This window comes from Bacillus nitratireducens (assembly GCF_001884135.1).
GTDB classification, from domain to species: Bacteria; Bacillota; Bacilli; order Bacillales; family Bacillaceae_G; genus Bacillus_A; species Bacillus_A nitratireducens.
The window spans coordinates 1-115,343 of the sequence record NZ_MAOC01000093.1 but is presented as its reverse complement, the minus strand read 5'-3'; the positions used below and the strand labels follow the sequence as shown (position 1 = coordinate 115,343).

The following is a 115,343-nucleotide window of genomic DNA, read 5'->3' as shown; positions in this document are numbered from 1 at the left end:
CCATCGATGTATCGAATATGTCTGAGGAAGAAGTACCATTAGTAAATCATAAAAGAGATTGTTGAAAAAACAGAAAAATATACTAAACAATAGTAAAAATAATAAGTTCTCATATAAAACTTCCATATTTATTACACTGGAAAACCACACCATACATTTGCTAGAAAACCATTCTGCTAACACAAGGCTAAGAGCATGCTGTGTACTATTAAAAAGCATCCTTTCCATTGGAGAACGCCGAAGCAAATGAATAATTAAAGTAACAAATACAAGAGCGAGCGCGGTTATATGTGTCCCAAACAACAAAAGCATAGAATAAATAATCGGAAAGCTAAGTGAACTTACTCCCCTCCAAAATCGTACAGGAAAATACTCTGTGATCCCCATAAACAGTACTAACAATACTAGTATTGTTAGATGAGAAGGGATTTTAATTTCAAGTAAAGAGATAGTTATAGTAATTAAACCCAAAAAAGAAATGAAATAAAGATAAAAGCTAGCAACTTTTTCTCTCATAGAAATAGAATCTACATCTTTCAAAACGATCCCTTCCTTCTTATATATTTTCTCTATTATCCAACAAAAAACCGGCACTGGCAAAATGGAAAAACCTCCACTAGCCAATCACCGGCTGTGTACTACACCTAAAAAGGCAAGACACAATACTAGTATAAATCGATTCTCATAAATTTCCTATTCATCAAACGATGTAATTATGCATACTGCTAGGCTTATCCTCTATAGTACAAAAGATATATATTAATATCGCTAATCTAATATACGCTTTCTTTCCATCCCCTATATCCTATTTTCTTCAGTATAAAAGATGACGTAACGTAACTTTCAAGCTAATTTTTTCAAATAATCCAAGCATAAATTTCTCACAAACAACAAAAATTAACAGAAGGAATTTTATTCTAAAAGAGGTGGACATGATGACAGAGCAAAGTAATAACCAACAAAAAAATAAAACGAAGCATATGTTTCCATCACTTCCGGAAAATATTAATTACATTGAAAATAAGCTCTGTCATTCAGATGATATAAAAAAATTAGATGTCCCTTTTCAAAATGGAAAAGGAATCATTATATATATCGAATCTTTAGCAGACCCAAATTTAATTCATCAATTAGCTCTTGAGCCTTTATTAACTCGATCAGAATTGTCTTTAGATAAAGCCTTTTCTACTTTGAATATGAAAAAAGAAACGAATTTAAATTATGGAATTCAACTTTTATTACAGGGTAAATCGTTATATTTTCATGAACATGTTGAAAGTTTTTGTATTTTCGAAACAGCTTTATCTTTAAAAAGGGATATAAAAGAGCCTGACAATGAAGGTGTTGTACGCGGACCACATTCTGGTTTTGTAGAAGATTTAGCAACCAATTTAGCTTCTATTCGTAAACTCATAAAAAGTCCAAATGTCGTCGTTAAATATTTCACACTTGGTGAAGAAATGCACACAAAAGTGGCAATTGCTTATATGCAAAATATAGCGAATGATGATCTCGTCACAGAAGTAAAAAGAAGATTAGAAACGATTAAGACCGATGCACTAATGCCACCAGGTTACATACAAGAATTCATAGAAGATACGTCTTTCTCACCATTCCCACAACAATTAAATACAGAGCGCCCAGATAGAACTGCTGCTAATTTAATGGAGGGGCGAGTTGCTATTTTATCAGATGGAGATCCAACAGCACTTATCGTTCCCGTTACATTATTTGCTTTTTATCAATCACCAGATGATTATAATAACCGCTGGATTGTCGGTTCCTTCGTACGAATGATCCGCTTAGTAAGTTTCTTAATCGCTTTTCTCTTACCAGCTATATATATCGCGACCGTGGCCTTTCATCCTGATGTATTGCCACTCGAACTCGTTTATACAATTAAAGCTTCATTAGAAAAGGTACCACTCCCTCCGATTTTTGAGGCACTCTTAATGGAATTGATTTTCGAATTGTTACGAGAAGCTGGAATTCGTCTACCGAGCCGCGTTGGACAAACAATCGGTATTGTAGGTGGTTTAGTAATTGGTGATGCAATTGTAAAAGCCGGACTCGTTTCTTACACAATGATTATCGTTGTAGCTTTAACTGCAATCTCATCTTTTCTCGTTCCATCAAACGATATGAGTTCAGCAGTTCGGATTCTTCGTTTTCCGTTAATGATCCTTGCTGCCATATTTGGATATGTAGGAATTTCATTTGGTTTAATTATAACTTTCGTTCACTTATGTCAGCTTCATTCTTTTCATACACCATATCTTTCTCCTATTGCTCCAATGCGGATAAAAGATATGAAAGATTCTTTTGTCAGATTTCCAATGTGGTCATTTTGGGAACGACCACATGATCCAAAGCCGAAAAAAATGCAACGACAACATGTAACGAGAGAGGATGAGGACGGTGACAAACACGCAAAGTAAAATTTCGCTTGTTCAATTTACCTTTTTCGTTATTCAATGCCAAATCGGAGTTGGTATCCTTTCTCTACCAAACCGTCTTCACCCCATTGCGAAAGGTGGTGGGTGGATTTCTGCTCTCATCGCTGGGCTTGCGATTCAACTTATTATTTTACTTATGTGGCTTTTCTTAAAACGATTTCCTGATGCTGATATGTATGAAAGTGTTTGTATGCTATTTGGTAATAAGTTTGGAAAACTGTTAGGTTTTGCTTATGTTTTTTATTTTACCCTTATCGGTATGACGGTTATGTTAAATGCTTGTAATGTCATTAAAGTATGGGTCTTACAAGCCACCCCCTGGTCTGCAATTCTCATACTATTTACAATAGCTTGTTGCTACGTAGCCTATAATACATTTAAGGTGATTGTACGATTTTATGTCATGGCCTCTATTCTCATTATTCCAATGGCCCTTTTAATTGCCCTGGGGCTTTCCCGAGCTGATTTCTCTTATATTTTTCCTATTACAGAAGCCGGATGGTGGAATATAATTCAAGCATCAAGGGAAACAATTACAGCCATGTATGGTTTTGAAATTATTCTTATCGCTTTTCCAAAAGTAAATGGCAGTTCTGTGGCAAAACTGAAGGCCATTTCTATCGCTAATGGATTTGTAACGCTTTTTTATACTTTTACTGTTTGGATTTGCTTTATCGTATTTAGTCCAAAACAAGTTGAACTTATTCCAGAGCCAGTTGCTTACTTATTACGCTCCTTGCATATTGGGATTATAGATCGAACTGATTTACTATTCATACCAATATGGATGATAACAGTTGTGGCTTCTATTGCTAGTTATTACTGTGCTGCCTCAATAGGAATTGGACATATATTCAATCTTGCTAATCATAAAAAGGCCGTTCCAATCGTTGGTATTATTGCTTTTAGTGTAGCCTTATTTATAGATACACCTGAAGAATTAAAAGTAATTGCAACTTTCACTGATAAGTTCACCTATATTTTCATCGTTGTCCTCCCTCTTTTATTTCTACTTTATTCAGTAATAAGAAAGAAGAAAGGAGAACAGTATGTTCAAAAAAAGAGTTAAATTCCTTTTTATATTATGTACTAGTTCCCTCTTTTCTGGCTGTTGGGATCAAGAACCATTAAGGGAAGCAAGGCTAGCTTATAGTATTGGATCTGATATTACGGAAGAGAATCAACTCCAGCAAACAGTTGAGCTTGTAAAAAGTTCAAGCGGAGAGCAATCTTCATTCGAGAATGAAATACATTCAGCAACCGGGCATAACATAAGGGATACAAGCGATGCCCTAAAAAAAAATGTGACTGGAAATATTCGCTATTTCAAATATGGTGTTCAATTACTAGGAACCAAAATTCTAAAAAAAGGTATACTACCCTATTTAGATGTTAGCTTTCGGGATCCATCAAACCCAACTGCTTTAGTAAAACTTATTGCAGTAGATGGTGAAACATCCGAGATACTCGAAAAAAAGAAAGTAGGAAATTTACTAATTGGAGATTTTCTAAAGAAAAAAGTGAAAAGCTTAGAAGATATGAGTGTATTTCCAAAAGAAACTTTAGAAACAGCTGCTACAAAAATGTTAGATCCCGGTAAAGACTTTACCCTCCCTTCTATAAAAATAAAAGGAAAAGAAGTAATTACAAACGGGTTAGCTTTATTTAACAACGATAAATTAACTGGGCATTTACCTTTGAAACAATCTGTTTTATTCGTGTTATTAACCGGAAAAATGGGAACAAGTGCCCGTATAACCCAAAAACTTACTAGCGATGAATCAGAGAAGACATCTGATTATTTAACAATGGAAGTGAGCAATCGGAAACTAAAAAGAGAATTAAACATAACAACTGACAAAAAAGGAAATGTTTACGCCCATCTAAAACTGAAACTGCAAGTAATCGCCCTTGAAGCTCCAAGAGATAATCTTTACAAGATGGATGAAAGAAAAAAACTAAATAAAGAACTGTCTAAACAGCTTACAAAAGAAGCTCAAAAGATAACGAAAAAGTTACAAAAAGCAAATTGTGATGCTTTCGGTATCGGGAGACACCTTATCGCTTATCATCCTGATTTATGGAAGAAAAAAAATTGGAATGAAGATTATGCAAAAGTGAAGTTCAAACCAGAAGTAGAAGTAAATATTTTATATAGCGGTGTCCTAAAGTAAAAAGGTTGTATGCCGGGCGGCATACAACCTTTTATTTCGTATATCGATATACAATTGATTCATATGGTCTTAAATTAAGCTTCTTAATATCCGTACTTGAATCTTTATAATTTGATACTACTACTTCTTGTTTCATACCATCCAATTGAACATGAACTGGTACAGAATACGTTATTTCTTCTCCATAGAAGTTATTTATAACAAGTAATACTTCATCATTTACAGTGCGTGTATATGCCCAAATCTTAGGATGATTTGCATCTAAAATAGCATATTCCCCTTCTGTAATAACATCATATGTTTTTCTTAGTTCAATTAGTTTTTTATAATGATAAAATACAGATTCTTTCTCTTCTAACGCTTTTTCTACATTAATCTCTGTATAACTATCAGCCACGGAAATCCAAGGTGTACTCGTTGTAAAACCGCTGTTCACCTCTTCATTCCACTGCATCGGAGTACGGGAATTATCACGAGATTTTTGTTTTAAAATCCCTATAATCTCTTCTTTTGATAATCCTTCTTCTAGCTTTATATCATATATATTTAACGATTCCACATCACGATATTGCTCGATGGACTCGAATTTAGGATTCATCATACCGATTTCTTCCCCTTGATAAATGTAAGGTGTGCCCTGCAACATATGCATAGCTGTCGCTAACATTTTAGCAGATTCATTTCGGTATTTCCCATCATCTCCAAAGCGTGACACAATGCGAGGCTGGTCATGATTACACCAGAATAATGCATTCCATCCTCCGCCCTTTTGCATTTCAATTTGCCAATTAGACATAATCTCTTTTAATTTAATAAAATCAAAAGTCGCTTTCGTCCACTTATCACCATTTGGATAGTCTACTTTTAAATGATGGAAACTAAACGTCATACTTAGTTCATTACGCTCAGGGTTTGAGTATTTAATACAATTATCAATTGTCGTAGATGACATTTCTCCAACTGTAATTACATCTTTCCCTTCAAAAACATTTCGGTTCATCTCTTGTAAATATTCATGGACGCGTGGACCATCCGTATAATATTTACGCCCATCACTTGTCGCAGTACTACCGTCATCATTCAAGAAACTTTGGTCTTTTGAAATTAAGTTAATTACATCTAATCGGAATCCTGTTACCCCTTTATCAAGCCAAAAGCGCATCATATCATATACTTCTTCACGAAGTTTTTCATTTTCCCAATTTAAATCAGCTTGCGTCTCATCAAATAGATGTAAAAAATATTGCTCTGTTTTCTCATCATATTTCCAAGCAGATCCACCAAATTTAGACTGCCAATTATTCTTTTCATCACGCCAAATATAATAATTACGATACGGACTATTTTTATCTTCTTTTGCTTCTTTAAACCACTTATGCTCCGTCGAACTATGGTTTACGACAATATCGAGCATAATCTCAATATCACGTGCTTTCGCTTCTTCTAAAAGCTCTTCAAACTCTTCCATCGTTCCGTAAGATGGATCAATGCTGTAATAATCACTTACATCGTATCCATTATCGTTTTGTGGTGATTCATATATCGGTGTTAACCAAATATAATCTACTCCAAGTTCTTTTAAATAATCTAGTTTCTCTGTAACCCCTTTTATATCACCGGTTTCTTTATTGTAATAACTATTAAAGCTCTTCGGATAAATTTGATAGACTACACTTTTATGCCAATCCTTCATGCTTAACTTCCTCCTACTTCTGTTTAACTCTTTTTGCAAATAACCACGTTAACGTAAATGGGATTACAATTGCGATAATCATTCCTACGATAAACATTGGAATCGATTTCGGAATGATAGAAATAAATGCTGGCAATCCGCCAATTCCGATAGCAGGTGCTAATACACCATTTAATGTAATGAATATCGCTGCTACAGCAGATCCTATAATCGCTGCATAGAACGGAAATTTATTTCGTAAATTCACACCGAACATCGCTGGCTCTGTAATACCAAAGTACGCTGAAATTGCTGATGTCGATGCCATACTTTTATCATTTTGATTTTTAGAAATCCAGAACATTGCTAGTGCCGCACTACCTTGTGCAATGTTAGAAAGAGCAATCATCGGCCAAATGAATGTACCGCCGTGTTGTGCAATTAATTGTAAATCGATAGCAATAAACATATGATGCATACCTGTAATTACGAGCGGTGCATATAATGCTCCAAATAGTACTGCTCCAACTACTGGTACTGTTTCATATACACCTACTAATCCAGCTGTTAATAAATCTCCAATATGACGTGTAACTGGACCGATAATTCCCAATGCTAACACACCTGTTACAACGATTGTTGTAATTGGTACAACTAATAATTGAATCGCATTTGGTACATGTTTCTTTAAGAAGATTTCCACTTTACTTAAGACAAATGCCGCTACTAAAACCGGTAGGATTTGACCTTGATACCCTACCTTTTCAATTTGAAACAGTCCTAAAATATCGAAGTACTCAATCTTTTGTCCCTCTAAACCAGTCGCTGCTTTTCCATAATCCCACGCGTTTAATAAGGCCGGATGCACAAGCATTAATCCCATAACAATACCTAGTATTGGACTACCGCCAAAACGCTTCGTCGCTGACCAACCAACAAGTGCCGGTAAGAATACGAATGCTGTATTGGCCATCATATTAATTAAATCCCAAAGCCCTCCTAAGTTCGGATAAACATCTAATAAATTTTTACCATCAAAAAATAAGTCCTTTGCCCCTAATAAATTGTTAATCCCCATCAGTAAACCAGCTGTTACAATCGCTGGTAATATCGGCATAAATACATCTGAAAATACTTTTACAAATTTTTGAGCTGGATTTAACTTTTGGTTTCCAGAATCTTTTACGTCAGCTACTGTCGATTCCTCCATACCTGCAAGCGTTATCAATTCAGCGTAAACACGATCTACGTCCCCTGGACCGATTACAATTTGAAATACCCCAGCGTTATGAAACGCTCCCTTCACTAATGAAATAGACTGCAATTTATCATTATCTATTTTACTTTCATCTTTTAAAGCGATACGGAGCCTCGTTACACAGTGCGCAGCTTGTTCAATATTGTCTTTCCCACCAATATACTGCAACACTTCTTCCGCTGTTTTACGATAGTCTTTCCCCATATTCCCGTCCCTCTTTTCTTTTTTTGATACCGTTTACACTTACATATTAACTCGTATATATAAGTTAGTCAACACTCGTATATACGAGTTGGTGATTTTTTTATAAAAAAAGAGATGAAACAATATTTTGTTCCATCTCTTTACTTCCTCCGCGCCACATCTGAAAAATGAAAAATATCTAAGCGGTGGCGTGATTCTGTATATTCGAACTGACTTCCATCATAAAAATGTGTAAAGTTTTTCACAACGACAACATAGTCTGTTCCATTTAAATCTAAATACTTTCTATCGTCCTCTGTACATGGTTGCACTTCAATTACCCTCTGTGAGTAACTAATATGAAGACCTAGTTCTTTCTCAATGTATTTATAAATGGACTCCGCCGCAATTTCACTCGTTAATCCAGGAATATATTCCGATACAAAATGATTGATATCCAAAATTACTTTTTCTCCATCAATATTTCGTACACGCTTAATGTGATCTATTTCCGTTTTTTCTTTCACGTTTAATAACTTTGCTACCTCTTTTGTCGCTTTTACTTTCTCTATTTCCACGACTTCTGTAATACAATGACGTCCTAAACGCTCATTTTCTTCTTGAAAACTTACTATACCGCCAAAATTAAACTCAATATTTTTTCGCTTTAAAACAAAAACACCTTTTCCATGTATTTTCTGAACATATCCACGCTCTTGCAATAAATCTACCGCTTTTCTTACAGTGCCTCGGCTTGCTTCATACTGCCTCATCAATTCAGTTTCTGATGGGATTTTGCATCCCTCTTTTAATTGTTTATTATCAATAGACTTACTGATTTCTGTATAAATTTGTTCATACTTACTCATCATCTACAATAGCCCCTTGTCACCTTCTAATTCTATATGTATTATACCACGCTACACTCTTCTGCCAATCTCTCACTTATTTTCCAGTACAAGAAAAATATAGGTAAATATTTAACCAATGATACGTATTTTTATAAAAAAATTTATATTTTTCTTTTCATTCAAAAAAACATGTAGTATACTAACTTCAAAATCAGAGGAGAAAGGGAGCAAAGAACTATGCTTACTTATACAACAATTGTAGTTACATTTGCACAAAAACATCATCATCATACTTAACCCTTGAAACCTAGCGGAAAAATTACGCGTAGGTACAAGGGTTATTCCCGTTGTACCTACGTTAGGCGAAGAGCCATGTAGGTATTTTTTATCTACATGGCTCTTTTTTTATTGCCAAAAAGCTAGTAAAAAATGATGTTTAAGCAAAACTTACTACAAAGGAGTTAACAAAAATGGAAACGAAAAAATGGGGATTATGGGTTTTAACAGCTTTTGTTATCGGGAATATGGTTGGCGGTGGCGTATTTATGCTCCCAGCAAATTTAGCACACGTATCAGGTCCAATGGGTTCTACACTTGCATGGAGTATTACAGGTCTTGGTGTATTTATGATTGCACTCGTATTTGGAAATTTAGCAATTCGAAAACCAGAATTAAAAGCCGGACCACAAAGTTATGCCCAAGCAATGTTTACATCCCAAAAGGCAGGTAAAGTTGCAGGATATAGTATGGCATGGGGATATTGGGCTGCTAACTGGGCTGCTACAGCATCTGTTATTATTTCCTTTGCTGGATATTTATCAACATTCTTTCCAGTTTTACAAAGTAAGCAAATTCTCTTTTCAACAAACGGATTTTCACTAGAACTTGGAAAAGGGTTAACTTTCCTCGTATGTAGCCTTATGTTATGGGGAATTCAATATATTCTTTCTCAAAATATTGATAGAGCAGGAAATATGAACCTTCTTGCTACTATTGCAAAAATCATCGGATTTACAATGTTTATTGTAATCACATTATTCATTTTCAATGCCTCTAATTTCGGGGATGGTCAAACATTTATGAATGAATCTGGACAAGCCATTTCATTAGGCGGACAAATAAATTCAGCGGCTATTGCAACACTTTGGGCGTTCATCGGTATTGAGTCAGCAGTTATGCTTTCTAATCGTGCAAAATCTCAGCGTGATGTTAAAAAAGCAACGATTTTCGGATTAATTATTGCTCTTCTTATTTACATGGCAATTACTCTACTAACAATGGGCGCTCTTCCGCAAGATGTTTTAAAAGAATCTCAAAAGCCATTAGTAGATGCATTAAATTTAGCAATTGGTAGTAAAGGCGCTTATATAATGGCCTTACTTGCACTCGTATCTTTATTCGGCTCTACTGTAGGATGGATCGTTGTTAGCTCAGAAGTACCTTACCAAGCAGCAAAAAATGGGCTTTTCCCTAAGTTTTTCGGAAAAACAAATAAAAAAGGAAGCCCTTCAAAATCATTACTTATTACAAATGTAATGACACAAATTTTCTTATTTTCAACGATTTCTGGTACTGTTTCCGAAGCATACAATTTCGCTATTGTTGTAGCGACATTAGCATATTTAATCCCATATCTTGTTTCTACCTTGTATCAATTAAAATTAGTTATTACGGGGGAAACGTATGATATAATGCCTGGATCTCGAATAAAAGATGGTATCATTACTGCACTAGCATTTTTATATTCCATTTGGGTTATTAAAACAGGAACTGCTGATTTAAAAACGTTCTTCTTAGGAATTGGGTTGTTTGTATTAGGCCTTATTCTTTATCCAATTTTAATGAAAGATTCACAAAAAAAATAATAAAAAAAGAGAAGCTTTCCGCTTCTCTTTTTTTATTAAAAATCAGTTAATAACTTTCCTTTTAGCTCACCTACATCTAACGGTTTCGCATAATAAAAACCTTGTACAAAGTCACAACCCATTAATTGTAATAAACTTTCTTGTTCTACCGTTTCTACCCCTTCAGCAACCACTAATAAATTTAAACTATGGGCAATCTCAATAACCGATTTTACAATCGTTCGCTCAGGTTGTGCATGATCATAATGAAACTCACGAATAAAATTACGATCAATTTTTACAATATCAAGTGGGAGTTTTTTTAAATAATATAATGAGGAATATCCCGTTCCGAAATCGTCTAAAGCGATTAAAATCCCCATACTTCTTAATTCTTGTAATGTAGCAATAATATAATCAAAATGACGTACAGCTATACTTTCTGTTATTTCTAATATTAAACGACTTGGTGGAAATCCTGTTCGCTTCAATATACTACGAACGGATAAAATAAATTGCTTTTGCATCAATTGTTGTATTGATAAATTAACAGATAACTTCAGTCCCTCTTGACACTCTGGTAAAGTTTTAAACAGTCGGCATGATTTTTCTAGTACCCAGTCTCCTAGTTTTATAATAAGTCCACACTCTTCAGCTACAGGTATAAATTCACTTGGTGAAATAGGACCTTCTTCTGTGTTACAACGTACTAAAGCCTCAATACCAGTACATTTCATTGTTTTCAAATCAATAATGGGCTGTAATGCCACTTTCAATTCTTCGTCACGAATTGCTTTTTGCAAAGCAAATTCTATTTTCATTCTACGGTTTATTTTCGCACGTAATTCATCTGTAAAGAAGCACGCCGCATTTCTTCCTTGCTCTTTCGCACTATACATGGCTAAATCCGAATTTTTCAATAATGTTTCAACGTCTTTTCCATCTTGCGGATAGGAACAAAGTCCTAGACTAGCTGAAATATATACTTCATGACCTTCAAGCATAAATGGTGCCTGAAAACATGACAATACCGATGTCGCTAACTGCCGCATCTCATCTTGTGTATGAGTTTTTGTTAACAACACAAATTCGTCGCCACCCAGCCTAGCTAGAACATCTTTCTCTCCTAGCACATAATGCAAGCGTGAGGCGACTTCACTTAAAAGTAAATCTCCTAGCATATGGCCTAACGTATCATTCACTAATTTAAAACGATCTAAATCAAAGTAAATCATGCCAAACTCTATTTTCTCTGCAATCATCTTATTTACAGTCGTAATTAACTGTAAACGATTTGGTAAACTTGTTAACGCATCGTGATAAGCAAGTTCCCTATAACGACTTTCGCTTAATCGTAATCTTTGTTCTGCTTCTTTCCTACTACTTATATCATTTCGAATTGCAATAAATTGATAGGGTTCTCCCTTTTCATTTAAAAATGGAACAATTGTTGTTTTAACCCAATAATACGTACCATCTTTTGCTTGATTTCGAATTTCTCCCGTCCAAACTTTCCCACTCAAAATACGCTTCCATAAAATTTGAAAAAATGCTTTCGGATGATATCCAGAATTTAAAATACGGTGATCTTTTCCTATTAACTCTTCTCTTTTATATTTTGAGATTTCACAAAATTTATCATTCACATATGTAATACGACCATTTCGGTCTGTAATAGCAACAATTGAAGACTCATCTAATGCTAATTTTAAATCTTGCAATGAAGAGTCATATAATGCATGACCTCTTTGTTCTAGCATGCGCATCTCTCCTTGCTTCCTATCTGACTAAAACACAACTCGTTTCTCTTCATAGAAATAGAGACATTTCATTTTCTAACAATATGCCTTTACATAAACCATAAATTTTTTCTAAATAGGCCGATTAAAATAACATAATATTATTTATAAAAAAAAGCAATATGGTGCTATTTTAATGATAGTAGAAGCTTCTTATCTCCCTGTTTATCTAAACGTATTATACCGTATTCTCTTACATTTTTTTAATTTTTAAAGTGACAATTCCACCAATATTAGCCTCTACTCCCTATTAATGTGGCCTCACACCTAATCTCTTTTATTTTATGAAATGTTAAGATGTAAATCCAACTGCCGATACATAATGAAATAGAGATTAAAATATAAAATGCAACTATTCACAAATAATAATATAAAGTGAAACTTTAATCAGTGATTTTTTTGTTCATCATCCACTGATTATTAGCCTTCACCAATCGGGCGTTTACGGGAAGCAGGGCTTCCACCTAACTTCTTTGCTCCAGCTGAATTTTGAGGTGGGAGTTTTACTGCCCACAAATAGCGGGATAAAATCAAAATTTGCATTTAATATACTGAATTACAATAACAAAATATTAACATATTTTCACCTTAATTTTGGAAGTATTTTATAAAATAAATATAGTATTAGACTAAAAAAGAGGATATCCTCTTTTTTAGTCTAATACTGATATGGTATTTGCTGATAACCCGGGTATGGCACTGGATATGGTGCTGGATATGTTACTGGGTACGGTGCTGGATAGTAACCTCCACCTGCTGCACCCGTTAATGCGCCAGCTGTAAGCCCACCTAACACGCCTCCAGCAAAACTTCCTGGGAAAAATCCACCACCCCACGAGCCGCCACCCCAGCCCCATCCACCACCGTGATGATGATGATGATCATAATGATTGTGTCCACCATGGTGATTATGTCCGCCATTATGATGGTGCCCTCCATGATTATGACGATAATACAATCCGTTATTTTCTATATAATTCATTATTCCCCTCTCCTTTCCATTTTCTCACCTTAATAAGAAGAATCCGCATAATATAGATAACCATATCCTGGGCTTCATAATACACCTGCTACAAATCCAGGAAAGAAACCTCATTCCCTTTCCTATATAAGAGGCAAGATTTTTGTCCCTCCTACACTGATCATTAACCAGCAAATAGTGGGATAAAAACGTAACAATATACTGTATGTAGGACAAATGCGGAAAGCATGGGGAAAATGTCTATATTTTGTAAAAAAAACAAAACGCTTTATAATAGGAATGTCGGATTACACCTTTTATATAAGAAGTCTATATTTAAGAAAGATTAGAGGAATTTTATAGAAATGAAGAAGCCTATCGTTCAATTATTATTAGTATTTACAATTGTATCTATCGTTCTTTTCCTTTTAAATACATCGGTTATTTCGCTATATACATTTGTGGGTGTCCTATGGTCTATTACAATCGTAGGAATTTCATTCGTTATTTTTATCGAAAATAGATCCCCGCAAAGCACCTTAGCATGGTTTTTAGTATTAGCACTTCTTCCTGTTGTCGGTGTGCTTTTATACTCTATTTTTGGGCGTAGCCGTTGGAGAAGAAAAAAACATCTCCACCGCTCAGAAGAACAAAGAAAATTATTCCGTGAAATTTTAGAAGGAAGACGACTAGAATTGTCACTCACAGTTCCTTTACATGAACGTTCCGTACATTTAACAGAAGTCGTACAAAAATTTGGAGGCGGTCCTGCCGCAGATAGAACGACCACAAAACTTTTAACAAACGGAGATCAAACATTTTCAGAAATTCTGCAAGCTATTGAGCATGCAAAACACCATATACATATTCAATACTATATTTATAAATCTGATGAGATTGGTACAAAAGTTCGGGATGCTTTAATAAAGAAGGCAAAAGACGGTGTTATTGTACGCTTCCTTTATGATGGACTCGGAAGTAACACGTTAAGAAGACGCTTTTTACAGCCTATGAAAGAAGCTGGAATTGAAATTGTAGAATTTGACCCTATTTTTTCAGCTTGGTTACTTGAAACGGTCAATTATCGTAACCATCGAAAAATCGTTATTGTAGATGGAGAAATTGGTTTTACCGGGGGACTCAACGTCGGTGATGAGTATCTTGGCCGTTCAAAAAAATTCCCCGTTTGGCGAGACAGCCATTTAAAAATAGAAGGAAAAGCATTATATAAATTACAAGCAATCTTTCTAGAAGATTGGCTCTATGCCTCTAGTGGATTAAATAACTATTCTTGGGACCAATTTATGAATAAACAATACTTCCCAGGTAAAGAAATTTCGGATGCAGAAGGTGCTGTTCAAATTGTAGCAAGTGGACCAAGCTCAGATGATAAAAGTATTCGTAATACATTACTAGCTATTATGGGATCTGCTAAAAAATCTATTTGGATCGCTACACCATACTTTATTCCAGATCAAGAAACTTTAACATTATTACGCTTAAGTGCAATTTCCGGCATAGATGTACGCATTTTATATCCAGGTAAAAGTGATAGTATTATTAGTGATCAAGCATCTCAATCCTATTTCACTCCACTTTTAAAAGCTGGTGCTTCCATTTACAGTTATAAAGATGGTTTTATGCATGCGAAAGTTGTACTCGTTGATGATAAAATAGCGACAATTGGAACAGCAAATATGGATGTACGTAGCTTTGAATTAAATTATGAAATTATTAGTGTACTTTATGAATCAGAAACCGTTCATGATATTAAACATGATTTTGAAGAAGACTTTAAGCATTCCACTGAAATTAAGTGGAATTCGTTCCAAAAAAGAAGTATCAAAAAACGAATATTAGAGTCTCTCATGCGACTCATTTCTCCTTTACTATAAGCAATCAATATACTATTGATTGCTTTTTCTTTTGCATTTCCCCCCTCTCCTTTTCTTTGCATACCATATTAAAACAAGTTATCATAAGATGTATTACTTTATGAAAATAATGTTAGGTGGGAAATACATGTTAGAACAATTTCATATACACGCTGATTTAAAACAGCAGCTTTCTACAATTCACGAAAAGAATAAACAAGAAGCTGGTGAAAATGCACATTTAATTGGAAAGAAAATATATAAAGCATCTGATAACAGCATTATCGAAGATGCCATTACAGCACTTTTGCTTGGTAAAAACATTCTATTAAAAGGACCAACTGGTAGTGGTAAAACGGTACTAGCGGAAACTCTTTCTTCTTTATTCCAAAAACCAATGCATAGCATTAACTGTTCTGTCGATTTAGATGTGGAAGGTATTTTAGGATACAACACATTACAAACGAAAGACGGAGCATCTGAAGTTACGTTCGTTAACGGTCCTCTTATGAAAGCAATGAAGAACGGTCATTTCCTATATATTGATGAAATCAATATGGCAAAACCTGAAACGTTACCACTTCTTCACGGCGCATTAGATTACCGTAAAATGATTACAAACCCATTTACACAAGAAGTTGTATACGGTGATGACGAATATCGCGTAATTGCTGCGATTAACGAAGGTTACGTTGGTACAAGTGAACTAAACGAAGCATTAAAAAACCGTTTCGTTATTATTGAAGTTCCTTACATTCAAGGTGATACATTAAAAGAGCTATTACTATCTGAATCAAAATTAAATGATGTTGCAACAATTGAAAAGTTCGTTGCATTCGCAAGCGATCTTATGCCTTTAGCTCGTGATGGGCGCGTAAGTGAAGAAGCGGCTAGTATTCGTGGCATTATCGATGCATGTGATTTAGGGGTATATATTCCTGTTATGCGTGCAATTGAACGTAGTATTATCGCAAAATTAAACGATGAAACAGAACAAATGACTGTCCGTGAATTAGCAGAAAGTTATTTCTTTGAGGGATAATTCATGAGACAAATTTTTAGTGACAAAAAAATTGATGCGTCGCTGTTTCTACAAATGGAAAACTTAATGTATGCTCTTCTAAAAGAAGACGATGCCTATCTTGAGTATGGCTATAAAGCATACTACGACGAAATTGAAAAAAAGGTTGTCATTAGTCACTTTTGGGATGATCGAAAAGAAGAGGATACAGTAATCGGATTAAAAAGCGAAGTGTTTTTGAAAGCACTTGGTAATAAACATTACTCGGACATGACTTTAATTCGTTCTTATGCGATTGAATTACAAGAATCGCCTCTAAAAAAGTTTTTAACACAATTATTTGTTCTATTAGAAGATTTACGTGTTGAGGAAATCGTCAAAAATTTACGACCTGGCACAAAGCATATTTTTAAACGCCGAAAAGAAATGTACCGCAATTACTTTGGCTCACAAAATGAAATAAACCGTGTTCGTAACTATCACGGTGATCGTCTATTTTGTCTATGCTATCTTTCATTAACGAGCGATAAATATGAAATGTTTAATAATGAATACTTCGAGCAAATTGAAGCAATTTTGCATGAAACATTCCAAGCTCGTAATACAGAAGACATTATGTATATCGTTGAGAAAATTCGCTATCGTTTAGAAGGACTTCTTGAAAGTGATATGCTTAACAATTATTTCGGACATGCTCCGCTTTATTTATCTGTCATTGCAGATGAAAAGAACTGCCGCGTCGAAGATTTAGCAAATGATGATACGCAACTCATAGATGACGATGACAATAAAAACAAAATGGATGAAAGCTTCTCCACATGGCATCGTGAAAATAAAAATAACGAAAACGAGAACTTTTTACGCTTTGAATTAGAAAGCGGAACAAAAACAAATATGATGGGTGATACCGCTCGTGAATCCGAAGATGGCGACCAAGCACTTGGTTCTGTACAAGGTACTTCTCAAAAGAGTACACAATCCAACTTTGATGGCGCTGATACAGAAGAAGCAAGAGCTTCACACGCTTCTAGCCAAAATGAGGGTGCATACGGTAAGTATAATGTAGGTGCTTCTCATACATTTAAAGAAGCTCGCAAAGCAAATACCGATGAGAAAAAAGATTACCAAGCTATCAAATCAGTCGTTAATAAAGATGTAAAAGAATTAAAGAAAATTATCGAAAAAACGATTGAAAATAAAACGAATGCAAATAGTGATAAATATTATGGAAGACTTCGTAAGAAATTCCTTCGTATTTATACTGAAAAGCAGCCGCGCATGTTTTATAAAAAAGGACAAGAATCACAAGAACTTGACGTAGCATTCCAGCTACTAGTGGACTGCTCTGGTTCTATGTATAACAAAATGGAAGAAACGAAAAAGAGTGTGGTCCTATTCCATGAAGCTTTGAAATCTTTAAAAATCCCGCACGCTATTAGCGGATTTTGGGAAGATGCTTCTAGTGCTAAGCCTGAAGATAAGCCAAACGTTATCCATGAAGTTGTAACGTATAAAAACTCAACGTTACCAAACGTTGGTCCAGAAATTATGCAGCTTCGCGAAGAAGAAGATAACCGCGACGGATATATTATTCGTATCGTTTCTGAAAAGCTTGCAAAAAGACCAGAAAAACATAAATTCTTACTTGTCTTTACAGACGGTGAACCTTCTGCGCTAGACTATCAACAAGACGGTATTTTAGATACGCATGAAGCTGTCAAACTTGCTCGTAAAAGTGGTATGGAAGTAATCGGAATCTTCATCGAAGAAGGCGAAGCGAAAGAAGCAACTTATCAATTAATGAAGAACATTTATAACCATCATTTCTTAGTTGCAAATCACGCCGAAGATTTACGCCTGAAGATTAAACCATTATTGAAGAAACTATTACTGAAGACGATTGAATAGGAAACAGGAGCCTTGTGGCTCCTGTTTTTTCGTTCACTCACTTTGTTTCTGGTTGAAATTTATATGGAATGGCTACTTCTAACAATGCTTCAAATCCCCCATCGTAGAATGGGAATCGTTCATTTGCGATTGTCCGATCCACCCACTCGATTGCGGAAATTTCTTCTTCATCTTCTGCACCAAGTTCACCTGTTACAACATTTGCTCGGAATGTAAACAATAATGCATGATGTCCCTTCTCTTCAAAAAATTTCTCATTTATTGCAACAAACCCACCTGCTATAGCAGTTAAACCTGTCTCTTCTTTCACTTCTCTTACTAGTGCTTGCTCTAATGTTTCTCCTTTTTCAACAGCCCCACCCGGCAGTGACCAAACGTTTTGTTCTATATTATGTACCATTAATATTTTATCTGTTTCGCTATCGTGTATTAGTGCATATACGACGTCAACTCTTTGCATGTTGCTTTTCTCCCCTCTCAAAAAGAATGAAGAGCCAATTCCTAAGAATCGGCTCTTCCTATTAATTCATTACTAACTCAGCTGCAAGCTTTTTTTTTAACTTAGCCAACATATCAGTTGTCATTTTGTCTAAATCGTATTCTGCTTTAAAGCCCCACTCTTTCATTGCTGCTGTCGCATCAATAGAGTTTGGCCAGCTATCAGCGATTGTTTGACGAGCAGGGTCTACTGCGTAATCCATTGTAAACGTCGGAATGTGTTTACGAATTGATGCCGCGATTTGCTCTGGCTCGAAGCTCATTGCTGTAATGTTGAACGCATTTCTATGCACAAGTTTACTTGGATCAGCTTCCATTAATGAAATGATCGCTTGTAAAGCATCTGGCATATACATCATATCCATGTATGTTCCTTCTGCAATGTATGAGGTGTATGTGCCTTTTTTAATCGCCTCATAATAAATTTCAACTGCATAGTCAGTTGTTCCGCCTCCTGGAGGAGCTACGTAAGAAATTAAACCAGGGAAACGTACACCGCGCGTATCAACGCCAAACTTTTGATGATAATAATCACATAGTAATTCTCCTGCTACTTTGTTTACCCCATACATCGTAGTAGGACGCTGAATTGTATCTTGTGGCGTATTATCTTTCGGCGTTGATGGACCGAATGCACCGATAGAACTTGGCGTGAAGAACTTACAGTTTAATTCACGAGCTGCTTCTAATGCATTTACAAGTCCACCCATATTTAAATTCCAAGCAAATAACGGATTTTTTTCTGCTGTTGCTGAAAGTAAAGCTGCTAAATGAATAATTGTATCTACTTCATTACGCTTTGCGATATCATGTAGTTTTTGTCCATCTGTTACATCTAACGTTTCAAACGGACCAGACGTTACTACTTCACTATCTGTTTCACGAATATCTGTTGCAATAACATTTGATGCACCGTATACATCACGAAGTTTCATTACTAGTTCAGAACCAATTTGCCCTAAAGAACCGGTTACTAGAATTTTTTTCATTTTCCCCACTCCTCATTTGCAAGCTATTCAAAAGATGTCGTTAATTAAATGATACCCATTTCTTTCCCTACTTTTTCATACTTACGAATTGCTTCATCTAACATTTCTTTCGTATGAGCTGCTGTAGGCATATTACGAACGCGCCCCATTCCTTTTGCTACAGTTGGGAATACGATAGATTTTGCGTATACGCCTTCTTCATTTAGACGTTTACTAAATTCTTGTGTTAATACTTCATCACCAATAATACAAGGTGTAATTGGCGTTTCACTTTCTCCAATGTTAAAACCAAGTTCTTTTAACCCTTGTTTTAAATAGCGACCATTTTCCCATAGACGATCGTGTAACTCTGTGCTTTCCATTAAGATTTCAATTGATCTCATGCAAGCTGCCGCATCAGCTGGTGTTAATGCTGTAGAGAATAAGAATGGACGTGAACGAACTTTTAACCAGTCAATTAAGTTTTGTTTCCCTGCTACATATCCACCAATTACCCCAATTGCTTTTGATAATGTACCAATTTGGAAATCAACTTTATCAGACAGACCAAAGTGTTTTACAGTACCTGCACCTTTGCCCAGTACACCTGAACCGTGTGCATCATCTACGTATGTCATTAAATCCAGCTCTTCTGCAATTTCAACAATTTCTGGTAATTTTGCAATATCCCCATCCATTGAGAAAACACCGTCTGTAATAACCATTAATTTATTGTAAAGACCTGATTCTTTTGCCTCGATTGCTTTTTTACGTAAATCTTCCATATCAGAATGTTTATAAACGATGATTTTCGCTCTTGATAGACGACTACCATCAATAATAGATGCATGGTTTAATTCATCTGAAAGAATCGCATCATTTTTATCCATAACAGCTGAAATCGCTGCCATATTACAATTAAATCCTGATTGGTAAGCAATTGCTGCTTCTGTATGTTTAAACTTTGCAATTGTTTCTTCTAATTTAATATGCAAATCTAAAGTACCGTTAATTGTACGAACAGCTCCTGCTCCAACACCGTACTTATGAATCGCACCAATTGCTGCTTCTTGTAAACGATTATCAGTCGCTAATCCAAGATAGTTGTTTGAAGATAAGTTAATATATTCTTTGCCGCCAATTGTAATAATCGGTCCATTTGGACTTTCAAGCGGATCAATTACGTTATAAAGCCCCTTTGATTTTAAATCCTCTAAATTTTCTTCTAAAAATTTTGCAAGTGTTTTACTAGACATCGTGAAGCCTCCCATCGTTCATGTAAGCGAATTATTGTCTTAATAGTTCTAATAATCCCTCTACTAGCTTAACACGTTTTCAGAATTTATTATAGAAAAATAGTTTAAAGAAACCGCTTACAATTTTAGATTATATATGATTCATTACAAGAAATCTATTATTTACTATTCATATTTGATAGAATTAAAAAAATATTTAAGGAGGCTTCAAACATGGCATTTACAGAATCTGATGTATATAATAACGAAGCATTTTTTGAGCAATATATGAAACGAAGATACCGCGAAAATAGCCCGAATGAATCGATTGAAAAGCCGGTATTCTTTCAGCTCATTGGTAATGTGCAAGGAAAGAATGTTCTCGATTTAGGTTGTGGTGACGCTAAATTGGGTGTGGAATTATTAGAAAATGACTGCCACTCTTACACTGGCATTGACGGCTCCGATCTTATGTATGAAAAAGCTAAAAAACAACTAGAACATAAAAATGGCACCGTTCATTTTTTAAACCTCAAAGACTACACATACCCTCCTTCTACTTTTGATTTAGTAACATCTAGACTCGCCTTACATTATATTGAACACCTTGATATCATTTTTCAAAATGTGTTTCAAACTTTAAAAACAAACGGAACCTTCACCTTTAGCGTTCAACATCCCGTTATTACCTCTTCGTTTGAAAGCTTACAAACAAGTGGTAAAAGAACTAGCTGGCTCGTCGATGATTATTTCAAAACAGGGAAACGAGTTGAGCCGTGGATTGATCAAGAGGTTATTAAATATCATCGGACTACGGAAGAATATTTTACATTATTACAACAAGCCGGATTTACGATTACAAACTTAAAAGAAGCTACACCAAATCGAAACTGTTTTCAGGATGAAGAAGAATATGAACGACGTTTACGTATTCCCCTCTTTCTATTATTTTCTTGCCAAAAATAAAAAAGACGATGAATCCTCATCGTCTTTTTTCGTTATCTCATCGCCTGAACAGCCTCTTTACGTACACGTCTTCCTCTTCCATGTGGGATACAGAGCGGTGTCCCAAATAACGGATCAGCGCTTATTTGACACTCCATACGGAATACATCCCGAACTAACTTCTGGTCAATAACTTCTTCTGGTTTACCTTGCGCATATATTTGTTTATCTTGAATAGCTACAATGTTGTCTGCATAACGACATGCCAAATTCAAATCGTGCAATACCATAACAATCGTTCTTTGCTCTGTTTCATTTAATTCGAATAATAAATCTAACACTTCAATTTGGTGAGTCATATCTAAATATGTAGTCGGCTCATCAAGCAAAATAATATCTGTATCTTGTGCAAGGGTCATTGCAATCCAAGCACGTTGACGTTGTCCACCTGAAAGGGCATGAACATCACGCTCAGCAAATTCTGTCATACCCGTTGCAGCAAGCGCTTTTTGTACCATTTCCTCATCTTTTTCGGACCATTGCTTCAGCCATGTTTGATATGGATAACGTCCTTGCTTTACAAGTTGCAATACTGTAAGTCCTTCTGGAGCTTGTGGTCCTTGCGGTAAAATTGCCATTTGGCGAGCAATTTGCTTCGTTTGCATACTTTGAATTGCTTGATTATCTAATAAAATATCACCGGATGCTGGCTTTAATAACCTAGCTAGTGAACGTAATAAAGTTGATTTCCCACAACCGTTAGAACCGATGAAGATTGTAATTTTCCCTTTTGGAATTTCTAAATTCAGCTCATCAATAATGATTGTTTCACCGTAAGACAACGTTAAGCGTTTCGTCTCCAATGCTTTTTGCATATTCATCTCCCTTTATGAATTCCGACTTTTATAAAGTAAATAAATAAAATAAGGTGCACCAATTGCTGATGTAAATACCCCTGCTGGAATTTCGAGTGGCGTGAAAACTGTACGCCCAATTAAATCTGCAGCAAGTACTAAAATTGCACCGACAATAGCCGCAACTGGGAGTAATGCACCATATAAAGAACCAACTAGTCTTCGTGAAATATGAGGTGCCATTAAACCGACAAATCCAATTCCTCCTGCAAAGGCAACCGCGCCACCAATTAAAGCTGTACTAAGTAGTAACATAAATACGCGTGACTTCGTTAAAGGAACACCCAGTCCTACCGCAATATCATCCCCTAACTCTTGGGCATTTAAATGTCTAGCCGCTATAAATGATATTACCGTTAAAATAAGAACCCACGGCGCAAGTACCATAACGTTTTGCCACGAAGAGCCGTAAACAGTACCTGTAATCCATACATTTGCTTGACTCGCTTGATAAATTGGTGCTAACAACATAAATAAAGTAGTTGCCGCTTTCGTTAACGCCCAGAATCCAACACCAATTAAAACCAGACTAATCGGTGATAACCCGTCATTTCTCCATGCAAATAAATATACAAATAACGCTACAATCGTTGCACCAGCAAAAGCTGCTAATGGCATATAATGAATGCTTACTGTTAGCGCATTATTTTTATCACTAAATATAGCTAAAAATAGTACTACTGCAACACTTGCCCCGCCCGTAATCCCGATGATATCAGGAGAAGCCAGCGGATTTCGAACAAGCCCTTGTAAAATACAGCCCGCTACAGCAAGTGCGATTCCTACAAGGATGGCAATTAAAATACGTGGCATACGAAATTTATTTACAACCATATTTGACATCGCATCGCCATTTCCCGTAATCGCTTGCCATACATCATAAGGAGCAATTTTCATATCTCCCATACCTGCACTCGCAAAGAATAATCCTATTAAAACAACTAGTAAACTAAGTAAGACTAGAACAGCTCGTTTATACATTAAAAACGAGAGCCCACCTTTTCCTATACGAAACGGAATATACTTCTTCATTTGCTAAGCCCTCTCTTACGTGCAATATAAATAAAGAATGGGGCCCCGATAAATGCTGTCATAACCCCTACTGGTACTTCTTGTGGCATAATGACATATCTAGCTGCTATATCAGCTAAGAGTAATAGTATTGCACCTAACAAGCCGCTATATGGTACTCTCCACCTGTGATCTACTCCAACAAGGAATCTGGCAAAATACGGAGTAACAATACCAATAAATCCAATTGGACCAGCGACCGCAACTGAACCACCAGACAGCAATACAATAATGAGTAGTACGAATGATTTCATTAAAATTGTTCGTTGTCCAAGCCCTTTCGCAACGTCTTCCCCCATCATTAATGTATTTACTTTCCCTGCCATCATAAGAGATGCAATCCAGCCTATTAATAAATATGGGAATACAGATTGTAAAATTTCTAACTTTCTTCCTTGCACAGATCCGGCAAGCCAAAATAATACCTCTTCAAGCGCTTTTTCATTTAACACAAGTAATCCTTGTGTTAATGATGAAAATAACGCACTAATTGCGACCCCTGCTAACGTTAACTTAAGTGGCGTTGTCCCTTCTTTTCCTAAAGAACTAGAAGCAAATACAAGTACAGCAGCAATTGCCGCTCCTAAAAAGGCGATCCAAGTAAAAGCTGACAATGATGTAACAGAAAAAACCACAATTGCTACAACTATGAAGAATGCGGCACCTGAATTTAATCCAATAAAATCTGGAGAAGCAAGTGGATTTTTAGTTAAAGTTTGCATAAGACAACCTGCAATGGCTAAACTAGCTCCAACACTAGCTGCAATTAACGCCCTTGGTAGACGCACATTTTGAATAATAATATGTTCATTGGAACCATTAAAATGGAAAAAAGCATCCAACGCTAATTTCCAACTCGTATTTGTATATCCGAAAATAATACTTGCCCAAATACAAATAATGACTGCAATGATTCCAACAAATAATCCAATCCATTTTGCTCGATTTGTTTTTAATAACATGCAGCGTTTCCCCTTCAATGTATAATGATACGTTGTTAGTTTATTTCAACTTAATTCGCATTGTCAACGATATTGAGAATTATTTTCATTAATATATTGACAATCAAAAGATAAAGGATTAATATCATGCTTGCTATTGAAAAAACTTCTCAGTATGTAGGGGGTACATAATGAAATTCACGCGAAAGAAATCGTTTACATTATTTGTATTTTTACTAGCATTTTCAATGCTTTTAAGTGCTTGTGGAAAATCAAATACGAAAGAAGAAACAAAAGAAGATACGAAAAAAGAAATGATTACGGTTGAACATGCAATGGGTAAAACAGAAGTTCCTGCTAATCCAAAACGTGTAGTTATTTTAACAAATGAAGGAACTGAAGCCTTACTTGAGTTAGGTGTGAAACCAGTTGGAGCTGTAAAGTCTTGGACTGGAGATCCATGGTATCCACATATTAAGGATGAGATGAAAGATGTAAAAGTTGTTGGTGATGAAGGACAAGTTAACGTTGAAACGATTGCTTCTTTAAAACCAGACTTAATTATCGGTAATAAAATGCGTCACGAAAAAGTATATGAGCAACTAAAAGCAATCGCACCTACTGTTTTCTCAGAAACATTACGTGGTGAATGGAAAGATAACTTCAAATTTTATGCAAAAGCATTGAATAAAGAAAAAGAAGGTCAAAAGGTTTTAGCTGATTACGATAAACGTATGAAAGATTTAAAAGGCAAACTCGGCGATAAAGTAAATCAAGAAATTTCTATGGTACGCTTTATGCCTGGTGATGTTCGTATTTATCATGGTGATACATTCTCTGGTGTTATTTTAAAAGAACTTGGATTTAAACGTCCTGGAGATCAAAACAAAGCTGATTTTGCAGAGCGTAACGTTTCTAAAGAACGTATTTCAGCAATGGATGGCGATGTATTATTCTACTTCACATTCGATAAAGGAAACGAGAAAAAAGGCTCTGAATTAGAAAAAGAATATATCAATGATCCTCTATTTAAAAATTTAAATGCAGTGAAAAATGGTAAAGCATACAAAGTTGACGATGTTATTTGGAATACAGCTGGCGGTGTAATGGCTGCTAACCTACTATTAGATGATATTGAAAAACGCTTTGTTAAATAATATTTCCCTAACCAGCTCCCTTTCTATGGAGCTGGTTATTTTTCAATTCACTTAAATGTCACATTATTTCATTTTGTATTTTTATTCCCAATATGTTATATTATAAAAGTAAATAAAATATATTTTCTCTATATCAGAATAAATATTTTAATCTAAATTTTCTGATTAATCACTATTTTATTTTCTTTTAGAATTCAATTATTACATTTGAAAACGCTTTTTATCTCGTTTTCAGGGCAAAATAGAGTAACGGTTGAAGAAAAATAGAACTTTTTTAGAAATTTTCTTTCTATTTCCATATAATTCTATTGACTTCTAAATATTTTGTGAATTAAAATAATTACATAAATATCCGTTATACAGGATTAGGGGGAAACAAACATGGATGCAGCTTTAAAATTAGACAAAGCTGGAGAGCAACAATCACCAAAAAAACATCCACCAGGATTATATTTGTTGTTCTTTACAGAGGCATGGGAAAGATTTAGTTATTACGGAATGCGTGGCTTATTAGTTCTTTATTTAACAACGAGCTTAGTAAGTGGCGGTTTAGGATTTGATAAAGCAGTTGCTGTACAAATTTACGGTATTTTCACAATGTTAGTATACTTCACACCGATTATCGGTGGTTGGTTAACTGACCATTTCATTACGAAACGACATGCCATTACCATCGGCGGTATCATTATGGCAATTGGTAACTTCGTACTATTTTCAATGAACACGAAAACCGGACTATTTTTAGGATTAGGATTATTAGTTATCGGTAACGGATTCTTCAAACCAAATATCTCGACTTTACTAGGTCAATTATATAGCGACAACGATTCTCGTCGTGATAGTGCTTTCACTATCTTCTACATGGGAATTAACTTAGGAGCTTTTATCGCTCCATTCATTTGCGGTTATTTCACAGATTATAAATACGGATTCTTAACAGCTTGTATCGGTATGATTATTGGTCAGATTGCATTTAATACATTAGCACCTCGTTACTTAGGATCAATCGGAACAACTGTTGTCGGAAAGAAATCTAAAGAAAACAATGCAAAAGTAATTGAGAAAAAACCTTTAACAGCACAAGAGAAAAAACGTACAGCTGCAATTTTAATTTTAACTTGTTTCGTTGTATTCTTCTGGGCAGGATTTGAACAAGCTGGTAGTTCTTTAACACTTTACACAGATAAGTTCGTGGATCGTACAATTGGTGGATTTACAATTCCAACACCTTGGTTCCAATCTATAAACCCATTGTTCATTATCTTACTAGCATTACCGGTTTCTGCATTATGGATTAAACTTTCAAAAACAAAAAATGGTGACTTAAAAATCCCAACAAAAATGGCATTAGGTATGATTTTACTAGGGGTTGGATATTTAGTTCTAACTTTAGCTGTTTTAAAAACTGGTAGCGATGAAGGTAATATTGCAATGAAAGCAAACTTATTCTTCATTATCTTCACTTACATGTTCCATACAATTGGTGAATTATTCTTATCACCAATCGGATTATCTATGGTAAGTGCAATCGCTCCTCTTAAATTAGCATCATTATTAATGGGTGTTTGGTTAGCTGGTACTGGATTTGCAAACTTATTAGCAGGACAATTAGCTGCTTTCACTCAATCTTTAGGATATTTAGAAGTATTCGCAAGCATTGGTGTTATCGTAATCGTGCTAGGATTAGTACTTCTTATGTTCTCTAAGAAAATTGCACATATGATGGAATAAGAAATAAAAAGACGCTTCTAAACATTTAGAAGCGTCTTTTCTATTACTTCTCCTCTAAAGCCGTCACGTTCACGTGAACGCTTTCTCCAGGATTAGATACATCATATACTTGAGCAACTCCGCTCTGCTCATCACAGCTCTCAATCCATACTGGTACGCCTTCATATGTAACGTCAATTCTACTTGAAGAAGATAAGATTTGTTTCACACGTGTCACATCCATACTACTATCCCTCCTTTTGCTTACTACACTCCTTTCTATCTTTTCATATCCCTTCAGAATATATTCCATCAATTTAGCACTTCAATAGTTTGTTTCTTTCTGACGCACTACTATATACGTTCTCAATTCTTCCTATTATTACATCTTTTCCAAATAAAAAAAGACGTATATTTCATCCGTCTTTTTTCCATAATATTCAAAAATTAAGAAAATAATGTTTTTACTACTTCACTTACTTTATCGTTATGAACTTGATAGTATACTTCTAACCCGCGTCTCTCAAAGCGTACTACTTTATTTTGTTTTAATTTCGTTAAATGCTGTGAAACAGTTGATTGTGGAATTTCTAATACCTCTTGTAATTGTGTTACATTACATGTTCCACGCTGCATTAGTTCCATTACTAAACGTAGACGAAGTGGATGAGCTAATGCTCTTAACATCTGTACGTCTTCTTCTGAAATACGACAGTCAAATTGATTTTGGTTCATAAAGTTCCCCTCATTTTCGTTTTTTATTTTCTTTATTATTTATTTATATATCTGTTCTTATATTTCCTGTCACGACATAACTTTATCAACCTATAATGCTGAAAAATTTTTCCTCCTTTTATCAGCACACAGTTCAGGAAAAAATCCCTCCTGATTCTGAATATTATACTATATGATACAACGAAAAAGCAAAATAAAGGGCTAGTGATACTTTGCTTACAAACGTTGTTTTATCAGGCTTTTTGTTATATTTTCACCTTACTGAAATGTACAGTAATGATATTGTAAAATATCGTCCATAATTGATAACCTATCGTAAAGTAATTTGACCATATTTAACCAATTTGTTACGATAAAAAAGGAAATTTAAGTAAGGAGGATGATGTAGTATTAAAAAATGGTTTATTATTGCGTTACTTAGTATTGCGGTCGGTTGGACTATTATCAATCACTTCCTATTAGACAAAAAAAAAGATATAGCTTCAAAGTCAAACATCCCCATTGGAACTGAAGTTGGCAATGTTGCCCTCGATTTCCTTCTGGAAACAACCACTGGTCAAGAAGTTCGTCTTACAGACTATAAAGGAAAAAAAGTAATATTGAATTTTTGGGCAAGCTGGTGTGGTCCATGCAAAATAGAAATGCCTGATATGGAAAAGTTTTATCACGATACTAAAGATATGGGGATTGAAATTGTTGCTGTAAATGCGACAGCTACTGAAAAAGACCCGAACAATGTAAAACAATTTCTTGAAGAAAACAAATATACCTTCCCCGTCCTATTAGATCAGAAAGGACAGGCAAGTGCCGCATATCAAATTATCAGTATTCCAACATCTTTTGTCATCGATTCAAACGGTGTCATTCAATATAAGCATGTAGGACCAATGACATATGAAAAAATGAAAGAATATGTCAATAATTTATAAAAGCGTAATCAAATTAATTTGATTACGCTTTTTGTCTACTTTATGAACAAAATGTTACTTTTAATACTATTATGGAATAATTATACTTTTTCACGTTGACAATAGTGTTGAAGGAGAATATACTAAGCATGTAAGTTGATTGTGAATAGTTTCACAAATAATGTGAATTTCTTCACATAAAATAGATAGGAGTTGTCATTATTATGAGTACTTGGACACAAATTTATGACCCATTAAACAACATTTGGTTATCTGCACTAATCGCAGCACTCCCAATTTTTTGCTTCATTATTTGTTTAGTGGGATTCAAAATGAAAGGTTACATGGCTGGTCTTTACAGTGTGATTGTTGCTATTATCCTTGCAATATTTGTTTATAAAATGCCTGCAACTGCAGCAGTAGCATCTGCCGGATTCGGTGTTTTATCTGGATTTTATCCAATTTGTACTATCGTTATCGCAGCTATCTTCCTTTACAAATTAACTGTTAAAACAGAACAATTCAATGTCATTCGTGATAGCATTTCAAGTATTACAAATGATCAGCGTTTACAAGTATTATTAATCGCTTATTCTTTCGGTGCTTTCTTAGAAGGCGCAGCTGGTTTCGGTGTTCCAGTTGCTATTACAGCTGCATTACTTGTAGGTATGGGCTTTAATCCATTAAAAGCAGCAGGTATTTGCTTAGTAGCTAACATCGCTGGTGGTGCTATGGGTGCTATGGGTATTCCAGTTACAGTACCTGCACAATTAACTGGGCTAGATGCATTAACTGTCGGTCGTCAAGCTGTTTACATTTTGCCATTCATTAGCATTGTTTTACCGTTCTTACTTGTTTCAATGGTCGATGGAATTAAAGGAATTAAAGAAACTTGGCAAGGTATTCTTGTAAGTGGTGTTTCTTTCGCAATTACTCAGTTCCTTGTGACTTACTTCTTAGGCGCTGAACTTACTAATATTTTCGCAGCAGTCGTAAGTATGGTCGCTCTTGCATTATTCTTACGTGTTTGGCAACCAAAATCTTCTGCTAAAGAAGAAAAACAAGAAGAAAAAGAATCTCATACATTCAATCAAATTTTATATGCTTGGTCTCCATTCGTATTCTTAACTGCATTTGTAACAATCTTTAATTTAAAACCAATTAAAGCTTTATTTGCTCCGGATGGTCCATTGGCAAACTTAGTATTTAACATTCAATTCCCTGGTCTTCATAATGCGGTTATGAAAACTGCACCAATTACAAAGGCTGATACACCTTTCGCAGCGATTTTCAAACTAGATGTATTCTCTTCTACAACTACTGCGATTGTATTAGCAATTATCGTTTCACTTATCGTCTACCGTGTAAACGGCAAAATGATTAAAGAATTAATGATCGAAACAATAAAAGAACTAAAAGTTCCAGTATATACAATTTGTAGCGTTATCGCTTTAGCTTACGTAGAGAACTACTCTGGTATGTCATCTACACTTGGACTTGCATTCTCTTCTACAGGAAATGCATTCCCAGTTCTTTCTCCAATTTTAGGATGGATTGGCGTATTCATTACAGGTTCAGTCGTATCAAGTGGCTCATTATTCGCACCACTTCAAGCAGTAACTGCCGATCAGTTAAACATCGTTCCATCTACTCTCGTTTCATTAAACGTAGTTGGTGGTACAATCGCAAAAATGGTTTCACCACAATCTATAGCAGTTGCTTGTGCAGCAGTTGGACTAGTTGGTAAAGAATCTGCTCTATTTAAAATAGTGATGAAATATAGTTTAATCTTCTTAGCTATTATTAGCTTACTTCAACTTAACTCGGTATTTAATATCTTCTAAAAAAAGCACCGATCCAAATGGATCGGTGCTTTTTTTATTACATTTTTTTATCCCGCTATTTGTGGGCAGTAAAACTCCCACCCCAAAATTCGGCGAATGCGAGGGAGTTAGATGGGAGATCAACTGCCCGTAAAAGCCCGATTGGTGCGGGCTAATAATCAGTGGGGGATTCCCCCCCCACTGATTAAAGTTTCACTTTATTCTTTAATAAAGAAGCACCAGCAATTTCAGGATGCGTCATTTCATATGGATCTAAAATAATATCAAGCTCTTCTGCTGTAAGTACACCATGTTCTAAGCATAGCTCCCTAACAGATTTTCCTGTTTCAATTGCTTCACGTGCGATGCGAGATGCTGCTTCATAACCAATATGAGGGTTCACCGCTGTAATAATTCCAACACTTTTCTCAACATATTGCTTCAGCAATTCTTCATTTGCTGTAATTCCTTTAATACAGTATTCACGGAATACACGGAATCCGTTATTCATAATACTGATAGATTGAATTAAATTAAATACAAGTACAGGCTCCATTACGTTTAACTCTAATTGCCCTGCTTCTGATGCTAAGCAAATTGTATGGTCATTTCCGATTACTTGGAAAGCGACTTGGTTAATTACTTCTGCCATAACTGGATTTACTTTACCTGGCATAATGGATGAACCTGGTTGACGTGCAGGCAATTGAATTTCAGCTAATCCGACACGTGGACCAGATGCCATAATACGAAGGTCATTTGCAATTTTAGACATATTCATCATACATACTTTTAATGCTGCAGATACTTCTGTGTATGCATCTGTATTTTGCGTTGCATCAACTAAATGCTCTGCGCCGACAAGTGGGAATCCGCTAAATGTTCGTAAATGTTTTACCACTTGTTCAATGTACGTAGGATTTGCATTTAATCCCGTACCAACAGCTGTCGCCCCCATATTTACTTCATATAAATGTTGACGAGACTGTTTAATTCTTTTTATATCACGCTCTAGCACACGGCTATACGCTTCAAATTCTTGTCCAAGTCGAATTGGCACCGCATCTTGTAAATGTGTGCGTCCCATTTTAATAACATGATCGAACTCTTTTGCCTTTGTACGGAAAGCAGAATGAAGTTCTTCCATTGTAATAAGAAGCTCTTCTAACATCATCAGAGTAGCAATATGAATTCCCGTTGGAAACGCATCATTTGTTGATTGAGCCATGTTCACATGAGTGTTTGGACTAATTTTCGCATACTCACCTTTTTCGTATCCCATACGTTCTAGTGCTCTATTAGCAATTACTTCATTAGTATTCATATTAATTGAAGTCCCTGCTCCGCCCTGAATTGGGTCTACGATAAATTGATCATGGAACTTTCCATCTATAATCTCTTGTGCAGCTTCTACAATTTCTTGTCCGATATCTTTAGCCAAGTAACCTGTATCTATATTCGCAAGCGCTGCCGCTTTTTTTACAATTGCCATTGCCGTAATGAGTGACGGATGAATGCGATATCCTGTAATCGGAAAGTTTTCTACGGCACGTAATGTTTGTACACCATAATAAGCTACACTCGGTACTTCCTTTTCACCTAAAAAATCTTTTTCTATACGTATATCCTTCGTTGCTATCATTTTTCATCACCTATACTTTTCATTCTAAATCCTTATCCAAAGAATTCGCCCTATAAAATACGAGTATCATTAAAAAGAATTCTTCAGTATCCACCTTCACTATAAAGCACCGCTTTTGAAAGCGCAAACATTTATTTTTCTATATATCCTTTTTATTAAAGTTTATATAATAGAAAATCCAATCATTCTTCTACTGCCTTTATTTCAACTCGCTTAATTTGATGCATATCCTTTTCAAGAACTTTAAAAGAAAAGCCGTGTTTCTCAATAATGTCTCCCTCAGCAACGATTTGTTTTTGTACCATAATCCAGCCACCGATTGTATCTACATCATCAGCGATTAAGTGTATGCCCAATAAATCATTTACTTCACTAATAAGCACTTTTCCCTCTACGATTTTATACCCTTCACTTATATGCTCTATAGGCGGGTGTTCATCTTCATCGTATTCATCTCGGATTTCTCCAACAATTTCTTCTAAAATATCTTCTAGTGTAACAATCCCTGCTGTACCGCCATATTCATCATATAATACCGCTAATGGAATTCGTTTTCTTTGCATTTGCAATAGTAAATCATGTATAGGAATATTTTCTAACACTTCAATAACTGGCCTTGTATACGGTGTAATCGAGCACTCCTCATCTCGATTATCATCCATATAACGAATAAATAAATCCTTTACATTAACCATCCCAATAATTTCATCTTTATCTTCACCAAATACAGGATACCTCGTATATTTTTCTTGTGCGATTATTTTAATATGTGTTTCAAATGGTTCGTCCTCATATAAACCTACAACTTCCGTACGAGGCACCATAATTTCCTTTGCGACTCTATTATCGAATTCAAAAATATTATTTACATATTTAAATTCCCTTTGATTAATCTCTCCGCTCTCATAACTCTCAGATAAGATTAATCGTAATTCTTCCTCCGAATGAGCTACTTCATGTTCAGAAGCTGGATGTAATCCGAATAACCCTGTTACAAGCCTTGCAGAACCATTTAAAGCCCAAATAAAGGGATACATTACTCGGTAAAAGTAAATAATTGGCTTCGATAATAATAAGCTAACTTGCTCTGCTCTTTGTATAGCCAACGTCTTCGGAGCAAGTTCACCAATGACAACATGTAAAAACGTAATCACTGCAAAGGCAATAATAAATGAAACTGTACTTGCAATTGCAGGAGATAGGTGTAGTTTTAAAAACAACGGCTCGAGTAAATGTTTTATAGTCGGCTCGCCCAACCACCCAAGCCCTAAAGCAGTGATTGTAATACCTAACTGACATGCTGATAAATACTCATCTAAATTCGAAGTTACTTTTTTTGCTGCCAATGCTCCTCGTCGTTTTTCACTAACGAGTTGATCAATACGGCTGCTACGTACCTTAATAATTGCAAACTCAACAGCCACAAAAAATGCTGTTAAACCAATAAGAAGAACTACCATCAATAATTTTAAAATATCCACATATGTCCTTTAGCTTTCTTAAGCTAAAGTTACACCTCCTTTTAAAAAGAAGTTTCACTTTAGTTTCTTCATTTATTTGAAAGCAACCCTATATAAAATTCACCAATTTCAAGCCTCATACAATTCTAAAGGCAAGCCATCAGGATCTTGGAAAAAGACAAATTTTTTCTCCGTAATTTCATCAATACGTATCGCTTCAGTCTCCACACCGCATTGTTTTAAATGCTTTACAGCTTCTTCTATATTTGTAACAGCAAATGCTAAATGTCTAAGCCCGGCTGCTTCTGGAAAACTTGGGCGCTCAGGCGGACTTGAAAATGAAAATAATTCAATTTGATACTCTTCCCCTACACATAAATCTAACTTATAAGAATTTCGTTCCTTTCTGTATACTTCATTCATCACTTTGAAACCTAATATTCGTGTATAAAAATCCTTTGACACTTCATAATTTGAACAAATAATTGCAACGTGATGTACTCTACATATATTCATGATTCCTCTATTCCTCTCTTTATCAAACATGCATATTCTCCTTTTAAATGAAAAACATATATAGCAGAATATCTCTTTTAGGGGGCTTATGATGAAATTTATTACTTTTTTCGTTGGACTTATCGTTGTTTTTTTCCTTGCCTACATTGCTAGCAACAATAAAAAACATATTAAATTCAAACCAATTTTTATCATGCTTATTATACAATTAATTTTAACCTATTTATTATTAAATACAGAAATCGGTCTCATACTTATTACGGTAATTTCCAGCCTGTTTACGAGGCTACTTGAGTATGCTGCCAGTGGTATAAACTTTGTATTTGGCGGTCTTGCAAATAAAGGGGAAATGCCATTTTTCCTTAACGTATTATTACCGATTGTCTTTATCTCCGTCTTAATTGGTATATTACAACATTTCAAAATACTACCATTCTTTATTCGCTGGATTGGTTTCTTTCTTAGTAAAATAAACGGTCTTGGGAAATTAGAATCTTACAACGCCATCGCTTCCGCTATTGTCGGCCAATCAGAAGTTTTTATTACGGTTAAAAAACAATTAGCCCAAATTCCAAAACATCGACTATATACACTTTGCGCCTCTGCTATGTCAACAGTATCTATGTCCATTGTCGGTGCCTATATGACAATGATTGAACCAAAATATGTAGTAACCGCACTCGTTCTCAATTTATTTAGTGGTTTTATTATCGTACTCATTATTAACCCTTACGACGTTAACGATGATGAAGACATTTTGGTAATAAAAGGGGAAAAACAAAGTTTCTTTGAAATGCTTGGAGAATACATTCTTGATGGTTTTCGTGTAGCAATTGTCGTCGGCGCTATGCTCATTGGATTCGTCGCATTAATGAGTTGCATTAATGACCTATTCCTCATTATATTCGGCATTACTTTCCAACAACTAATAGGCTATGTATTCGCCCCTATTGCATTTCTTATCGGCGTACCAAGTTCTGAAATTGTCACAGCAGGTAGCATTATGGCAACAAAGCTTGTAACAAATGAATTTGTAGCAATGATGGATCTTAGTAAAATTTCCAGCACACTCTCTATCCGTACAGTTGGTATTATTTCTGTCTTCCTCGTTTCTTTTGCTAACTTTTCTTCCATTGGAATTATTTCCGGTGCGGTAAAAGGGTTAAACGAAGAACAAGGAAATGTTGTTGCCCGCTTCGGCCTAAAATTACTATACGGAGCTACTCTTGTTAGCATTTTATCTGCAATTATTGTAAGTATTATGCTGTAATTAGGTAAATTTTTATCATTTTCTTATCCCTGTCTTTTGTATACAATAACGAATAGGTGTCTTATAAATAATCAAGACATCTATTTTTTATACATGTACAATACCCTTTATTTAGCGTACAATATTTTTTATGTGTTTTAATACGCTTCTAGATGTATACACTTCGATTGTTTTAAAGGAGAAAAAATGATGAAATCCGACATTAACAAAGAAACTCGAGCCAAAAAAGGACGTTCAAAGAAAAAGCGCCTACTTTGGTTCATTCTTATTCCCTTACTTATTGTAGCAATGGGAGCAGGAGGTTACTCCTTCCATATATACAGTAAAGCAAAATCCGTCTTAAGCAACGCCTATTCTGAACTCGGCCGAGGAGATAAATCCAGCAAACGTGAAAAAGCCGTTAAACCTATGACTGACAATATTTCTGTCCTTATTATGGGCGTTGATGAAAGTGATATTAGGGAAAAAGGTTATGGAAAAGCGACTCGTACGGATGCGTTATTACTTGCAACAATTAATAAAAACGATAAATCCGTTAAACTTGTCAGCATTCCACGTGATTCACGCGTCTACATTAAATCACGTGATAAATACGATAAAATTACACATGCGCATGTATTCGGTGGTGTAGATAGCACGATTGATACAGTAGAGACCTTTTTAGACGTTCCAGTTGACTACTATGTAAAATTTAACTTTAAATCCTTTATCAAAATCGTTGATTCCCTTGGTGGTATTACTGTCGATGTTCCGGTTGAGTTTACAGAACAAAATAGTAAAGACGAAGCAAATGCAATTCATCTAGAAAAAGGACGTCAACATTTAAATGGAGAAGAAGCACTTGCACTAGCTAGAACTCGTCATATTGATAGTGATTATATGCGTGGTCAACGACAACAACTTGTTTTAGAGGCTATTGCTGAAAAAGCCCTATCTCTCAATTCCATTAATAAAATCGGTGGTCTACTCGACGCTGTCGATAAAGACTTAAAAACAAATTTAACTTTTGACGATATGATGACCATTGCCAAAAATTCAATGGATTCCAATTTAAAAATGGACAAAATGCAAGTAGAAGGTACTGATAAATATATAGGTGGTATTTATTATTACGTTCCAAACGAAAAAAGTGTTAATGATATATCGACAACACTTCAAGAACATCTCGGTGTTACGAATAAAAATGAGCATAAAAAATTATAATAAAAAGGCTGCTAGATTTTTCTAAGCAGCCTTTTTATTATAATTTTCAACATATTTCTCGTACATATTGTGACAAAAAGAGACAATTATTACAGCAGTGTAACATTTTTTATAAAAACATTACACACATAGTGAAAATAATAGTATACTAGTACCTACATAATGTTATTTTCATCATTTTTATACAAAAAATGTAATACATATATTTATACAAATTTTTCTGGGGGGAAATAAATGAAGCTACGCAAAATACTGATCGGTTCCGCTACCGCTGGTGGCATATTACTTTGTGTTGGTGGATATCAATATGTATCTAAATTAAATAATCAACTAAATACAACTGCATTACCAAACACTACATTTGAAGGTATTTCTCTTGAGGGAAAAAATAAAGCAGATATTCAAGCCATTGTTAATCAAAAGGTGAATGAATTCAATCAAAAGTCTCTTAACTACGTATTCCAAAATGAAAAACAAAATTATACGTGGAAAGATTTAGGAGTAGATTATAAAGAGAAGGATATTGTCGACAATATCTTCAAAGAACAAGAAGGGAACGTAATGAATCGTTACAACATGCGTAAGCAAGCTGAAAACGGTGAATTAAAGCGTAACTATAAATTAAAACCACAATTAAATACAACAACTTATGAAACCTTTATAAAGGATAAATATAATGAAACATTAAAAAATCCTGTTAATGCAGAATTAAATGTTGAAGGCTCTACAGTAAATATTAGCCAAAGTCAAAATGGAGAAAAAATTGATAAAGGAAAGTTAACTGATCTAACGAAACAGGCCATTACTTCTGGCACATCAGACGTTACGTTACCAGTTACACTTTTAAAACCTGAGCGTTCTACAGAAGATATACAGAAAATGGGAATTAAAGAAGTGATTGCTGAATATTCAACTCCAATGGCTGGTCGTAATGGAAACCAATCCTATAACGTAAATAAGTCAGCTAATACTTTAAGTGGAGTTATTGTCGCACCTGATGAAACGTTTAGTTTTAATGGCCGCGTTGGCGTAACGGATGCTGCACATGGTTATAAGTCCGCAGCAGTATTTTCAGAAGGTAAAGTTATACAAAGTGCAGGTGGAGGTGTTTGCCAAGTTAGTAGTACTTTATATAGCGCCGCTTTAAGGGCAGATTTAGGAATTGTTTCTCGAAGCAATCATTCCATGCCCGTAAATTATTTACCACTTGGGCAAGATGCAGCAGTGGCAGATTATGGTCCGGATTTAAAATTTAAAAACAATACAGGCAATCATATTTATATTCAAGCATTTTCAAATGGAGGTAGTATTACTACTCGTATTTTCGGCACAAATACTGGTAAAAGTGTTGAAGTTTCTTCTCAAGTAATTAGTAGAGCTAATGACAAAATAACAGCGGTAACGTATAAAAAAGTAACACAAAACGGTGAAGTAATCTCAAATGGACAAATTTCAAAAAGCGTATATAAAAGCGCTCCAAAACAATGAGGTGCTAATAAACAGGAAAATTTCAAAAAACAAAAAAGGCGTGATCTACTCACGCCTTTTTCTTTTGCAATAATACTAAAAAGGTTGCAAGATGGTCTTTCGTTTCTTCTAACGACCACATACGATTCCCTTGCTTCGCAGCTAATACGCACGCCTCTTCCCAAGTATCCTTTTTCTTCATATATAATAATTCATCGCGTAATTTCAAAACAATCTCTTCATCTTCTTGCTCTATAAACTCTTCCATCACGCTTATTATTTCATCCTCATGAATACTTAACGTACAGTATGATTTAAGAAAGTATTGTAATGTCGTATACATATGTACTCCCCCTTCTTATTTGTCAGATGGATAAGAAGTAATAATCTTATATCCTAAATCTCCTGACTTATCTCTCGCTAAAACAGTAACAGTTTTTACTAACTTGTCTTTTACATTCATATTTTTCTTTATTACCGTTTTTCCAACGGGGAATGAATGAGTTGTATTTAATACGAGACGAGCCTCTTTAGAATTTTTTAACCAATCTTGAATTTCCTTATCATGTTGCTTCAAACTATCTTTTACAGCTTTCGTGGCTGTTTCCTTATCATAGTATGTACTTGCCGCTGATACTTTATCTGTCTTCAAACGACTCTTCAAATCCTCTTCTGATTTACCTACATGTCTTTCAATCGTATGACCATTTTTAGGTGGCCCTTCCATTTCATCTAAAATATTATCACTAATTTTTTCTACTGATGTCGATTGATTCCCTGTTTGTTTCTCTGTTTTTTGTTCTTTTCCTGCACATCCACTTAAGATCAGCATTAATGCCAGTAAACTACTGAAGAAAAGACTACTTATTCGTTTCATCATATCACCTCTTCCATGATTATTATCGTAACTCCACTAAAAGTCAATTTCACAAAGAAAAAACACATACATTTTTTAAATCCTTCAGCTATTTTGTTATATTTACCACTCTATTTTCATCAAACCACTGTTTTTCACCCACTTTAAAATATACCCCTATGATTTTATAATTATTTCCCGGATTAAAACACTATTTGAAACACTCCATAAATCCTTTAGTAACAGGATTTATGGAGTGTTTTTCGATAAATTAAAATATACCCCTTATTTTATATACCCAATACCTGTATAAGGTATATAAAAGTCGTTTTATCAACACTTTTCTACATTATGTAAATTCCCCCTTGCCTATACAATGGAAATATGGTGTAATGCAAAAAAAGATAAAGGATTTTAAAGAATGGCTGAAACAATTCAAAACTTCTTAACAGACTATTATTCAATCGCAATTCCACTTAGTATCTTAATCAACATCATCATCAGTCTTTTAGGTTTTATCCCTAGTATTTTTTTGACCGCTATTAACATACAGCTCTTTGGTGTAACAAACGGAACCATTATTTCGATCGCAGGTGAGGCATTAGGGGCTATTATCTCGTTTTATATTTATCGTATAGGCCTTCAAAAGTTCACTCACGATAAAGTAAATAAGTATCCAAAGGTAGAGCGTCTTCTTTACGTAGAAGGCAGAGAGGCATTTCTACTCGTCCTATCTTTTCGCTTTATCCCTTTCATTCCGTCCAGTATCGTTACTTTATTTGCAGCTCTAGGCAAAATGTCATTACTACCCTTCAGTATTGCCAGTACAATAGGTAAAATACCGGCTTTGTTAATCGAAGTATATTCTGCCTATCATGTCATGAATGGAACGAATGAAGCGAAGTGGATTGTAGCAATCGCGGGGTGTGTTGGATTGTTTTATTTGTGGAAAAAATGGAGAAAAAAATAAAGAAGGAGCCTATGCTCCTTCTTTATTTTTGAAGTATTTTATTAATAACTATCCTTTAAAGCCTTAGTTTACACCAACAGCACTAAATGATTGCTTCACTGCATTTACTTCTGCAGAGCTAGCACCATATAAATCCGCTGCAGCTTGTACTGCACCAGCACGAGCTTGACTAAATGTAGTAGATTGCGTGAAATACTGTGTATTTGCACGGTAGTAAATCGCACCTAATTTATCTTTACCGATACCAGTTACAGTTACACCAGAATGCGTACCACCATTTGCTAATAAATACGCTTGTTTGTTAATAATACCGCTATTTGTATGAACACCACCGTTATCACTTGAACCAGTGTAACGCTTAGAATAGTGGTCTGGGTCACCATATTTCGCTGGATCACTCATAGAACGAAGTGCATCTCCCGCTTTACCAGGTGTATAAATATCTTCACCAATCTCCCAATCCGGGTTACGGTTATCATAGAATTCTACTAAAGTACCAAAGATATCAGAAATTGCTTCATTTAGCGCTCCTGATTCATTTTGATAAATTAAATCTGAACTGTTCTCCGTAACAGCATGTGTTAATTCGTGACCAATTACATCAATACCGCCAGATAATGAAGTAAATGTTACACCATCACCATCTCCGTATACCATTTGAGAGCCATTCCAGAACGCGTTATTATACTTACTTCCGTAATGAACTGTTGATTTTAATGGTGCTCCTGCATCATTAATAGAGTTTCTGTTAAATGTAGCTTTATAATAATCATATGTTTTACCTGCATAGTAATGAGCATCTACTGCTGCTGCATCATATGCCGCATTGAAAGCATTATCTGCATCTGCCCATAATGTTCCTGGTAACGTCGAACGATTTTTCGCATCATATGTAAAAATCGTTGCTCCACGTGTATTATCCTGTAAATAGTAAGACGATCCAGATAACGTTGTATTAAGCGATTTTGTATCTCCTAATACACCTTTACCAGTTCCCACCTTATTCGTTCCTGTTACAGGTTTTACAACCGCTTTCGCATCCTGTTTAGGAGCATCTTGTTTAACTGGTGACTTATCATCATTTGTTACATGATCAATTTTATTATATTTATTTAATACTTTACCGCTTTCTGCTTCAATGAAATAATAATAGTTTCCTGGATTTGGCTCTAAGAAGTTTAAATTCACAACGTATGCATATGTCGTTTCTTCACCATTTTGATATACATATAAGTCCGCTTTTGGTTCCACCTCATATTTAGGTGTTACTCCTAAATCTTGTTGCGCGATTTCAATTGCTTTTGCGCCTTCAATCTTATTTTTATTTTTCAACTTTTCCTTCTTGTCTAAATCAGGCGCAACTGTTCCAGACAATACCTTTAAAGAGCCATCTTTACTTACGTGAGCTACTTGAGTAGATCCCCATACAGGTACTCCCTCGTAAACTTGTTGCATACGTACTACTGTTGAATCAGTCACAGCGTCTTTTTTCACTTGTTTCACTTTGAAAGAATCTTGCGCACTCTTTTCCCCTAACTTATAATCACCTTTTGCCGCGTTTAAGTAATCAAACACAACAGATTCCGCTTTCTTACCAGTTGCTCCAGTTAGATCACCAGAAATAAACTCAGGTGACTGTACCGTCTCATTGTACTTTTTCGTAGAGAGCACATTTTTAGAATCCGCAAACGCAGAGCCTGTCCCTCCGAACGTAGTAACTGCCATTCCTGTCGCTAACACTAACGCTAAACTCTTTCTTTTCATATAACCTTCCCCCTAATAAAAAATTTTTGAAAAGAGTAGTTTCATATTAGCATTATGTTTCCACTATTAATATACTAAAAATTCAATTAATTTCTTTCTCAAGTGTTGTAGAATTTTGAGGAACAAATATTGAAAAACCCCTTTCCATTTGGAAAGGGGTTTTTTTATAAATTAATTTGTTCAACTGTTTTAGCTTGTTGACCAACGATATCAGGTTTACTACTATACTGATGTATTCCTCCAGCAACTGTAAGAGTCACTATAAACGCCAATACTCCAAATACCACCTTTTTCATTTTCACTCCTCCTCCTTATTATCATTCATCAAATCAATAACTAACCTATAATATCGATTACTTTCCTCAAATCTCGATAAACTAGCGAAATGTTCTGCGAGTTCAACGTATACTTTCTTTAATTCTATTTTATTTCCCGCAGATTTATACAAAGGAATAGCCTCATTTTCCAAAAATACTTTATAATCTTTTGCTTCTTCAAAATGTTTATATCTAAGAATTAAAAGCAAATATAACTTTGCATTAAATCTCTCTTCTTGTTTTGCTGCAACAATTCCCTTATCAATCCATTCCTTTGCCTCTTCTAATTCCTCTAATTTAATGCATACTAATGCCAGTTCATATATTGTATCTAGATAGTTTAAATCTACTTGTTTTTGAAGTTGCAGACTATCCAAATAATATTTCTTCGCCTGCTGATATTTGCTTTTTTTATAATATATGCTTCCCATATTGCTTAAAGTAATAGCTAAAAGTACATCCTTATCCGCAAAAGAGGTGGCCTCCCTCAATATACTCTCATACATTTTTAAAGCCTCTTCATACTGACCTTTTTCTGTGTAACTTACCGCAATAAGTATCTGGCAATTAATTATATTTCTAAACTTATATTCACTGCGAAATCCTTCTAATGCTATATTCACAAAATGAATTGCAAGGTGATGAATATCTAAATGAGTATATGCAAGCGCTATATTATAGTACATACCCGTTTCATGATACCCTTGTTCCTTGGCCATTACTTCTGTTTTTAATAAGTAATCTAGTCCATCCTTCCATCTATACTGCAAACAGCACAACAACCCTCTACTGTACGTATATAATAACTTCTGAAATGGAGAATACTTTTTGTAGACTTTCTTTAATCTTTCTAATTCTTCTTCAAGTGCAGATATATCCCTTTTCATAATTAAATAACGTGTATACAGCAGTTTATAATAATTTATAATTTCAAAATCCAAAACATGCTTTATTTCACCTTGCAACTCTTGGTATATGCGTTCTACTTGTTGCTTGTCCAAATGAACTAGTGCATTCAGCCATTCATCCAACTTCACCTTCACATCTTCTTCTACATCTCTCAAATCCGTCACAGCAATTTCTAGTCTTGTGCAGAGCAATTGTAGAATTTCTTCCGATGCTTCAATCTTTCCATTTTCGATCTTACTTAAGTATGAGACAGAACAAATGCCCTGACATAATTCTTCTTGTGTCATTTTTTGCTGTAGCCGTTTATAAAAAACTTGCTTGCCTATTTTTTCTAATGTTTGTTGCATTGTCCTCCTCCATTCTCATTACCCCCATTACTCTAATAATACATAAAATCCAGAGAAATATAAATTGATAAATGTAAATTTTCTAAAAAATATGCATTATTTCATTTTTTTCTCTCTTGACTTCAATCCCTATTACTTCTTTGCTACGCAAGGGGAAAAATTGGTATACTATAACCAAATTACGGAGGTGTTTTCGCAATGAATCATTATAAAGACGATAGTTACGCCTTACATACAGATTTATATCAAATCAACATGGCTTATACATATTGGAAAGATGGTATTCATAATCGCCGTTCTGTTTTTGATTTATACTTTCGAAAGCTTCCATTTGAAAATGGCTATGCTGTTTTTGCAGGTCTTGAGAAAATTGTAGAGTACATAGAAAATTTCAGTTTTACCGAAAGTGACATCGCTTATTTAGCAGAGCTGCAATTTGAAGAAGACTTCCTTCATTATTTACAAAACATGAAATTTACTGGAACGATTCGTAGTATGCAAGAAGGTGAAGTTGTTTTTAATAACGAGCCTTTATTACGGGTTGATGCACCACTCGGTGAGGCACAAATAATTGAAACCGCCCTCTTAAATATTGTAAATTACCAAACATTAATTGCTACAAAAGCTGCACGTATGAAGCACGCTGCAAATAATGATGAGCTTTTAGAGTTCGGTACAAGACGCGCTCATGAGTTTGATGCTGCCCTTTGGGGAACACGCGCTGCCTTTATTGGTGGTTTTTCATCTACAAGTAACGTTCGTGCAGGGAAACGCTTTGGCATCCCTGTAGCTGGCACACATGCCCATTCTTTCGTTCAAGCATATCGCGATGAATATGTTGCATTTAAAAAATATGCTGAAACACATAAAAAATGTGTATTTCTTGTCGATACATACGACACATTAAAATCTGGTGTTCCAAATGCGATTCGTGTTGCAAAAGAGTTCGGGGATCGTATCGATTTTTATGGCATTCGCCTTGATAGCGGTGATATGGCATATTTATCAAAGGAAGCCAGAAAACAACTTGACGCAGCTGGATTTACAAAAACAAAAATTATCGCTTCTAGCGATTTAGATGAATATACGATTATGCACTTGAAATCTCAAGGGGCAAAAATTGATGTATGGGGTGTTGGTACAAAACTGATTACATCCTTTGAGCAGCCAGCATTAGGGGCTGTTTATAAACTAGTCGCTATTGAAGATACTGACGGAAAATTAAATGATACGATTAAGATTTCATCTAATCCTGAAAAAATTACAACCCCAGGACTTAAAAGAATTTATCGTATTATCAACCGTGTTAACGATCATGCAGAGGGCGATTATATTGCCTTAGAGTCAGAAGAACCCGGAAAAGAAGAACGTTTAAAAATGTTTCATCCAGTTCATACCTATATAAGTAAATTCGTAACAAACTTTGAAGCACGCGAACTGCATCAAGATATTTTCATTAACGGTAAAAGAGCGTATGAATTACCTAATATATTAGATATCCAAAAGTATAACGAACGCAGCCTCTCACTATTCTGGGAAGAGTATATGCGAACTTTAAACCCTGAAGAGTACCCTGTCGATTTAAGCCAAGAATGTTGGGATCATAAAATGAATTATATTCAAACTGTTCGAGAACAAGTTGAAAAAAACATACAAAGATAAAGTGAAACTTTAATCAGTGGGGTTTTGTCCCTTCCCCACTTCTCCATTTTTCAATACTATATGGATATTTGTAAAAAATATATTAAAATAATAAGAAGAATATTATATTTTTGTAAATTTATATATTAAATTATTTAAAAACAAAATAATATTTGATATTATTTTCTTGAGTCAATTTCAACAAAATAACCAATAAAAAAGAGGACGCAGGTTGCGTCCTCTTTTTTATAAATCTTTTACTCGTAGTACACGCATTGCATTTAATACTGCAAGTAGCGTAACACCAACATCTGAGAAGACCGCTTCCCACATTGTTGCAATACCAAAGGCACCAAGTAACAAAACTAGCCCTTTTATACCTAATGCAAATATAATATTTTGCCATACAATACTACGTGTACGTTTTGCAATTTTTACAGCTGTCGCGATTTTTGAAGGTTCATCAGTCATAATGACGATGTCAGCAGCTTCAATTGCTGCATCTGATCCTAAACCGCCCATCGCAATACCAACGTCCGCTCTCGCTAATACTGGCGTATCGTTAATACCATCACCGACGAATGCAATCTTTTCTTTACCGTGTTTTGCTGCATCAATTTTTTCGATTTCTTCTACTTTTTGGTGTGGTAATAATTCGGCATGCACTTCATCTAAACCTAATTCTTTACCAACAGCTTCACCAACTGATTTCGCATCACCAGTTAACATGACTGTCTTCTTAATACCTAGTTCTTTTAACTTTTGGATTGCTTGTTTTGAATCCTCTTTTACCTCATCAGAGATCACAATATAACCGGCATATTTACCATCTACAGCAACATGAACTAGTGTACCTACTGTATTTGGTTGCTTAAATGTAATGTTTTCTTTTCTCATTAATTTAGCATTACCTGCGAAAATTTCTTTTCCCTGTACCTTTACAACCGTACCATGACCTGAAATTTCACTATAGTCTTCAATACTATTTTCATCGATTGATTTTCCATATGCATTTCGAATAGATTGTGCAATCGGATGATTTGAATATACTTCTGCAAATGCTGCATATTCTAATAACTCTTCAGCTGTAGTACCTTCACTAGGCTCCATCTTCGTAACTTTAAAGACACCTTTTGTTAATGTTCCTGTTTTATCAAAAACGATATATTTCACATCATTCAATGCTTCTAAATAGTTACTTCCTTTTACTAAAATACCACTTTTAGATGCCCCACCAATACCTCCAAAGAACCCAAGAGGAATCGATACAACGAGTGCACATGGACAAGAGATTACTAAGAACACTAAAGCTCTATAAATCCAATCAGAGAACGTAGCACCCTCTAAAATAAGTGGTGGAATAAATGCCATAATCGCCGCTGTAATAACTACGACTGGCGTATAATAACGCGCAAACTTCGTAATAAAGTTTTCTGTTGGCGCTTTTTTGCTACTTGCATTTTGTACTAAATCTAAGATTTTTGATACAGTCGATTCACCAAATTCTTTTGTAACTTCAATTGTTAATACACCATTTTGGTTTACAAAACCACTTAATACGTCATTACCAACTTCTACTTCACGCGGTACAGATTCACCTGTTAACGCTGAAGTATCCATCATTGATGTTCCCTCAACTACTTTCCCGTCTAACGGTACTTTTTCACCCGGTTTCACGATAATATACTCACCAATTTGCACATCTTCTGGTGATACTTGTTTCGTTTCATTTCCAACTTTCACATTTGCATAATCAGGACGAATATCCATTAATGAAGTAATTGATTTTCGAGAGCGATTTACAGCAATACTTTGGAACAATTCCCCTACTTGGTAGAATAACATTACTGCAACTGCTTCTGGATATTGTTGAATCGCGAAAGCTCCTAAAGTTGCAATTGCCATTAAAAAGTTTTCATCGAATACTTGGCCGCGAGTGATGTTTCTTACCGCTCTCCAAACAATATCTCCACCTATTAATAAATAAGCAAGAACGAATAATGGAATTGTTATCATTTGCGGTAATCCGGCTAATGCAGCAATTCCTGTCAAAATTCCACCGACTACTAATCTTCCTATCATTTTTTTCACATTTCCATCACCATGATCATGGCCGTGGTCGTGTCCTTTTTCCTCTTCACGAACAACTTTTACATCTGGCTCTAACTTTTGAACGACATTTTTTATATCTTGCACAGTCGACTCAAGTTCTCTTTTATTCGCAACTTCTACTCTTAATTTTTTTGATACGAAATCAACAGTCGCTTCTGAAACTGTTGGCATTTCCTTTACCTTATTTTCAATCTTCATTGCACAGTTCGCACAGTCTAAACCTTCTAATATAAATACTTCTTTCGCCACTTTTGTTTTTTTCTCTTCTTGCACCTTAATATGCGGCTCTAATTTTGTAACGAGCTGCTTCGCTTCCGTAACAACTTGATTTTCTTTATTTTGTGGTGTTTCTAAAAGCATCGTCTTAGTTGCAAAGTTTACAGAACAAGACGTTACTCCCTCTATATTCCCAACACCCTTTTCAATTTTCATTGCACAATTCGCACAATCTAACCCTTCTAGCATAAGTTTCTTTTTCACTAATGCTTCTGCCATCGTTCTCCCTCCTCGCGTTTTTATTCTTCCTCGTTTACGTGTTCAAACGCTTGCTCGAAGATATGAATTACGTGTTGATCAGCTAATGAATAATAAACTACCTTTCCTTCTTTACGGTTCTTTACAAGCTTTGCTTGCTTTAATACACGAAGCTGATGTGAGATTGAAGATTGCGTCATCCCTAATAAATAAGCTAAATCACAAACACACATTTCAGCTTCAAATAATGCATGTAATATTCTCGTACGTGTACGGTCACCTAATACTTTAAATAATTCTGCTACTTTGCTTAAACTTTCATCAGTCGGAATTGTTTGTTTTACTTGATCCACGATTTCCTCGTGAATTATCGTTTGAGAACATGCTTCCTGTTGCGTTTCTACTTTATTTTCAGCCATCACAGCTCACCTCTTTATTTGAACATATGAACAACTATTCATATATCTTATACTTTTATTATATGAGCGTCCATTCATATGTGTCAATGAATTCTCATACATTTTTTCGAACATTTCGTTCACATTTCAAAATAAACATATAAATATTCTCCGCATCTATCATGCTCTTCATACAAAAAGGATGCACGAAAACTATCGTGCATCCCTTCTTATTTATTAACTTTTACTGCATCCACAATTAACGAAGCGAATCCTAATTTACCATCTTGATTTCTATGATCAAAACGTTTCGATCGATAAATAAATCCACCGTTCTCTTCCCAATCACTATAATGAAACTGGCCATTCTCATCACAGTATTCTAAAAGCTTTACTTGAAAACCTGCTGCTTCAAACATAGATATAATCGTTTTGTAGTTATGTACAATTTTATGGCTTGCAGCTGGATGATCTAACGGGCCAGGTCCTCCCACTTGCACACCACGCTGATATTCTTCATTTGGGAAAAATGCATCCGGCACTGCACAGCGAATATATCCACTATCTTCTAAAAACTCATAACAAACTTTGGCTGCTTCAATACCTTCTTCATATGATAAATGTTCCCATACATGTTCTGCTAAAATGATTGATAACGAATTTGGATTAAACTTTTCAAGCCACATTTCTCTTCTTAATAAATTTAATTCATCCTCATTTGTATGTAACCAACCTGGGTTATTATTATATCCCTCTGCTCCAACGACAACTTTCGTCTTCACGTTTCCACCCCTTCCTATATTCCGACATAAAAATTCGACAACACAATATTGTTCTCCTTTATTTTTCCAAAAGAAAAAAGCCTTGCGCGTTCCCTAGACGCACAAGGCTTACTATCTTATATCCCTTTTAATTAGCTTTTAATTAGCTTTTTCTAAACTATCCTGCGAACTTCCATCTTCTTTTAAATGACTGTGTTTTTTCGAATAAACAAAGTATACAACTACTCCGATTGCTAACCAAACACCGAAGTATATCCATGTTTTTAATGGTAAATTTACCATTAAGAATAGACAACATGCAACTGAAATAATCGGTAAGATCGGTACAAGCGGTACCATAAATCCACGTTGTAATTTCGGATGCGTTTTACGAAGAATGATAACAGTTACACCAACCATGGCGAATGTTAATAACGCTCCAATATTCGCTAAATTCGACAATTCTTTTAAATCGATAAATCCAGCAATTAAAGCACTACCAATTCCTGTTAACCAAACTGAAAATGTTGGCGCTTCAGTCTTCTTGTTAATTTTCGCAAAAGATTTTGGCAATAAACCGTCACGGCTCATTGCGAAGAATACACGTGTTGTCGCATAAATGTAAGCGAAGATTACAGCCATAATACCGATTACAGCTCCAATAGCGATTACACCAGCCACTTTATCTTGTCCTACAACTTCTAACACATATGCCATAGCTTCAGGTACATCTAATTCCTTATAAGAAACCATACCTGTCATAACGAGACAAACTACAACATAAATGATTGTACAAATAACTAACGAAGCAATAATACCAATCGGTAGATCACGTTGTGGATTTTTTACTTCTTCAGCAGAAGTTGCTAATGCATCAAATCCTAAGAAAGCAAAGAATACTGCTGCTCCTCCAGCGAAGACTCCACTTATGCCGTACGGTGCAAATGGTATCCAGTTTTCTGGTTTCACGTAGAATACACCAACTGCAATGAATAAAACAACAATACCAATTTTAATTAATACCATTATGTTATTCACACGCTTACTTTCTTTTGTACCTCGTGATAATAACCAAGTTATCACCAACGTAACGATAATTGCGGGTAAGTTTACCATACCACCTTGCGATGGAATCGTTAACAACGCTTTAGGAATTTCAAGTCCCAATCCGCTCATTAAATTATTGAAATAACCTGTCCATCCGCCAGCTACTGCGGCAGTTGTTACGACATATACGGATAACAATGTCCATCCCATTAAATGGGCAACAAACTCACCAATTGTTGCATATGAATATGTGTACACACTACCTGAAACAGGAAGTGTAGATGCAACCTCTGCATAACATAAAGCTGCAAATCCACAAACAATTGCTGCAATCATGAATGAAAAAATAACTGCTGGACCAGCATCTCTTGCTGCTACTAATCCCGTTAATACTAGAACTCCTGTACCAATTATCGCACCAATCCCTAGCATTGTTAGGTCGAATGCCCCTAGCGTTTTCGTTAAAGTTTTACTTTTACTTTCCCCTAACAATTGCGTAACGGATTTCTTTTTAAATAGGTTGGCCACGATGAATGCCCCCTTTTACCAAGAAGAGCTAAGAGGTATTATCTCTTAGCTCTTATCATGTTGTTTTATATATTGTTCGATTTTGTTTTGTATAATGCTTCTATTAGCAAGATACTGTTTCTGCTTCTAATAATTCTTTAGCACCTTTGTACTCTACACCGTGAGCTTCTGCAACTGCTTCGAATGTTACATAGCCTTCTAATGTATTAATACCTTTTAATAATGCAGTGTTGCCTAGGCAAGCAGCTTTGTAGCCTTTGTTAGCGATTTGTACTGCATATGGTACTGTTACGTTTGTTAATGCAAGAGTTGATGTACGTGGAACCGCACCTGGCATGTTTGCAACTGCATAGTGAACAACGCCGTGTTTTTCATAAGTTGGGTTATCATGAGTTGTAATACGGTCAGTTGTTTCGAAAATACCACCTTGGTCAATCGCGATATCTACAACAACAGAACCTGGTTCCATTGATTTAATCATTTCTTCTGTTACAAGTTTTGGTGCTTTTGCACCTGGGATTAATACTGCACCGATTACAAGATCAGACTCTTTTACAGCTTCTGCAATATTGTAAGGATTAGACATTAAAGTTTTTACTTGGTTTCCGAAAATGTCATCTAATTGACGAAGACGTTCTGCACTTAAGTCGATGATTGTTACATCCGCACCTAGTCCAACTGCAATTTTAGCAGCATTTGTACCAGCTTGTCCACCACCGATAATTGTTACTTTACCACGTTTAACTCCTGGAACACCTGCAAGTAAGATACCTTTACCGCCTTTGTTTTTCTCAAGGAATTGTGCACCGATTTGTGCAGCCATACGACCAGCTACTTCACTCATAGGTGCAAGTAATGGTAATGAACGGTTTTCTAATTGTACTGTTTCATATGCGATAGCAACAACTTTCTTCTCGATTAACGCTTTTGTTAATTCTGGTTCTGGAGCTAAGTGTAAGTATGTGAATAAGATTAAACCTTCGCTGAAGTGTTTGTATTCGCTTTCAACTGGTTCCTTAACTTTCATAACCATTTCCATGTTCCAAGCTTCTTCAGCTGTATCAACAATTTTTGCTCCCGCTTCAACATACTGAGCATCTGTGAAACCAGATCCTAAACCTGCACCCTTTTGAATGAATACTTCGTGATTGTTACGAATTAAATGTACAACACCTGCTGGTGTCATTGCCACACGGTTTTCGTTGTTTTTAATTTCTGCTGGTACCCCAATACGCATAATGAAATGCCCCCTTATAATTAACAGAAAAAAGGAATTCTTTTTTCTTTTTGTAATAATTAATAACTTATGTCCTTATTCTAGCATAACTTAAAAATTATGAAAACGCTAACATACCATTTTTTTAAAGTTTATATATTTAGAATAGTGTAAATATACGAAACATTGATTCTATTGGGTTGTTCGTACCATCGCATTATCTATCACTCTATTTACATTATATCTATTCAAAACGCATAGTAATTATTTATTATTTGACAATAATGTAACAATGCAAAAAACTAAGTAGTTACGTATACATATACACTTATTACTTTGTACAATACTTTAGAAATATATTCTTTTCATAAAAAAAAACAGCTACTAGCATTTAGCCAGCAGCTGGATAGATCATAAATAACTTTGAAAATAGATCTTCTGTCGTCTCACCAATTTTATCAAACATATCACTTTCACGATCTTCTTGCTCTTTTAACATCTTAATTGTTTCACGTGCATCTTCAGGATAATCGGTAATGATACCATCTACGTTTAACTTATAATATCCCTTTAAACTTTCCATATCATTTACCGTCCATACGTAAATTGGCTTGTTTAACTTCCTTGCTTCTTTTACTAATTTCTTATTTAACATGTATTCTTCTGCTACATAAAAATCAGCCTTCACATTCTTTAAGTTAGCTCTACTCGCATACAGTATATATCCTACTTTTATATTTGGATTTGCACGTTTAAACTCTTTAATAAGCGGATAGTGTAACGTTTGAATGACACATTGCTTCTCAAATTCATTATCTTTAATCGCTTTTAATACTTTGTTTACGAAATCTTTTTCGCCACCATGAAGCTTCACTTCAATATTAAGTTTGATTTTTCCTTTTGCCAGCTTAATGATCTCATCAAGTGTACTTATTTGTCCTGAAAAACCATCTTGACTAAGGGTAAGCTGTCTTAACTCCTCCATCGTTAAATCTGACACATGAACATTAGCATTCGCAAGACGTTTTAGTTTCAAATCATGTATAACTGCTAGTTCACCGTCTTTTGTTTGCAGTACATCAATTTCAGCGTAGTCTGCTTTAGCATCAATAGCCCCCTGCACAGCTTCTTTCGTATTCTCTACACCTTTTGAAATATAACCACGATGAGCCATAATGATTGGTTCTTTATATGAATTTGAAATAAACGTTACAATGAAGGCAACGACCATTCCGGCAGTAATAATTCCTACAATATATACACCAATAAATTTCCAACGATGTTTTTGGAAGAAACATTTATCTGCTTTTGTTTTCGAATAATCTAATCCTTCTTCTAATAAAACATCTTCAACCGGGACCTTTTGTAAATACAATCGTGTTATTGCCATAATATAAAATGGCGTCACGATAAAACTAAATAAATACAATGTACTCGTTAAAAATACAGACATTGTTGATTCCGCTAATAATGCAAATGTTCCCTGTGGATTTGTAAATTCATACATGCCCCATAGACACAATAAATACATTCCAAAAAATACACCGTACACAATCCCTATTGAAATAAAAAATCCAACTAAAAAGAATAGTACTTTAAAAAAACTTTCTTTTACTAACGTTGCACTTTTACGTGCTGCTGTGCGAAACGGCTTTTGCTCTAAAACAACGATAGGTAGAACAAAAATCCAGCGAAGGTTCAAATACGCAACTACAGCAAAGAACGTGTAATAACCAACTTGTCCCATCGTTGTCTTAAACAGTTCTCCTGTAATAAAGTTAGGAATTTGAATTTGCGGAATTAATGCCGTTTCATATCCAATATTTAAAAGAGGTAACAATACGACAGCATATAAAATAAATCCTGGTAAGCAATATGTGAAAAGAGTAGGTAAATACGTTACGGTTTTATATAAAATCGGACGTAATTTCACCTTTTGTCTTTTATGAGCGAAGTACGAAATGATAATAAGCACCGCAAATTCCGTAAAGATAAGAAACAGTGCTAACAATGATAAAATTACGATTGCGAAAATGCCGTATGGTGTCTTTAAAAATGCTAATAATTCATCATTCGTCGCATTTGCATAACCACCAAAATACAATAACTTATTAAAGATGATCCCAAATAGCGGGACAAATACAATCGCTGCTAATAATTTATAAGCAAGTTGAAAGGTTAATACATTCCAAAAAGCAAATCTAACTGTTTGAAAGGAATGTCCCATTACCCCTGGTATAGATAGTCTTTTACGGTGCTGCATATATTCCTCCACATTCTAAAACGATATTTGAGATGGATTCCATATTTCCATTTCCAACCCATCTTTTTAATAATAATATATTCCGCTTAACATGAACACTCTTATACATACAATGAAAAAGTGATGGCTACTTGCCATCACTTTTTCATTTACTCTATTTTTTCTCTAACCCTTGACCAAATGCTTTTAAGAAGCTAAAACCAAATGTAATTGCTCTATTGATATCTGGATCTTTTAACACTTTAAAGAAATCCATCACTTTTGTTTTCTTTCCATTTTTCAGCTCATCCGTTGCAAATTGTAATCCAGTGACTAAACTAGATGTTATTTGTTTCGTTATTTCTGGGTCCACTGAAGATAATGCCTCTCCTGCCCCCATCATATTGTTTAATGCATTCTTTACTGGTTCACGATTTAATTGTTCAACAGCTATTTTGGAAACATCTTCTTTTGCAGCAAGTAAACTAATTGCTGCATCTAAAATTCCAGCTTTTTGTAACTGTCCTAATAGCTGCATCGTCTCTTCTACTGCTTCTCTATTTTCAGCTAGCTCATTTAACAGTTCATCTGTTACTTGCTGTTTCTTTTCTTCTTCTGTTACAACCTTCTTTTTAATTAAAGTAATCTCTTTTGCCATGATCTCCGCCCCCTAATTCTGGTCCACAAGTGATACGTATTGTTTTCTTTGCCACTTTTGCTCGATTTCAACACCATTTTGCGGATGACGTTTTTTATCTCTCGGGTTTGAGGATGGTAACGGACGATTTCCTTTTTCACGTAATACGCGCAGTTTCACCATTGTTTGTTTATAAGCTGGTGTACACGTATAAATGTCTGTCGCTGTTCCTGTTAAAATATTAATTGCCTCTTCATTTACTGTCGCATGCATCGGCAAATATAACTCATTTCCGGTTACACGATCTGTAACAAGCGCTTGTACTTTAATCTTTCCAAATGGTGATGCTAATTCTACAAGACCACCATCTTTCACATTACGTTCTTTAGCAAGTTCAGGTGAAATTTCAACAAATACTTCAGACACTTTAGATAAAATGCCAGCTGACTTATTCGTCATATTTCCTTCATGGAAATGCTCTAGCATACGGCCATTATTTAATAGTAAATCATACTCATCTGGTGCTACTACTGGTGGTACCCATTCATCTAATGATAAACGAGCTAGCTTATCCGGGAAGTTAAATCCATCTACATATAATAATGGTGTATCGCTACCATCATGGCTACCCCAGCATAAACTATTCCAGCCTTCTAAACGGTCATACGTTGCTTGTGAGTATAACGGAGCAAGCGATGCAATTTCATCCATAATTTCACTTGGACTTCCATAGTTCCAGTCTCCGCCCAGTGCACGAGCTACTTTTTGTAAAATCCACCAATCTGGCTTAGAATCACCAAGTGGCTTCAATACTTCATACAATCTTTGAATACGGCGTTCTGTATTTGTAAATGTTCCTTCTTTTTCTAAGCTTGGTGCTGCCGGTAAAATAACATCGGCAAAACGAGCTGTTTTCGATAAAAACATATCTTGAACAACGAGGAAGTCTAAATTCGCTAAAATATGTTGTACATGGTTGGCATTTGAATCTACTAAAGCCATTTCTTCTCCCATAACATACATACCACGCAGTTTTCCTTCTTCCGCTGCTAGTAACATTGCGATATTATTTAGTCCCGGTTCTTTCGGAATGGTAGTACCGTATGCTTTTTCAAATTTCGCACGATGCACATCATCTGAAACTGCTTGATAACCTGGAAGCCAGTTCGGTAATGTTGCCATATCACAAGCACCTTGTACGTTATTATGTCCGCGTAATGGATACGCACCTGCACCAGGACGACGATAGTTACCCGTAACAAGAAGTAAATTTGAAATTGCAGCTGACGTTGTACTTCCTCCTGTATTTTGCGTTACACCCATTCCCCAAAGTACACAAGTACCATCTGCTTCATATACCATACGAGCCATCTCTTTAAGATTATCTTTAGAAATCCCTGTAATTTTCTCAGTATAATCAAGCGTATACTTTTCTAGCATTTTGCTATATTCATCAAAATTCTTTACATTTTCAGCTATGAACTTTTTATCATGCCAATCTTGATCAATAATATATTTCGTAATACCAGCAAGCCATACATAATCCGTTCCTTGACTCGGGTGAACAAATATATCAGCACGCTCTGCCATTTCATGTTTACGAAGGTCTGCTACAATCAATTTTTGCTCGTGTAATTTATGAGCACGCTTTACTCTAGTTGCAAGTACAGGATGACCTTCTGTTGGATTTGCACCAACAATAATAACAAGACCTGCTTCAGCAATATCTTTCACTGTTCCAGCATCCCCACCCATACCGACAGTTTTAAATAAACCGTCTGTCGCTGGCGATTGGCAATAACGCGAACAGTTATCTACGTTATTCGTTCCATATATTTGACGGGCTAGTTTTTGCATAAGGTAGTTTTCTTCATTTGTTACTTTAGAAGAAGAAATAAAACCAAATGCATCGCTACCGTATTCTGACTTAATATGTTGCATATTAGATGCAACAACTTCAAGAGCCTCTTCCCATGAAGCCTCAACAAACATATCCCCTTGGCGAATTAACGGTTTTGTAATACGCTCTTCACTGTTTACAAAATCCCAACCAAATTTACCTTTTACACATGTAGAGATACCATTAACCGGTGCATCTGAAACAGGTTGTACTTTTAAAATTTGACGATCTTTCGTCCATACTTCAAATGAACAACCTACACCACAAAATGTACAAACTGTTTTTGTTTTATTAACTTTCGTCTTACGCATCGCAGCCTCTACTTCTGAAACCGCTAAAATACTGCTATATCCAGGTTCTACATCTTTTACAAAATCAATCATTGGATCCAACACATCTGGTTTTAATCCTGTCATAAATCCTGCTTCACCCAGCATTGTTTTTTCCATTAACGCATTACACGGACATACTGTTACACATTGCCCACAACTCACACAAGATGAGTCATTTATACTTACACCATTGTCCCAAATAACACGTGGACGGTCTAAACTCCAATCGATTGATAACGTTTCATTCACTTGTAAATTTTGGCATACTTCTACACACTGTCCACAAGCAATGCATTGATTCGGATCGTATCGATAGAATGGATGCGATGTATCCACTTCGCATGCACTTACTTTCGGTTCATACGGATATTTCTGTTCTTCAATCTCCATCATATGTACTGTATTATGGACTTTACAGTTACCATTATTGTTATCACATACTGTACAATACAATAAATGATTCTCTAATATTCGATCCATTGCTTCAGTCTGCGCCTCTTTAGCACGCTGGGACTGTCTTTCGATATGCATACCGTTCTCTAATTTCGTTGAACAAGCACGTAATAACTTCCCATTTACTTCTACAATACACGTATCACAAGTTTGAATTGGATCTACTTCTGGTACATGACAAATTTGAGGATGTTCCAAATTACTCTCGTTAAATAATTGTAGTATCGTCTTTTCACCCGATGTGGAAAATTCTTTACCATCCACGGTTACACGGACTGTCTGTTCTGCCATAGTTTCCCCTCTCCTTACAACCAACTGTACAACACAATTATGAATCCGTTTTCAAAATCGCATTACTGTACATATTTTTGAAACGCTCTGCCCGAATACTTTTCTTATGAAGTCGATTCTAGATGTTATAAGGTATAACTACGAAAGCTTGAAAATATCACTATTCTACAGTTCTATTATATCGTACATATACAATAATAACCAAAATAATCTGTGATTTCCTTGCTAATAGATGTTTTTATTTCCCCATTGTTTTATGATAAATATGGGAGAGAAATACATATAAAAGGGGAATTTAATATGGGGCCTACGCAAGAGACTTATACAATTGTACGCTATCAATCTGGTACATTTTCAAAACAACTGGATGAGATTGTTACAGAATCTCCTATTACTATTAAATTAAACGGTGAGGAATATGTAACAGTTGTATGCACACCAAATTACATTGAAGATATGGTAATTGGTTTTTTAATTTCTGAGGGGATTATTTCTTCCTATAAAGATGTTGAAGAACTATGGGTGCAAAAAGATAACGGAATTGTACATGTAACATCATCAAAAGTAAATCCGCTCTATCAAACTTTATATAATAAGCGATACATCACTTCTTGCTGCGGAAAAGGTAGACAAGGTTTTATTTTCGTTAACGATGCAGCAAAAGCAAAAGATTTACATGATATACACGTGAAAGTTACTCCTGAAGAATGTTTTTACTTAATGAATACTTTACAACAATCTTCAACTACATTTCGCCAAACAGGTGGTGTGCACAATACCGCGTTATGCGATCGAAAAAATATTCTCATATCAAGAATGGATATCGGAAGACATAATGCACTAGATAAAATATACGGTCATTGTTTACGGAACAATATATCTGTTCAAGGGAAAATCATCGCGTTTAGCGGGCGAATCTCATCTGAAATTTTGTTAAAGGTTTCAAAAATCGGTTGCGAAATCGTCCTATCTAAATCAGCTCCAACTAAGCTAGCATTGCAACTCGCTCACGATTTAGGCATTACCGTAGTAGGATTCATTCGAAATGAATCTTGCAATATTTATACACATCCAGAACGAATCGATGGTTATCAATCGAATAACTAAAAAATACCTTCTCAATTGAGGAGGTATTTTAGTTATAAAAATGTAATATATATAACACTTGAATAGTTAATAAAGTTAATATATAATTTCATTACATAATTAAAACAAAATATTGTAGCATAATCTTTTCATTCTTTTACAAATTAAGAAAGAATAGTCACAGAATACATTTAACTAAACTTAATCTTACAAAGTTAATGAATTAAATTTGAATCAATCTAGGAGGTTACAACTATGGAAATTCGCTTATTAACAACAGAGGACGCAGAAATTTATTTGAAAGTTTGTATGGAAGGTTTAACGAAAAACCCTGAGGCTTTTAGCTCTTCTTATGAAGATGTTCTTAAACATGAAAACCCTGTCGCTGCCATGGCAAAGCGATTAAGCAATCCTGATAAGTATACTCTAGGTGTCTTCAAAGATAATGATTTAGTTGGCATTGCTACTTTAGAAACAAAGCCATTTATTAAGCAAGAACATAAGGCAAAAATCGGCTCCGTTTTTGTTTCTCCAAAAGCGCGCGGCCTCGGTGCAGGACGAGCTTTAATTAAAGCGATTATTGAAAATGCCGATAAATTACATGTAGAACAGCTCATGCTTGATGTTGTTGCTGATAACACTGCTGCAAAAAAATTATATGAGTCCCTCGGCTTCCAAACTTACGGTGTGCAAGAGCGTTCCTTAAAGCATAACGGTCAATATTGGGACGAAGAGCATATGGTTTTATTCTTAAATAATTAACATTTTAATATAATTTTTCAAAAGCATCTTCTTATTAATTAAGATGCTTTTTTCATTACAACAATGTAATCTTCATGTCACCTTTATCGATCGTTCCAATCCTTTCCATTCGTTATACTAAAAATATAAAGTGAAACTTTACTCAGCAAGGAGTATCCATCTCCCGCTGATTATTACATGAACGTATAGCATGCAATTGATATGTAGAGGAGAATGTGACATGAGACAAAATAAACGAGCTATCTTTTTAATATGTGCCACAGCAATTGTAACTTCTGGATTAGCAATTTTACCTTGGTTTATTATATAGAATACATAAAAAAAGCTTATTGCCTCTTAAGAGGCAATAAGCTTTTTTTCTATTATAAAATCCCGAAAAATTTATTTACACAACTTATCATAATAAGCATAGATACCGCAACACACATTACAACCGCATTACGATCTTGCTTTTCTTTTTGTAAATGCTCTACTTTTTTATTCATGTGTACAATCCCCTTTTAAAAAAAGTGTGAGATAGGAAATTTTTCTTATCCGATGCGAGGTGAATACGAAAACCCTCTCTATCTCACATACACAATAGAATGGAATTGTCATTTTATAAATAAAATGACATGACGTTATGTCGCAACATAGGGTATTTGTGTCGCTACGTTTTCTATTATAAAAAATAGTTGTGCAAAACTAGTGCATTTTTTATGTCAATTGCCCTGATTGAAAAAATCAGCCATCCATTCAATCACATAAAAAGAGTTTTTTATTATTTTCATGTAAACTATACAAGTAGAATGAATAGTTTGGGGTGCACAAGATTATGGTGAAAATTTTATTAGTAGACGATGAAGAACGTATGTTACGATTATTAGATCTGTTCTTAAGCCCTCGCGGCTATTTTTGTATGAAAGCTACTTCTGGCCTTGAAGCGCTAGAATTAATCGAACAGAAGGACTTCGATATTATTTTATTAGATGTTATGATGCCGAATATGGATGGGTGGGATACTTGCTATCAAATCCGTCAAATTTCCAACGTTCCAATTATTATGCTAACAGCTCGCAACCAAAACTACGATATGGTCAAAGGCCTAACAATGGGAGCAGATGACTACATTACAAAACCATTCGATGAACATGTATTAGTCGCGCGAATCGAGGCTATATTACGCCGCACAAAGAAAGATGGCTTTGTTAGCTTCAATGGTATTGAGTGGGATAAAACGAAACATACTGTTACAGTTTATAATGAAAAAATCTCACTAACTCCTATTGAGTTTTCGTTGCTCGGACTATTTTTACAAAATACAAACCGTGCCTACAGCCGAGACGATTTAATCGAAAAGATTTGGGGCTATCAAACAGACATCGAATACAGAACTATCGATTCACATATTCGTAATATACGGGATAAGTTACGCAAAAAAGGATTTCCAGTTGAAGATTACTTAGAAACTGTCTATAAAGTCGGATATAAATGGAAAAGTGAATAATTAATTGGGTCAGTGGACAATAGTTGACCACTGGCCCTTTATATGAAATAAGGTATGGTGAGAAAATGAGCAAACTTTCCCTTAAAGTTGGGACATACTTTTTAATATTAGCTTTATGTATTGAAACAATTGCCTTCGTATCTTTTTATAAGAACCTTTCAAACATACGTATTGAAGAGGAAACTCTTGCTCTTTTAGAGAAAGGAAATCGCTATAGTAAAATGATCAAAAACCGCGCGAAGTGGGGTGCATATTCTAAAGAAAAGAAACTCACAGAAAGCGCTGAACACAGTAAACGGCCTAAACGTGCTGTGTACCCCGAGTTTGATATCAACACTGAGGCTGAACACTTAGTTGAATCTGAATTAATTGCTAACTCTGATATAGCTATCATTATAACAGACAATAACGGCAAAATTATTTCTACCTCAGAACCCGTAACGAAAGAAATGCAAAAACAACTTACTTGTAAAACAGAGACTATCCCAGAAGGTGGATTAATCGTTGAAAAAAACTGGAAAAAATCAAAATTCATCTCAACGGTAAGCCCGCTGGAAATTCAAGGATTTCAAGGTAAGTTATATATGTTATTAAAGACATCTTTCTTAGAAAATATGTTACTTAAACTCATGAATCAATTTTTTATCATTAGTGTTTTGACAATTATTTTAACTACTATTTCTGTCTTTGTTTTTTCTCGTGTTATTACAGAACCGCTTATAAAAATGAAGCGGGCGACAGAAAAAATGTCAAAATTAAATAAGCCGATTCAATTAGGAATTAAACGAAATGATGAACTTGGAAGCTTAGCAAAAACGATTGAAGATTTATCTAGTGAACTTACGTATATGAAAAAAGAACGAAACGAATTTCTCGCTAGTGTAGCGCATGAATTACTAACTCCATTAACCTATATGAAAGGTTATGCAAAGGTAGCAAAAAGAGATTCTCTAACGAAAGAAGAACGTGAAGAATACTTACAAATCATTGAAGACGAAACGGATAGTGTAACCGATCTCGTACAAGATTTATTTATGCTTGCACAATTAGAGCAACATCAATTCGTTATTAAAAAACAAAAAATGCCCCTTAGACCATTTTTAGAACGAATGGTTGAAAAAACAAAAACAACATTAACAAACAAACAAATAGAAATTCATGTATACTGTAAAAATGATTTAGAAGTTTGTATAGATGAAAGGCGTATGGAACAAGTGATGTTAAATTTATTACACAACGCTTATCAACATTCATCAGAAAACACTTCTATAACAATACGTGTACTATCGAGTACGAATACTTTTACAATAAGTGTACAAGATGAAGGTGAAGGAATTCCAAAAGAAGATATCCCACACATTTTCGATCGCTTTTACCGTGTCGATAAATCTAGAACACGAGCTACAGGTGGAAAAGGTATCGGACTGGCTGTTGCAAAGGAAATTGTAGAACTTCATAATGGTTCTATCGAAGTAAAAAGCGAATTAGAAGTCGGAACAGAATTTATAATTGAATTACCCTTTGAATAATATATGCGGGAAATCACCAGTGGTAGTCAGCACTACTGGTGCTATTTTATTTATAAAACCAGCTCATATAAGCTAAGCTTTTGAAATTATTTTTATTTCAATATAAAATATAGGTACAACTGTAAAAGATTTGGAGGGTGATATAATTGGATATCCATGTATTAACAAAAGACGAAGCAGAAATTTACTTAGAACTTCGAGTAGAAGGATTAAAACAAAACCCGGAAGCTTTCAGCTCTTCTTATGAAGATATTATTAATAAAGAGTGTGCTATTGAATATAAAGCCCAAAAATTAGCACAAGATGAGAACTATACACTAGGTGCATTTAAAGATGGAGAATTAATCGGAGTTGCAACACTGGAAACGAAACCATATGTAAAACAAGAACATAAAGCGAAAATTGGTTCAGTATACGTGTCTCCAAAAGCACGCGGACTTGGAGCAGGAAAAGCACTTATTAAGGAATGTCTTGAACTTGCTAAATCTCTAGAAGTAGAGCAAGTTATGCTTGATGTAGTTGTTGGCAACGATGGTGCAAAAAAACTTTATGAGTCATTAGGCTTTAAAACATTTGGTGTGCAGGAACGTTCATTAAAATATAACGGACAATATTGGGATGAAGAGCATATGGTTCTTTTCCTTGATGAAGAAAAATAATAAAAAACATCCTCCATTTATGAGGATGTTTTTTTACTTCCTTGCAAACCATGCTGTATATAATAATTGAATGGCCCCTTCAATTTCTTCCTCTAATAGAGTCGCAAATCCAAGCAATACTGTATTTTCGGGAGAAGTCCCTTCCTTATAATACATCGAAACAGGATATACTTTAATACTCCTTTCAGCTGCAGCTTCCACTAACTCTTTCTCTTCCATCCCATTATGCACTTTTAATAAAATATGTAGGCCGGAGTCCTCTCCTATTACTTCAACCCCAATAGAAAAATATTTTTCTATTACCGAAACAAGGCGGTCCCTCTTCTTTCGGTACACAACGCGCATTTTATGAATATGTTTTTCCCAATGCCCATCATTTATAAATTTCTTAATGATCTCTTGATCCATTCTTGAAACGCTTTGTGTATAAAATAAATATTGCTCCTGATACTGCTTAATGAGCGGTTTTGGCAACACCATATAACTCATCCGTAATGATGGCAATAGCGCTTTAGACAGCGTACCCATATAAATTACTTTCCCATCTCGATCTAACCCTTGCAGCGCCGGAATCGGCTTTCCTGAATATCGGAATTCACTATCATAATCATCTTCAATAATATATCTTCCTTCTTCTTTTTGCGCCCATTGTAAAAGCTGCATTCTTCTCGTAATTGGCATAATCATCCCGCAAGGAAACTGATGCGAAGGTGTAACAAATACAACATTTGCATGGCTATCAGTTAACTGTGACATACAAATTCCATCTCGATCTAAAGATAACATTTGGACATTTTGTTCCCCTTGCTCAAAAACAACCATTTTCCGATGGTACCCAGGATTCTCAACTGCATAACGACTTCCCTTTAACATCTGAAATAACATTTTTACTAATATTTGCGTACCCGCTCCTATTACAATTTGACTAGCTACGCATCGTACACCTCTAGATTCATACAAATAGCTCGCGATTGCTTCTCGTAAACTTACCTCCCCTTGCGGATGTCCAAGAAAAAGTAAATCTTTATTTTCAACTTGCCATACCTCGTTCGTAATTTTTCGATATACATGAAACGGAAAAGTATTAGTATCCACACCCGTTTGAGTGAAATCAAATTTATACTCCTTATCTTGAAAAGGCGCTTCTCCTATCACCTCTTCGCTGCCTTCCACATGAATCATTTGCTCGATTTCACATGCAAAATACCCTTTTCTAGAAATCGACTCAATATATCCTTCCGCAAGAAGTTGCTCATAAGCAGCTTCAACTGTATTTTTACTCACTTGTAAATATGTTGCTAGCTTCCTCTTAGCCGGTAATTTCGTAAAAGCCGAGATCGTTCCATCTTTAATCTCTTTTTTTATATACTCATACAATTGTACATACAGTGCCGTCTTACTATTTGCATTCAAATTAGGCGTTAATTCTAACACAATAACTGACCCCTCTCAAAAACACATAACTGATACTTTTTACAGTACCAGAAGTTCTATATAATTCCTTTTATCATGTAACGCATTAATAATCAAATACTAGAGAGGAGATGCATGATAATGAACAATGGTAGACGCATTGGACTTATGATGATTATTACAGGAGCCACCCTATGGGGATTATCTGGTCCTATGATTCAGTGGCTATTTCAACATACTAACGTATCATCACTTGATTTTTTAACAATTCGCCTGTTGCTCGCTGGAATATTCATTTTATCTTTCTTGCTTATTAAAAAACAAAACATATTTCACATTTGGAAACACCCTAAACACTTTATACAGCTTATAATTTTCTCTATTCTTGGCATGCTTGGTGCGCAGTACGCTTTTATCGAAACAGTTCATATTAGTAACGCTGTCACAGCAACACTATTTCAATTTCTAGGTCCTGTTCTTATTACAATTTACGTTGCGCTTGAGCAAAAGAAATTCCCTGCTTCTATGCAAATAATCGCAATTATCACTGCTCTAACAGGGACATACTTTATTATTACAAACGGTTCAATTGAAAATATTGTTTTATCTAAAGCAGCTATTACTTTCGGCCTGTTAACAGCGATTGGTTTTGCGTTTTATACCCTTCATCCGGCTTCTCTCATTAAAGAATGCGGAACAACTATAGTAATTGGCTGGGGGATGTTAATTGGAGGGATTGCACTGCTTATTTGTAATCGTTCTTTTGGATGGAATCAGATTTCGCAAACTTTCACACTTCAAACTTTTTCTATGCTTATTCTTATCATTATAAGCGGCACTCTTTCTTTCCTTCTTTATATCGGGAGTCTTAAATATTTAGCAGCAACAGAAACAAGTATTTTATCTAGCATTGAACCACTTGTAGCTGCCATCGTTTCAATCGCTTGGCTTAATGAGTCTTTTGGAGCATATCAATTATTAGGCGGAGTATGTATCGTTCTTTCTGTTATTTTCTTAACAATGCCTCAAAAAGAGAGAGAACCAACCTTTTCAACTGAGCAAATATAAAGTGAAACTTTAATCAGTGGGGGTTTTGTTCATCCCCACTGATTATTAGCCCGCACCAATCGGGCGTTTACGGGCAGTTAATGCGGGATAGAAAATGTCAAAAGAGGTCGTACAAAACTTACGACCTCTTTTTATGATTTAAAGGAATTGTCCCGCCTGCTAGCAAATACAATTACACTAACAATAAAAATTAGGAGTGTGGCACTATGAAAAAAATCGGAACTATGCTACTTTTCTCCTTCCTCATTACTGGCTGCGCGCAAGTGCAACCAGATTCAAATGTACCTAAAAAAGAGGTACTAGAAACGTCATCCTCTCAAATTAACGCACCTTCCTTTTTTCATCTTAGTGTTTTAAAAGATGTAAATTGGGAAGAAGCACCTTCCTTTACAGAGGGGAAGATGCCCTTAAAAGGCATTGAAGGAAAAATTGCAATGGCTGATAGCTCTATTATCGCAAATGAACAAAATGAAATAATGTGGTTCTTCCTAGATCCTGAAATGCCAACTGGAAAACTATCTATTATCGCGTTAAAACAAGGAACTACAACTACAACTCCAGTACTCTTTCAAAAAGAAACTTCCAAACAAACTTGGACTACTTCAAATACAGTCGATACAACCATAAAGGAACTCCCTCTCGTAATGTCACTACCTTCCTCTGGATTATGGGTATTAAATATATATGTGAATGAAAAATATTATGATCAGTTTGTAATCAACGCCGAATAAAGTGACAAAACTGAAACACTTCCTTACAACAATGGAATTTCTACGTCCCGTACTTCGATAGTTGGATCATCTCTCTTCTCTTATACTTAAAGTAAGAGATGAAGCGAGGAGAGAGGAGAGATGAAAAAAATGATAGAAGTGATCGTAGCAGTAACTGAGGTTTTAGTAAATGGTAAACAAGTTGCAATGGAATTAAATAAATAATGAAAGGGGCTTGAATAAATTTATACTTCTTCATTGTTTTGATTTCTTATCTCAAAAAAAAGCAGTGCCTTTTTAAGGCGCTGCTTTTGACTATTTATAACTTGGCATTTTCGTAATTTGCGCCACTCCTGAATCAATGGCTGCTTTTGCTACTGCTTCTGCAACACTTGGAACAACTCTTTTATCTAATGGATTTGGAATTACATAATTCGCATTACGTTCTTCGTCCGTAATTATGTTAGCGATCCCATATGCTGCTGCTAATTTCATCTCTTCTGTAATATCAGTCGCACGAACATCTAACGCACCACGGAATATTCCAGGGAACGCCAATACATTATTTACTTGATTCGAATAATCAGAACGTCCAGTTCCTACTACAGCTGCCCCAGCTTCTAATGCGTCCTCTGGGAATATTTCTGGGATTGGATTCGCCATTGCAAACACAATTGGTTTCTCGTTCATCGTCTGTATAAGTTCTTTCGTTAATACGTTTGGAGCAGATACACCGATGAAAATATCAGCTTGATGAATCGCTTCCTTTAATGTTCCACGTACATATTCTCGATTTGTCTTCTTTGAAACTTCGATTTGCGCTTCGTTCATCCATGTTTCACCTTCACAAACAATACCTTCTAAACTAACTAACGTAATGTGTTTTGCGCCAGCTTTTAATAATAATTTTCCAATTGCAATTCCTGCCGAACCCGCACCGTTAATAACAATTTTAACATCGTCCATTTGTTTACTTACAACTTTTAATGCATTAATAACAGCTGCTAAAACAACAATAGCCGTCCCATGCTGATCATCATGAAATACAGGAATATTCGTTTCTTCTTTTAATCGTTTTTCAATTTCAAAACAGCGTGGTGCTGCAATATCCTCTAAATTAATACCTGCAAATGTAGGCTCTAGATTTTTCACAAGGGTAACGATTTCATCCACATCAGTCGTACCTAAACATAGCGGGAAAGCATCTACATTCGCAAACTTCTTAAATAAAATACTTTTCCCTTCCATAACAGGCATAGCCGCTTTCGGTCCAATATTTCCCAAACCAAGTACTGCTGTTCCATCTGAAACAACTGCCACCATGTTCCCTCTTGCTGTATAGTCATACGCTGTTTCTTCATCTGCCGCAATTGCTTTACAAGACTCAGCTACCCCTGGTGTATAAGTCAGACTTAAATCATCCGCTGAATTCACTTCTACTTTACTTGTGATCTCAATTTTTCCTACTAACTCTTTATGCAATAACAATGATCTTTCATTAATCTGATTTTCTAACATACTTATAATCTCCCCTTAATTTGACAAGCTAGCTATATGAATATAGCTAGCCTGTTTTGATCATGAAAACATTTTTAATAAAATTGTTGCTGTTACGACCACTGCTGCTCCACCTAAACGCGTTGAAATTTGCGCAAACGGCATTAATTCCATACGATTTGAAGCTGATAAAATAGCAACATCTCCAGTTCCACCTAAACCACTATGACATCCGGTTACAATTGCCGATTCAACTGGATACATTTTCATCACTTTACCTATAAGAAAACCTGATGCTACCATTGTAAGAACAACTGATGCACAAACAACAACATATCCTACGGAAAGAACTGCTGCTACGTCTTTTAACGGAATATATAGCAATCCTAAACCGACCATTAGCGGCCAAGTTAAATTCTTTGAAATAAATTTATATAAATGGAATGCACCTTGCTCCATTTTTGCTGGCATTAATTTAAAGTATTTCACAAGTGCTGCTGAAAAAATCATAATGATTGCTCCTGGAATACCGATAAACTTAGAAGCAAATCCTCCGAAAATAAAGAATGTACATGCAATCAATAACCCGGCTCCCATTAATGAGAAATCAATTGGTTTTTCTGTATTTTGCTCTTTTAATAACTCTGCTTGATTATCTGTTTTTACTAATACACCATTCCCACTAAGCTCAGGTCTCTTCTCACCTAAACGCTTCATATAGCCTGCGCTCACAATTGCAAACATATTTCCGATAATAGCTGCTGGAATAAGCTGTGATACAAACGTTGCTGATGATTCATTTAAAATATCACCGTAAGCTAGTGATAACGGTAAAATCCCTTCCCCAATACCACCACTCACAATTGGCACGATGATAAAGAAAAATGTCTGCTTCATTTCAAATCCAAATAGTGAACCTACTAATAAGCCTACTGCGATAGAAGCTAACGTTCCTACTACTAAAGGAATAAACATGCGAACGAAACCTTGTACTAATACTTTACGGTTCATTCCTAAAATACTTCCTACTACTAAACAAGAAATATATAAATATAAAAAGTTCGATTTTTTCATTAACATAGTCGCAGCTTCCATTGAAGCTGGATTCATCCAGTTAAAAAATACAAGTAACGATGGAATAAATAATGAAAGAATTGCTGGACCACCAATGTTTTTTAGAATTGGAATTCTCATCCCAATATCACCTAAGAAAATCCCCATGATCATAATAACTGCAAATCCACCAATCATATCTGCTGGCAATTTATTATATACAGATGCCCCATAAATAATAGCAGCCAATACTACATATAACGGTAAAGGTATTACACCGATTTTTACATTCATAATTTTCGAAGCGAACGATTCTCTTTGTACCCCATTCTCCTCAGAAAATGATACCGCTTCCATATCCTTTTGAATCCCCATATGGCACCCCCTTGTTTTCTTAGTTACAATATTAAAACGCTTTCAATAGTAAAAATAGTTTTTGAAAGTTTTGTAACTATTTTTGTAATTAAAAAAAGTATAAGCAACTTATAATAAGTCGCTTATACGTAAAAATCTATTTTATTCCGGTCAATACACTTTAATTTACTCACCGGTCTTCCCACACTTTGATACACCATTTCATTCTCTAATACTCCGACTTCAGTCAAAAACATTACATACTTTCGAATAGAAACTCTCGAAACCCCTACTAATTGCGCCATTTCATCAGTTGTAAATGCTTGTCCATTAAGCGATTCGATTTTCTGCCAAATGAGTTGCAATGTTTGCTTTGTTAATCCTTTCGGAAGCTCTTTATAGTCAAAGGACTCTCTTTTTTCTTTTTGTAAAATTAGTGAATCTAATTCCGATTGACTAATTTTTTGTTGTTCTTTCATGAAAGTAAATTTTTCTCGATACACAGTTAATGCTTCCTTAAAGCGTTCAAATGTAAATGGTTTAATTAGATAGTCTACAACTCCATATTGTAATGCTTTTTTGATACTTCCCATATCATGCACAGCTGAAATCATCATAATATCAATTTCTTTTTCTTGATTTCGAATATACATTAACAGCTCAAATCCAGTCTCCTCAGGCATAAAAATATCAAGTAATATGAAGTCTACTCGTGACTTCTCTAATACTTCTATCGCTTCTTTAACTGAGTTAACTGCATGGACAAGTTCAAACCCTCCCACTTGCTCTAAGTAATGCTTATTTAGCATCGCAACCATCGGATCATCTTCTACAATCAAAACTTTGATCATTTTATCTCTCATCCCTACTTTTAGGTATTTCAATCGTTATTGTCGTTCCCGTTCCTAACACTGAATGAACATGAATCTCACCATTTATTCGCTGTATACTTTCCTTTACAAGATGCAAACCATACCCCCGATTATCACCTTTTGTAGAATAACCTTTTATAAATAATGCATCAATTTCATCTTCTTTTATGCCTTTCCCTGTATCTTGTACTGTAATAATTAATGTATCCCCATATTGTATTCCAACTTCAACCTGTTTCTTCTCACAGTTCGTCACTGCGTCTAATGCATTATTAATTAAATTTCCGACAATAGTGATCAGTTCATGAATGATACGTTCATCATATATTTCTGGTAAGTAAGAATCTTCTTTTATAATTAACTTTATATTTTTCTCTCTAGCATAACTAAGTTTACCTAGTAAAAATCCAGCAAATACTGGGCTTTGAATTTTTTTCATAATCCCCCCCATTTCATATTGATGCTCTGATACCATACTACTTACATATTTCTGCAATTCTTCATACTGCTTCATATGTGTTAAACCTAATACGACATGCATTTTATTCATAAATTCATGAGATTGAGCCCGTAATGCTTCCGCATATAGCCTAGTACCAGTTAACTCTTCTGCTAATTTTCTAATTTCTGTTTTATCACGAAATGTTGCAATTGCACCAACTATTTCTCCTTTTACATATAAAGGAACACGATTAGTAACAATCGTAATTCCATAAATATTTTGTTCTTCGTTTAATTGTACCTCTCCTGTTTGTAACACTTCTTTTATACGTGAATTCGGCATATACAATTCAACATCTTTACCGATAAATTCTTCTTTCAGTCCACTTTTCTTAAATATCCGTTTCGCTTCATTATTGATTAAAGTTACTCTCGCCTCTTTATCTACAGCAATAATACCCTCCTTTACAGATTGCAACATCGTATTTCTTTCTTCAAGAATTTTCGCTATCCTGTGCGGCTCAAGACCGAATAAACTTTTCTTTATATGCCTAGCTAGCAATATTGCTCCTATAATTCCGACTAGTACTCCAACTCCGACACCAATATAAATAATATGTCTACTTTCCTTAACCCTTTCTTTTACATTATCTGCTGAAATACCGACAGCCACCGCTCCAATTTGTTCACCTGTTTCAGAAAATATTGGTACAAATACTCGCATTGAAATACCTAAAGTTCCTTCTGCTAGCGATACATGTTCCTTCCCTTTCAATACAGGTCCTTCATCTCCCCCAATAAAATGATGACCTATTTTTTGAGGGTTTGGATGCGATTTTCTTATTCCATCCATATCCATAACTACAATAAATTGAACACCTGTATTTTTTAATATCCTATTTGTATACGTTTGGATTGCTGAAGTATCTGCTTTCCCAATCAAACCATTAATTACAACTGAATCATTCGCCACAATGTGTGCAATTGTTTTCGCTTTCTCTGCTTGGCTTTCCTCCGTTGTCCGTTCTACATTATGACTAATTAATATATCTGTCACAAGTAAAGAAAAAATTACAACTGTACAAACTAACAATGTAATCGTTTTCCATAAATTCCATAATCTTTTTCGCATTCCTTCAATAGCTCCCCTAGTTATTAAATAGAATAATAAGTAAGGTGGTATCATTTTCACCTTACTTATATTTGCTGTTATTATACTTTAAATGTACTAGTCATTTCTTATAGTTCTTTTCTTCTTCCATCAAATTAACTTATTTTTCTACAGCCGCTGCACTCTTCGTTATTTCAACAACTTAGAAAACAATACATAATAATAACATGTATTATTTTGCTCAATTATGCATTTTTGCATATTTAGTTATTTTTAAAAAGATTAACTTACAAAATAAGAGAACCCCATATAGAAGTTCTCTTGTTTCATATCATTTTCGCTTCTTAAAAACACCTTTCACAAAACTTTCTTTATGATCCGTGTACTTCTTTATCCCGACCGAATGCTTCTTAGCATAATCTAATTTAAAATTTTTGTACTCCACTTTCGCTTCCTCATTGGCATTCAAATAATCTCTGAAGAAGATTAAATTATTCCAAATCCCCTTTTCATACTCTACTAAATGAATATAATGTGTACGTTTTTGAAAAGAAGGATCAGTAAACTTTGCAAAGATAATTTCACCAGGTCGCTCCACCTTTAATCGTAAAAATCCTATAGATTTAAAACCATCTATAATAGATTTCCCTACTGCATTTAAATCATCTACAGCTACTAATATGTCTATAATTGGCTTGGATACCATACCTTCAATAGCCGTACTGCCAATGTGCTCAATACGATTCGCCTCTATATGCATACTTTCTTGTATTTCATGTTTCACTTTAGAAAATTCTTTTTTCCACTCATCTGTATAACTCACTAACTTAATTTCGTCACCCATTATTCCTAGATCCATACCCCTTTTCCCCCTAATTTATTTTGAACTTTTCACATAACTAATCGCTTGGCTCCCCATTTGTACCCACGCCTTTTCAAAATTTTCTCTCGATACACTGATATTCGGGCTTTCGTTAAGTGGATCTTGAATATATACAGACTCCTTATCATATCCAACAAGAACAACACAATGTTCATTATAAGTAATAGAAACATCTCCACCATTTGTTTCCCATATAATGAATTCATCCTCATCTAGCGGTGCATATGTTGCATTCGTAATCATTACTACCGGTTGCCCATTACTTACACTCTTATAAAGTTCTTCAATACTCTTCCCTGTTAAGTCCACAGCTTCATTCGGTAAATATTTTTTCGCTAATTGAAAAAGTGGTCCATGATATACACCATATCCCGATTCAGAAAACGTATAAATGTTCCCCACAAATCCTTCATTCGGATTTCCTCTTACACCATCGTCTAAAAAATTTACCTTTTTGATGTCACTCGCTAATTTCATCTTATCTACAGAAACACCCGCATATTGTAACATCATCGCTAAACTTGTTACTTCGCAGCCTCTATCTAACTCTGGTAATTGTTGAATTAAAGGCACATTTGATAACATGACTTTTTCATCGTTATTACTAAACTCTGTTCGTTTTTGACTTTGTATACTTGAAAATAGTAACCCCTTTACTTTCTCCACATACTTTGTAATTCCATTTGTATATGCACCCCATATCCCTATACAAAGTACGGTCATACATATATACCACTTCCATTTTCGTATCACCCTCACGCCCTTTTTAATTCGTTAAATACGAATAAAACGCATCAGCATCTGTTTGAACCATAGGAATAAACTTAAGCTCTTTTCCCTTTTCAGGTTGTTCAAGATTTATCTTCTCCGCCAAATCTTGAATATTCAAATTCGCTCTATCCATATCCAGCTCATCTGCTATTTCTATTACCTTTTGCTCATTGATTTCTCTTAATACTTGATATATATCTTTGCCATATAAATCAATATGATATTTTTTTGCTTCTTCCTGCACTTTTTGTTCGTACACTTCTTGCGCTAACTCTTCCATCTCTTTTCCTTGTTGAGCAATACCTAGCTTTTCTGCCTCTTCTCTAACTTTCGTTCCATAGATTTCTTCCTCAATTTCTTCTACTTCTTTTCCTTCAATTGAAACACCAAGCTTTTCTGCTTCATTATTAATTTTAATCTTATTAATTTGATCAATTAAACTTACAATCGACGTATTCTCTATAGATATTCCTAGTTTTAACGCTTCTTGCCTCACTTTTGTTTCATAAATTTCTTCTGAAAGAATTCCAACATCTTTTCCTTCTACCGAGATACCTAATTTTTCTGCTTCTCTTCCTACTTCCGTTTCATGAATTTCCTTTTCTAACGTAATTTGTTCTTTCCCATCCGTTTCAATTCCTAATTTTTCCGCTTTTTCTTCTGTATGCATTGCATGTATTTTCCCATCATTTAATTGTTCTTTACTACGCTGCGTGTAATCGATCTTTCCTTTTGGTGTTCCAGAAGGAGAGGCCCCCCCTAATATACTTACACTCATTACTCCAATAGTGAATACCGTCATCATTTTCTTTTTCAAGACTTCTTCCTCCCTCTCACACTTTCTTTTTCCAGCTTTCCCATAATTTTTTTAATACTATACATCAACTTCATCACCGTTAAAAATAACAGTATGATTCATCTAATTCATCCAAAAATATCTACTCCAACATCTCTTTCTATTACAAGTTTCCATGATGTAATACATGATACAAGTTGTTTCTTAACTTTCCCTTAAAAAAAGACGACCTTGTAAAAACAAGGTCGTCTTCTCACTTATAATCTTTGATTTTTTGGGAAAATCACTTCAAAACAAGTTCCTTCTCCCCATTTGCTCTCTACCGATATTTTTCCATAATGCTTTTCTACAATCCAATTAGCGATTGAAAGACCTAACCCCGCTCCTTCTGATGGACTTCTTGCTTTATCTCCTTGATAAAAACGATCAAATAACTTTGGAATATCCACTTCTTTAACTCCTATCCCGTTATCCTTCACTTGTATGCGAATCGAACTACTCGTTTGTATACAAGTAATTTGAATATGTCCACCTTCATTCGTATACTTCATTGCATTATCTAGCAATATGACCATCAATTGATGAATTCTCTCTCTATCGCCAATAAACGATATGTCACGTTCTACTTTTAATATCATCTCTTTTTCTTGATAAGAAGCAATCTCTTTATATGGATCTACTATTTCTTCTAACAATTTATCCACTTCAAATGTTTTCTTATCCATCTCGATTTGATTAGAATCCGAACGTGCTAACAATAATAAATTGCTAACTAGTTTTGATAGCCGTCTACATTCCTTTGAAATTGTAGAAATATCCATCGCCTTTTCTTCTATCGTTGCAGATGGTGACTGGAATAATACATCTGTTTTTGATTGAATAACCGCAAGTGGTGTTCTTAATTCATGCGATGCATCCGAAACGAACTGCTGCTGTTTCTCCCATGAATTTTGAATCGGTATGAGTGCTCTCCCCGCTAGGAAAAAGCCGATTCCTATTGCACATAGACTTCCTATGCTGCAACCTATAACGAGAATTAAAAATAAAGTATTTATCATTTCTTTTTCGGCTGTTGTATCGCGTACGATTTGCACAATTTGTCCATCATCCTGAAACGCTAATGTTCTGAAATAATGCCCCTTTACTTCTATATCCTGAAGAACTCCTAATTTCTTTGGCGCAAAAGCTGGAATATTCTCTGTAAAAATAGAGAAAAATCTAGGGTTTTTCTCATCCATTGAGATTGTATTTCCTTTCCAGAACAACTTCATGACTCTTGGATCCCCAATTTGAATATTTTTCATGCCTCCCTTTGGAGGATTCTTAGATTTAACCCCATCTTTATATTCAATTATTTTTTCAAATGATTTATCTACTGCACCATAAATTCGATTATATGTGTATAAATAAATTATACTGCCTAATACCCCAATTAATACGATGAAAACTAATGAATTTACTATAGTCAAACGAATGCGTGTTTTTTGAAACATACTTCCCTTTTTCATTGTTCTTTTAATATATATCCAATACCACGAACAGTTTGAATATCTTTCTGATAACCGAATGGTTCTAATTTTTTACGTAAATGATGAACATACACTTCTACTATGGCTACTGTTGTATCCGAATCAAATCCCCAAACACGATCAAAAATTTGTTCACGCATTAAAATCTTACCGCTATTTTGAATGAGGTACTCTAGAAGTTCATACTGTTTTAAAGTCAGCTTAATTGCTTGTCCATCTACTTGTGCATCTTTATCTTTTCCAAACAGTTCAATCCCTTTATAACGAATTGTCTGCTTTGTTGTTAAACTACCACTTCGTCGTAATAAAGCACGAATTCTCGCTTTTAATTCCGGCGCTTGAAATGGCTTAACGAGATAATCATCTCCGCCAAAATCTAACCCTTTTACTCGATCCTCCAAAGAATCTTTTGCTGTTAAAAATAAAACTGGCGTTTCAATCTTCTCATCTCGTATTTTTTGAATAACTTCAAATCCATCCATTTCTGGCATCATGACATCAAGTAGTATTGCATCATATATATTTTGTAATGCCAAAAACAAGCCATCTTCCCCATTGATTGCCGTGTCCACTTCAAATTCATCGCGTAAAATTTGTACGATAGACTCCAATAAAGCAGCATTATCTTCTACTACAAGTAAGCGCATATTCTCACCTTCCACCATATAGTTCAATTCTATTTATAATTACATTTTAACGTTTTTCTCGATATAAAATTTGGAAGATTTATTATAAAAGCTCTCCCTTAAATTTTGCTTAATAAAAAATTGAAAGAAATAAGATTTCCCTTATCCCTTTCAATTTTTTACTACATACACCTTTTTACTCGGCAATTCTAAACAATTTAACTGACCACCATAAACCGCACCACCATCAATTCCTATAATACGATTACTCCCAAAATATACTCCACAATTCTCACTACCATGAAGCGTTTTTGTTTCCGTATGACCAAATACAACAAACTTTTTGCCACTATATCCACTATGAAACTCATTACGGATCCACATTAACGTGTATGGTTCAGAGTCAGAAACTTGTTTCATTGGCTCAACACCAGCATGTACAAAGATATACTCTTCTGTTTCAATGTAATGATCTAATCCTTGAATAAACGTTACATGTTCCTCTAATATATGAGATTGTAAAATCGGTTTTTGGAAGTTTTCCTCCTTAACCGCAATGTCTTCTTCTACAAATCCATAGCTATATAACGTTTTATCTCCACCATTCCTTTTTACCCAATGGTTCCATGAACGTTCCTCATCTGTCGTTAACGCCTTAATCATCATATCTTCATGATTTCCCTTTAAAATGAAGGCTCCCTCTTCTTTTAACTCTTTTACCTTTTCAATGACAGCACTTGCATTCGGGCCACGATCTACATAATCCCCCAACAAAATTAGTTGATCCTGTTTTGCATCGTAGTGAGCTTCTTCCAATAATTGTTCGAACTTTTCTATTTCTCCATGAATATCACTAATAACAAGAATTCTTTTCATATTATCCCCTTCTTTCTAAACCATTCTCTTTCTAATTATAATTCAAAACGACAGAAACTTCTGAATCACATTTATTACAAACTAAAACTATTATCCTTACAACAATGTAAGTCTCATGTCATCCAATTCGATGGTTGCAATTACTGTATTTCCTTATACTAAAAGTAAGAAATGAAACAAAAAACAAGGAGAGATGAGATATGAAAAAAGTGATGGAAGTTGTAGTAGCGGTGGCAGAGGTTTTTGTAAATGGGAAACAGGTTGCAATGGAGTTAAACAAATAATGAAAAGGACAAAATTCATTCTAGACCCTTTACTCATATAAAAGAGATAAGACTTCATCATTTTTTTGATCCCTTATCTCCCAATAAAGAAAGCCACATCCTGAAAAAGGATGCGGCTTTCTCTTATTTTTGACTCGTACGAGCTGAAATACTAATTGCTCTATCTGTTGCTTTTGCGGCTTCATCTAAAGCTTCTTTACTATTCTTTCCGTCATACATTGCTTCTAATGCTTTTACAACTGCATCTCTTGATTCTGGGAATACACTAATTAATGCTCCTTGAGTTGCTGGAGATTGCTTCGTCGCTTGCAATTGTTCTACTGTTACTTTTAGCTGTGGATATTTTTCGTATTGATCTTTTACTAACGGCTCATTATATGCATCTGGATTAATTGAGAAATATCCTGTTGCTGTATGCCATTTTGCTTGTACATCTGGCTTCGTTAAATATTTCATAAAGTCCCAAGCACCTTGTTGCGTTTCTTCTGAAACCATATTCGTCATCCATAATGATGCACCGCCAATAACAACACCGTTTTGTTTCGAATCTTCTGGATACGGAATATACGAAACGCCTACATTAAACTTAGATGCATCAATTAAATCACGAACACCAGCCGAAGAATCTAAATACATAGCAACTTGTCCAGACTGGAACGCGGCACGAATATCATCCCAACTTGCTCCATACTTTCCAAGCGCACTAGCTTTATTTAATTCATCTAACATCCCAAATACTTTTTGACCTTCTTTACCGTTAAATACTGCTTTCTGTGCAGCATCTTTACGACCATTTTCATTATCTACATATAAAGCACCTTGTGTCGCTAACAATTCTTCAAAGAACCAACCATAATTCAGCATTGAAAATCCATACTGCTTTACATTTCCGCCTTCTTTAATCGTTAACTTTTTCGCTGCTTCTTTTAACTCCGCATATGTTTTCGGAGCTTTCTCTGGATCTAATCCAGCCTTTGCGAAGGCATCTTTATTATAAATTAATACTGGTGTAGATGAATTAAACGGCATAGAATACATTTTTCCATCAACTGAATAATAGTTCGTAATTGCTTTTTCTAATTTCGATGTATCGTACTTATCTTTTTTAATCCAGCTATCGATAGGCGTAATCTTTTTGCTATCAATCATATACTTCGTTGTAATTTCACTCGATTGAACAAGAGCTGGCGCTTCTTTCGTTGCAGACATCGTTTTAAACTTCGTTAAAGACTCTTCGTATGTTCCTTGGAACTCTGCCTTTATCTCGTATTTATTCTGCGATTTATTATAGTCTGCAACAAGCCCATCTAGTACACCTTGTGTTTTTCCACCCATTGCATGCCAGAAACGAATTACAGTTTTATCACCATTCTTTTCAACTGGAGCTACTTTTGCCTGCGCTTCAGGTTTCCCCACTGTTTTACTATTTGAACAAGCTGCCCCGGTTAATGCCATTGTGGCTGCCATTAAAAGAGCAGCACTTTTTTTCAATAAACTCATCTCAATCCCACCTTTTCCTATGTATGCTTATTTAATTGCACCTTTTGTTAATCCTTGTTGTAATTGCTTTTGCCCTAAAAATAGTAAAATCAACGTTGGAATGACGATAACCGTAACACCGGCCATTACACTGCCCCAATCAGTTGCAACTTCTTGAGATTGAAGCTGCTTCACACCAATTTGAACCGTTCTTACTTTTTCATCAGTGGTTACTAAGAGCGGCCACAAATACATATTCCACGTTGTTAAAAAGCTATATACTCCAAGCGTAATAAAACTCGTTTTACAATACGGAATTACAACGCTGAATAAAAACCTTACATTTCCAATCCCTTCAATAAAAGCAGCTTCTTTCAGTTCATTTGGAAGTGTCATAAAATGTTGACGTAGTAAGAAAATACCGAAAGCTGTTGCAAAGAATGGCACTGTCATCCCAGCAAAGCTATTGATCCAACCAAAGTTTTGAATCGTTAAAAAGTTCGGCACCATCGTTGCTTCCCACGGAATAAGCATCGTTGAAATAAACAGGAAGAAAATTATGTTTCTTCCTTTAAACTGAAGAAAAACAAAAGCATAAGCTGCTAAACTGGATACGATAAGTTGTCCAATCATAACAATCGTCGATACAATTAAACTGTTGTACAAGTATGTAAAAAGCGGTACTTTTTGAAAGATATTAATAAAATTATCGAAAGTAAATTGGGTCGGAAATAACCTTCTCATTTGAATATCATCTGGTGTCATAAAGCTTATTAAAAACGCATAGAGTACAGGAAAAAACACCATTACTGCACTAATAATGAGCAGCATGTATAATAGGAAATTTTGTTTCCACTGTTTAACGATCATTTATAATGCACCTTTCTCTCAGCAAACTTGAATTGAATCAATGTAGCAATAAAAATGAAAACGAATAATACCATCGCTTGTGCACTTGCTGTTCCAAATTGATGATTCACAAATGCTTCTTTATAAATCGAGTACACAATTAAATTCGTTGCATCATTTGGTCCACCGTGCGTTAAAATATCAATTTGTCCAAAGCTTTGGAACGCACTAATTAACGTTACTGTCACGATAAAAAATAAAGTTGGTGATAGCATCGGTAATGTAACACGGCGAAGCTTATACAAATAACTGGCACCATCTATAGATGCACTCTCATATAAAGACGTATCAATATTTTGTAAACCACCTAATATAACTAAAAATGCAAATCCCGTATTCACCCAAACCGTTGTAACCGATACAGAAAACAGTGCCCATTCTGGACTCGTTAACCATGCGATTGCAGGAAGATTCATAGAGGCTAATATATTATTAAATAACCCTACACTTGGATGAAATAAAAATAGCCAAATCACTGCACTAGCAGCTACTGATATTCCCATCGTTGAAGAAAAAAGAACTCGGAACAATCCAATACCTCTTACTTTTTCATTTGCAATTAATGCAAGAAATAAGGCGAATACAATGCTAGTAGGCACTGTATATAAAACAAATAATAAAGTTGACTTTATACTTTTGTAGAAAGCAGGATCAGAAAATAAATATTGATAATTTTCTAAACCAACGAAAAGATTAGCTTCTCCGTGTATATCTGTTAAATAAAAGCTATAGTAGATCGTCCTAAACAATGGATAGAAAAGAAAAATTGAAAATAACAAAATAGATGGCGCCAAAAACAATAATCCTATTCTTAAATCTTTCGTTCTGCCCCATAAACTCTTCTTTTTTGACACTGTTGTTTGAACTGGTAACTTACCTACTTCAATCATTATTTCGCCACCACTTTCAACTCTTCTTCAGCCACCACTTTTAATCGTTCATTCGTATTTTGGTGAAAGAAGCATAGTTTTTCTTGCGAGAATAATAATTTTACTTTGTCACCTTTGTTCAGGAGTAACTGTCCAATGACTTTCGCACTCCAAGTTGTTCCATTTACCGAAAAGTTTAATATAGATTCATTTCCTAATACTTCTACAGATTGCAGCGTAACTTCTTGTCCTTCCTCAGACAATGCAATATGCTCAGGCCGCATGCCGATTCGAATTGTTCCTTCTGGTAATTGCTTTAACTGTCCAATAGATAATGGAATTTGCAATTGCCCTATATGTAATACGCCTTTTTCTTTATCCATTTTTCCATCATTTATATTCATAGAAGGAGAACCTATAAAACTTGCAACAAATTCGTTTGCTGGTTCGTTGTATATATCAAGAGGTGTTCCAACTTGTTGTATACTTCCTTTATTTAAGACCATGATACGATCTCCCATAGTCATCGCTTCTATTTGATCGTGAGTAACGTAAATCATCGTAATTCCTAGTCTTTGCTGAATTTCTCTAATTTCAATCCTCATTTGCGCACGTAATTTCGCATCTAAATTCGAAAGTGGTTCATCCATTAAACAAATCGGTGCTTGACTCACGATCGCCCTGGCAAGCGCAACACGCTGTCTTTGCCCGCCTGATAATTGGCCCGGTTTCATTTTCACATACTCTTTCAGTCCTACCATTTCAATGGCTTCCATTAATCGTTTTTGTCGCTCTTCTTTTTGTACTTTCCTTACCTTAAGTCCAAATAAAATATTTTCTTCTACAGTTAGGTGTGGATATAATGCATAATTTTGAAATACCATTGATAGATTACGGTCTTTCGGCTCTAAATCATTTGCAACACGTTCATTAATCATTAAATCTCCCGAAGAGATTTCTTCTAAGCCAGCGATCATTCGTAGTAATGTACTTTTTCCACATCCCGAAGGTCCAACTAAAACAAAAAATTCTCCCTTCTTAATATGAACTGATACGTCTTTAACCGCTGTCTCTTCCGCATTTTTATATACCTTTGAAACATCTTTCAATTCGATCACAAGGTTGCACTCCTTTTTTCTTCTTGTATCCATACTTCATAATGACTCGTTGAAATCGCACTTGCTCCTGCACGAATGGCAATTTCCGCATCTTCCCGCGTTTGAATCAATCCGCCTGCAATAATGGGAAATTCTATTTCCGCTGCTAGCTGCTTAATAATTGAAGGCATAATACCAGGCATAATCTCTACTGCATTCGGTTTAGTCGTTTTACAATTTTCAATTGATTTTGTAAGAGATAAAGTATCGACAATAAAAATACGTTGAATCGTTTTTAATCCAATTTTATTGGCATTTCGAATTGTCGAACCTTTTGTTGAAATAATGCCTTGTGCTCCGATAACATCTTGAATATACAAAAGAGCTTCCTCTGTATTCGTATTTAAACCTTGTATAAAATCACAATGAAGAAATACATCATGTCCATGTTTCTGTAATTCGTATACACGCTCTGGTAACTCCAGCATTGAACCCGTCATAAGAAAAACTGTTTTCGGTAATTTTTTGTATGTTTTGTACCCTTTCCAATCCTTTATCATCGCTATATAAGGTTCTTTAAACATTCATTCCACCTAGCTTTTCTATTTTTATCCAAACTAAAAACACCTACTTACATAGAACACCTTTCTCCTTATTTGAACTCTAGGGAATAGAGCACACTTAAGAAAGCGGCACGTTATATGTAAGCGGGTGTTCTCAAATGTTCTCTACCCTAGTTATTTTGTTACCTTTACTATATTACGCATTTATTAAGTCAGTTTTGATAGATTGTTAATTAGGTGTTAACCGAATGTAAATATTCACCACATCATGATTTACAATAATCCGGATATATAAATATAAACCAACAGAACACAACGATGTTTAAAATTCAATCGATATGTAAATTCATTCCATAATTAATGAGTTTTAGTTTTCTTGCCACTGCTTGCGAAGCAAAGTTATCCCAAGAAGTACTATAAAGCGGAATGCGCTTTTCCTCTTGTATTGATATTGCCCAGGCTGTAACGACATCAGCACCATATCCATTCCCCTGAAACTCCGCTAAAGTTTCCACACTTGCCTCAGCAGCTACGGGTGTACTTCTGGCACTGCAACATATAGAAACTACCTTTTCATTTTTTACAATTGCAAAATAAGGTTTCTTCCATTCCATCTGTTCTATTAGATTAGAAAAATTTTCTCGCAAAAGCTCTTTATTTTTCTCTGTTATTTGTATTGTTCTAGTTGGTTCATGTAAATTATTAGGGAACATGAAAGCAGGACCCATCCAAATATTCTCCACCGTTCTCTCTTCATTTAGTACTTTAATGATTTTTGCTATCTCTATGTGATTTGAGCGTTCTCGAATTAATTTCTCAATCTTACTTATCATTTCACTATCCAGGTTATAATGATATCTCGTTATATTCCCTTCACGAGTTCGGCCAAGAAAAAAACGCGGCGCTTTCAGATTTCCATTTTCATTTACACTCTTTATTCTTCCTACTTGATTATGAACAAATAAAACCTCTGCCTGAATTGCTATTAACTCAAGTTCTGAAAATTTCATTTGTAGCCTCCTTAGTTACTATGTATATAAATTCTATTTAGCAAAGCTTTATAGAATACGCACATAAGAATTCCTTATCTATTCCTCTTTTTAAATAATTTTTTCAAAACAAAAATCCCATTCAAATACACATTACTGAATCCATCATATACTAACTGATTTCTTCATTCTGTCTATCTAAATGGGATTATTTCGTACTTTTTATTTCTTCAGCTTGTTATTCCGCCAGTTGTGGTTGCGGCTGTACTACTTCATTCGCTCCAGCTATCCTCAACATATTCGCAATATCTTTAAAACCTCTTTTTTCAGCATATTGCAGCGGCGTAATATTTTCCTTATTGGCCATATTTACATCTGCCCCGTGGTCAATAAGCATTTGAATTACTTTCTTATGACTTTCACTACCATTTCCTAATACAATTGCTTCTAATAAAGCTGTTCCACCACGTTCATTCTTATAATTCACATCAATATCTGTATGCTCTAATAATTCTTTAACAACCTCTACATGGCCACGCTCAGATGCAGAAATAAGTGCTGTTCCACCTGACTTAGTCGTTTCTTTCGTATTAACTCCTGCATTAATTAATACTTTTACAATATCCGTATATCCTTCTCTACTTGCAGAAAGAAGTGGATTGCTTTGTTTCTCATCTTTAATTTCAATATTAGCACCTGCACCAATTAATGCTTTAACTGTCTCTACATGATTTTGATACGTCGCTGCAAGGACAGGCGTTTCTCCGTTGTCACCTTCTACATTGATATTCGCTCCATCTTGGATCAGCTTCATAGCTGTTTCTGTGTCTCCAAGCGTCGCAGAAAGTAGCAACTGTTTGTCCATTAAATTTATACTTTTTTCTTCTTTAGATTCTTCCTGTTCTTTATGCTTTTCTTTTTTCTTTTCGTTTTTCACATGAACCGGTTTTGATTCTGGCTCCTCTTGCTTATCGCAAGCCACTACCGTCATTAAAAGTCCTAATAACATACATAATAAAATTTTTTGTTTTCTCACAACTACAGCTCCTATGAAAGATAATGTTTTCTTAACCATTCCTCCATCACATACAATAATTCTTCTTGAATACATTTATCCATAAGCCCTTTAGATTCCTTCTTTAATCGGATTATCCTAAACTTATATCGATGTTTCTCAACCTATTGGAATGATACGCCTGATGGCCTCATCATTAACATTATGAAGCAATTAGTTTAGCACGTTTTTACCGCATTTGTATACATTTCTAAAAAGTACATAAATGATTGCTTTAGGTTACTATATTCCATTGTAACCGTTCTTCTAAAAATTTTACACCTTTTCTATATTTGCACCTGAGTAATAATAGAAAAAGACAACTATATAGTTGTCTTTTTCTATTATTAATGATGCCCACCGTGATTTCCTGTTTTCGGTTTCCCCATCATCTCTTTATTCATTTCCCATTTATGCTCTGCTAGCTCTTTATATGAAAGAACTTTCCCCTTATAGTTAGATACAAAGCTCTCTGCATCTTTTTTATTTTTAAATGAAATGACATTATAAGCCATTGGTGTCGTTATTGTTTTATCATATACGTAAGTGGCATCTTCTAACGAAACCCAATCTTTCGAATCATAGTCTCGAACAAATTTTTCTTTCGTCTTTTCACCTGAATTGATCTCCATCCATTTATACATACAACCGATATCATCAAACTTTAACGCTTTTCCATTCTCCAAAATAATTTCTGTTGCGAATTGATTATCCATTACCCCTATTTGACAAATATCACACTTATCATTTTTCTCATTAATCGCAACAGCTGTTAGTTCTTTTTTCCCACATCCTACTATCGTAAATATGAAACATAAACATATAACAAGTGCGACATATTTTACCTTCATCAATATTCCTCCCTAGAAACCGTATACTCCACGAAAAGAATACCAAAAGGTTGTGTGAGATTTGTGAAAAAATAATGTTATTTTTGTAATATATGGAACAAAAAAGAGATGTGCAGTTACTTCTACACATCCCTCATCATTCACAACCAGTAATTAATAAATCATCTTCTAACTTAACTAATAATGTGTCCGTATCAATGTTTTGTCCAACTTCTACATTTACTAATCTTATATTCCCACTAATACCTACTGCGATTTTTTCAATTTCACCGTCACTTTTTCGGATCATCATTAACTTTTCCCATTCATATACGTAAGAGGATTCATTAATAAAAATCTCCTCTACTTTTCCTTTACACGAACTATAAATTTCTTCTATTCTTGTTTGCATTCAAAATCTACTCCCTACTTCACGCTTCGCTATTTCCATCTTATTCTACCATTCTTGTACGAAGGCATTTATCTTTTTAAAAATTCAAAATTACCCTGTGAACAAAATGATCAAAATAAAGATTATGCTTCTAATGATGTTATTTTTCAAATTATTTACCATTCAGATTGAAACTTTTATTATAAACAAAAAACCTTTTATCTGAATTTTTATTTTATTTTGAAAGCGTAATCATTTTTTTGAGGGGGAGATTACATGTTAGCATTACTCGGATTTACAATGGTATTTGTCTTTATGTTTTTGATTATGACGAAACGTATGTCTGCACTAGTAGCATTAATATTAGTTCCAATTATTTTCGCATTAATTGGTGGCTTTTATGCCAATATGGGCCCTATGATGTTAGAAGGAATTCAAAAGCTAGCACCTACTGGCATTATGCTTATGTTCGCCATTTTATATTTCGGAATTATGATTGATAGCGGTTTATTCGATCCTGTCATTAGTAAAATATTAAAATTTGTAAAAGGAGATCCTTTAAAAATTGTTGTTGGTACAGCTATTCTTACTATTATCGTTTCATTAGATGGTGACGGAACAACAACATATATGATTACAGTTTCCGCAATGTATCCACTATATAAACGTCTTGGGATGAATCCACTTATATTAGCTGGGGTTGTTATGTTAGGGGCAGGTGTTACAAATCTTACACCTTGGGGTGGACCAACCGCTCGGGTTATGAGTGCTCTTGGACTTGATGCATCAGAGCTCTTCACACCGCTTATACCAGGAATGATTGCTGGTGCCATTTGGGTTGTTTTCGTTGCCTACTACCTTGGAAAAAAGGAAAGGAAACGTTTAGGAATTATGGATGTACAATATTTAAAACAAATGCAAAAAATGGATGAGCAAGCTGCAACAGTCGAAGCTGCAGTACATAAACGTCCTAAACTGCTATGGATTAACTTTTTATTAACTGTTGCCCTACTCGTCTGTCTCATACTAGAAGTTATGCCGTTACCTGTGTTATTTACAGTCGCTTTTGCTATTGCGGTGATGATTAATTATCCAAGCTTGGAACAACAAAAAGAACGTATTGCCTCTCACGCTGGAAACGTATTAGCCGTTGTTTCTCTCGTATTTGCCGCTGGAATTTTCACTGGTATTCTATCAGGGACAAAAATGGTAGATGCAATGGCTCAAAGTGTAGTGACTCTTATACCAGATGCACTTGGACCACAACTACCAATTATTACAGCTCTTCTTAGTATGCCGTTCACATTTTTCATGTCCAATGATGCTTTTTACTTCGGTGTACTACCCATTTTAACAAAAGCTGCTGCTGCTTACGGAATTAGTGCAGCTGAAATGGGACGCGCTTCATTACTCGGGCAACCTGTTCACTTACTAAGCCCTCTCGTCGCTTCCACTTATTTATTAGTCGGAATGGCCAAAGTTGATTTTGGTGAACACCAACGCTTTACTTTACTTTGGGCTGTTGGAACGACAATGGTTATGTTGATTACTGGAATTGTAATTGGGATTATTCCAATATAAGATGAGATTCAAAAAAACAGTAGAGAAATGTAATCCTCTACTGTTTTTTTATGGAAACATACTATGAAGAAACACGGAAATACCTTCTTTCTGGCCTCCCCACACTTCCATATATAAGCTCTGCATGCACTTTCTTTCCAGAAATTAAATACTCTAAATAGCGCCTCGCTGTTGATCGGCTAACACCTACCATTGAACTTAACATCTCTGCAGTAATTCCATCTTCATTAACAGTCAGCATATGCTTTTTTATTTTTGCTAGCGTTAATGGATCTATCCCTTTCGGGGCGTATTCTATATGATTTGCCTGCACACCTCTTTGAGACCATAGATGTTCAATTTGTTCCGGTGATAATTGAGCGCTTTTCTTTAATTGCGTAATCTTTTTTTGATAATTTTCTAAACTTGTTTTAAATCGATCGAATGTAAGCGGCTTTACGATATAATCTGTTACTCCGCCTCGTAAAGCATGCCGCACTACATCTGTTTCTGATGCGGCTGTAATCATAATAATATCTGTATCATGTAAATTATGCCTAATATATGTGACGAGTTCAGTCCCTTGCATATCAGGTAAATATACATCTAATAAAACGAGCTGTGGCTTCACAAATTCTAACCATTCCTTCGCTTGTTCCCCAGTCGTTGCCGTCCCAATCACTTTAAACCCATCAATTTTTTCAGTAAAACGCCGATGAATCTCTGCAATCCGAATATCATCTTCTACAATCAATACTTCAATCCCCTCATTCATTACAATTCGCCTCTCTCTTTCGGTAATGCAATGATAAATAAAGCACCACCTAAATCCCCTTTTTCAATCGCAATACTCCCGTTTAAATCTTCTACTAACTCTTTTACTTTTGCTAATCCATATCCACGTTTTTCGCCCACTTTCGTCGAAAAACCTTTATAGAATATACTTGTAATTATTTCATCATGAACACCTTGTCCTGAATCTTCTACTTCAATTAATATTTCTTCCCCAATGTCTGTTACAAACATTCTTACTTTCTTATCATGATCTTGATTTCTTTCAATTGCTTCAAATGCATTCGTGATCAAATTCCCTAAAATAGAAACAACGTAATTACTATCAATATGCGGACTTAGCTTCTCTAAACTACTTTCTCGATCTAACACAAAATCAATCTTCAATTCTCGTGCCCTATTGTAAAATCCAATTAAAATTCCACCTAGCCATGGATTTTGAATTCTCTTCATAATAAATTGAACGAAGTCTTGATATACTGCCGTTTCCTTATGAATAAGCTCTAAAGCATCTTCATAAGACTCTAATTGAATAAGCCCTGAAAGCGTATACAACAAATTGTTATATTCGTGCGTTTGCGCCCGCAATGCCTCTGTATACTGCCGTGTTTGAGATAATTCCGCTGTTAATTGATCCATCTCAGATTTCAAGCGCAAGCTGGATACTACACCAGTTACTTTATTATTAACTTTAATAGGTAGGCGATTGGCAATAACATCCTGTCCCTTTATATTTAATTGACGGTCAAATTGTTCTTCGCCAGTTTGAAGTACGTCCAGTATCGATGAGTTAGGAATAACATTTAAAATAAATTCGCCCATTATATTTTGTCGTTTATCTAAAGAAAGAATGTCATTTGCTGCTTGATTTACTAAACTAACCATTCCATTTTTATCGATTACTACAATCCCTTCGCGTACAGATTGAATAACTGTACTATGCTCCTCATATAAAGATGAAATTTCCTCTGGCTCCATTCCAAACATCATTCGTTTTATACTTCTTGCTAAATATATAGAGCCAATTATCCCAATTAACAGACCTATTATTGTAATCCAAAACACACGCTTTCCATATACTTCTATCGCTCCATGAATATCATCCATTGAAAATCCAACAGAAACTACGCCAATAATTTCATTATCCTGATTACGAATTGGGACTTTTCCTCGTAATGAAGGCCCTAATGATCCCGTTGCTTCCGAAACGTAAGACTTCCCCTCTAATAGAACCCCTTTGTTATCTCCTCCAACCATTCTCTCTCCTATTTTATCAAGCATAGGATGTGCGTAACGAATACCATCTTTATTTCCAACTACAATAAAGTCCGCATCTGTTTCGATTCGAATTTTCTCTGCAATTGGCTGAATAATAGAAGCTGGATTTTCCTTTTGAAAAGCTTCCCCAATTTCTGGTATAGCAGCAACTGTTTTCGCAACATGCAACGCTCTTTTTCCAATTTGCTCCTCTACTGTTTCAGATAGTATATAGTAAAATAAATAGCTTGTTAACAGCAGTACAACAAGAATAAGTGTGCTAATAGTTAATGTAATTCTCGGTTGCAGCTTTAATTTTTTTAATTTCAAAACCATTCCCCTAACATGATTAAAGATAGAATTTAAAGAAAATACAGTTTTTTTATTACCGCCTTTAATCATAACACGGTTACTATATATTTCTTTATCTTTATCTTCATAAAAAAAGAAACGAAGTAAAATTACTACCTCGTTTCTTAATATTTGTTATTACACTTTAAATTTACCAATCATTACTTGTAGTTCTGCCATTTACTAGAGATTCTTTTCATCTTGCTATTCTTTATCTTTTTTTATTTCTTTCTTCTCATCTTCTACTACTGATACTACAGGTTTATCATTTGATAGTTGTTGCACGGCACCTTTTCCAGCGAATCCTTCCAGTAATTCTTTTAAATCAATGCCAGAAGAAGCTTTTAACGTTTCTTGCATTGTTGCCATTAAATCAGTCGCATAGCCTGCAACCTTCCCGGCACCGCTATTCTTACCACCGCCGCCTGTATCAACAACTGTAATTTTATCAATATTGCTAAGTGGACTTGCAATTTCTTTCGCGTAACTTGGAAGCATTTTAAGAACCATATCCATAATTGCCGCTTGACCATATAACTCAAACGCCTCTGCAATTTTTTGTTTCGCTTCTGCTTCTGCTAAACCTTTTAACCTAATAACATCTGCTTCCGCTGTACCTTGCGCCTTTTGTACTTCCGCTTTCGCTTGACCTTGCGCTTTTTCAATTTCTGCTTTTGCTAAACCTTCTACACGTACTTCTTCTGCACGTGCTCTTGCTTCAGCTTCAATCTTATATTGATCCGCATCTGCCTTTTTAATTTGTTTTACTTTTTCAGCTTCAGCTGATTGCTCAACAGCATAGCGATCTGCATCTGCTTTTTTCTTTACTTCTGCGTCATACTGCTTTTCACGACGCGCAATCTCTTTTTCTTCTAACTCAATTTGCTTTTCACGCTCAATGATTTTAACGCGCATTTGCTCTTCTGTAACACCTTGTTGCGCTTTCGCTTGTTGTAATTCGTAAGAAAGATCCGCATCTGCGCGAGCTTGTTCCTGCTCTCGTTTATAAGATTGTACTTTTAATTCTTTATGTTTTTCAGCTTCAGCGATTTGTGCATCACGCTGATACTCTGCTTCTTTCGCTTCTTTCTCTGCACGAGCTTTTTCAATACGTGCTTCTTTTTCACGCTCTGCATTCGCAACTGTTGCATCACGTTTAACCATTGCAATTTGTGGCTGACCAAGTGCATCTAAGTAACCGTTCTTATCCATTATCTCCTTAATTGTAAAGGAAACGATGCGAAGCCCCATCTTTTTCAAATCAGTTGAAGCTACTTCATGTACCTTTTGAGCAAATTGCTCTCTATTACTATAAGCATCTTCTACTGTCATAGAAGATAAAATAGCACGTAGATGCCCTTCTAAAACTTCTTTTGCTTCTATTTTTAACTCTTCTGTTTCTTTTCCTAAATATTGTTCAGCTGCTGTAGAAACTTCTTCAATTGTGGATCCTACTTTAATAATAGAAACACCATTTACTGTAATCGGTACACCCTGTTTCGTATACGTATCACGTGTACCAACTTCTAATTTGTAGTTTAATAGGCTTAAAGGCTCTGCTCTTTGCATAATTGGAACTACGAATGTACCGCCCCCGCGGATAATCTTAATCTTCTTTCCATCATCAGTGGTAACGACATTCTTTCCACCGCCAAGCCAGTTCCCTGTTACAATTAACGCTTCATCTGGACCAACTGTACGATACTTTGTAATGAATACTAAAATGAGTAGAAGTAAAATTGCGAGTAAAACTCCACCGATAATTAATGGAATCGTCATGTAAATTCCCCCTTATAATTTTGGTTTCTTTAAAGAATAAGCGATGTTTTTTACAAGTAAAACACCATCTTGAACTCCCTCGATAATGACCTCAGTTCCTTGTGAAATATCTTTTTTTCCAATTGCTCTAGCTGGTATTGCATTACTTCCAAATTGGGAGGAGATTAATACTTCACCAAACCCTTCTCTAGGGATTGTAGTAATGACTTCTCCCTTGCATCCGATAAATTCATCCATGCGTTGGACAGTATTTTGTTCTGCTTCTGCAATTGGTTTTAAAATTAGTATTTTCATTATGAAAACACCGATAAAAGATATAGCAAATGAGGCCCCGAAAATAACGAGACTATTATAGGAGTATAAATATTCCCCTATATAACTAAGTCCACATAACATGGCGAAAAAACTAAGTAGCAACGTTACAACGGATACAGATCCGCCTCCAAAACTAAATATTGATTCAAAAATATCTCCAAAAAAGATATAAATAACAGTAAGTATAGTTGCAATTATAAATCCGTATAAATAAATTGTTTCAAGTGGATAACCGAACAAGGTCATTTTTATCCCCCTTTCTTAAACAATCCTTTTTTGTTATGTGTATGCCCCACCTCTTTCAAAGATTATTAATCTTAATTTTCAGTTATTTACTTTTTAAAGAAAAACCTGTAAGACAGGTCTCTAAAAAAGAACAGGAGAAACCCATTGTGACAGGCTCCTCCTAGTAAATAACCGATATATTGTATATCTATATAATATACTATTTTCCACAAAAAGTAAAGTTAAACATACATTGGAAAAGCACTTATTTTATCCCGCTATTTGTGGGCTAATAATCAGTGGGGGATGAACAGAACCCCCACTAATTAAAGTTTCACTTTACTGATAATGCGTACGTTCCATCGCCATTATCATATTTATATACGTACAAGTAATACTTACCTGGTTTTGCATTAAATTTTGCTTCTATATGATTTCCATTAGCTTGACCGTAAGCTGCGTAATTTTGCATATCTGATTCATGGTGAAGTACCCATGTCATCCCAATTCTATATTCATTTAGAACAGAAATATCGATATCTTTCGCTGATGCTACATTAAATGTATAAGTATCAGTGTGATCCCCGCCGATAAGGCTACCTTTTATAGTAGTGTTTAGCCCAATATGATTCGCTTCTTCTGGACGATTATTTGGTTCTGATTCTGTTAAACTTCCATCTTTAATTGTAACAGTTGTTTCGCTTCTACTCTCTTTTCCTTTATCATCTTTTACTCTTAACGCTACTTTATAAATTCCTTCTCTTTCATATGCATGTACTGGATTAACTTCTTTACTTGTTCTGCCGTCTCCAAAATCCCATAAATAAGAAACGATTTTTTCATCTTCGTCGTTTGATCCATCACTTTTGAATTGAATTCCTTCTTTTACACCCCCATTATAAGGCCCGTTTACATTAACCGTCGGAGCTTTATTTTCTCCGTCATCTTTTGCGATACCATGGAAGACTACATCATATTCAAATTCATTTGAACTATTCACACGATAATTAACGAAGTACGCTGTAACCGTTTTGTAGCCACTCCATTCTTTTTGCGTCAATTGTTCTAAAGCCTCATTTACTCTTTTGCTCATTGTTTTCCAGTCTGCTGACTCACCTTTTGTTACACTACCTGTGAACGTGCCTTCTAATGTAAATGTATTAAAGAATTGAGATGTATGCTTTGTCATTTTTGTATCTTTCATAGACAACGTATCACTAATTTCTTTCTTCACTTCTGTTAATGCTTTTGGTGCATGTTCAACTAAATAATCATCTGCTACTTCCGGAACATTGTACTTATCTTGATTATCAATTAACTGCTGCATATACTCTTGATACTCTTTATTTAACTTAGAATCTTTACTTAAAGTCTCACGATACGTATCATAATTTCCCACATCATTCGCACGAATTAAATCTTGAATTTTATCAAACGTTTCAAATTGATGCGTATATAAGTAAGACTGCAATGCGAACGAGTAGTTATAGAAATCCCAAGAACCATATTTAGCAAATAGTGTACGCTCTGCTGTATAACGGCTTGCAGGATCAGATGATAATCCGCTAATTATGCTCTTTCTCGGTACTACATTATTTGTACGAGTAGATCCTGCGAAAAATTCTGCATTCCCTTCTTGGAACCAAGTTAATCTTTCATTTTGATACATATCTCCTCTTCCAAATAAACCAGGAACTTCATATCTCCCTTGAAGATAATGAGTAAACTCATGACGGAATAACTCTTCTAAACTATAAATACTTTGCTCTGGCGTACGCTCATATGTAAAGAATGTCCCTGTCTCTTCAATATAAATTCCACCGTTGTTTGTTTCATATCCATACAATTGTCTATTTAACTGGTATTCGTCCGGAGTATTATAGATTACTATCGTTAATACGTCGTCTGCATTATCTTGTTCTAAAGCTTTGTCATTTCCGATCACACGGTGATATTGCGCTTTTACTTCCTTCGCAGCCCAATATAATCTCTTAATTTTCTCTTCTGACACTTTATCCCCAGTTTTAAATACAATAGATCCATCATCGAATGTATACGTTTTTGGTAAGTATTGCTCTTTTCCTTCTTTACGTATCTTCTCTAAATCTACCGTATTCCCGCTATAATCTTTCCCATTATAGTTTGTTGTAATTTGTTCTACCGCAACAAAATACGGCTCACTTAAACGCGGGTACATATGCATTGCCTGTGTAACAACCTCTAATCCTTTATTTGGATTACTATGAAACTTACCTAAACGACTAGCAAAATAAATTCCATTATTAACGAGCCACTTATTTTCTGATGTTACTTGATTTAAAAGAGCAATACGATTTATTTCATTAATAAGCCCATCTACTTTCCCATACCACATTGTATCTTTTGCCTCTTTACGAGTTTCAAATAAATAAGATTGCATATCATAATCAATACCTTGCATCATATCGTATACAGCTTGTCCTTTCATACGATCGTCTACATATGTATGAAAGTTATCATTATATTGTTTTAAAATATTAGCCGCATATTGAACCGTTTCAACATCACTTGAAGCATTACTAATTAATTTACCATATGCAGATACGACTGAATCTTGCTCATATGTACCGAGCTTAAAGTTTGGATTTGTTGCAATTGCTTTTAGAGCAGGTAAACATTTATCCTGGAAGCTTCTCTCATTTAAATCGCTTAATTCATTATTGTAAAATGCAATATAAAAAGCTGAACGTAACACTTCCGTAAACGTTTGAATTCCTTTTGAATCCTCTTTTGTAAATGTACTACCTCTATGAGCTAATTCGTCTATAACTGCTTGCATTTTCCCATTGTCTTTATAAAAAGCCTTTGCATCTTCATTGAACTGGAATAAGTCTGTAATTTGATTCCACTTAATACTTCCTAACGTTTCAACTAATTCTTGATTATTCATTTTGTTTAAATCAGCCATTGAATAGCTTTCTTTAACTTGCTTTACTTCTGAACTCTTCATAATAGATGCTGGTCGCTGTGAAAAGTCTCCTACTTTTAAACGTTCTTGAAACGATAATGTTTCATCAACTTTCGAAATATGCCCAACTTCATCTACTGGTTTTTCAATTCCAACCGGTTTCGTTTTCAACACATTATACGGCACTTTTTCTTCCGCTGATGCATGAGTTTGAAGTGCTCCTAACGATAGAGCCATTGTACTAATACTAAGCATAACTTTATTAATCTTTGATTTTTTGTTCATACCATTGTCCCCCTAATTAAATATTCCATTCAAGAATTTAACATAAAATTTGGATACAACAATATAAAATGCAATATTTCATATTATTTCTTCCTGCATTTTGAACATATAGTGAACGCCCTTGCCTTTATCCAACCTCCAATGATTATGAATCTATAGCGATTAAACTGTCCTTTTACACACGATAAAAATCGAATTTTTTGACAATTAAACCTTTAATTGTTATGATTAATATAATTGTTAACTTTATTAAATAAGGGTGGGATTCTATGATAAAAAAAGAGAACAGTGTATTCTATATCTCCATCTTGCTAACAACATTATTCATCATATGGGGAATTACCCCGGCAAGTTGGATACAAGGCTATGATTTACAAAGCGTTACATCTTCTTTAAACTCATTCATTCTCAATAAATTTGGATGGTTTTACTCTCTACTTATGACCTCAATGCTTATTTTAGCTACTTATTTAGCATTTTCTAAGTATGGATCTATTCGTCTTAGTAAAGATGGAGAAAAACCAAAGTATAGTTATCCATCTTGGCTATCCATGTTGTTTGGGGCAGGAATGGGAATTGGACTCCTCTTTTACGGAATTACTGAACCGATTTCACATTTTACAGATCCATTAACAGGAAAAGCAGGCACAGAAGAAAGCGCCAAGCTCGCTATGCAATATTCATTTTTCCACTGGGGACTCTTTCCGTGGTCACTATACGCGATGGTTGCTTTAACAATTGCATATTTCACGTTCCGCAAACAAAAAGGTAGCACAATTGGGGCTACAGTTACTCCATTATTTAATCGATCGAAAAATTCTCCTATCGGAAAAACAGTCGATATTTTAGCTGTTTTAGCCACAGTATTCGGTATTGTGCCATCTGTTGGGATCGGTGCTCAACAAATCGCCGGAGGATTAAGCTATTTATTCCCTTCTATTCATAACACTTTACTTACACAGCTCGTACTTATCGCCATCTTCGCTGTTTTATATTTAACAAGTGCACAAACTGGCTTAGATCGTGGGATTAAATATTTGAGTAACTTAAATTTCTCTCTTGCAGGTATTTTACTCGTCTCCTTTTTACTTTTAGGACCAACTGTATTTATTATGAAATATTTCACATCTACACTCGGTTCTTATATTGGGGCTTTACCTAGTATGGGATTAAATTTAGGAGCATTTAATGAAAAATCTTCTTCTTGGATTGAAAACTGGACTATTTTTTATTGGGGATGGTGGATCTCTTGGTCTCCATTCGTTGGTACATTCATCGCCCGTATTTCTAAAGGGCGCACAATAAAAGAATTTATTTTTGGAGTTGTATTAGTTCCAACTCTTATCTGTACATTTTGGTTTGCAGTATTTGGTGGTACCGCTATCCATATGGAAATGTTCCAATCGCTTGGAATAGCTGATGAAATCGCAAAAAATGGTACAGAGATTGGATTATTTGCTGTTATTTCACACCTACCATTCTCTACATTTTTAACAATTATCGGGTTAATTTTAGTAGCCACATTTTTCGTTACTTCTGCCGACTCGGCAACATTTGTTGTTTCAATGCAAACGAGTAACGGAAGCTTATCACCGAAAAACAGTTTAAAACTTATATGGGGATTAACAATCGCGATAATTGCAGCTATTTTATTACAAGCAGGAGGACTAAATGCACTACAAATTGCAGCTATAATCGCAGCTCTACCATTTTCTATCGTAGTCGTTCTTATGGTTACTTCGCTCTTTAAAGAGCTGAGAAAAGAAGATGTTAATTCGCAAACAAAAGAAGTTCCGCAAAAAATAAAAAAGGTTATGTAACAATTAGCACCTCTTCTCAATGGGGGTATTCGGTCCTCAAATTAATCCTGAATCCGTTATTACTGAGGGCGGCAAAGTAAATTAAATAAAACCCATTCGTATGAAATATAATTTTCATACGAATGGGTTTTTACTCTATTATATAGTGCTGTAAACATGCTTTCTCCTCAAAACCTACTTTCTTGTACAACTTCATCGCACGATCATTATTCGTATTCAAACATAGTTCTATCTCTCTCATCCCTTGAAAGGAGAAAATATACTGAATTGCACCTTGTAATAACCGCTCTCCAACACCTTTTCTTCTACTATTTTCAGTGGTTGCAATAAATTCTATATTCGCTTCTTGAAACTCCGGATTTACTTCAACATATACATAACCTTCTAACTTATCATTCTTCATACTTACAAATAATTTATTCGTATCACTTAAACGTTCGATAATTTCATTTCCTTCATAATATGTATTAGGGAAAACATTATTGTGCAAAGCGATAAACTGCTCAAATACTTTTGGTAAAGCTTCTTCTACATTACATATAATACGTTGTCCCGCAATATTATTTAAAATGAGAATACTATGTCGATCTTGTTCTTTAGCATGTAAATCCTTCATTAAGCGGGCACAATTATTATTTTCTACATGATAAAAACCATAAAATTTCTCAATATGAAAAGGCACCTTTTCTATAAGTTCCTTCCACATATGTAAAGCAACTTCTTTCCAATTCTCTGCAATAATAAAAGGCCCCCATATTTCTGCACATTTTTTTACTTCATCCACATCAAATCCTAATACACCTATTATTTTATTATTTTCATAAGTAACAACAAAAGATTGTTCCCAGCCTATATCAGAAAAATCATGGATAATTGTCTGTAATAACTCCTCTTTCTCATCTCCACAATAACCAACATGATGCGTAGCATCTTTATTCATATTCGCAATAAATGATGCCACCTCTTCAATTTTCAAAATAGAACTAACATGCATAATCTCTCCTCCTTCTCTAATACATTTACACTTTCTCCATTTATATCCTTCTAAAAAAAGACATCATCATAAGCATATTTCAAAATAAAATCGCCATGATAATGTCTTCTCAAAAATTTATATAATTATTTTACATTATAATAAGATAAAACGTTTTTATTTCTTAAATAATCTCTTTCTAAATACAAACATACTCAGTGCTGAAAGAACTAATGCTACGCCTGAAAGTAACGTTGATGTATTCGCTTGTCCACCTGTTGCTCCTAGCGATTTCTTACTTTCTTCTTGTTTATTAACAACTGGTTCATTTTCTTTCATGCTTTGATTCTCTACTACTTTTTCTGTCACAACCTGATTATTCACGTTTTGTTCTTGAACTACTGTGGATTGGTTTATTTCTTCTTTCAATTTTTCAATCTCTCGTGCTACTTCTTTTTCTTTCGCCCCTTCAACCTCTGTTGTTAGCTCTTTCACTTCTTCTTTCGAGCCTTCAGCTTCTTTTGCTGGTTCTTTTGATTCTTCAACTTCTGTCGTTGGTTCTTTTACTTCTTCAACTTCCGTTGTTGGTTCTTTTACTTCTTCTTTTGACCCTTCAACTTCCGTTGTTGGTCCTTTTACTTCTTCTTTTGACCCTTCAACTTCCGTTGTTGGTTCTTTTACTTCTTCTTTTGATCCTTCAACTTCCGTTGTTGGTTCTTTTACTTCTTCTTTTGACCCTTCAACTTCCGTTGTTGGTTCTTTTACCTCTTCTTTTGATCCTTCACCTTCCGTTGTTGGTTCTTTTACTTCTTCTTTTGACCCTTCAACTTCCGTTGTTGGTTCTTTTACTTCTTCTTTTGACCCTTCAACTTCCGTTGTTGGTTCTTTTACTTCTTCTTTTTCAACTATATTCTGGATTACTGTTCCGTTAAAACTTATACTAGTTTCATCCGAATCTAAATCAAATTTATATACCTTTTCACCTGGAGTACTCCATTTCATTACTCCGTTATTAAACGTTCCACCCTCACTTGTTAGTTTAATATTCTCAATAGTTTCTCCTTCTAAATCATATACGGGAACTTGAATTTCTTCATTTACTTTTGCTTCATTTAAAATGATTTTTTGTCTTCCAACATCAATTGAAAACCATTGACCTAATTGTATTAACGGCCTTACATCACGAATCTCATTTCCAGCTAATTTTAAACTGAGTAGGTCTAACATTGAACCAAGAACTGATACATCTTTAATATGATTATCCGCAAGGTTTAACCACTGTAAATTTTCCAGTGAAGATAACGGCGTTATATCTTCAATTTTATTATGAGATACATTCACCTCTTTCAATTGTTTCAAGTTTGAAATGAACTCAATATTTTTCAACCCTACTCCTTCTAAAGTGAGGTTTTCTAAGTTCGTCATGTATTCTAAACCAGTTAGATCTTTTATCTCTTTTCCTTTTTCTTTAAGTATCTCTAAAGTTTTAATCTGTAATAAATCTTCTTTTGTTATAGGGGCATTTAGATTCTCTCTACCAAAATTCTTTTTATTAATATGCTGTTGTAAATTTCCATCAAGAATTACATTTTTACTTTCTGTTTGTTTTTCAACTATACTTTGTATAACCGTCCCATTAAATCTTATTTTACTTTCAGCAGAATTCGTATCTAGTTTGAATTCATATATTTTTTCTCCAGGACTATTCCATTTTATAAACCCGTTATTCAGAGTAGCCTCTTCACTTTTCACATAAATATTTTGAAGTGTTTCTCCTTTAAGATTGTATATTGGAATTTTTATTTCTTCATCCACGCCTGCTTCATCTAAAAAGATTTTTTGTCTTTGAATATCGATATACATTCTTTTTCCTAATTCTTGAACAGGTCTAACATCACGAATTTCATTCGAACCCAGCTTTAAATCATATAAACCTGTTAATTGACTAAGTGGCGTTATATCTGAAATATAGTTTTCCTCTAAATTAAGTGATTGTACAGTAGATAATCTTAATAAAGGTTCGATGTTTTTTAATTCATTTTTAGAAAGGTCTAACTCCACTAATTTTTTCATTGAGGTAATATGCTCGATATTAGTAAGTCCATTGTTACTTAAAGATAAATTTTTCACATTTTTCAATTGCTCAATCCCAGCAAGATTAGCATTACTAATTTGATTATTTGCCAAAGTTAGAGTCCTTAAAGAAGTTACTGTAAACAATGGTGTTATATCTTTTATATCATTACTATTTAAATCTAATATTTTAATCTTCTTCATTTGACTCAATGGGCTTACATCTGAAATTTTATTGTTTCTTAAACTTAAATTCTCAATATTCTCTAACTCAGCCAAAGGTTCAATATTTTGAAGTTCACTATAAGTTATATTTACTGATTTCAACTGTCTCAACTTCGAGATAAACTGCATATTGTCTAACTTAACTTCTTCCAACGTTAAGTTTTCTAAGTTCGTCATATATTCTAGACCGCTTACATCTTTTATCCCTTTACTTTTTGCCTCAACAACTATTAAAGATTTAACTTTTAATAAATCTTCCTTAGTTATTGGCGTATTTAGATTCTCTCTATTCAAGTTATATTTATTAATATGCATTTGTAATTGCTTATCTACTATTACATTTCCACTTTCATCTTGTTGATCCACTTTATCCTCTTTATTTTCCTTTTGTTCTTCTGGAACATTGTTTTCTAAATTCAATGTATTTACTTCAAATTGCACTTGATACTTATTATCATAGGCCATTGTCGGAATATAAATATGCATTTGCATATTATACCTCTTTCCTAATTCCCCTACTTCAAACTGAATCACTTTCGTTCCATTTTTCTTTTTATCTTCTGATATTACTTTTACATCATGAAACACACCAGGAGTATGAATATCTTCTGTTTTCAAGTATTTGAAGAAATCACTCTCACTTAACGTTGCCGTTACAATTTTCTTTCCATTCTCAATCGTTAACTTAGGATCCTTTATATAAACAGCTGCCATAGACTCTTCATTCGTTTTATCTTTATACGCTTTAATAACAGCATCATATGTACCATCTTCTAAAGCATACCCCGTTTTATTAGCCTCGATTGCTACCGCTGCTAAAGCAGGTGTTGAATACACAGCAAACGGTAGCGCTAAGGCTGCCGCCACTAGCATTGCATTGATATGTTTTCTTTTAGTTTTTTTCAACTTTACATCTCCTCCAAAATCTATAAATCCAAATATAATCATTTCTTGAATAAATGATAATGATTTTCATTATCATTGTCAACTAAAAAAAATAAAAAGTTTACAAAAAAATAATCCCTTTAAAAGGGATTATGCCATCTTTTCACCTGATTCTTCTTTAAAGAAGCTCTTCATCGCATGGAATACATCTGCTTTTTGCTTTAAAATATAATATCTGAAATTCTCATCTTTAATATTTTTATAGGCTGACATCAGCGTACTGTGGCGGTTGTATTGATTCACTTCCCCATACCCAAACATATTACATTTTTTCATCAGCTCTTCAACAAGCTTTACACATCTAGCATTATCCGAAGTTAAATTATCACCGTCTGAAAAATGGAATGGATAAATATTATAGCGGTCTGGTGAATATTTATTATCGATTAGCTCAAGTGCTTTTTTGTATACGGAAGAACAGATCGTTCCGCCACTTTCTCCTTTTGAAAAGAACTCTTCTTCTGTAACTACTTTTGCCTCTGTATGATGGGCAATAAACTCAATATCTACCGTTTCATACTTTGTGCGCAAAAATCTTGTCATCCAAAAGAAGAAGCTACGTGCCATATACTTCTCCCATATTCCCATCGATCCACTCGTATCCATCATCGCTAATACAACGGCTTTCGAATCTGGCTTTAACACCTCATTCCAAGTACGGAACTTTAAATCTTCTTGGTGAATCGGGTGGAAGGATGCTTTGCCGCCCATTGCATTTCGTTTATATGCAGATATCATCGTTCGTTTCTTATCAATGTTTCCCCATAATCCTGTTTTTCTAATGTCATTAAATTCAATGTGCTCAATCCTGTTTTCATCCATTTCTTTCCTCTTTAAATTCGGCAGCTCTAATTCTTTGAAAAACGCTTGCTCTAATTCTAAAATTGAGACTTCCGCTTCATAATAATCTTCCCCAGCTGAATCTCCTGCCCCTTGCCCTTTTCCTGGTCCTTTTTGCTTTTGACCACCTGATCCATCCCTCGCAACGACATCACCAACTTTGCTGTCACCGTTTCCTTGCCCAACATGTTTATTTTTATCATAATTGTATCTAATCTTATATTCATCTAAAGAACGAATCGGTATTTTCACAACATCCTTGCCATTAGACATAACTATACTTTCTTCTGTTACAAGGTCTGGTAAATTATTTTTGATTGCCTCCTGCACTTTTTCTTGATGGCGTTGTTGGTCGTCATATCCTTTGCGATGGAGGGACCAGTTTTCCTGTGAAATCGTATAATTTGGTTGGTTTTCTTCGCCCATTCCTTTCCCTCCTTACTGTAATTGTCTTCCTCTATGAACAGCAATCTATAAATTTTGTTCTGTAATATGCCAAGCTAGAATATTTGAAAGGTAACTGCCCATTGAAAATCATCCCATAAACATATATAGCGTTTTTCATACAATACTCCGAGCATCCTAAACAAAATTTTGCCACTCACATAATAGAAAGAAACATTCAGCCGTTGATAAGAAAGAAACACAATGCATTGTTGCACACATTTTCGTATTGCAACATATTGTATTGTGTTGGCTTTTTTCGTATGAATGGTTGGTTACTCTATCATATGCATATTGTAAAAATAATTGACAATAAATTCATAAAATCGCATCTTAATTTATTATATTTGGACAAGCTATGACACTTTTTACAAGTATCAATAGATAACAAAACGCCGTCCCAAGAACAAGAGACAGCGTTTTGTTATCAAACTATCGATTTAACAAACTACCTACATAACGTAACAATTCATTCGCAGATGAAGAATTATATCCATGCTCATCAATTAAGCGTGCAACAACATCATTGATTTTCTTAAGCTGATTTTCATCTGGTGTTTTCGTTGATGTTGTAATTTTCACTATATCTTTTAAATCAGCAAATAGTTTTTTCTGAATCGCTTCACGAAGACGTTCATGTGAATTATAATCAAAGCGCTTTCCTTTACGGGCATAAGCAGAAATTCGAATTAAAATTTCTTCACGGAATGCTTTCTTAGCATTTTCTGAAATTCCAATTTGCTCTTCAATCGAACGCATAAGTTTTTCATCTGGGCTCATTTCTTCTCCCGTTAACGGATCACGTAATTTTGATTTATTACAATACGCTTCAACGTTATCTAAGTAGTTATCCATGAGTGTCTTAGCTGATTCTTCGTATGAATAAACAAACGCTTTTTGTACTTCTTTCTTAGCAATTTCATCGTATTCTTTTCTCGCTAATGAGATGAAATTCATATAACGCTCTCGATCTTCATTACTAATTGATGGATGTTGATCCAACCCGTCTTTTAGCGATCTAAGTACATCTAGTGCATTAATAGATGGTACCTCTTTTCGAATAATTGTAGAAGAAATTCGGTTAATAACATAACGAGGATCAATACCTTTCATACCTTCATCTTGATATTCACGTTGCAATTCTTCTACATCAATCGCATTATAACCTTCTACCGTTTCTCCATCATATAAACGCATCTTTTTAATTAAATCAATATCCGGACGCTTCGGATCTTTTAAACGAGTTAAAATAGTGAACATTGCTGCAACTCGAAGTGTATGCGGTGCAATGTGAACATTGGACACGTCACTTTCACGAATCATTTTTTCATAAATATGTTCTTCTTCACTAACTCGTAAGTTATAAGGAACTGGCATTACAATAATTCTTGAGTGCAATGCTTCATTTTTCTTATTTGCTATAAAGGAGCGATACTCTGTTTCATTCGTATGCGCTACAATTAATTCATCTGCTGAAATAAGCGCAAATCTACCTGCTTTGAAATTCCCCTCTTGTGTAAGTGATAATAAGTGCCATAAAAACTTCTCATCACACTTTAACATTTCCTGGAACTCCATCATACCTCGGTTCGCCTTATTTAATTCTCCATCAAATCGGTACGCACGAGGATCTGATTCTGAACCATATTCTGCAATCGTAGAAAAGTCTAGACTACCTGTTAAATCGGCAATATCTTGTGATTTTGGATCAGATGGACTAAATGTACCAATCCCTGTACGGCGATCTTCAGAGAAGAAAATACGCTCTACAACTACATCCTCAATTCTTGATCCATATTCTTGCTCTAAACGCATCACATTTAATGGTGATAAATTCCCTTCAATTCTTACTCCATACTCATCAAAGAAGTCATCACGTAAATGGTGCGGAATTAAATGCAATGGATCTTCATGCATTGGGCAACCTTTAATTGCGAAAATAGCCCCTCGATCTGTACGTGAATATGTTTCTAATCCTCGTTTCAACATCGTAACTAAAGTTGATTTACCACCACTAACAGGACCCATTAATAATAAAATACGTTTTCTAACATCTAATCGTTTTGCAGATGGATGAAAATATTCTTCTACAAGGCGTTCTAACGCATCCTCTAATCCAAACAGCTGATTACTAAAGAAATTATATTTTCTTCTACCATCAACTTCTTCAATTCCGGCATCTTTTATCATATTGTAAATGCGAGAGTGTGCTGTTTGAGCCACCCATGGTCTTTCTTTCACAAGCTCCAAATACTCCGCAAACGTACCTTCCCATTGTAAACGTTCTTCTGCTGCTCGATGCTGTTCAATCTTTTTTAGAATATCCATTATAGCTCCTCCCCCATCTCCTTGTTCAATCGGATTATTATAAAAGGTATGCTAGGATGTCCTTAAACATTCTTTAAATCAAAACGAAATATATAATAGCTCTATAAAATTCTCTCCAAAATTCAAAGAAAATTCTGTATAATAAGGGTATTAACGTTTTCACGCTACTATTCATTGTAAATAAATTCTTTTCTTCTAGGAACCTTACATACATTTCGATTCACAAATAAGATTCGTAAACCGAAAAAGTAAGGAGGAAATTAGTATGAAGTTATTATTAATTTTAGGTGTATCACTCACATTTCTTACAGCTATTTTCACATCTGGTTATAACGATAAGCCAGGTACACATAAAAAGTGATGTGCTTTTTAGCACATCACTTTTTTTCTTGTTTTTATAAACTATTTAAAATAAATATTTTCCACATCGTATATCGATAAAGGACGATTATAAAAATAGCCTTGTACGATTTTCACATTCTTTTCCTTTAAAAATTGTATTTGTTCCGCTTTTTCTACTCCTTCTGCAATTACATTTAATCCTAGAGTATGTGCTAAATGAATAATTGCAGCCGTAATATTCGTATCTCTTTCATCTATATATATACCTTCCATAAAAGAACGATCAATTTTTAACGTATCAATCGGATATGTTTTTAAATAACTTAAAGATGAATATCCCGTTCCAAAGTCATCTAAATGAATTTTTAAATTTTGTTCTTTTAACTGCAATAGCACTCTTTTCGATACATCTTTATGTATAAGAGCCCCTTCTGTAACTTCTATTGCTAATAAATGAGGTGGGACATTGTACTTGTTTAAAGCGCGTGTAATCATCTCTATCAATGTAATAGAACGAAAATGTCTAGCTGAAATATTAACTGCAATTGGTACAACTTCATACCCTTTATTTAACCATTCACGTATTTGTTCACACACTTGATGTACTACCCATTCATCAAGTTTAATAATAAATCCTGTTCTTTCAGCAAGCGGGATAAATTGATTTGGCGAGACCAATCCTAGCTCCTTATTCTCCCACCTTATTAAGGCTTCCATACTGGCTATCTTTCCCGTTTCAATATTAATTTGAGGTTGATAATATAGGAAAAATTCATCTTTTTCTATAGCACGATGTAACTGATTTTCTATTATAAACCTTTGTTCACGTTCACAATCTAATCCACTACAATAAAAATGATAATACCCTTTTCCTTTTTCCTTGGCTTTTTCCAAAGCTGCGTCGACTCTTTGGAAAAGTATTTTTTCATCCATTCCATCTTCTGGGGCCATTACAATCCCAATTGATGCACTCAAATAAACATCCTCTTCTTCTAGTACAAAATGCCCACTAATTTTTTTTAGTATTGTTTGTGCAACTTCCTCTACGCATTCTCTCGTTATATTTTCTATTAACATAACAAATTGATCATCATGTTCTCTAAATAAATGCATATCTTCTATTTTTACGTCTCGTAAGCATTCAGTAACCTTTTTTAAGACTTGATCTCCTTCTTTATGACCAAATGTATCATTAATAAGGTGAAATTCATCCAAATCTATAAAAACCAATGCGAATTTTTTATTCTCAGCTAAAAATTCATTTAGTTTATTTGTACATGATATTCTATTCATTAACCCTGTTAACTGATCGAAGTAAGCCAAATATTCTGTTTTCATCTCATTTAATACTTGCCTTGTAACATCCCTCGTAACTATGTACACCCCGACGATTTCACTATTCACAATAATGGGGATTGTCCTAACGGAAATATAAAGTTCATATCCTTCTTTATGGATATATTTCTTTGCAACAATTTGTTGTGCTCTTCCTTGTAAAGCCCCCTTAAATATAGTTTGAAAAGCCTGTTCATATTCCTTATTTATAAACTGAAAAACAAATTGATTACTTAGTTCTTCATATCGATATCCAAATATTTCATATGTTGCTGGATTTGCATATGTAATTCTCCCAATAGAATTTACAGATACAATGGAGTCATTATTATATTCTAGTAATGACTTAAATAACATTTGTTTTTCTTCTATTTCCACTTTTTCCTTAACCTGTGCTGTAATATCCCTAGTAATACAAATAATAAACTGACATATTCCATTTACATCACATACTGGATTAAGTAAAGATTCATAATGTATATTACCAGTTGGTAAACTAATTACATCACAAAATGTATTTGCTCTCGCTTCTCTCATTACTTTTGCATATTGCCTTTGTAATACCCTTGCCGTATCTTCTGGTAATACTTCTGCAAAAGTTTTTCCATAACATTCTGTTCCTAGCCTGGCATAATCCATTCCTATTTTATTCACATAAATATATTTAAAAGTTTCATCATCAATAACTTTCACAATAAAAACTAAATCTTGAATAGCATGTAGCAGTCCCTGTTTTACTAAATCCATATCTATCATACTTAAATAGGTATTTTGATTGTTATATTGTTCCTTCATATTTATCTCAACCTGTCTTATCTATTTTTATTCATATACCTCATTCTATATGAATATGTACCGTTTTTAAAATGTATGATTACATATTTTCTAAAATAAATAAAAAAGTCGCCAAATGGCGACTTTTAATAAACGATTTCTAAATCTAATCCTGGATAATTTTGTTGACGGAACGCTTCATAAATTAAAATTGCTGCTGTATTAGATAAATTTAATGAACGTACTTTATCCGTCATTGGAATACGTAAACAATGATCGAAGTTTTCTTCAATTACATTAGCTGGTAATCCATTTGTTTCTCTTCCAAACACGAAATAGTAATCCTTCTCACGTTTGCTATAATCAAATGCTGTATGAGCTTTCTCGCCATACTTTGTTAAATAGAAGAATTCACCATCTTTATTTTTCTCATAAAATTCTTCGATTGAATCATAATACGTAACTTTTACGTGCTGCCAATAATCTAATCCTGCACGCTTTAACATTTTGTCATCCGTTGAAAATCCAAGCGGTCTAATCAAATGTAATTCTGTTCCAGTTGCTGCACACGTACGTGCAATATTTCCTGTATTTGCTGGAATTTCTGGTTGATATAAAACAACATGTACTCCCACGCGATATTCACCTCTATTTTTTGTCTACTACGTATTATACCACTTGAACGAAAAATCTCTACCCATTAATAATATGAAAGAATTTATATTTCATTTGCGGTGTATATTTACTAGAGTCTTCATAATTCCAATAACGCCGACGGCTATTCGCTGAATGTGCATTTACAAGCGGCATACCATCTGCGTCCTTTGCTACTACAATTGTCGTATGATTCCACCTACCATCATCCTCAAAATCATACGCAATTACATCGCCAAGAATTAGGTCTTCTGGCTTTTCTACCGCTTCTGCCCGAAGCCCTGTTGTAGCACCTGACAAATACCAATAAAAAGAGTGTGCTACAGCCCAGCTCCAACTCCATTGGTTTCCCCTTTGCCACCACCCTTTACGAATATTAGGATGTCCGTTCATTGGCACTTCTCCAGTGTGCAGACATTGTGAAATGAAATTTGTACAATTATCAGGGAAATTACGGTATACAGGATTGCGATCATCCCACCAACGCTCTGCATATTTCACTGCCTCTAAACGATTATATTGATATGAACCGTATTTTTCTTTCGTGACTTCTCGTTCTAACTTTTCACCTATCCCTATTTCTTCTGACACCTCAAGAGCATAATCATCTATTACACGATTATTTTTCAGACAAACTCGTCGTTTTAATTGTTCCTCTTCGATATAAAATAATTCTTTATGCTTAATTAAATATTTAAAGTGTACTTGATAATCAATTTCTTGATGCTCACTACTATTTAATTGTCTCATGAAAGAAATATCGGCAGTTGCTTTCACTATATCTGCACTACGTTTTTGAAACAATTGTTTCTTTCTCTGTACCATTCGTAATAAATCTTCAGCAATACCATCCACGTCAGTTCGTTTCTCTGTGATATATGCTAAAAACTGGTGTACTTGCTTTTCAATATTCGCTTTTACAACCATTTCGTCTCCCTCCCATATTACAATATGAAAAAGGGAGATATTATCTACTCTTTTTTCTGTGCTAACAATTCAAGTCCACGATTCATTTCATGAAGAACCTCTTCATCTTTCTCACGTTCCATCGCTTTTTCAATTGCTTCGCCTATTCCATCTCCGCCAATTTTCCCAAGTGCCCATGCTGCTGTTCCGCGAAGTACTGGTCTTGGGTCATCTTTCATAACACCGATTAAATCAGGAATTGCTGCTGTTTCTTTAAAATGCGCAAGTGCTAAAATAGCATTTCGTTGCAATGGTTTTTTACCTCTCCATGAACCAGACATAATTCCATACTTCTCTTTAAAATCACGATTACTAATTGTTAAAAGTGGTGTTAATAACGGTTTAACTAACTCAGGATCAGGCTCCATCTCAGGATGGTTGTGGAAATCCATTCCTTTATTTTTTGGACAAACAGTCTGACATGTATCACATCCATATATACGGTTTCCTATTTTATCGCGATATTCTTCAGGCAGAAACCCTTTTGTCTGTGTTAAAAATGCGATACATTTCTTCGAGTCTAACTGTCCACCCTGTACTAAAGCACCTGTAGGACAAATATCAATACACTTCGTACAACTTCCACATTGATCTTCTATTGGCTGATCCGGAGGGAATGGGACGTTCGTAATCATTTCTCCTAAGTATACATACGAACCAAATTCCGGCGTAATAATAGCGCAGTTCTTACCACTCCATCCAATACCGGCACGTTCTGATACAGCTCGATCACTTAGTTCACCTGTATCGACCATTGATTTCACTTCTATATCCGGAAGTTTCTCGATTAAATATGCCTCTAACTTTTGCAAACGATCTCGTAAAACGAGATGATAATCTTGTCCCCACGAAGCACGACAAAAAATCCCGCGGCGTTCTCCACGCTTACTTAATGGTGCATTTTTTAATTTTGAAGGGTACGCTAAAGCAATCGCAATGATTGATTTTGCACCAGGTAGTAAAAGCTGTGGATTCGTTCTCTTCTCTATATCAGGCTCTTCGAATCCAGACTGATAATTTAATTGTTGCTGCTGGATTAATCGTTGCTTTAATTCCTCAAATGGTGATGCACTAGCAAACCCTATTTTATCTATACCAATCGTTTTACTATACGCAATTACTTCTTGCTTTAATTGTTCAAAATCCATTCTTTATCGCCTCCTCCGATGAATCTATCCCTTATGTAACGACTATATTGGTTAGTAATTCACTTTTGGAATACTATTCTTTACTTCTATTTTCGCATACAATTACGCTTTTCAAACATTAAAAAACGCAATGCCTCGTTTATCTTAGAAACGAAACACTGCGTTGATCACAATTTATTAGAAAAACATTAAATAAAATTTGGAGCGGGTGAAGAGAATCGAACTCTCGACCAGAGCTTGGAAGGCTCTTGTTTTACCACTAAACTACACCCGCAAATATGAAATAAATATAAGATATTAAAATAACTTATGTAAAGTAGTATAGCATGTAAAAAAATACGAAGCAAGAATTTTATCGAAAAAAGTCGAAAAAGTGATGAGATAACTCATCACTTTTTCAATTCTTTATCAATTGCCTTCTTCATACTATCGAAATCAGGATTTGCAAGATTTCCATTTATATATACTGAAGGAGCACCTTGAACTTTTAATTTTTGAGCACGATCTGAATCTTTACGTACTTTGTCTTTCATTTCTTTACTGTGTAAATCTTTTTTAAACTGTTCTACATTAATTTTCGGAAGCTTTTCTTTCACAATATTAAGAAGTAATTCTTCTGTAATCCATTCTTCCGTATCTTTCTTTTGATTTTGATAAATCTCATCATAGAAAATCCAGAATGAATCTTGATCTTGTTTATAAATCGCTTCACCAGCAGCTGCACCTAAATCAGAGTCTTTTCCGATAAATGGGAAGTTAATAAAATATAACTGCACTTTACCTTTATCAATATATTCTTCTTTTAATCGTGGTAATACTGTTACATCCCAAGTACGACAAGCAGGACATTTGAAGTCTCCAAATTCAACTACCTTAACTGGAGCATCATCTTTCCCTAAAGATTGTTGCGTAGAATAAGCAAACATCTCATTCCCTTTATCTTTTTTGTCATTTATGATGCTATACGCAATTGTTCCGATTACAATCAATACTGCGATAGAAAAAACTACACCAAGAACCATGAGTTTATTTGATTTCATATACATTCCTCTTTAAATTCATATTCTGTATACAGCATTGTACACAATACACATAATATCAACACTTATATCGGTCACGCAATGAACACGCTCACATAAATTACAAAAATACAACATTTGTGACAATATTGTGTCGTCTTTTGTCACAAATTATTCAAAAAAAGAAGCTCCTATATAGGAACTTCTTTTAACTTACTGCTTTTTCACGGGCATTTTTTAACATGGATTGCTCTGTTTTTATATCATGACGAATTACTAGTTTCTCGCTAACTGCTTGCACATATTCATCATGATTTATATAGCCTTCTTTCTCCATTAACCTTAAAACTACATTCCGTCTCTCAACTGCTTTATCATAATTTTGTGCAGGTGAGTAATAAGCCGGTGCTTTTACTACAGCAGCCATCATTGCACTTTCAGCCAGTGTTAATTGATTCACTTTTTTACCGAAGTAAAGGTTTGCTGCTTTTTCAATCCCCCATGCGCCTTCTCCGTAGTAAATATTACTTACATACAATTTTAATATCTCATCCTTTGTGAATGTACGTTCAATCTTTTTCGTATAAAAAATTTCTTTCCACTTACGGGAAAATGTACGTTCATTAGATAGGAAAGCATTTTTAGATAACTGCTGTGTAATCGTGCTTCCTCCTTGCACAACACCACCAGCTTTTATATTCTCAATAGACGCCCTGATAATCGCTATATAGTCTAAACCGTTATGATGATAAAATCTTTTATCTTCCGTCGCAATAAATGCGTGTGTTAATGATTCTGGCACCTCTAAATTAGCAGGTACATGTAATTTACTAATATCACTTCGCTCAATCATTACATTTCCAACGAATAATAATGCAAAACTTAACAATAATAATAATATAATGGCTTTATAAAGAAATTTATTTAATGGATTTAATGCAACTTTTTGATGATAGTTCACTCTAGATAATACTCGTTCTTTCATCTCGAACACCTCTTTTCCACACAGCATATATAACTCTTAACTTAAGAATACCTTGTTGTAAAAGAATATCCCATCGATTTCTCTTACACGTACCTTACAACATTGTAAGGTGTAAAAATGTATTGTATCACAGTCCTTTTTTATCTACTATTCATATGAAATGTTGAATATACATTATTTTAAAACATTCATAACCAATAGCAGCGTAGAAATTAAGAGCAGTATACTTCCTTAATTCCACTTTATTCTTTTATTATATCATCTATAAATTTCTATTTTTGAACATCTAGTAATCTAATTATATATGATATATCATCATTATACAGAACAAACGTTCTAAAAATCAATACTAGCTTTATTATCATTTTGACCTTTTTCTGAAGTAATATACATAAGAAAAGGGTAGCTATTTGAGTGTATCTCAAATAGCTACCCTTTTCTTACAACCTGCCTAGAAGGTTATATGGCTGTACTTCCCACGTTTCATATGGAATGAAATGCGTTGCTCTCATCGCATCAACAGTTCTTGATTTCATATGAGGACGCGTTATATACTCATCGATGTTCTTTTCATTTAAAGCAATAAACTTAGCCTCTTGTATTTCTTCAGGTTGAATTTTTATATCACCACTCACATATGCCACTTTAAACACAACAGCTAAAATATGCATAGAAGCATTATAATAAACACCTGTAATTCCGATAGGCTTCACCGTTAATCCTGTTTCCTCCTTTATTTCCCTACAAACAGCTTGATCGAGTGCTTCTCCTTCTTCTACCTGTCCCCCAGGCATTTCCCACGTATCCGCTCGCCAATGCACTCTTGTTAAAAGCACCTCATTCTTTTCATTTGTTAAATAGCCTGCTACGGCAACGATATGCTTTGGTGTTTTATGCTCCATAGAAATACCTCCTAGAAATACAATCATTTAAAATACTATCTATAATCATATTCCATAACTACAACAAAACACCTTTAATAATTCATCATCGTAATTAACTTCACAAAAAAAAGACCCTATTCGTTAAACGAAAGGATCTTCTGTCTTATTATTCTCCTAAGTCTACGTTGTGGTAAACTTGCTGTACATCTTCTAAATCTTCTAATGCATCAACCATTTTTTCAAATTGTGCTTGAGCATCTTCAGGAAGTTCTACATCATTTTGTGCAAGCATTGTTAATTCTGCAACTGTAAATTCTTCAACACCAGCATCTTTAAGTGCAGATTGTACGGAATGGAATTGATCAGGTTCAGCATAAACGATAACAGACTCTTCTTCTTCTAGAATGTCACGTGCATCTACATCTGCTTCCATTAAAATTTCAAGAACTTCATCTGATGTTTTACCTTCAAGACCAATAACAGCTGTCGCGTCAAACATATAAGCTACAGAACCGTTTACGCCCATGTTACCACTGTTTTTGCTAAATGCAGCTCGTACATCTGCTGCAGTACGGTTTACGTTATTTGTAAGTGTATCTACAATTACCATAGATCCGTTTGGTCCGAATCCTTCATAACGAAGCTCATCATAATTTTCTTCTGAACCGCCTTTTGCCTTTTCAACTGCACGATCAATAATTGTTCTTGGTACGTTGTATGTTTTCGCACGTTCTAATACAACTCTAAGCGCTTGGTTTGATTCTGGATCTGGCTCGCCTTGTTTTGCTGCCACATAAATTTCACGTCCAAACTTCGCGTATATACGGCTTGTATTTGCATCCTTTGATGCTTTTTTTTCTTTAATATTATTCCATTTACGACCCATACTTTCCACTCTCTTTCCCATTTTAAATCTACATAAAAATATTAATATGAAATATAATGTGTATTCAACACATTTTTAAAAGAAATATAAAAAGTTCATTTTTGATTCATATTACAGACATAATATAAATTACTATCATTTTGTTCTTTCGACAAGTTATATTATACATGAATTCCTACGTTTATTACGAATTTTAGAATCAGGTAACATAATTTAACAAAAAAGACTCTAACATTTCTGTTAGAGTCTTTTTACATCACCGATTCCCATAATATTCCTATAATCACTTTCTATTGCTGTATAATTAAAATAGGAAAAAATTTGAAGAAAAGATGGGGGAAAGTAATTATGAAACATTCAAATGAGAAAAAAGCACATAGTCTTAAAGGGATAGGAGAAAAGCTAAACCCAACTATCTATCAAGTGAGATTCATGAAATTAGATGAACCAATTCGATTTGAGTTGTTTCCTGAATTAAAGGAATTAGGGGACTGGTTGAGTACTTCAACGCCAATGTGGGCGTGCCACTCAACTATGTACAAGTACAACAGAGAAGAGTTTGAAAAGAGGTTTTTAGAAATTACAAACTTAACCGTTGATAATGTACTAATATCTACTGGTGGTGTCGGATTTAACTTCATGTCACCTGGGTGGAGAAATTCTCTCTAGAGTGCTGGAAAAAATTATTGTATATGTAATATTCTACTGAAATTCTATAAAAGGATAAAACCGAACGTTCAGTTTTATCCTTTTAGTACTTCATAGTTTCTTCCAACTGTATCTAAAGTTCGTCGCTTACCCACCGCACACTACCTCCTACGCACTATTAGTGCTTATTTTGTCGTGTAATGAAAACACAAAAAGACTCTATACAATTAGTATAGAGTCTTGATGTTACGCCGTTCTTGATACCGATGGTCGGGGTCGAACCGACACTCCCGAAGGAACACGATTTTGAGTCGTGCGCGTCTGCCAATTCCGCCACATCGGCACAATAAGAAAGGCGGCAACCGGATTTGAACCGGTGGTAAAGGTTTTGCAGACCTCTGCCTTACCACTTGGCTATGCCGCCATATGAAGTTAAAATGGAGCGGAAGACGGGATTCGAACCCGCGACCCCAACCTTGGCAAGGTTGTATTCTACCACTGAACTACTTCCGCAAGACATGTATGAGTTATTTTATTAAAAGTGCGGGTGAAGGGAGTCGAACCCCCACGCCAAAGGCGCTAGATCCTAAGTCTAGTGCGTCTGCCAATTCCGCCACACCCGCATATTTGATTGAAATGGTGAGCCATTGAAGGATTCGAACCTTCGACCCTCTGATTAAAAGTCAGATGCTCTACCAACTGAGCTAATGGCTCTTGCAATAAAAACTGGTGCCGACTAGAGGACTTGAACCCCCAACCTACTGATTACAAGTCAGTTGCTCTACCAATTGAGCTAAGTCGGCAAGAATGGTGGAGGATGACGGGATCGAACCGCCGACCCCCTGCTTGTAAGGCAGGTGCTCTCCCAGCTGAGCTAATCCTCCGTTTTGCCTGGCA

At 34.8% G+C, this 115,343-nt stretch carries 95 protein-coding genes and 8 tRNA genes (1 of these 103 running past the window's edge); 27 read left to right on the top strand and 76 right to left on the bottom strand.

Features of this window, described 5'->3' with window-relative positions; translation table 11 throughout:
* Window positions 1–540, bottom strand: the beginning of a protein-coding gene (locus BAU23_RS27815) for a GAF domain-containing sensor histidine kinase (protein ID WP_033670377.1). It extends 1,293 nt beyond the left edge of the window; 540 of the gene's 1,833 nt are visible here — the first part of the coding sequence; the start codon lies at window positions 538–540; the stop codon falls past the left edge of the window.
* A 395-nt stretch (window positions 541–935) separates the two neighbouring features.
* On the opposite strand from BAU23_RS27815, the gene gerKA reads away from it, so the two are divergent.
* Genes gerKA through gerKC form a run of 3 tightly spaced genes read left to right on the top strand, consistent with a single transcriptional unit; the run spans window position 936 to window position 4,630 of the window.
* Window positions 936–2,438 carry a spore germination protein GerKA gene (gene gerKA / locus BAU23_RS27810; RefSeq protein ID WP_016128673.1) on the top strand — a complete coding sequence of 501 codons (1,503 nt, stop codon included), beginning with the start codon at window positions 936–938 and terminating at the stop codon, window positions 2,436–2,438.
* Complete coding sequence (locus tag BAU23_RS27805; protein WP_000185785.1) at window positions 2,419–3,525, top strand: GerAB/ArcD/ProY family transporter; 1,107 nt, start codon at window positions 2,419–2,421, stop codon at window positions 3,523–3,525. Before gerKA ends, BAU23_RS27805 begins: the two co-directional genes overlap by 20 nt.
* The gene (gene gerKC / locus BAU23_RS27800) at window positions 3,506–4,630 is read left to right on the top strand and encodes a spore germination protein GerKC (protein WP_071735646.1); all 1,125 of its coding nucleotides are present in this window, start codon (window positions 3,506–3,508) and stop codon (window positions 4,628–4,630) included. Before BAU23_RS27805 ends, gerKC begins: the two co-directional genes overlap by 20 nt.
* Before the next feature lie 31 nt (window positions 4,631–4,661).
* Here gerKC and treC read toward each other — a convergent pair whose 3' ends face one another.
* The 3 genes from treC to treR form a co-directional block, all read right to left on the bottom strand.
* Window positions 4,662–6,323 carry an alpha,alpha-phosphotrehalase gene (gene treC / locus BAU23_RS27795; RefSeq protein WP_071735644.1) on the bottom strand — a complete coding sequence of 554 codons (1,662 nt, stop codon included), beginning with the start codon at window positions 6,321–6,323 and terminating at the stop codon, window positions 4,662–4,664.
* 13 nt (window positions 6,324–6,336) lie between these two features.
* Window positions 6,337–7,764 carry a PTS system trehalose-specific EIIBC component gene (treP, locus tag BAU23_RS27790; RefSeq protein ID WP_000513924.1) on the bottom strand — a complete coding sequence of 476 codons (1,428 nt, stop codon included), beginning with the start codon at window positions 7,762–7,764 and terminating at the stop codon, window positions 6,337–6,339.
* 140 nt (window positions 7,765–7,904) lie between these two features.
* Window positions 7,905–8,615, bottom strand: coding sequence for a trehalose operon repressor (gene treR / locus BAU23_RS27785; RefSeq protein ID WP_000987248.1), 711 nt, complete (start codon window positions 8,613–8,615; stop codon window positions 7,905–7,907).
* Between the two features lie 449 nt (window positions 8,616–9,064).
* Between treR and BAU23_RS27780 the strand changes: the two genes are divergently transcribed.
* A complete protein-coding gene (locus BAU23_RS27780) occupies window positions 9,065–10,459 on the top strand; it encodes an amino acid permease (protein WP_000448436.1) in 1,395 nt (464 codons plus the stop codon).
* Between the two features lie 35 nt (window positions 10,460–10,494).
* Here the strand turns inward: BAU23_RS27780 and BAU23_RS27775 are convergent, their stop codons facing one another.
* Together BAU23_RS27775 and BAU23_RS27770 are read right to left on the bottom strand one after the other, a co-directional pair.
* On the bottom strand, window positions 10,495–12,198 hold the full coding sequence (locus tag BAU23_RS27775) for a putative bifunctional diguanylate cyclase/phosphodiesterase (protein ID WP_000893340.1): 1,704 nt from the start codon (window positions 12,196–12,198) through the stop codon (window positions 10,495–10,497).
* Between the two features lie 697 nt (window positions 12,199–12,895).
* Complete coding sequence (locus BAU23_RS27770) at window positions 12,896–13,219, bottom strand: cobalt transporter (RefSeq protein WP_071735643.1); 324 nt, start codon at window positions 13,217–13,219, stop codon at window positions 12,896–12,898.
* Between the two features lie 344 nt (window positions 13,220–13,563).
* Here BAU23_RS27770 and BAU23_RS27765 point away from each other — a divergent pair, with 344 nt between their 5' ends.
* The 3 genes from BAU23_RS27765 (at window position 13,564) to BAU23_RS27755 (ending at window position 18,001) form a co-directional block, all read left to right on the top strand.
* Complete coding sequence (locus tag BAU23_RS27765; RefSeq protein WP_000743052.1) at window positions 13,564–15,093, top strand: cardiolipin synthase; 1,530 nt, start codon at window positions 13,564–13,566, stop codon at window positions 15,091–15,093.
* A gap of 127 nt (window positions 15,094–15,220) precedes the next feature.
* Window positions 15,221–16,114, top strand: coding sequence for an ATP-binding protein (locus BAU23_RS27760; RefSeq protein ID WP_000892965.1), 894 nt, complete (start codon window positions 15,221–15,223; stop codon window positions 16,112–16,114).
* Between the two features lie 3 nt (window positions 16,115–16,117).
* Complete coding sequence (locus tag BAU23_RS27755) at window positions 16,118–18,001, top strand: vWA domain-containing protein (RefSeq protein WP_071735642.1); 1,884 nt, start codon at window positions 16,118–16,120, stop codon at window positions 17,999–18,001.
* Window positions 18,002–18,038: 37 nt separating this feature from the next.
* On the opposite strand, the gene BAU23_RS27750 is transcribed toward BAU23_RS27755, so the two are convergent.
* From BAU23_RS27750 to BAU23_RS27740, 3 genes are all read right to left on the bottom strand, one after another.
* Complete coding sequence (locus BAU23_RS27750; protein WP_071735640.1) at window positions 18,039–18,461, bottom strand: NUDIX hydrolase; 423 nt, start codon at window positions 18,459–18,461, stop codon at window positions 18,039–18,041.
* A 61-nt stretch (window positions 18,462–18,522) separates the two neighbouring features.
* Window positions 18,523–19,488 (bottom strand): L-threonine 3-dehydrogenase, encoded by a 966-nt coding sequence (locus BAU23_RS27745; RefSeq protein ID WP_000723137.1) that lies wholly within the window; start codon window positions 19,486–19,488, stop codon window positions 18,523–18,525.
* Window positions 19,489–19,532: 44 nt separating this feature from the next.
* Window positions 19,533–20,723, bottom strand: a complete 1,191-nt coding sequence (locus tag BAU23_RS27740) for a glycine C-acetyltransferase (RefSeq protein WP_000095897.1) — start codon at window positions 20,721–20,723, stop codon at window positions 19,533–19,535.
* Between the two features lie 213 nt (window positions 20,724–20,936).
* Here BAU23_RS27740 and BAU23_RS27735 point away from each other — a divergent pair, with 213 nt between their 5' ends.
* On the top strand, window positions 20,937–21,668 hold the full coding sequence (locus tag BAU23_RS27735; protein ID WP_071735638.1) for a class I SAM-dependent DNA methyltransferase: 732 nt from the start codon (window positions 20,937–20,939) through the stop codon (window positions 21,666–21,668).
* 32 nt (window positions 21,669–21,700) lie between these two features.
* Here BAU23_RS27735 and BAU23_RS27730 read toward each other — a convergent pair whose 3' ends face one another.
* The 3 genes from BAU23_RS27730 to BAU23_RS27720 are packed head-to-tail and all read right to left on the bottom strand — an operon-like array spanning window position 21,701 to window position 24,594.
* Window positions 21,701–22,522, bottom strand: a complete 822-nt coding sequence (locus BAU23_RS27730; protein WP_001167969.1) for an ABC transporter ATP-binding protein — start codon at window positions 22,520–22,522, stop codon at window positions 21,701–21,703.
* A gap of 12 nt (window positions 22,523–22,534) precedes the next feature.
* Entirely contained in the window at window positions 22,535–23,593 is a 1,059-nt protein-coding gene (locus BAU23_RS27725; protein WP_000760069.1) for a FecCD family ABC transporter permease, read from the bottom strand.
* Window positions 23,590–24,594 (bottom strand): FecCD family ABC transporter permease, encoded by a 1,005-nt coding sequence (locus BAU23_RS27720; RefSeq protein WP_000925214.1) that lies wholly within the window; start codon window positions 24,592–24,594, stop codon window positions 23,590–23,592. Before BAU23_RS27720 ends, BAU23_RS27725 begins: the two co-directional genes overlap by 4 nt.
* Before the next feature lie 170 nt (window positions 24,595–24,764).
* On the opposite strand from BAU23_RS27720, the gene BAU23_RS27715 reads away from it, so the two are divergent.
* Together BAU23_RS27715 and BAU23_RS27710 are read left to right on the top strand one after the other, a co-directional pair.
* Window positions 24,765–25,730: an ABC transporter substrate-binding protein gene (locus BAU23_RS27715; RefSeq protein ID WP_000673415.1), complete on the top strand. Its 966-nt coding sequence runs from the start codon at window positions 24,765–24,767 to the stop codon at window positions 25,728–25,730.
* 381 nt (window positions 25,731–26,111) lie between these two features.
* Window positions 26,112–27,461, top strand: coding sequence for a peptide MFS transporter (locus BAU23_RS27710; protein ID WP_000338300.1), 1,350 nt, complete (start codon window positions 26,112–26,114; stop codon window positions 27,459–27,461).
* A 43-nt stretch (window positions 27,462–27,504) separates the two neighbouring features.
* Here the strand turns inward: BAU23_RS27710 and BAU23_RS27705 are convergent, their stop codons facing one another.
* Together BAU23_RS27705 and BAU23_RS27700 are read right to left on the bottom strand one after the other, a co-directional pair.
* Complete coding sequence (locus BAU23_RS27705; RefSeq protein WP_000383602.1) at window positions 27,505–27,684, bottom strand: acid-soluble spore protein H; 180 nt, start codon at window positions 27,682–27,684, stop codon at window positions 27,505–27,507.
* Between the two features lie 203 nt (window positions 27,685–27,887).
* Window positions 27,888–28,175, bottom strand: a complete 288-nt coding sequence (locus tag BAU23_RS27700) for an ArsR/SmtB family transcription factor (protein ID WP_001075218.1) — start codon at window positions 28,173–28,175, stop codon at window positions 27,888–27,890.
* Between the two features lie 539 nt (window positions 28,176–28,714).
* On the opposite strand from BAU23_RS27700, the gene BAU23_RS27690 reads away from it, so the two are divergent.
* Both BAU23_RS27690 and BAU23_RS27685 read left to right on the top strand, forming a co-directional pair.
* Complete coding sequence (locus BAU23_RS27690) at window positions 28,715–29,104, top strand: TlpA disulfide reductase family protein (RefSeq protein ID WP_206763994.1); 390 nt, start codon at window positions 28,715–28,717, stop codon at window positions 29,102–29,104.
* A 203-nt stretch (window positions 29,105–29,307) separates the two neighbouring features.
* A complete protein-coding gene (locus tag BAU23_RS27685; RefSeq protein ID WP_000109128.1) occupies window positions 29,308–30,927 on the top strand; it encodes a lactate permease LctP family transporter in 1,620 nt (539 codons plus the stop codon).
* Between the two features lie 184 nt (window positions 30,928–31,111).
* Here BAU23_RS27685 and aspA read toward each other — a convergent pair whose 3' ends face one another.
* From aspA to gloA2, 3 genes are all read right to left on the bottom strand, one after another.
* Window positions 31,112–32,548, bottom strand: a complete 1,437-nt coding sequence (gene aspA, locus BAU23_RS27680; RefSeq protein ID WP_000562159.1) for an aspartate ammonia-lyase — start codon at window positions 32,546–32,548, stop codon at window positions 31,112–31,114.
* A 182-nt stretch (window positions 32,549–32,730) separates the two neighbouring features.
* Window positions 32,731–34,029 carry a hemolysin family protein gene (locus BAU23_RS27675; protein ID WP_000353328.1) on the bottom strand — a complete coding sequence of 433 codons (1,299 nt, stop codon included), beginning with the start codon at window positions 34,027–34,029 and terminating at the stop codon, window positions 32,731–32,733.
* Window positions 34,030–34,137: 108 nt separating this feature from the next.
* Window positions 34,138–34,524 carry an SMU1112c/YaeR family gloxylase I-like metalloprotein gene (gene gloA2 / locus BAU23_RS27670; RefSeq protein WP_071735693.1) on the bottom strand — a complete coding sequence of 129 codons (387 nt, stop codon included), beginning with the start codon at window positions 34,522–34,524 and terminating at the stop codon, window positions 34,138–34,140.
* Window positions 34,525–34,615: 91 nt separating this feature from the next.
* Between gloA2 and BAU23_RS27665 the strand changes: the two genes are divergently transcribed.
* The 3 genes from BAU23_RS27665 to BAU23_RS27655 all read left to right on the top strand — a co-directional run bounded on the left by BAU23_RS27665 (window position 34,616) and on the right by BAU23_RS27655 (window position 38,485).
* Window positions 34,616–35,794: a NupC/NupG family nucleoside CNT transporter gene (locus BAU23_RS27665; protein WP_000668860.1), complete on the top strand. Its 1,179-nt coding sequence runs from the start codon at window positions 34,616–34,618 to the stop codon at window positions 35,792–35,794.
* 186 nt (window positions 35,795–35,980) lie between these two features.
* Window positions 35,981–36,997: an LCP family glycopolymer transferase gene (locus BAU23_RS27660; RefSeq protein WP_002074446.1), complete on the top strand. Its 1,017-nt coding sequence runs from the start codon at window positions 35,981–35,983 to the stop codon at window positions 36,995–36,997.
* 234 nt (window positions 36,998–37,231) lie between these two features.
* Window positions 37,232–38,485, top strand: coding sequence for a VanW family protein (locus BAU23_RS27655; protein ID WP_071735634.1), 1,254 nt, complete (start codon window positions 37,232–37,234; stop codon window positions 38,483–38,485).
* Between the two features lie 49 nt (window positions 38,486–38,534).
* On the opposite strand, the gene BAU23_RS27650 is transcribed toward BAU23_RS27655, so the two are convergent.
* Window positions 38,535–38,807 carry a hypothetical protein gene (locus BAU23_RS27650; RefSeq protein ID WP_000288792.1) on the bottom strand — a complete coding sequence of 91 codons (273 nt, stop codon included), beginning with the start codon at window positions 38,805–38,807 and terminating at the stop codon, window positions 38,535–38,537.
* Window positions 38,808–38,822: 15 nt separating this feature from the next.
* A complete protein-coding gene (locus tag BAU23_RS27645) occupies window positions 38,823–39,341 on the bottom strand; it encodes an RNase A-like domain-containing lipoprotein (RefSeq protein ID WP_071735632.1) in 519 nt (172 codons plus the stop codon).
* Between the two features lie 400 nt (window positions 39,342–39,741).
* On the opposite strand from BAU23_RS27645, the gene BAU23_RS27640 reads away from it, so the two are divergent.
* On the top strand, window positions 39,742–40,290 hold the full coding sequence (locus BAU23_RS27640; RefSeq protein ID WP_000852190.1) for a TVP38/TMEM64 family protein: 549 nt from the start codon (window positions 39,742–39,744) through the stop codon (window positions 40,288–40,290).
* Window positions 40,291–40,353: 63 nt separating this feature from the next.
* On the opposite strand, the gene BAU23_RS27635 is transcribed toward BAU23_RS27640, so the two are convergent.
* The 3 genes from BAU23_RS27635 to BAU23_RS27630 form a co-directional block, all read right to left on the bottom strand.
* A complete protein-coding gene (locus BAU23_RS27635) occupies window positions 40,354–42,054 on the bottom strand; it encodes a M4 family metallopeptidase (RefSeq protein ID WP_000824157.1) in 1,701 nt (566 codons plus the stop codon).
* A 164-nt stretch (window positions 42,055–42,218) separates the two neighbouring features.
* The gene (gene nprX, locus BAU23_RS30070; RefSeq protein ID WP_000758169.1) at window positions 42,219–42,350 is read right to left on the bottom strand and encodes a quorum-signaling peptide NprX; all 132 of its coding nucleotides are present in this window, start codon (window positions 42,348–42,350) and stop codon (window positions 42,219–42,221) included.
* A 2-nt stretch (window positions 42,351–42,352) separates the two neighbouring features.
* Window positions 42,353–43,627 carry a tetratricopeptide repeat protein gene (locus BAU23_RS27630; protein ID WP_001187967.1) on the bottom strand — a complete coding sequence of 425 codons (1,275 nt, stop codon included), beginning with the start codon at window positions 43,625–43,627 and terminating at the stop codon, window positions 42,353–42,355.
* Between the two features lie 198 nt (window positions 43,628–43,825).
* On the opposite strand from BAU23_RS27630, the gene BAU23_RS27625 reads away from it, so the two are divergent.
* On the top strand, window positions 43,826–45,289 hold the full coding sequence (locus BAU23_RS27625) for a nicotinate phosphoribosyltransferase (protein ID WP_001017141.1): 1,464 nt from the start codon (window positions 43,826–43,828) through the stop codon (window positions 45,287–45,289).
* A gap of 225 nt (window positions 45,290–45,514) precedes the next feature.
* Here the strand turns inward: BAU23_RS27625 and BAU23_RS27620 are convergent, their stop codons facing one another.
* The 8 genes from BAU23_RS27620 to fdhF form a co-directional block, all read right to left on the bottom strand.
* Window positions 45,515–47,875: a heavy metal translocating P-type ATPase gene (locus tag BAU23_RS27620; protein ID WP_071735630.1), complete on the bottom strand. Its 2,361-nt coding sequence runs from the start codon at window positions 47,873–47,875 to the stop codon at window positions 45,515–45,517.
* Between the two features lie 20 nt (window positions 47,876–47,895).
* Window positions 47,896–48,273, bottom strand: coding sequence for an ArsR/SmtB family transcription factor (locus BAU23_RS27615; protein ID WP_000829683.1), 378 nt, complete (start codon window positions 48,271–48,273; stop codon window positions 47,896–47,898).
* Between the two features lie 209 nt (window positions 48,274–48,482).
* Entirely contained in the window at window positions 48,483–49,034 is a 552-nt protein-coding gene (locus BAU23_RS27610; protein ID WP_000853267.1) for a class I SAM-dependent methyltransferase, read from the bottom strand.
* A 138-nt stretch (window positions 49,035–49,172) separates the two neighbouring features.
* Entirely contained in the window at window positions 49,173–50,588 is a 1,416-nt protein-coding gene (locus tag BAU23_RS27605; RefSeq protein WP_001284894.1) for an amino acid permease, read from the bottom strand.
* A 103-nt stretch (window positions 50,589–50,691) separates the two neighbouring features.
* Window positions 50,692–51,825, bottom strand: coding sequence for an alanine dehydrogenase (gene ald, locus BAU23_RS27600; RefSeq protein WP_001219748.1), 1,134 nt, complete (start codon window positions 51,823–51,825; stop codon window positions 50,692–50,694).
* A 370-nt stretch (window positions 51,826–52,195) separates the two neighbouring features.
* Window positions 52,196–54,067, bottom strand: a complete 1,872-nt coding sequence (locus BAU23_RS27595) for a glycerophosphoryl diester phosphodiesterase membrane domain-containing protein (RefSeq protein WP_001164738.1) — start codon at window positions 54,065–54,067, stop codon at window positions 52,196–52,198.
* A 154-nt stretch (window positions 54,068–54,221) separates the two neighbouring features.
* Window positions 54,222–54,704: a helical membrane plugin domain-containing protein gene (locus BAU23_RS27590; RefSeq protein WP_002091031.1), complete on the bottom strand. Its 483-nt coding sequence runs from the start codon at window positions 54,702–54,704 to the stop codon at window positions 54,222–54,224.
* 12 nt (window positions 54,705–54,716) lie between these two features.
* Window positions 54,717–57,659 carry a formate dehydrogenase subunit alpha gene (fdhF, locus tag BAU23_RS27585; RefSeq protein WP_071735629.1) on the bottom strand — a complete coding sequence of 981 codons (2,943 nt, stop codon included), beginning with the start codon at window positions 57,657–57,659 and terminating at the stop codon, window positions 54,717–54,719.
* Window positions 57,660–57,959: 300 nt separating this feature from the next.
* On the opposite strand from fdhF, the gene fdhD reads away from it, so the two are divergent.
* Window positions 57,960–58,766, top strand: coding sequence for a formate dehydrogenase accessory sulfurtransferase FdhD (gene fdhD / locus BAU23_RS27580; protein ID WP_000529232.1), 807 nt, complete (start codon window positions 57,960–57,962; stop codon window positions 58,764–58,766).
* Window positions 58,767–59,000: 234 nt separating this feature from the next.
* Entirely contained in the window at window positions 59,001–59,507 is a 507-nt protein-coding gene (locus tag BAU23_RS27575) for a GNAT family N-acetyltransferase (protein ID WP_000405886.1), read from the top strand.
* Window positions 59,508–59,869: 362 nt separating this feature from the next.
* Here the strand turns inward: BAU23_RS27575 and BAU23_RS30860 are convergent, their stop codons facing one another.
* Window positions 59,870–59,992, bottom strand: coding sequence for a hypothetical protein (locus BAU23_RS30860; RefSeq protein ID WP_001036874.1), 123 nt, complete (start codon window positions 59,990–59,992; stop codon window positions 59,870–59,872).
* A 329-nt stretch (window positions 59,993–60,321) separates the two neighbouring features.
* Between BAU23_RS30860 and BAU23_RS27565 the strand changes: the two genes are divergently transcribed.
* From BAU23_RS27565 to BAU23_RS27555, 3 genes are all read left to right on the top strand, one after another.
* Window positions 60,322–60,993, top strand: a complete 672-nt coding sequence (locus BAU23_RS27565) for a response regulator transcription factor (RefSeq protein WP_000238947.1) — start codon at window positions 60,322–60,324, stop codon at window positions 60,991–60,993.
* A gap of 65 nt (window positions 60,994–61,058) precedes the next feature.
* Window positions 61,059–62,522 carry a HAMP domain-containing sensor histidine kinase gene (locus tag BAU23_RS27560; protein ID WP_000041032.1) on the top strand — a complete coding sequence of 488 codons (1,464 nt, stop codon included), beginning with the start codon at window positions 61,059–61,061 and terminating at the stop codon, window positions 62,520–62,522.
* A gap of 146 nt (window positions 62,523–62,668) precedes the next feature.
* Complete coding sequence (locus BAU23_RS27555; RefSeq protein WP_000351210.1) at window positions 62,669–63,181, top strand: GNAT family N-acetyltransferase; 513 nt, start codon at window positions 62,669–62,671, stop codon at window positions 63,179–63,181.
* 33 nt (window positions 63,182–63,214) lie between these two features.
* On the opposite strand, the gene pdxR is transcribed toward BAU23_RS27555, so the two are convergent.
* A complete protein-coding gene (gene pdxR, locus BAU23_RS27550) occupies window positions 63,215–64,615 on the bottom strand; it encodes a MocR-like pyridoxine biosynthesis transcription factor PdxR (RefSeq protein WP_000891863.1) in 1,401 nt (466 codons plus the stop codon).
* A gap of 120 nt (window positions 64,616–64,735) precedes the next feature.
* Here pdxR and BAU23_RS27545 point away from each other — a divergent pair, with 120 nt between their 5' ends.
* Both BAU23_RS27545 and BAU23_RS27540 read left to right on the top strand, forming a co-directional pair.
* Window positions 64,736–65,662: a DMT family transporter gene (locus BAU23_RS27545; protein ID WP_001059065.1), complete on the top strand. Its 927-nt coding sequence runs from the start codon at window positions 64,736–64,738 to the stop codon at window positions 65,660–65,662.
* Between the two features lie 206 nt (window positions 65,663–65,868).
* On the top strand, window positions 65,869–66,393 hold the full coding sequence (locus BAU23_RS27540; protein ID WP_000719661.1) for a DUF4871 domain-containing protein: 525 nt from the start codon (window positions 65,869–65,871) through the stop codon (window positions 66,391–66,393).
* A 294-nt stretch (window positions 66,394–66,687) separates the two neighbouring features.
* Here BAU23_RS27540 and BAU23_RS27535 read toward each other — a convergent pair whose 3' ends face one another.
* The 19 genes from BAU23_RS27535 to BAU23_RS27445 form a co-directional block, all read right to left on the bottom strand.
* The gene (locus BAU23_RS27535) at window positions 66,688–67,890 is read right to left on the bottom strand and encodes an NAD(P)-dependent malic enzyme (RefSeq protein ID WP_000892411.1); all 1,203 of its coding nucleotides are present in this window, start codon (window positions 67,888–67,890) and stop codon (window positions 66,688–66,690) included.
* A 60-nt stretch (window positions 67,891–67,950) separates the two neighbouring features.
* A complete protein-coding gene (locus tag BAU23_RS27530) occupies window positions 67,951–69,297 on the bottom strand; it encodes a 2-hydroxycarboxylate transporter family protein (protein ID WP_000512690.1) in 1,347 nt (448 codons plus the stop codon).
* Window positions 69,298–69,419: 122 nt separating this feature from the next.
* Window positions 69,420–70,127 carry a response regulator gene (locus tag BAU23_RS27525; RefSeq protein ID WP_000598647.1) on the bottom strand — a complete coding sequence of 236 codons (708 nt, stop codon included), beginning with the start codon at window positions 70,125–70,127 and terminating at the stop codon, window positions 69,420–69,422.
* A 1-nt stretch (window position 70,128) separates the two neighbouring features.
* Window positions 70,129–71,721, bottom strand: coding sequence for a sensor histidine kinase (locus BAU23_RS27520; protein ID WP_033670025.1), 1,593 nt, complete (start codon window positions 71,719–71,721; stop codon window positions 70,129–70,131).
* A 310-nt stretch (window positions 71,722–72,031) separates the two neighbouring features.
* On the bottom strand, window positions 72,032–72,559 hold the full coding sequence (locus BAU23_RS27515; protein WP_000363042.1) for a GrpB family protein: 528 nt from the start codon (window positions 72,557–72,559) through the stop codon (window positions 72,032–72,034).
* 18 nt (window positions 72,560–72,577) lie between these two features.
* Window positions 72,578–73,306: a C39 family peptidase gene (locus tag BAU23_RS27510; RefSeq protein ID WP_000217064.1), complete on the bottom strand. Its 729-nt coding sequence runs from the start codon at window positions 73,304–73,306 to the stop codon at window positions 72,578–72,580.
* A 43-nt stretch (window positions 73,307–73,349) separates the two neighbouring features.
* Window positions 73,350–74,171, bottom strand: coding sequence for a hypothetical protein (locus BAU23_RS27505; protein WP_000728600.1), 822 nt, complete (start codon window positions 74,169–74,171; stop codon window positions 73,350–73,352).
* 236 nt (window positions 74,172–74,407) lie between these two features.
* Window positions 74,408–75,643 carry a sensor histidine kinase gene (locus tag BAU23_RS27500; protein WP_000486893.1) on the bottom strand — a complete coding sequence of 412 codons (1,236 nt, stop codon included), beginning with the start codon at window positions 75,641–75,643 and terminating at the stop codon, window positions 74,408–74,410.
* An 11-nt stretch (window positions 75,644–75,654) separates the two neighbouring features.
* On the bottom strand, window positions 75,655–76,326 hold the full coding sequence (locus BAU23_RS27495) for a response regulator transcription factor (RefSeq protein WP_001238606.1): 672 nt from the start codon (window positions 76,324–76,326) through the stop codon (window positions 75,655–75,657).
* Window positions 76,327–76,476: 150 nt separating this feature from the next.
* Window positions 76,477–77,181 carry a metallophosphoesterase family protein gene (locus tag BAU23_RS27490; protein ID WP_071735627.1) on the bottom strand — a complete coding sequence of 235 codons (705 nt, stop codon included), beginning with the start codon at window positions 77,179–77,181 and terminating at the stop codon, window positions 76,477–76,479.
* A 407-nt stretch (window positions 77,182–77,588) separates the two neighbouring features.
* Window positions 77,589–78,965 (bottom strand): ABC transporter substrate-binding protein, encoded by a 1,377-nt coding sequence (locus tag BAU23_RS27485; protein WP_071735625.1) that lies wholly within the window; start codon window positions 78,963–78,965, stop codon window positions 77,589–77,591.
* A gap of 27 nt (window positions 78,966–78,992) precedes the next feature.
* Window positions 78,993–79,814 (bottom strand): carbohydrate ABC transporter permease, encoded by an 822-nt coding sequence (locus BAU23_RS27480; RefSeq protein ID WP_000635943.1) that lies wholly within the window; start codon window positions 79,812–79,814, stop codon window positions 78,993–78,995.
* Entirely contained in the window at window positions 79,811–80,743 is a 933-nt protein-coding gene (locus BAU23_RS27475) for a carbohydrate ABC transporter permease (RefSeq protein WP_000573577.1), read from the bottom strand. Before BAU23_RS27475 ends, BAU23_RS27480 begins: the two co-directional genes overlap by 4 nt.
* Window positions 80,743–81,840 carry an ABC transporter ATP-binding protein gene (locus BAU23_RS27470; protein WP_071735623.1) on the bottom strand — a complete coding sequence of 366 codons (1,098 nt, stop codon included), beginning with the start codon at window positions 81,838–81,840 and terminating at the stop codon, window positions 80,743–80,745. The genes BAU23_RS27475 and BAU23_RS27470 overlap by 1 nt, the downstream gene beginning before the upstream one ends.
* Window positions 81,837–82,403: a glycerol-3-phosphate responsive antiterminator gene (locus BAU23_RS27465; RefSeq protein WP_000472006.1), complete on the bottom strand. Its 567-nt coding sequence runs from the start codon at window positions 82,401–82,403 to the stop codon at window positions 81,837–81,839. Before BAU23_RS27465 ends, BAU23_RS27470 begins: the two co-directional genes overlap by 4 nt.
* Window positions 82,404–82,711: 308 nt before the next feature.
* A complete protein-coding gene (locus BAU23_RS27460) occupies window positions 82,712–83,392 on the bottom strand; it encodes a GNAT family N-acetyltransferase (RefSeq protein WP_071735621.1) in 681 nt (226 codons plus the stop codon).
* Window positions 83,393–83,609: 217 nt separating this feature from the next.
* Window positions 83,610–84,482, bottom strand: a complete 873-nt coding sequence (locus BAU23_RS27455) for an ankyrin repeat domain-containing protein (RefSeq protein WP_000287319.1) — start codon at window positions 84,480–84,482, stop codon at window positions 83,610–83,612.
* Window positions 84,483–84,772: 290 nt separating this feature from the next.
* Window positions 84,773–85,276: a nitrous oxide reductase accessory protein NosL gene (locus BAU23_RS27450; protein WP_000865655.1), complete on the bottom strand. Its 504-nt coding sequence runs from the start codon at window positions 85,274–85,276 to the stop codon at window positions 84,773–84,775.
* A 136-nt stretch (window positions 85,277–85,412) separates the two neighbouring features.
* Window positions 85,413–85,667, bottom strand: coding sequence for a hypothetical protein (locus BAU23_RS27445; protein WP_001194765.1), 255 nt, complete (start codon window positions 85,665–85,667; stop codon window positions 85,413–85,415).
* Between the two features lie 255 nt (window positions 85,668–85,922).
* Between BAU23_RS27445 and BAU23_RS27440 the strand changes: the two genes are divergently transcribed.
* Window positions 85,923–87,227 (top strand): CitMHS family transporter, encoded by a 1,305-nt coding sequence (locus BAU23_RS27440; protein WP_071735618.1) that lies wholly within the window; start codon window positions 85,923–85,925, stop codon window positions 87,225–87,227.
* Window positions 87,228–87,288: 61 nt separating this feature from the next.
* Here the strand turns inward: BAU23_RS27440 and BAU23_RS27435 are convergent, their stop codons facing one another.
* The 5 genes from BAU23_RS27435 to colA form a co-directional block, all read right to left on the bottom strand.
* A complete protein-coding gene (locus BAU23_RS27435) occupies window positions 87,289–87,981 on the bottom strand; it encodes a response regulator (protein WP_001002006.1) in 693 nt (230 codons plus the stop codon).
* A complete protein-coding gene (locus tag BAU23_RS27430) occupies window positions 87,981–89,591 on the bottom strand; it encodes an ATP-binding protein (protein WP_002074422.1) in 1,611 nt (536 codons plus the stop codon). Before BAU23_RS27430 ends, BAU23_RS27435 begins: the two co-directional genes overlap by 1 nt.
* Window positions 89,592–89,810: 219 nt before the next feature.
* Complete coding sequence (locus tag BAU23_RS27425; RefSeq protein ID WP_000155029.1) at window positions 89,811–91,385, bottom strand: flotillin family protein; 1,575 nt, start codon at window positions 91,383–91,385, stop codon at window positions 89,811–89,813.
* Window positions 91,386–91,397: 12 nt separating this feature from the next.
* Window positions 91,398–91,946, bottom strand: a complete 549-nt coding sequence (locus BAU23_RS27420; RefSeq protein ID WP_000171834.1) for an NfeD family protein — start codon at window positions 91,944–91,946, stop codon at window positions 91,398–91,400.
* Window positions 91,947–92,259: 313 nt separating this feature from the next.
* Entirely contained in the window at window positions 92,260–95,157 is a 2,898-nt protein-coding gene (gene colA, locus BAU23_RS27415) for a collagenase ColA (RefSeq protein ID WP_071735617.1), read from the bottom strand.
* 269 nt (window positions 95,158–95,426) lie between these two features.
* On the opposite strand from colA, the gene opuD reads away from it, so the two are divergent.
* Window positions 95,427–96,977, top strand: a complete 1,551-nt coding sequence (gene opuD, locus BAU23_RS27410; RefSeq protein ID WP_000591600.1) for a glycine betaine transporter OpuD — start codon at window positions 95,427–95,429, stop codon at window positions 96,975–96,977.
* A 130-nt stretch (window positions 96,978–97,107) separates the two neighbouring features.
* Here opuD and BAU23_RS27405 read toward each other — a convergent pair whose 3' ends face one another.
* From BAU23_RS27405 to BAU23_RS27345, 13 genes are all read right to left on the bottom strand, one after another.
* Complete coding sequence (locus BAU23_RS27405; protein ID WP_000558504.1) at window positions 97,108–97,971, bottom strand: GNAT family N-acetyltransferase; 864 nt, start codon at window positions 97,969–97,971, stop codon at window positions 97,108–97,110.
* Between the two features lie 156 nt (window positions 97,972–98,127).
* The gene (locus BAU23_RS27400; protein ID WP_071735615.1) at window positions 98,128–101,154 is read right to left on the bottom strand and encodes an NEAT domain-containing protein; all 3,027 of its coding nucleotides are present in this window, start codon (window positions 101,152–101,154) and stop codon (window positions 98,128–98,130) included.
* 129 nt (window positions 101,155–101,283) lie between these two features.
* On the bottom strand, window positions 101,284–102,459 hold the full coding sequence (gene yhbH, locus BAU23_RS27395; protein ID WP_000503521.1) for a sporulation protein YhbH: 1,176 nt from the start codon (window positions 102,457–102,459) through the stop codon (window positions 101,284–101,286).
* 450 nt (window positions 102,460–102,909) lie between these two features.
* Window positions 102,910–104,805 carry a PrkA family serine protein kinase gene (locus tag BAU23_RS27390; protein WP_000353273.1) on the bottom strand — a complete coding sequence of 632 codons (1,896 nt, stop codon included), beginning with the start codon at window positions 104,803–104,805 and terminating at the stop codon, window positions 102,910–102,912.
* Window positions 104,806–105,207: 402 nt separating this feature from the next.
* Complete coding sequence (locus tag BAU23_RS27385; protein ID WP_016128626.1) at window positions 105,208–107,277, bottom strand: sensor domain-containing protein; 2,070 nt, start codon at window positions 107,275–107,277, stop codon at window positions 105,208–105,210.
* Between the two features lie 125 nt (window positions 107,278–107,402).
* Window positions 107,403–107,891, bottom strand: coding sequence for a tRNA (uridine(34)/cytosine(34)/5-carboxymethylaminomethyluridine(34)-2'-O)-methyltransferase TrmL (gene trmL / locus BAU23_RS27380; protein ID WP_000538149.1), 489 nt, complete (start codon window positions 107,889–107,891; stop codon window positions 107,403–107,405).
* 58 nt (window positions 107,892–107,949) lie between these two features.
* Window positions 107,950–108,837 carry an amidase domain-containing protein gene (locus BAU23_RS27375; protein ID WP_071735614.1) on the bottom strand — a complete coding sequence of 296 codons (888 nt, stop codon included), beginning with the start codon at window positions 108,835–108,837 and terminating at the stop codon, window positions 107,950–107,952.
* Between the two features lie 44 nt (window positions 108,838–108,881).
* A complete protein-coding gene (gene queG / locus BAU23_RS27370) occupies window positions 108,882–110,024 on the bottom strand; it encodes a tRNA epoxyqueuosine(34) reductase QueG (RefSeq protein ID WP_000345233.1) in 1,143 nt (380 codons plus the stop codon).
* Window positions 110,025–110,224: 200 nt separating this feature from the next.
* A tRNA-Gly gene (locus tag BAU23_RS27365) sits at window positions 110,225–110,298 on the bottom strand.
* Between the two features lie 115 nt (window positions 110,299–110,413).
* Window positions 110,414–111,064, bottom strand: a complete 651-nt coding sequence (locus tag BAU23_RS27360) for a DsbA family protein (protein WP_000841326.1) — start codon at window positions 111,062–111,064, stop codon at window positions 110,414–110,416.
* A 187-nt stretch (window positions 111,065–111,251) separates the two neighbouring features.
* Window positions 111,252–112,028, bottom strand: a complete 777-nt coding sequence (locus BAU23_RS27355) for a transglycosylase domain-containing protein (protein ID WP_000664693.1) — start codon at window positions 112,026–112,028, stop codon at window positions 111,252–111,254.
* 440 nt (window positions 112,029–112,468) lie between these two features.
* Entirely contained in the window at window positions 112,469–112,930 is a 462-nt protein-coding gene (locus BAU23_RS27350; protein ID WP_071735612.1) for an NUDIX hydrolase, read from the bottom strand.
* A gap of 148 nt (window positions 112,931–113,078) precedes the next feature.
* Window positions 113,079–113,798 (bottom strand): YebC/PmpR family DNA-binding transcriptional regulator, encoded by a 720-nt coding sequence (locus BAU23_RS27345; protein WP_016128625.1) that lies wholly within the window; start codon window positions 113,796–113,798, stop codon window positions 113,079–113,081.
* A 348-nt stretch (window positions 113,799–114,146) separates the two neighbouring features.
* On the opposite strand from BAU23_RS27345, the gene BAU23_RS27340 reads away from it, so the two are divergent.
* On the top strand, window positions 114,147–114,467 hold the full coding sequence (locus BAU23_RS27340) for a DUF3884 family protein (protein WP_000682914.1): 321 nt from the start codon (window positions 114,147–114,149) through the stop codon (window positions 114,465–114,467).
* Between the two features lie 240 nt (window positions 114,468–114,707).
* Here BAU23_RS27340 and BAU23_RS27335 read toward each other — a convergent pair.
* The 7 genes from BAU23_RS27335 to BAU23_RS27305 form a co-directional block, all read right to left on the bottom strand.
* Window positions 114,708–114,789, bottom strand: a tRNA-Leu gene (locus tag BAU23_RS27335).
* Window positions 114,790–114,799: 10 nt separating this feature from the next.
* Window positions 114,800–114,870 (bottom strand) — tRNA-Cys (locus BAU23_RS27330).
* A 14-nt stretch (window positions 114,871–114,884) separates the two neighbouring features.
* Window positions 114,885–114,959 (bottom strand) — tRNA-Gly (locus BAU23_RS27325).
* Window positions 114,960–114,988: 29 nt separating this feature from the next.
* Window positions 114,989–115,069: transfer RNA gene (locus BAU23_RS27320), tRNA-Leu, on the bottom strand.
* A 14-nt stretch (window positions 115,070–115,083) separates the two neighbouring features.
* Window positions 115,084–115,160 (bottom strand) — tRNA-Lys (locus tag BAU23_RS27315).
* Window positions 115,161–115,173: 13 nt separating this feature from the next.
* Window positions 115,174–115,249 (bottom strand) — tRNA-Thr (locus BAU23_RS27310).
* A gap of 5 nt (window positions 115,250–115,254) precedes the next feature.
* Window positions 115,255–115,330: transfer RNA gene (locus tag BAU23_RS27305), tRNA-Val, on the bottom strand.
* Window positions 115,331–115,343: the final 13 nt, after the last annotated feature.

Coding starts and splice junctions, on each gene's coding strand:
- gerKA (WP_016128673.1), top strand. CDS start 936: ATGACAGAGCAAAGTAATAACCAACAAAAAAATAAAACGAAGCATATG.
- gerKC (WP_071735646.1), top strand. CDS start 3,506: ATGTTCAAAAAAAGAGTTAAATTCCTTTTTATATTATGTACTAGTTCC.
- treC (WP_071735644.1), bottom strand. CDS start 6,323: ATGAAGGATTGGCATAAAAGTGTAGTCTATCAAATTTATCCGAAGAGC.
- treP (WP_000513924.1), bottom strand. CDS start 7,764: ATGGGGAAAGACTATCGTAAAACAGCGGAAGAAGTGTTGCAGTATATT.
- treR (WP_000987248.1), bottom strand. CDS start 8,615: ATGATGAGTAAGTATGAACAAATTTATACAGAAATCAGTAAGTCTATT.
- BAU23_RS27780 (WP_000448436.1), top strand. CDS start 9,065: ATGGAAACGAAAAAATGGGGATTATGGGTTTTAACAGCTTTTGTTATC.
- BAU23_RS27775 (WP_000893340.1), bottom strand. CDS start 12,198: ATGCTAGAACAAAGAGGTCATGCATTATATGACTCTTCATTGCAAGAT.
- BAU23_RS27770 (WP_071735643.1), bottom strand. CDS start 13,219: ATGAATTATATAGAAAATAACGGATTGTATTATCGTCATAATCATGGA.
- BAU23_RS27765 (WP_000743052.1), top strand. CDS start 13,564: ATGAAGAAGCCTATCGTTCAATTATTATTAGTATTTACAATTGTATCT.
- BAU23_RS27760 (WP_000892965.1), top strand. CDS start 15,221: ATGTTAGAACAATTTCATATACACGCTGATTTAAAACAGCAGCTTTCT.
- BAU23_RS27755 (WP_071735642.1), top strand. CDS start 16,118: ATGAGACAAATTTTTAGTGACAAAAAAATTGATGCGTCGCTGTTTCTA.
- BAU23_RS27750 (WP_071735640.1), bottom strand. CDS start 18,461: ATGCAAAGAGTTGACGTCGTATATGCACTAATACACGATAGCGAAACA.
- BAU23_RS27745 (WP_000723137.1), bottom strand. CDS start 19,488: ATGAAAAAAATTCTAGTAACCGGTTCTTTAGGGCAAATTGGTTCTGAA.
- BAU23_RS27740 (WP_000095897.1), bottom strand. CDS start 20,723: ATGTCTAGTAAAACACTTGCAAAATTTTTAGAAGAAAATTTAGAGGAT.
- BAU23_RS27735 (WP_071735638.1), top strand. CDS start 20,937: ATGGCATTTACAGAATCTGATGTATATAATAACGAAGCATTTTTTGAG.
- BAU23_RS27730 (WP_001167969.1), bottom strand. CDS start 22,522: ATGCAAAAAGCATTGGAGACGAAACGCTTAACGTTGTCTTACGGTGAA.
- BAU23_RS27725 (WP_000760069.1), bottom strand. CDS start 23,593: ATGAAGAAGTATATTCCGTTTCGTATAGGAAAAGGTGGGCTCTCGTTT.
- BAU23_RS27720 (WP_000925214.1), bottom strand. CDS start 24,594: ATGTTATTAAAAACAAATCGAGCAAAATGGATTGGATTATTTGTTGGA.
- BAU23_RS27715 (WP_000673415.1), top strand. CDS start 24,765: ATGAAATTCACGCGAAAGAAATCGTTTACATTATTTGTATTTTTACTA.
- BAU23_RS27710 (WP_000338300.1), top strand. CDS start 26,112: ATGGATGCAGCTTTAAAATTAGACAAAGCTGGAGAGCAACAATCACCA.
- BAU23_RS27705 (WP_000383602.1), bottom strand. CDS start 27,684: ATGGATGTGACACGTGTGAAACAAATCTTATCTTCTTCAAGTAGAATT.
- BAU23_RS27700 (WP_001075218.1), bottom strand. CDS start 28,175: ATGAACCAAAATCAATTTGACTGTCGTATTTCAGAAGAAGACGTACAG.
- BAU23_RS27685 (WP_000109128.1), top strand. CDS start 29,308: ATGAGTACTTGGACACAAATTTATGACCCATTAAACAACATTTGGTTA.
- aspA (WP_000562159.1), bottom strand. CDS start 32,548: ATGATAGCAACGAAGGATATACGTATAGAAAAAGATTTTTTAGGTGAA.
- gloA2 (WP_071735693.1), bottom strand. CDS start 34,524: ATGAATATATGTAGAGTACATCACGTTGCAATTATTTGTTCAAATTAT.
- BAU23_RS27665 (WP_000668860.1), top strand. CDS start 34,616: ATGAAATTTATTACTTTTTTCGTTGGACTTATCGTTGTTTTTTTCCTT.
- BAU23_RS27660 (WP_002074446.1), top strand. CDS start 35,981: ATGATGAAATCCGACATTAACAAAGAAACTCGAGCCAAAAAAGGACGT.
- BAU23_RS27655 (WP_071735634.1), top strand. CDS start 37,232: ATGAAGCTACGCAAAATACTGATCGGTTCCGCTACCGCTGGTGGCATA.
- BAU23_RS27650 (WP_000288792.1), bottom strand. CDS start 38,807: ATGTATACGACATTACAATACTTTCTTAAATCATACTGTACGTTAAGT.
- BAU23_RS27645 (WP_071735632.1), bottom strand. CDS start 39,341: ATGAAACGAATAAGTAGTCTTTTCTTCAGTAGTTTACTGGCATTAATG.
- BAU23_RS27640 (WP_000852190.1), top strand. CDS start 39,742: ATGGCTGAAACAATTCAAAACTTCTTAACAGACTATTATTCAATCGCA.
- BAU23_RS27635 (WP_000824157.1), bottom strand. CDS start 42,054: ATGAAAAGAAAGAGTTTAGCGTTAGTGTTAGCGACAGGAATGGCAGTT.
- nprX (WP_000758169.1), bottom strand. CDS start 42,350: ATGAAAAAGGTGGTATTTGGAGTATTGGCGTTTATAGTGACTCTTACA.
- BAU23_RS27630 (WP_001187967.1), bottom strand. CDS start 43,627: ATGCAACAAACATTAGAAAAAATAGGCAAGCAAGTTTTTTATAAACGG.
- BAU23_RS27625 (WP_001017141.1), top strand. CDS start 43,826: ATGAATCATTATAAAGACGATAGTTACGCCTTACATACAGATTTATAT.
- BAU23_RS27620 (WP_071735630.1), bottom strand. CDS start 47,875: ATGGCAGAAGCATTAGTGAAAAAGAAACTTATGCTAGAAGGGTTAGAT.
- BAU23_RS27615 (WP_000829683.1), bottom strand. CDS start 48,273: ATGGCTGAAAATAAAGTAGAAACGCAACAGGAAGCATGTTCTCAAACG.
- ald (WP_001219748.1), bottom strand. CDS start 51,825: ATGCGTATTGGGGTACCAGCAGAAATTAAAAACAACGAAAACCGTGTG.
- BAU23_RS27595 (WP_001164738.1), bottom strand. CDS start 54,067: ATGCAGCACCGTAAAAGACTATCTATACCAGGGGTAATGGGACATTCC.
- BAU23_RS27590 (WP_002091031.1), bottom strand. CDS start 54,704: ATGGCAAAAGAGATTACTTTAATTAAAAAGAAGGTTGTAACAGAAGAA.
- fdhF (WP_071735629.1), bottom strand. CDS start 57,659: ATGGCAGAACAGACAGTCCGTGTAACCGTGGATGGTAAAGAATTTTCC.
- fdhD (WP_000529232.1), top strand. CDS start 57,960: ATGGGGCCTACGCAAGAGACTTATACAATTGTACGCTATCAATCTGGT.
- BAU23_RS27575 (WP_000405886.1), top strand. CDS start 59,001: ATGGAAATTCGCTTATTAACAACAGAGGACGCAGAAATTTATTTGAAA.
- BAU23_RS30860 (WP_001036874.1), bottom strand. CDS start 59,992: ATGAATAAAAAAGTAGAGCATTTACAAAAAGAAAAGCAAGATCGTAAT.
- BAU23_RS27565 (WP_000238947.1), top strand. CDS start 60,322: ATGGTGAAAATTTTATTAGTAGACGATGAAGAACGTATGTTACGATTA.
- BAU23_RS27560 (WP_000041032.1), top strand. CDS start 61,059: ATGAGCAAACTTTCCCTTAAAGTTGGGACATACTTTTTAATATTAGCT.
- BAU23_RS27545 (WP_001059065.1), top strand. CDS start 64,736: ATGAACAATGGTAGACGCATTGGACTTATGATGATTATTACAGGAGCC.
- BAU23_RS27540 (WP_000719661.1), top strand. CDS start 65,869: ATGAAAAAAATCGGAACTATGCTACTTTTCTCCTTCCTCATTACTGGC.
- BAU23_RS27535 (WP_000892411.1), bottom strand. CDS start 67,890: ATGTTAGAAAATCAGATTAATGAAAGATCATTGTTATTGCATAAAGAG.
- BAU23_RS27530 (WP_000512690.1), bottom strand. CDS start 69,297: ATGGGGATTCAAAAGGATATGGAAGCGGTATCATTTTCTGAGGAGAAT.
- BAU23_RS27525 (WP_000598647.1), bottom strand. CDS start 70,127: ATGATCAAAGTTTTGATTGTAGAAGATGATCCGATGGTTGCGATGCTA.
- BAU23_RS27520 (WP_033670025.1), bottom strand. CDS start 71,721: ATGCGAAAAAGATTATGGAATTTATGGAAAACGATTACATTGTTAGTT.
- BAU23_RS27515 (WP_000363042.1), bottom strand. CDS start 72,559: ATGGATCTAGGAATAATGGGTGACGAAATTAAGTTAGTGAGTTATACA.
- BAU23_RS27510 (WP_000217064.1), bottom strand. CDS start 73,306: ATGACCGTACTTTGTATAGGGATATGGGGTGCATATACAAATGGAATT.
- BAU23_RS27500 (WP_000486893.1), bottom strand. CDS start 75,643: ATGTTTCAAAAAACACGCATTCGTTTGACTATAGTAAATTCATTAGTT.
- BAU23_RS27495 (WP_001238606.1), bottom strand. CDS start 76,326: ATGCGCTTACTTGTAGTAGAAGATAATGCTGCTTTATTGGAGTCTATC.
- BAU23_RS27490 (WP_071735627.1), bottom strand. CDS start 77,181: ATGAAAAGAATTCTTGTTATTAGTGATATTCATGGAGAAATAGAAAAG.
- BAU23_RS27485 (WP_071735625.1), bottom strand. CDS start 78,965: ATGAGTTTATTGAAAAAAAGTGCTGCTCTTTTAATGGCAGCCACAATG.
- BAU23_RS27480 (WP_000635943.1), bottom strand. CDS start 79,814: ATGATCGTTAAACAGTGGAAACAAAATTTCCTATTATACATGCTGCTC.
- BAU23_RS27475 (WP_000573577.1), bottom strand. CDS start 80,743: ATGATTGAAGTAGGTAAGTTACCAGTTCAAACAACAGTGTCAAAAAAG.
- BAU23_RS27465 (WP_000472006.1), bottom strand. CDS start 82,403: ATGTTTAAAGAACCTTATATAGCGATGATAAAGGATTGGAAAGGGTAC.
- BAU23_RS27460 (WP_071735621.1), bottom strand. CDS start 83,392: ATGAAATTTTCAGAACTTGAGTTAATAGCAATTCAGGCAGAGGTTTTA.
- BAU23_RS27455 (WP_000287319.1), bottom strand. CDS start 84,482: ATGTATTCAAGAAGAATTATTGTATGTGATGGAGGAATGGTTAAGAAA.
- BAU23_RS27450 (WP_000865655.1), bottom strand. CDS start 85,276: ATGAAGGTAAAATATGTCGCACTTGTTATATGTTTATGTTTCATATTT.
- BAU23_RS27445 (WP_001194765.1), bottom strand. CDS start 85,667: ATGCAAACAAGAATAGAAGAAATTTATAGTTCGTGTAAAGGAAAAGTA.
- BAU23_RS27440 (WP_071735618.1), top strand. CDS start 85,923: ATGTTAGCATTACTCGGATTTACAATGGTATTTGTCTTTATGTTTTTG.
- BAU23_RS27435 (WP_001002006.1), bottom strand. CDS start 87,981: ATGAATGAGGGGATTGAAGTATTGATTGTAGAAGATGATATTCGGATT.
- BAU23_RS27430 (WP_002074422.1), bottom strand. CDS start 89,591: ATGGTTTTGAAATTAAAAAAATTAAAGCTGCAACCGAGAATTACATTA.
- BAU23_RS27425 (WP_000155029.1), bottom strand. CDS start 91,385: ATGACGATTCCATTAATTATCGGTGGAGTTTTACTCGCAATTTTACTT.
- BAU23_RS27420 (WP_000171834.1), bottom strand. CDS start 91,946: ATGACCTTGTTCGGTTATCCACTTGAAACAATTTATTTATACGGATTT.
- colA (WP_071735617.1), bottom strand. CDS start 95,157: ATGAACAAAAAATCAAAGATTAATAAAGTTATGCTTAGTATTAGTACA.
- opuD (WP_000591600.1), top strand. CDS start 95,427: ATGATAAAAAAAGAGAACAGTGTATTCTATATCTCCATCTTGCTAACA.
- BAU23_RS27405 (WP_000558504.1), bottom strand. CDS start 97,971: ATGCATGTTAGTTCTATTTTGAAAATTGAAGAGGTGGCATCATTTATT.
- yhbH (WP_000503521.1), bottom strand. CDS start 102,459: ATGGGCGAAGAAAACCAACCAAATTATACGATTTCACAGGAAAACTGG.
- BAU23_RS27390 (WP_000353273.1), bottom strand. CDS start 104,805: ATGGATATTCTAAAAAAGATTGAACAGCATCGAGCAGCAGAAGAACGT.
- BAU23_RS27385 (WP_016128626.1), bottom strand. CDS start 107,277: ATGAAGGAACAATATAACAATCAAAATACCTATTTAAGTATGATAGAT.
- BAU23_RS27375 (WP_071735614.1), bottom strand. CDS start 108,837: ATGGTTGTAAAAGCGAATATTGAAAAGCAAGTACACCAGTTTTTAGCA.
- queG (WP_000345233.1), bottom strand. CDS start 110,024: ATGGATTTTGAACAATTAAAGCAAGAAGTAATTGCGTATAGTAAAACG.
- BAU23_RS27360 (WP_000841326.1), bottom strand. CDS start 111,064: ATGAAATCAAATAAACTCATGGTTCTTGGTGTAGTTTTTTCTATCGCA.
- BAU23_RS27355 (WP_000664693.1), bottom strand. CDS start 112,028: ATGAAAGAACGAGTATTATCTAGAGTGAACTATCATCAAAAAGTTGCA.
- BAU23_RS27350 (WP_071735612.1), bottom strand. CDS start 112,930: ATGGAGCATAAAACACCAAAGCATATCGTTGCCGTAGCAGGCTATTTA.
- BAU23_RS27345 (WP_016128625.1), bottom strand. CDS start 113,798: ATGGGTCGTAAATGGAATAATATTAAAGAAAAAAAAGCATCAAAGGAT.
- BAU23_RS27340 (WP_000682914.1), top strand. CDS start 114,147: ATGAAACATTCAAATGAGAAAAAAGCACATAGTCTTAAAGGGATAGGA.